The organism is Pseudomonas sp. Marseille-Q7302, assembly GCF_965111925.1.
Window position 1 is genome coordinate 3889971 of the sequence record NZ_CBCOPK010000001.1, and the last position, 115343, is coordinate 4005313.

The window sequence follows — 115343 nt, forward strand, 5'->3', positions numbered from 1 at the left end:
GTCGTAGGGCAGATAGCAGTGGTGGACATCGCTACCGAACAGGGCGCGAATGCGCTCCGAGCCGGTGGGCGTCATGCAGGTCACGGTGATCGGCAGCTGCGGATGGCGCTGGCGCAGCGCACGGATCACCGGCGCGGCGGCGATGCTCTCCCCCACCGACACCGCATGCACCCAGATGCCGCCGGGCGGTACCTCTGGCAAGCCCAGCGCCAGGCGCTCGCCGATGCGTTGCCGATAGGCGGGGGCCTTGCGTCCGCGCCAGAGCAGGCGCAGGAGGATGAAGGGCAAGGCCAGGGTAAAGATCAGGCTATAGAGGGTACGGTTCATGGCGGCAGAGCTTAATGAAGCAAGGCCGCCAGTGCGAGCCCGATCCTAATGCGAATGCCGTGGCGTCCCGCCTTCGCGGGCGATCACCTTGAGGTGCAGGGTGGCCGGTTCCAGGCAGCCGCCGGTGGAGAGCTGGCCCACCAGTTGCCGATAGAGCTCCTGCCAGGGGGTCTGGGCCGGCGGCAGGTTGGGCGTCCATTCGGCGCGGCGGCGCTCCAGCTCGGCATCATCGAGCAGCACATCGACGCTGCGGGCATTGAGGTCCACGCGCAGCCGGTCGTTGGTCTTGAGCAGGGCCAGGCCGCCACCCACCGCCGCCTCCGGCGACATGTTGAGGATCGAGGGGCTGGCCGAGGTGCCGCTCTGGCGCCCGTCACCCAGGCACGGCAAGGAGTCTATGCCCTTCTTGATCAGGGCCGCTGGCGGCGCCATGTTGACCACCTCGGCGCTGCCCGGATAGCCCACCGGACCGGCGCCGCGGATCACCAGGATGCAACGCTCGTCGATGTCCAGGGCCGGGTCGTCGATGCGCGCGTGATAGTCCTCGGGGCCCTCGAAGACGATGGCTCGTGCCTCGAAGCTGTTTTCCTTGCCCGGTTCGGCCAGGTAGGTCTGGCGAAAGGCCTCGCCCACCACCGACATCTTCATGATGGCGCTATCGAAGAAATTGCCACTGAGCACGATGAAGCCGGCGCGGTGCTTGAGCGGCGCCTCATAGGGCTGGATCACGGCGGGATCCGAGCTGGCGGCCCCCTCGGCGATGGCACCGATGGTCTTGCCGGAAACGGTCAGGCATTCGCCGTGCAGGCGACCGGCCTTGAGCAGTTCATGGAGCACCGCCGGCACGCCGCCGGCGCGGTGGAAGCCCTCGCCCAGGTACTTGCCGGCCGGCATGCAGTTGGCCAGCAGCGGGATGTCCTCGCCCAGGCGCTGCCAGTCGTCCAGCGACAGTTCCACGCCCATGTGGCGGGCGATGGCGATCAGGTGCGGCGGGCAGTTGCTGGAAGCACCCAGGGCCGAAGCCACCACGATGGCGTTCTCGAAGGCCTCGCGAGTCATAATCTGCGAGGGGCGGACGTCGTCCAGCACCAGCTGGCAGATGCGCTTGCCGGTGGCATAGGCCATCTGGCCGCGCTCGCGATAGGGCGCGGGGATGCTGGCACAGCCGGGCAGCGACATGCCCAGGGTCTCGGCCAGGGCATTCATCGACAGGGCCGTGCCCATGGTGTTGCAGTGGCCCACCGAGGGCGAGGCGGCGGTGGTCAGGGCCATGAAGCCCTCGTAGTCGATCTCGCCGGTCGCCAGCAGGTTGCGCGCGTGCCAGAGCACCGTGCCGGAGCCGATCAGCTCGCCCTTGAAATGGCCGTCCAGCATGGGGCCGCCGGACAGCACGATGGCCGGCAGGTCGGTGGTGGCCGCAGCCATCAGGCAGGCCGGGGTGGTCTTGTCGCAACCGGTGGTGAGCACCACGCCGTCCAAGGGAAAGCCGTGCAGGATCTCCACCAAGCCGAGGTAGGCCAGGTTGCGATCCAGGGCCGCGGTGGGGCGCCGACTCTGCTCGGCGATGGGGTGCACCGGGAACTCCATGGGGATGCCGCCCGCGTCGCGGATACCGGCCTTGACCCGCTGGGCCAGTTCCAGGTGATGACGATTGCAGGGCGTGAGGTCGCTGCCGGTTTGGGCGATGCCGATGATCGGCCGGCCGGACTGGAGTTCGTCACGGGTCAGGCCGTAGTTCATGTAGCGCTCGACATAGAGCGCGGTCATGTCGGCGTGGGCAGGATCATCGAACCATTGCTGGCTGCGCAGCGGGCGTTTGGCGGAAGTCATGATGGTCTCTAGTTGTTATTAGGAAAGAGCGGTTAGCGGCCCAGCAGGCCACGGGCGGCCAGGTTGTGCATCAGGGCGCCGAGGCCGAAGCGCCAGGCCGGGGCCTGGTCGCTGGTGGTCACCCTATTGTGCAGGGTTCCCAGCAGCGGGCTGGCGATGCTCACCACGTCACCCACCTTGTGGGTGAAGCCGCCGCCCGGGGCGTCACGGTCCTGGGTCGGGGCGAACAGGGTGCCGAGAAACAGCACGAAACCGTCGGGATACTGGTGGTTGGCATTGAGGGTCTGGGCGGCGAGATCGGTGGGATCACGACTGATCTGCGCCATGGAGCTGCTGCCATTGAGGTGAAAGCCGTCTTCGCCCTGGACTTCCAGGGTCACCACGCACTGGCGGACCTGATCGAGATCGAAGGTCTCGTCGAACAGGCGGATGAAGGGCCCCAGGGCGCAGGAGGCGTTGTTGTCCTTGGCCTTGCTCAGCAGCAGGGCGCTGCGGCCCTCGATGTCGCGCAGATTGACGTCGTTGCCCAGGGTGGCGCCATGCAGGCGACCGCGGCTGTCCGCCACCAGCACCACCTCGGGCTCGGGATTGTTCCACTGGGACACGGGGTGAATGCCGATGAGGCTGCCACTACCGACCGCGGCCAGCACCGGCGCCTTGGTGAAGATCTCGGCGTCCGGCCCGATGCCCACCTCCAGGTACTGCGACCACATGCCCTTCTCGATCAGCAGTGCCTTGAGCGCCTGGGCGCGTGGACTGCCCGGCTCCAGGCCCTGCAGATCCGCGCCGATCACCGCCTGCACCTGCTCGCGGATGGCCACGGCGCGTCCGGCATCGCCACCGGCCTGCTCCTCGATCACCCGCTCCAGCATGCTGGCGGCAAAGGTCACTCCGGCGGCCTTGATCACCTGCAGGTCGGCCGGCGGCAGCAGGTGCAGACGTGCGAGATCGGCCTGCTCGCCACTGTTGGCCAGCAGGTCATCGAGGCTGCCGAGGTAGCGCCCGGGGGTGTCGCGCAGAGCCTGCAGCGGCGCCTCTTCCTCGAACAAGGCACTGAGGGTGGCGAACCGTTGGGAAATATCGAAGACACCATCCTCGCGCAGCACCACGGGCGAGGGACCGGCCAGCGGACCGGGCACCCAGGCACGGCCCACCAGGGTGCCGGCCAGACCATCGGCGGGAAGGGTATTGGCAGGCGAAAGACGAAGGGGCATGGGCAGGACTCCAGGGTTGATGGGTCCACGCTAGGCAGCCAGACTGATAAACTCAAATGGGCTTATCTCATCATTCGATAACCAGTGCTTATCACCCAGGAGGCATCCTTGTCCGAGCCGTCGTTCAGCCAGATCTGCCACTGGCTCAAGTTTCGCCACCTGCTGCTGATCGACACCCTGGGCCGCACCCGCAACATGCACCTGGCCGCGCAGCAGATGAACCTCAGCCAGCCGGCCATCAGCAAGATGCTCAAGGAGATCGAGCACCTGCTCGGCTTCGCCCTGTTCGAGCGCCAGCCGCGCAGCATGCCGCCCACCGCCCTGGGCGAGCACGTGCTGCGTTACGCCCGGGTGGCACTCAACGATGCCCGCGACTTCGCCGAGCAGATCGACAGCCTGAGACGCGGCGGTCACGGCCAGCTCAAGGTCGGTGGCATCTTCGCTGCCACGGCGGTGGCCCTGCCGCAGGCCATCGTCGCGATCAAGCAGCGCTGGCCGCTGCTGGCCATCGAGGTGGTGGAGCAGACCAGCGATCACCTGATGGAGATGCTCGACGACAAGCTGCTGCACCTGGCGGTAGCACGCTTCACCGACGAAGCCCAGGCCCAGCGTTTCGACTTCCAGCCCCTGGCGCCGGAGCCCTTCCGTTTCGTGGTCAACGCCGATCATCCGCTGGTGGGCAGCGGCCCCGTGGGCCTCGACCAGGTGCTGGCCTGGCCCTGGATCCTCTATCCCAAGGGCACGCCGATTCGCGGACGCATGGAGCGGGCCTTCGCCGCCGCCGGCCTGCCGGTGCCAAGCAACACCATCGATACCATCTCCATGCAGACCTTTCTCCAGGTGCTGCGCGCCGGCCCCATGATCGGCATGCTGCCCGAGGCCATGGTCGAGCCCTATCTCGCCAGCGGGGCGCTCAGTGCCCTGGAGCTGCCCCTGCACCTGCCGGCGCAGGACTACGGCATCCTCACTCGCAAGGGCGAACCCCTCGGCGAGGCGGCCAGGGAATTCGCCGCCATCCTGCTAAGCCATGCCGGTCGCGAGGAGTCCGCAGCCTAGACAGCTCGATAACGCGCCGTTATCGAATGATCCGCAAATGCCATTGGGAAAGAATCGCTTGCGCTCCTAGAGTGGCCTGGCGTTTCAGACGGCCAGTTTCACTTCACCGGCCGCCTTCGACCTCTTCATAACAACAACGGGCCCCAAGGCCCCAAGGCCCCGAAGGTCATTCCCATGTTCGAAACCACCGCTCCCCAGGGCGCCGCTGGCGACGCCTTCGAAAAACGTACCTACCGCAAGGTGGTGCTGCGTATCCTGCCGATCCTGCTGCTGTGCTACATCGCCGCCTACCTGGACCGGGTCAACGTCGGCTTCGCCAAGCTGGACATGCTCGACGACCTGGGCTTCAGCAACACCGTCTACGCGCTCGGCGCCAGCATGTTCTTCTGGGGCTATTTCCTCTTCGAGGTCCCCAGCAACCTGCTGCTGCACCGCTACGGCGCGCGCTTCTGGATCGCCCGCATCATGCTGACCTGGGCCATCGTGTCCATGGCGGTGGCCTTCACCCAGCCGCTGGCGCACGCGCTGGGCATGCAGTCGAGCACGCTGTTCTATACCCTGCGCTTCCTGCTCGGCATCTGCGAGGCAGGCTTCTTTCCCGGCGTGGTGCTCTATCTCAACTACTGGTTCCCGACCCAGCGCCAGAGTCGGGTGATGTCCGGTTTCCTGGTTGCCCTGCCCTTCAGCCTGAGCTTTGGCGGCGTGCTTTCCGGCTGGCTGATGAGCAGCCTGCACGACTGGTACGGCCTGGCCGGCTGGCAGTGGATGCTGCTGGTGGAAGGGGTGCCCTCGATCATCATGGCGGTGGTGGTGTTCTGCTGCCTGAGCGACAACATCGACAAGGCGCCCTGGCTGGACGCCCGGGAAAAGGCCCTGCTCAAGCGCAACCTGGACCAGCACAACGCTGGCAAGGCGTCGCGGCTGAGCGAGGTGTTCTTCAACCCGCGGGTCTGGCTGCTGGTGTTCATCCTGCTGACCTTCAACACCGGCTTCTATGGCCTGGCGTTCTGGATGCCCTCGATCATCAAGAACGCCGGGGTCAGCGGCAGCCTGCAGATCGGCCTGCTCACCGCCATCCCCTACAGCGTCGCCCTGGTGGTCATGCTGCTCAACGCCCGCCACTCGGCGCGTACTGGCGAGCAGCGCATGCATGCGGCGGTGCCGGCCTTCGTCGGCGCCCTGGGGCTGGTGCTGAGTGCCTGGTTCATCCACAACATCGTGCTGTCGATCTTCTTCCTCACCGTGGCCGCCTCGGGGCTGCTGGCGCTGATGCCGATCTTCTGGTCGCTGCCCGGCACCCTGCTTTCCGGCGTCGCCGCGGCGGCGGGCATCGGCATGATCAACGCCATCGGCAACCTCTCCGGCTTCACCGGCTCCATGATCACCGCGACCATGGAAACCCTCACCGGCGACATCAACGGCACCTATGTGCTCGGCGCCTGTTTGTTCGTCAGCGGCCTGCTGATCCTGGCGATCCCGGCGTCGATGCTGCACCGGGCGCCGACCGCCGTGCCGCTCGACCTCAAGACCGCCTAGCCTGCCTCGGGCACGGCCGAGCGCCCGGCTCCCGCAGCGCTCGGCCGTCCTATCCCCAGCGCCATCACCGCCGCGACGATGCCGGTCAGCCCAGCCAATACCAGGGCCTCCTGGTAGGAACCGAAGTGCTCGCGCAAGGCCCCGGCGAGAAAGGCCGCGCACGCGGCGCCGAGCATGTGGCCGCAGAACACCCAGCCGAATACCACCGGCGCGCTCTTTTCGCCAAAGCTCTGGTTGGTCAGCTTGACCGTGGGCGGCACGGTAGCGATCCAGTCCAGGCCGTAGAAGATGCCGAACAGCAGCAACTGCTCGGGAGCAAAGCCGGAGAACGGCAGATAGATCAGCGAAAGCCCGCGCAGGCTGTAGTAGACGAACAGCAGGCGACGCGGATCGTAGCGGTCGGTCAGCCAGCCGGAGGCGGTGGTGCCCACCAGGTCGAAGATGCCCATCAGCGCGAGGATCCCGGCGGCCTGTACCTGAGACAGGCCGTGGTCGTGGCCCATGGCGATGAAGTGGGTGCCGATCAGGCCATTGGTGGTGAAGCCGCAGACGAAGAAGGTCAGGAACAGCAGCCAGAAGTCGCGCCGGCGGCTGGCCATGGCCAGGGTGCCGAGGGTCACGCGAAACAGGTTGCCCGGCGCGGTGGCGACCGGCGCCTGATAGTCCGCCGGGGCACCATGGGGCCGCAGGCCGACGTCCGCCGGCCGCTCGGGCAGCAGCCAGGCCACCAGCGGGATGAGCGCCGCGCTGGCCACGGCCACGGTCAGTACCACGGTCTGCCAGCCGTCATGGCTGGCGAGCTGGGCCAATAGCGGCAGGAATACCAGGTTGCCGGTGGCGGTGCTGGCGGCCAGCAGGCCCATCATCAGGCCCCGGCGGGCGACGAACCAGCGATTGACGATGGCGGCACCCAGCACCATGGCCACACAGCCCGTGCCCAGGCCGCTGAGCACGCCCCAGGTGGCGACCAGGTGCCAGGGTTCGCGCATCAGGGTGCTCAGGGCGGTGGCCAGGCTGATCAGGGTCAGGCCGCCGAGCAGGGTCCGGCGGATGCCCAGGGTCTGCATCAGGGCGGCGGCGAAGGGCCCGACCAGGCCATAGAGAAAGATGCCGATGGCGGCGGAAAGCGAGACCGTCTCGCGACTCCAGCCAAAGGTCTCCTGCAACGGCAAGAGCAGTACGCCCGGGGTGGACCTCACCCCGGCCGAGACCAGCAGGGCGAGAAAGATCAGTGCCAGGACGACGAAGACATAGCGCTGGCCGAGGGCGTGAAGTGGGGTCATGGCGATCGTCACGGGCGGGGAAGGGATGAGTCGAGTATTGCAGTCCTGGCGAGCTGGCGCTGGTCAAGCTGCCCCACGGATCTGGCCAGAATGGGACTTTCGTTGGCATGGGTCGTGGGCGAGTGCTGGGAGTCCGTCTTGTTGGGCTTCGCTGCGCTCAGCACCAACCTACGGGCGATCCGGGTAGGTTGGGTTGAGCGAAAGCGAAGCCCAACACATCGATTTCAACCAATCGCCCGCAACTCCTCCGCCAGCCGCTGGGCCAGCCAGCGCGCCGCCGGCCCCGGCGCGGCATTGCGGCGCCAGGCCAGCTCCACCACCAGCGCCGGCGGCACCCAGTCGCAATCCAGCTCGGCCAGCAACCCCTGGTAGGAGGGATAGCGCGCCACGTGCCGCGGCAGCCAGCCCCAGCCCAGGCCGCGCATCAGCAGTTCGGCGAGCAGATAGAAGCTGTCGGCGCGCCAGACCTGGGGCGCGATCTGCTCGCCACCGGGATAGGGATTCTCCAGCGGCGCGATGAGCAGCTGACGGTGGCGGGCCAGTTCGCGCCGCCCTACCCCGCGCTGGCTGGCCAGGGGATGCTGGGCGCCGCAGGCGGTGACCTGGGCGACATCACCCAGGGCCTGGCGCTCCAGGGCCTGGGGCATGTGCTCATGGCGAAACAACAGGCCGAGGTCGGCCTGGTTGGTCAGCAGCTTGCGCGCCACATCGCCCTGGGCGCCGCTGGTGAGCTGGACTTCCAGGTGCGGGAAGGCCGCGGCCAGGGCGTCCAGCGCATCGAGCACCGGCTGGTAGGGCATGGCTTCGTCCAGCGCCAGGCGCAACAAAGGCTCCTGACCGGCGCAGAGGGCCTGGGCACGGCTGTCCAGCCGCTGGCATTGACGCAGGACCTCCCTCGCCTCCTCCAGCAAGGCCAGACCAGCCGCGGTGATGACCGGCGTACGACCATTGCTGCGCTCGAACAGCGCGACGCCCAGATCGGTCTCCAGCAGGGCGATGGCGGTACTCACCGCCGACTGCGCCCGTCCCAGACGGCGCGCCATGGCGGAGAAGCTCGCGCCCTCGGCGACGCCGACGAAGATCTCCAATTGCTCCAGATTCCATTGCACGACCCATCTCCTCGACGGATAGGTATCAACTTTTACCTATCGCAGATTAAGCGAAGAATGGGCGCATTCGACAGGAGGAATCATCATGAGCGGATACATCTACCTGGCCATCGCCATCGCCGCCGAAGTCGTCGCCACCACCTCCATGAAGGCCATCAGCGGCTTCAGCAAGCCACTGCCACTGTTTCTGGTCATCACTGGCTACGGCCTGGCCTTCTGGATGCTGACCCTGGTGGTGCGTAGCATCCCCGTGGGCGTCGCCTACGCCATCTGGGCCGGGCTGGGCATCGTGCTGGTCAGCATCGCTGCGGCGTTTCTCTACGACCAGAAGCTGGACCTGCCGGCCATGCTGGGCATGGGGCTGATCGTCGCCGGGGTGGTGGTGATCCAGCTGTTTTCGGGCAGCACCGGGCATTGATGAGGGGCAGGACATTACACGTAGCGTGTAAAATTCCACGTAATGTGTAATGTCCTCGCTTTCTACTAGGTCTCGTTCATGTCCCAACCCTGGTCCACCGATATCCTCATCGTCGGCGGCGGCGTCGCCGGCCTCTGGCTCAACGCCCGTCTGCGGCGCGCCGGCTACGCCACCGTGCTGGTGGAGACCGGCGCCCTGGGCGGCGGCCAGAGCGGCAAGTCCCAGGGCATCATCCACGGCGGCACCAAATATGCCCTGACCGGCATGCTCACCGGTGCCTCCGAGGCCATCGCCGACATGCCGCGGCGCTGGCGCGAAAGCCTGGCCGGCAGCGGCGAGCTGGATCTTTCCGGCGTACGCCTGCTCTCCGAAGCCCACTACCTCTGGTCGCCGGGCAGCCTGGCCGGCAACCTCACCAGCTTCTTCGCCAGCAAGGCGGTGCGCGGGCGGGTGGATGCCGTCAAGGGCGACGAACTGCCCCCGGCCCTGCGCGACCGCGCCTTCAAGGGCAAGGTCTATCGCCTGGCCGAGCTGGTGCTGGATGTGCCCAGCCTGGTCGCGCGCCTGGCCGAACTGGCCGGCGACAGCCTGCTGGCCGGGCATGACCTCCAGCCCCTGCGCGAAGAGGGCGAACTGACCGGTCTGGTAGTGGACGGCCAGGCCATCCGCGCCCGCCGTATCGTGCTCACCGCCGGCGCCGGCATGGCCGATCTGCTCCAGGCGCTTCACCTCGAACAGCCGGCCATGCAGCGCCGACCGCTGCACATGGTGGTGGTCAAGGGGCCCATGCTCAAACCCCTCTATGCCCACTGCCTGGGCGGCGGTCCCAAGCCGCGCCTGACCATCACCAGCCACCCCACCGCCGACGGCCAGTGGCTGTGGTACCTGGGCGGCGACCTGGCCGAGGCCGAGGGCGTGGCCCGTGAGCCAGACGCGCAGATCGCCATGGCGCGGGAAGAACTGCAGCGCCTGCTGCCCTGGATCGATTTCGCGGGCGCCCAGTGGGCGACCCTCAGGGTGGACCGTGCCGAGCCGGCGCAATCCGGGCTGGTGCGGCCGGACAACGCCTTCCTCGCCGAGGAAGGCCGCCTGCTGGTGGGCTGGCCGACCAAGCTGGCGCTGTCGCCGGACCTGGCCGACCGGGTCCTGGCCCATCTCGACCGTGACGGTATCCGGCCGGGACAGCATCCCACCCTGCCCGCCCACCCGCAGCCACCAGTGGCCGCGCCCTTCTGGGAGGAATTGCTGCCATGAGCCTGCGCGACCTGCACGGCCTGCACCGCGCCCTGGGTAGCACCGGTCTCCAGATTTCCCCCCTAGGCCTGGGTACGGTCAAGTTCGGCCGCGACCAGGGTGTGAAGTACCCCAATGGCTTCACCATCCCCGACGACCGCACCGCCGCCGACTTGCTGAGCCTGGCCCGCGAGCTGGGCATCAACCTGCTGGACACCGCTCCCGCCTATGGCCGCAGCGAAGAACGCCTGGGCCCGCTGCTGCGCGGCCAGCGCCAGCACTGGGTGATCGCCAGCAAGGTGGGTGAGGAGTTCGAAGGCGGGCTGTCCAGCTTCGACTTCAGTCCGGCGCACACCCGTCGTTCGGTAGAACGCAGCCTGAAGCGCCTGGAAACCGATTGGCTGGACCTGGTACTGGTGCACTCCGACGGCAACGATCTGAGCATTCTCCAAGACAGTGGCTGCTACGAGACCCTGGCCGAGCTCAAGCGCGAAGGCCTGATCCGCGCCTTCGGCTTTTCCGGCAAGACCGTCGCCGGCGGCCTCAAGGCGTTGGAGACCGGCGATTGCGCCATGGTCACCTTCAATCTCAACGAAGACGCCGAGATCCCGGTGATCCAGGCCGCCGCCGCCCAGGGCAAGGGCATCCTGATCAAGAAGGCCTTGGCCAGCGGCCATGCGGTGCTGGGCGCCGGCCAGGATCCGGTGCGGGCGAGCTTCGCCCGGGTCTTTGGCGAGCCGGGGGTGACCAGTGCGATAGTCGGCACTATCGATCCCCTGCACCTGTCACATAATGTCCGTACCCTGGCCGACGTGATCACCGCTCGGCCCTGATCCAGAGCCTTTCGCTGAACCCTTGCTTCCGTTCGCTGGACGCGCCATCCGGTCGCCCCGGATGGCGCGTCCGCGGCACACAACAACAGGAGTCGGCCATGCCCCAGCTCATCGCCCGCCACAACCCCAAGGCGTTCAAGACCCTATCGCTCGCGGTGGAGGCCAATCACGACGGCCTCAGCTACCAGGCCCTCGGCCAGCCGCTGAATTTCAGCGAGATGCTGGAGCGGCGCCAACCGATCGAAATCGCCGACGCCCAGCAGTTCAGTGCCAAGCTCGCCAATCTGGGCGTCTCGGTCCGCCTCACCCTCAACTGGCAGGGCCAGGATCACTGGCTGCTGGTGCGCCAGCGCCGGCCCGATCGCGGCGACGTGGTGCTCAAGCTGATCTCCGGCTATATCCCGACCCACGAACTGGCCCTGCCGCTGCTCACCGCCGTGCAGGAGGTGGCCGAGGAATGCCTGATCGAGACGCCGCGCGGCTGGCTGGCCGGACGCTTCGCCGACACCTGGCTGCCGACGCCCTATGCCCCCGCCCTGCCCTATCGCGAGGACGTGGCCTTCCGCCTGACCCCGCGCTCGGGGGCGGCACGGCCGGTGCGCTGCGGCAGCCTGGCGCTACTGGAGCGTCCGCGCGCCTATGTGCACACCCCCACCGCCTCGCTCCAGCTGGTCTACGACCTGTTGCTGGAGTTGCCCAAGGAGTGCAAGGCGCCAAGCCTGTTCCACGTCGACGAGAAGATCGAGAACGGCCAGTTGCTCGCACGTCTCGCCCGCCAGCGCCCGGATCTCTATCTGGTCGCCCTGGACGACGGCAAGCCCACCGGTGAGCTCTATACCCTGTCCGCCGGCCAGCGCCTGCCCGTGTCGACCCGCGGCCTCTGGCTGTCGGAAAGCTTCGCCCGTCAGGACGGCTGGCTGGTCCATGACAGCCGGGTGCGCTGGCGCGACTGGCTGGAGCGCATGGCGCCGCAGAGCGCCCTGCAGCGGGCCTAGGACACGAGAGGAATCAGTCGCCCCCCGCGCGGCGTTCACCGGTGACGCCGCCGGCCGCGGCCTGGACACGGCCGGCTAGCCGCGAAAAGGGCAGCGTCTGGATCCACACGGTGCCATGGCCGCTCAGGGTCGTCAGCACCAGACCCTCACCGCCGAACAGCATGCTGCGCAGCCCCCCGGCCAGCTTGATGTTGTAGTCGATGCCACTGGTGAAACCCACCAGGCAGCCGGTATCCAGGCGCAGCGTTTCGCCCCTTAGCTCCTTGCGGATCACCGTGCCCCCGGCATGCACGAAGGCCATGCCATCGCCTTCCAGCCGCTGCAGGATGAAGCCCTCGCCACCGAAGAAACCGGCGCCCAGGCGGCGGGTGAAGGCCACGCCGATGCGGGTACCCCTGGCGGCGCAGAGAAAGGAATCGCGCTGGCAGAACAGGGTGCCGCCCAGAGCCGCCAGATCCAGCGGGATCACCTGGCCCGGATAGGGCGCGGCAAAGGCGACGTGGCGCTTCTCCCGGCCCTCATTGGTGAAATGGGTCATGAACAGCGACTCCCCGCCAAGCATCCGCTTGCCGGCGCCCCAGAGCTTGCCGAGCAGCCCGGCGGAGCCATCGCCCATACGCGCGGTGAAGTCGATGTCGGCCTCCATGTAGGTCATGGCACCGGCCTCGGCGATCACCGTCTCGCCGGGATCGAGACCGATCTCCACGGCCTGCAGGGATTCGCCGAGGATGCGATGGTCGAGGATATGGCTGGCCATTATGGGCTTTCTCGGTAGGTGCGGAAGCGTCCAGCCTAGCAGCCGCCAGCCGCCTTGGCGCGCCTCTTCAGGTCACTGAACGGCGCTTCGCTGTCGGCTCGCACTCGTCGGCCCGGCAGCCAGACGGTGGAACGCCAGCCCGCTTCCAGGGTTCACCTCTAGGTACCCGCCGGCTTCCTGTCCGGCTCAGTTCCAGAGGTGAACATGACCAAGCAATCCGCCCATTCCCCCGCTCAACCCCTGCACGGCACCCAGGAGCACGGCAGCGCCGGGGGCTGGGGTGCGCTCAATGCCGTGACCCAGCACCTGAGCCGCCAGAAGGTGTTGATGCGCGGCAACAAGGCATTGCTGACCATGAACAAGCCGGGTGGCTTCGACTGCCCGAGCTGCGCCTGGCCTGATCCGAAGACCCCGCATACCTTCGAATATTGCGAGAACGGCGCCAAGGCAGTGGCCTGGGAGGCCACCCGCAAACGCACCACCCCGGAATTCTTCGCGGCCCATACCCTGACCGAACTGCGTACCTGGACCGACCATGACCTGGAAGACCAGGGCCGTCTCACCCACCCCATGCGCTACGACGCCGCCAGCGACACCTACCGCCCGGTGAGCTGGGCGGACGCCTTCGCGGAGATCGGTGCCGAGTTGCGTGCCCTGGATGATCCCTGGAAGCTGGAGCTTTACACGTCAGGCCGTTCCTCCAACGAAGCCGCCTTTCTCTACCAGCTGTTCGGCCGGCTCTACGGCATGAACAACTTTCCCGACTGTTCCAACATGTGCCACGAGACCACCACCACCGCCATGCCGGAGAGCATCGGCGTCGGCAAGGGCACCCTGGACCTGGAGGATTTCGCCCAGGCCGACGCCATCTTCATCATCGGCCAGAATCCCGGCACCAACAGCCCGCGAATGATGAGCGAGCTGCACGATGCCGTGCACCGCGGCGTGCCCATCCTCACCTTCAATCCGCTGCGGGAAAAGGCCCTGGTGCGCTTCGCCTCGCCACAGGCCGTGCGCGACATGGCCTTGCCGGGTGGGGGCGTGGCCATCAGCTCCCAGTACCACCAGGTGCGTATCGGCGGGGATATGGCGGCCATGCAGGGGCTGTGCAAGGTCGTCATCGAGGCTGACGACGAGGCGCGCCGCAGTGGTGCCCCCCGCATCCTCGACGTGGCGTTCATCGAACAGCATTGCGTCGGCCTGGAAGCCTTCGCCGAACACTGCCGAGGGCTGAGCTGGGAGCGCCTGGAGCGCTATTCCGGCCTGACCCAGGCGGCCATGACGGAAGCGGCCGAGGTCTACATGAAGGCCGACCGGGTGATCGCCTGCTGGGGCATGGGCGTGACCCAACACCGCCGCGGTGGCGATGTCCTGCAGCAGATCATCAATCTGTTGCTGCTGCGTGGCAACGTCGGCAAGCCTGGCGCGGGGCCCTGCCCGATCCGAGGTCATTCCAACGTCCAGGGCGACCGCACCGTGGGCATCTATCAGAAACCCAAGGAGCCCTTCCTGGCCCGCCTCGACCAGGCCTTCGCCTTCCGCGCGCCGCGCGAGGGCGGTCATGACGTGGTGGAATGCTGCGAGGCCCTGCTGCGCGACGAGCCCCAGGCCTTCATCGGCCTGGGCGGCAACTTCTTCCGCGCCATTCCCGACATCGAGCGGGTAGCACCCCATGTCGCCAACCTGCGCCTGACGGTACAGATCGCCACCAAGCTCAACTGGAGCCATACCCTGCACGGCCGCAGCACCTTCCTGTTGCCCTGCCTGGGCCGCACAGAACGCGATGTGCAGGCCAGCGGCGTGCAGACCATTACCGTGGAGGACTCCATGTCCATGGTGCATGGCTCCACCGGCAGCCTGGAGCCGGCCTCGCCGGAGTTGCTGTCGGAGATCGCCATCGTCGCCGGCATCGCCAAGGCGACCCTGGGCGAACGCCATCCCCATATCGATTGGGACGCCCTGGTCGGCGACTACGCGCTCATCCGCGACAAGATCGAAGCGGTGCTGCCCGAACAGTTCGCCGACTACAACGCCCGCATCGAACAGCCCGGAGGTTTCCGCCTGCCCAATGGTGCCCGTGAGCGACAGTGGGATACACCCAACGGCAAGGCCAACTTCCTCTTTCCTGGCGACGTGCTGGACGAGGACGACAGCCCGCCGGATGCCGAGCACCTGCAGCTGATGACGATCCGCAGTCACGACCAGTTCAACACCACCATCTACTCCAATCGCGACCGCTACCGCGACATCGACGAACGCATGGTGGCCATGCTCAGCCCCGAGGACATGCGCCGCCATGAGGTGCAGGAGGGTGATTTCATCGACTTCATCGGCGCCGCCCTGGACGGCATCTCGCGCCGCGCCGGCCCCTTCAAGGTCATCGCCTACGACGTACCGGCCGGTTGCTGCGCGGCCTACTACCCCGAAACCAACAGCCTGGCGCCCCTGGCCAACCACGACACCCGCAGCCATACCCCGGCGTCGAAGTCTCTACCGGTGCGGATCGAGCGGCTCAGTCAGGAACAGGCGATGCAGCGAAGGGGCTTGATCGCGGCGGGATAGTTTCTTTAGGTGTTAGTGCGAAGGACATCGCGGCCATGGGCCGCTCCTACGTAGGCCGATGCTCCTGTAGGAGCGGTCGCTACGGCGTCCCGGCATGGCCGTAATTAGATAGAAACCATACGTTGGAAACCTCTATCCGGCTCCCTTACCCCAACCCTCTCCCAAAGGGAGAGGGGACGCTTCGGTGCAGACGGGAGTTCCGTAGGTTGGGTTGAGCGCAGCGAAGCCCAATAGCCAGACGCGGCCCCCACCCTTTGAGCTTCGCCGATGGAGCCGTCTCAACCCAACCTACGTGGGCCGGTCAGACGTCTCGGAGCTCTCCCGCGAAGCGCTCCAGCCGTCTACGCAGGCGTTGGTTCTCGCGGCGCAGCTCTTCCACCTCATCCAGCAGATGCAGGGCCAGGGCGGTTGCGGACCAGTCCAGGTCCAGCTCGTGGCGCAGGCGTACAGCGCGACGGGCGCGGTGCAGGGCACCGGTGTCGAAATGCCACTCGGCTGGGCGCTTGCCGCGCTGGGGCGCCAGGATGCCGTGCTCGACGATCTCCACCACCACGGGCTCACTCACCTCGCAGAGCACGCAGAATTCCTGCAGGACGATCAGACTGCTCATCAGACTTTCCTCCAGTCTTGGCGGGGATCGAAGGCCGCCCGCTCGGCCAGTTGACGCCACAGCGCCTGGGTTTCTTCATCGCCCTTCGGCGGCATCACGACCTTGAGCAGGGCATGAAGATCGCCCTGCCCTGCCTTGCCAGCCAGGCCCTTGCCGCGTACCCGCAGGCGGGCGCCGCTCTGGCTGCCGGGCGGAATGCTCAACATGATCTGGCCATCCAGGGTAGGCACCTGCACCTTGGCGCCCAAGGCGGCTTCCCAGGGGGCAAGAGGCACGCTGACCACCAGGTCCTGACCGTCGACGTCGAACAGCGGATGAGGCACCAGCCGGATGACCAGGTACAGATCGCCTGCCTCCGCGCCACCGATGCCCGGCTCGCCCTGCCCTTTCAGGCGGATACGCTCGCCGTCGGTGCTGCCGGCGGGAATCTTGACGTTGAGGGTCTTGGTGGTCTCGCCGACGCGCCGGCCCAGCTCGTCGCGCTGCGGCAGTGAAAAGCTCAGCGGCTTGGTACTGCCGACCTGGCTCTCTTCGAGAAACAGCGGCAGCTCAAGTTCGATGTCGCGGCCACGGCGAGCGAAGCCACCCTGCTGCGAGCGTCCGGCAGCGCCGAACAGCGACTCGAAGAAATCGGAGTAGTCCTGGCCAAAGCCGGCGTGGGGATCGCTGTAGTCGGCGCCCGACCCCGGCTGCCAGTCTGGCGGCACCTGGAAGCGCTCGCCTTGCTGCTGATAGCGGCGGACCTGATCGTATTCGGCGCGCTTGTGTGGATCGCGCAGGACGTCATAGGCCTCAGCCACCTCCTTGAAGCGAGCCTCGGCATCGGCCTCCTTGCTCACGTCGGGGTGGTACTTGCGCGCCAGCTTGCGATAGGTGGTCTTGAGGGTCTTGTCGTCGACGTCGGGGGCGACGCCGAGCACCTCGTAGTAGTCCTTGAAGTCCATCGCGGTCTCCAGTGGGGGTTCCCCTAGAGACCGCGCGGCGCCTGCAACGGTTGCATGACGCCGGTCAGTCGCCGCGCTTGCGAAAGGCCAGGCTGCCGGCCAGCACCGTGAAGGTCGCCACCAGCGCCACCAGGATCCAGAAGCCGTGGGGCGAATCGGAGAGCGGGATGCCGCCGACGTTCATGCCGAAGAAGCCGGCGATGATGTTGATCGGCAGGGCCAGCACCGTGACCAGGGTCAGGGTGAACAGGGTGCGGTTGGTCTGCTCGGCGGAGGCGGCGCCGATCTCCTCCTGCAACAGCTTGAGACGTTCCACCAGGGCGGCGAGGTCGTCCAGCACCCGGTCGAATTCCTCGGTGGCCTCGCGCAGGGTCTGGATGTCGTCGCGGCGCAGCCAGGCGGGCGGCCGGTTGAGCAACCGCAGCAGCGAGCCCGGTTCCAGGGCCAGCAGCCGCTGCAGGCGTACCAGGGCGCGTCTCAGGCTGCCGAGTTCGGCGCGACTGGCAGACAGCCGTTGGGACAGCAGCCGATCCTCGATGGCGTCCACCTTGACCGTGGTGTCGCGGATGATGCCGGTCAGCACATCGGCCTGGTCGCGCAGCAGATGAACCAGCAGTTCCAGGGTCGAGCCGAAGCCCTCACCACGACGCACCGCATGGCGCAGCCGATCCACCGAACGTAGCGGCTGGGCCCGGGCGGTCACCAGCAGGCCCGGTCGCGCGCAGGCCCAGAGGGTGGCGACATCCACCGAGACCTGACCGTAGGCCAGGGTCACATCGTTCACCACCCCCAGCAGGGTGTCGTCGGCCGGCTCCAGGCGGGTCGAGTGGGAACCGGCGTGCAGGGATTCGAAGAACTCCTCCGGCAGCCCCAGGTGCTCGCGCATCCAGCGCTCGGCGGCGGCATGGGCCAGGTTGAAGTGCAGCCAGCGAAAGCCACCCTCTTCCGCGTCCCAGGGATCTTCCGGCGCCATGGTCAGCGCCTGCCCCGGCTGACCGGAGGTGAAATGGTAGGCGTAGAGCAGCCCCAGCCGTTCGGCGGCCGGATGCAGGGGGATCAACGTATTGGTCATGACTACCTGCGGAGGAACGCGACATCAGGGCTCTGTTAGCAGGTCCGGATGAACCTTTGATGACAGAGCCCCGAGTCAGCAGGTGCCAGCGGCGCCCCCGGAAAGGAGGCGCGGCGCTTATTGCGGACGCATGTGCGGGAAGAGGATGACGTCGCGGATCGACGGCGAGTTGGTCAGCAGCATCACCAGGCGGTCGATGCCAATGCCCTCGCCAGCGGTGGGCGGCATGCCGTATTCCAGGGCGTTGATGAAGTCGGCGTCATAGTGCATGGCCTCGTCGTCACCGGCGTCCTTTTCCTGGACCTGCAGCATGAAGCGCTCGGCCTGGTCTTCGGCGTCGTTGAGCTCGGAGTAGGCGTTGGCGATCTCGCGGCCGCCGATGAACAGCTCGAAGCGATCGGTGACGCTGGGATTGTCGTCGTTGCGGCGCGCCAGCGGCGAGACCTCGAAGGGGTACTCGGTGATGAAGTGCGGCTGCTCCAGCTTGCTCTCCACCAGCTCCTCGAAAATCATCACCTGCAGCTTGCCCAGGCCTTCGTGGCCGAGGACCTTGGCGCCGGCCTTCTTGGCGATGGCGCGCGCCTTCTCGACGTCCTGCAGGTCTTCCGCGGTGATGTCCGGGTTGTACTTGAGGATGGAGTCGTACACCGACAGGCGCACGAAGGGCTCGCCGAAGTGGAACACCTTGTCGCCATAGGGCACGTCGGTGGTGCCGAGCACGGCCATGGCCAGTTCGCGGAACAGTTCCTCGGTGAGGTCCATGTTGTCGCGGTAATCCGCATAGGCCTGGTAGAACTCGAGCATGGTGAACTCGGGATTGTGCCGGGTCGAGACGCCTTCGTTACGGAAGTTGCGGTTGATCTCGAAGACCTTCTCGAAGCCACCGACCACCAGCCGCTTGAGGTACAGCTCCGGCGCGATACGCAGGAACATAGCCATGTCCAGGGCGTTGTGGTGGGTCTCGAAGGGCTTGGCCGCCGCGCCGCCGGGAATGGTCTGCAGCATGGGCGTTTCCACTTCGAGGAAACCCCGCTCCATGAGGAAGCGGCGGATGTGGGCGATGACCTGGGAGCGCACGCGGAAGGTCTGGCGGACGTCCTCGTTGACGATCAGGTCGACATAGCGCTGGCGATAGCGCAGCTCGGTGTCGGTCAGGCCGTGGTGCTTGTCGGGCAGCGGGCGCAGCGACTTGGTCAGCAGGCGCACGTCGCTCATGTTGACGTAGAGATCGCCCTTGCCGGAGCGGGCCAGGGTACCTTCGGTGGCGATGATGTCGCCCAGGTCCCAGGTCTTGACCGCTTCCAGGGTCTCGGCCGGCAGGGTCTTGCGGTCGACATAGACCTGGATGCGCCCGCTGGTGTCCTGCAGCACCATGAAGGCACCGCGGTTGAGCATGATGCGGCCGGCTACCTTGACCTTGATGCCTGCGGCTTCCAGCTCTTCCTTGGTCTTGTCGGCATACTGCTTCTGCAGGTCACCGGCCAGGCTGTCGCGACGGAAGTCGTTGGGGAAGGGAATGGCCTGCTGGTCGCGCAGTGCGGAAAGCTTTTCCTTGCGCTGGGCGATCAGCTTGTTGTCTTCCTGTTCCTGGGCTTGGGGGTCTAGGGGTTGTTCGCTCATGTCTGCTGTTTACCTGGGGAGTGCTTGCCGTAGGAGCGGCCATGGCCGCTCCTACAGGAAATGATGGATTAAACGCCCTGCTTGAGGCTGGCTTCGAGGTATTCGTCCAGATCGCCGTCGAGCACCTTGTCGCAATCGCTGCGTTCCACGCCGGTGCGCAGATCCTTGATCCGCGAGGCGTCGAGCACATAGGAACGGATCTGGTGGCCCCAGCCGATATCGGACTTGGAGTCTTCCAGGGCCTGGGACGCGGCATTGCGCTTCTGCATTTCCAGCTCGTACAACTTGGCCCGCAGCATCTTCATGGCGGTGTCCCTGTTGGCATGCTGGGAGCGCTCGTTCTGGCACGCCACCACGGTATTGGTGGGCACGTGGGTGATCCGCACCGCGGAGTCGGTGGTGTTCACGTGCTGGCCACCCGCGCCCGAGGAGCGGTAGGTGTCGACGCGCAGATCGGACGGGTTGATCTCGATGTCGATGTTGTCGTCGATCTCGGGAGAGACGAACACCGCGGTAAAGGAGGTGTGGCGACGGTTGCCCGAGTCGAAGGGACTCTTGCGCACCAGGCGGTGCACGCCGATCTCGGTGCGCAGCCAACCGAAGGCGTACTCGCCCTTGATGTGCACGGTAGCGCCCTTGATGCCGGCGACTTCACCTTCGGACAGCTCGACGATCTCGGCGCTGAAGCCATGCTGGTCGGCCCAGCGCAGGTACATGCGCAGGAGCATGTTGGCCCAGTCCTGGGCCTCGGTGCCGCCGGAGCCTGCCTGGATGTCCAGGTAGCAGTTGTTGGGGTCCATCTCGCCGCTGAACATGCGGCGGAATTCCAGCTTCTCGAGGATGCCACGCAGGCGCTCCACCTCGGCCGCCACGTCATCGACCGCGCCCTGGTCTTCCTCTTCGGCCGCCATTTCCAGCAGGTCGCTGGCATCGGCCAGGCCGCCGGTCAGCTCGTCCAGGGTGCCGACCACCTGCGCCAGCTGGGCACGCTCGCGGCCGAGATTCTGGGCGTACTCGGGCTTGTTCCAGACGTTGGGGTCTTCGAGCTCACGCTCCACTTCGACCAGACGATCCTGCTTCAGATCGTAGTCAAAGATACCCCCGAATGGTCTGGGTGCGGCTGGTGAGGTCCTTGATGCTGGTGACGATCGGGTTGATTTCCATGGGGGAAACACTCGCGAGAAAAGCTGTGGAAAAGCTCGCGAGTATACCCCAATCGGCGGCGAAACTCAGCGGGCGGCGGGGTACGCCGCCCGCTGCGTCTCAATCGGCGTCGAGGTCGCGGTGGCGGGTTTCCGGCAGGCACAGCAGGCCCACCACCAGGCTGACGCCGGTGATCAGCACCGGGTACCAGAGGCCGTAGAAGATGTCGCCGGTATAGACCACCAGGGCAAAGGACACCGTCGGCAGGAAGCCGCCGAACCAGCCGTTGCCGATGTGGTACGGCAGCGACATCGAGGTGTAGCGGATGCGGGTGGGAAACAGCTCCACCATCAGCGCCGCCAGCGGTCCATAGCAGAGGGTGGCGATGAGGATGAGGGCGAAGATCACCGCCACCACCATGGGCTTGTTGACCTGCGCCGAGTCGGCCTTGGCCGGATAGCCGGCGGCCTGTACCGCGGCGCGCAGGGCCGGCTCGTCGTAGCCGACGATGACCTTGTCACCGACGTTGACCTGCACCGCGTCCCCTGGTGCCGCGGCCACGCTGCTGTAGGGCAGGCCACTCTTGGCCAGCAGTGTCTTGACCCGGTCGCAGGGACTGTCGAAGCGCGCCTTGCCCACCGGGTCGAACTGGAAGGTGCAGGTGGCCGGATCGGCGGTGACCACGATGGGTGCCTGCTGGCTGGCCTGGTAGATCTGCGGGTTGGCGTAGTGGGTCAGGGCCTTGAACAGCGGGAAGTAGAGCACCGTGGCCAGCAGCAGGCCGAGCATGAGGATCGGCTTGCGCCCGACCTTGTCCGACAGCCAGCCGGCGATGACGAAGAAAGGCGCGCCGAGGATGACGCTGACGATCAGCAGGTTGTTGGCCAGCACCGGGTCCAGCTTGAGGGTCTGGGTGAGAAAGAACATCACATAGAACTGCGACAGGTAGAAGGTCACCGCCTGGCCGCCATTGATGCTGAACAGGGCGATCAGCACCACCTTGAGGTTGCTCCAGTTGGTGAAGGAATCGCGGATCGGCGCCTTGCTCTGCTTGCCCTCGGCCTTCATGCGCAGAAAGGCTGGCGACTCGTGCATCGACAGGCGGATCCAGGTGGAGATCGCCAGCAGGAAGATCGACAGCAGGAACGGCAGGCGCCAGCCCCAGACCTCGAACTGGTCACCGGTCAGGTAGCGGCAGACCAGGATCACCACCAGCGACAGCAACAGGCCCAGGGTCGCGGTCGATTGCAGCCAGCTGGTGTGGGCGCCGCGCTTGCCGGGCGGCGCGTGCTCGGCGATGTAGGTGGCGGCCCCGCCATATTCGCCACCCAGGGCCAGGCCCTGCAGGAGGCGCAGCAACACTAGGATGATGGGCGCGGCCACGCCGATGCTGGCATAGGTGGGCAGCAGGCCGACACCGAAGGTGGCGATGCCCATGAGGATGATGGTGGCGAGGAAGGTGTACTTGCGCCCGACCATGTCGCCCAGGCGACCGAACACCAGGGCGCCGAAGGGCCGCACCACGAAACCGGCGGCAAAGGCCAGCAGGGCGAAGATGAAGGCGGTAGTGTCGTTGACGCCGGCGAAGAACTGCTTGCTGATCACCGCTGCCAGGGCGCCATAGAGAAAAAAGTCGTACCACTCGAAGACGGTCCCCAGGGACGAGGCGAAGATCACCTTGCGTTCTTCGCGGCGACTGCTGGCCGCGCTGGGTTGTACCCGGGGTTGGGCATAGTCGGACATCGCACGTTCTCCTGACCCGGGATCGCCGGGCTGATTGTTGTTATGGGCGACAGCTACTACGGTGGAAACGGCGGGAGGCCCCGCCGTCGGTGAAACCAGCTAATAGAAACTAGGCAGCCGAGACCCGCTCGGGTCGGGCCAGCGCCGCGGGCAGCTCGGTCACGCCCTGCTCGCGGGCCTCGGCCAGCATGAAGGTCGCCGCCTGCTCGGCGATCATCAGCGTTGGCGAACAGCTGTTGCCCGAGACCAGGGTCGGCATGATGGAGGCGTCGGCCACTCGAAGGCCCGGAATGCCATGCACCCGCAGGCGGGCGTCCACCACGGCATCGGTGCCCTGCCCCATGCGACAGGTGCCGGAAGGATGGAAGATGGTGGTGCCGATGGCCCCCGCGGCCTGCTGCAACTCCGCCTCCGTCTGATAGGCCGGGCCCGGCAGATACTCCTCGGGTCGATAGGCCGCCAGTGCCGGCGCGGCGGCGATGCGCCGGGTCAGGCGGATGGCGTCGGCGGCCACCTTGAGATCCTCCGGCGCGCTGAGGTAGCGCGGCTGGATCAGCGGCGCGGCCTGGGGGTCGGCGCTGCGGATGGCCACCTGGCCACGACTGGCCGGTCGCAGGTTGCACACCGAGGCGGTAAAGGCGGGAAAGCCGTGCAGCGGCTCGCCGAAGCGCTCCAGCGACAGCGGCTGCACGTGATACTGCAGATTGGCCGAAGTTTGCTCCGGATCGGAACGGGCGAAGGCGCCCAATTGGCTTGGCGCCATGGCCAGGGGACCACTGCGACTCCAGAGATACTCCAGGCCCATGCCCAGCTTGCCCCAGAGACTGCCGGCCAGGGCATTGAGGGTCGGCACGCCATGCACCCGATAGATCAGCCGCAGTTGCAGGTGATCCTGCAGATTGCCGCCGACCCCTTCCAGCCGATGCTGGACACCGATGCCCAGCCCTTCGAGCAGGCCGCGCGGACCGATGCCGGAACGCTGCAGCAGGGTCGGCGAGCCGATGGCGCCGGCGCAGAGCACGATCTCCCGGCGCGCCACCAGGCGCTGGGGCTCGGCCTGGCCCGGCAGGCGCGCCAGCACCGCCCGCGCCCTGCCCTCCTCCAGCAGTACCCGCTCCACCTGGACACCCGTCAGCACCTGCAGATTGGCGCGCTGGCGGATCGGCTTGAGAAAGGCCTTGGCCGCATTCCAGCGCACCCCATTGCGCTGATTGACCTGGAAATAGCCGCAGCCTTCGTTGTCGCCGGTGTTGAAGTCCTCTACCGGCTCGATGCCAGTCTGGTCGGCCGCACTGCGAAAGGCGTCGAGCAGCGTCCAGTGCAGGCGCTGGCGCTCCACGCGCCACTCGCCCCCCGCGCCATGAAAGGTCGAGGCGCCATCGCAGTGATCTTCCATGCGCTTGAACAGCGGCAGCACGTCCTGCCAGCCCCACCCCGGATTACCGGCGGCGGCCCAGCCGTCATAGTCACGGGCCTGGCCACGCATGTAGATCATGCCATTGATGGAGGAACAGCCGCCCAGCACCCGACCGCGCGGATAATTGAGCGCCCGGCCGCCCAGGCCCGCTTCCACCTCGGTCTTGAAGCACCAGTCGGTGCGCGGATTGCCGATGCAGAACAGGTAGCCGACCGGAATGTGGATCCAGGGATGGTTGTCGCGCCCGCCCGCTTCCAGCAGCAGTACGCGATGGGCCGGATCGGCGGACAGTCGATTGGCCAACAGGCAGCCGGCCGGACCGGCACCGACGATGATGAAGTCATATTCCGCAGCAGGACCGGGCATGACGTTCCCTCGCTTTTTTGTTGTTGTGGTCCCTATCCTAGTGTCGTCATCCGCGAACAACAGTCGCAGAAAACGGGCAACGGCTGTGCATTTCTGAACAGCGCCCAGCAAGCGGCCGGTCAGACAGGCACCGACGAGGAAACAGGATGTTCGATTGGAACGATCTGCGGGTTTTTCTGGAGGTCCAGCGCCATGGCCGCCTGCTCACCGCCGCTCGCAGCCTGGGCGTCAGTCATGCCACCGTCGCCCGTCACCTGGAGGCGCTGGAACGCGCCCTGGGCAGCCAGCTGCTGGTGCAGCAGGCCAGCGGCTATCAGCTCACCCCCGCCGGCCAGGCCCTGCTGGCGCATGCCCAGGCGATGGAAGAAGCCGCACTGCTGGCCCAGGAGGCCGTGACCCAGAGGCTCAATCCGCTGGGCCAGGTACGGGTCGGGGTGACCGAAGGCCTGGGCACCGGCTTTCTCGCCCAGCGCCTGGGGGCGCTGCTGCGCGATTATCCGGGTCTGGAAGTGGAGCTGGTCTCGGTGCCGCGCTTCGTCAGCGTCACCAACCGCGAAGCGGACATCGCCATCACCCTGGAAAGACCCACCGCCGAAGGCCTGATCGGCCGGCGACTGACGCCCTATCGCCTGAGGTTCTATGCCAGTCGCGCCTACCTGGATCGAGCACCGGCGCTGGATGCCGAAGCCGACCTCGGCGAACAGGCCTTCATCGGTTACGTCGACGACCTGCTGTACACCCGTGAACTGCAATTCATCCAGGGACTCTGCCCCGAACCGCGCATCGTCTTTCGCAGCACCAGCGTCATCGCCCAGCGCGAGGCTGCTTGCGCCGGCATCGGCATCGCGGTGCTGCCCTGCTACCTGGTGGGTCAGAACACCCCCTTGGAAGGCGTGCTCCCGGAGCGGTCCTTCACCCGCGAGTACTGGATCTCGACCCACCGGGAGTTGCACCGCTCAGCGCGCCTGCGCGTGGTCTGGGATTTCCTGTTGCACCTCTGCGCGGCGGAGCGGAGCGTCCTGCTGGGCGATGAACGCCCGCTCCCCTAGCCGTCAGACCGCCGCGGCCTCACGCTCCAGTTCGGCCCGCAGGCCCGGCTCCAGGCGCAGCTGACGCGCCAGTTCGTCCAGGTAGGCCTTTTCCATGTACTGCTGATCGTCGATCAGCATCAGGCTGGCCAGGTACATCTCGGCGGCCATCTCCGGTGTTTCGGCTGCCGCGGCGACCTTGGCCGGATCCAGCGGTTGTTCCAGTTCCCGCTGCAACCAGCTGCGCAACTCGGGATCGTCATCCACCTTGGCCATCTCGGCCTCGATGGCCTGGCGCTCCTGGTCATCGACATGACCATCGGCCTTGGCTGCCGCGATCAGGGCGATGAGTACCGCTCGGCCATGGGCCTCGGCTTCGTGCTCGGGCACCCGATCCACGGTGCGAGGCTCGGCGGTCTGCGTACCCTGCGCCTGATTGGCTTGCCAGGACTGATAGGCCTTGTAGGCAGCCATGCCAAGTGCCGCCAGCCCGCCGTAGCCAACGGCCTTGCCGCCCAGGCCACGGCCGCGCTTGCTGCCCAGCAGGGCCGTCAGGGCGCCGGCGGCCAACCCGCTGCTACCCAGGCCCGAGAGCAGGCCGCCCAAGGGGTCCTTGCCCGCCGACGGCGTACCGGCACCCGGCCGCGTGGTCGACTGGCCGGTCTTCTTGGCCAGGGCCTGCTGGCCGGCCCTGAGCAACTGATCGAGCAAACCGCGGGTATTCATGGACAACCTCCACAAGAGACAGGGTTCAGGCTGTTGTGACCGCCCCCCTCGCCCTCCGGCTCCCGGCACCTGCTTACCGGATGTTGCAATCCCGAGGCCCGCATCGACCTGGTCGATACAAAATATTTCTGACTGACAGTTGCACTGGGCGCTACTCTTGCGTCTTCCCCTTGCAGTTGCCGGAGACACCCCATGCGTTCGCGTCTGGCTGTGCTGTTCGCGCTTTCGCTCGCCCTCGCCGCCGGCCAGGTTCAGGCCGCCGCCGAGGACGCCCGCCTCATCGCCAATCGCTATCTCGATGCCTGGAACGATCACGACGCCGAGGCCGCCAGCGCGCTGCTCGATCCCAAGGTGCAGTATTTCGACAGTGGTGCCGCCACCACCGAGACCAGCCGTACCCAGGCCCGTGACCGGATCGTCAAGGTCACGCTCAAGGCCGTGCCCGATCTGCAGGTGAAGATGGTGCACAAGCCGGTGATCGGTCCGCGCAGCATCGCCTTCGAATGGGAACTGACCGGCAACCGCGTTACCGCCACCGGCAAGCAGCCGGTGAAGATTCGCGGCGCCAGCATCATGAAGATCCGCGACGGCCGCATCTGGTACCTGGGCGACTACTACGATAGCGACGCGCTGGAAGCCCTGCTGCGACCGGTCAAGCCCTGAGGCAGGCAGCCATCCCAATGGGTGGCCGCCTTTCGGTCTACTCCGCGCCGAACGGCTTGCGCAGTGGCGTATCCCGGTGCGCGGCACGCACGTACTGGGGTGGCCAGGAAACCTTTTCGCGCAGGGACTCGGCAGCGTTGAGCGGCCAGTAGGGATCGCGCAGCAGTTCGCGGGCCAGCAGCACCAGATCGGCCTGCCCGGTACGCAGCACGTGCTCGGCCTGGGCCGCATCGGTGATCATGCCTACCGCGCCACTGGGGATGTCGGCTTCCTTGCGCACCCGCTCGGCGAACTGGGTCTGGTAGCCGGGCCCGGTAGGAATGTCCGCCTGGGCTGCGGTGCCACCGGAGGAGACGTCGATCAGGTCGACGCCTAGCGTCTTCAGCCGGCGTGCCAGCTCCACCGTCTCGTCGACATCCCAGCCGTCTTCTACCCAGTCAGTGGCGGAAACCCGCACGAACAACGGCAACTCTTCCGGCCAGACCGCGCGTACATCGGCGGTGACTTCCAGCAACAGGCGAATGCGATTCTCGAAATTGCCGCCGTAATCGTCCTCGCGGCGATTGGAGAGCGGCGAGAGGAACTGGTGCAGCAGATAGCCGTGGGCGGCATGGACCTCGGCAACCTTGAAGCCGGCCGCCAGGGCGCGCTCGGCGGTCTCCACGAAGGCCCGGCGGACGCTGGCGATATCATCGCGATCCATGGCCGTGGGCCGGGTGTGCTGGGGATCGAAGGCGATGGCCGAAGGCGCCACCGGCACCCAGCCGCCCTCGGCGATGGGCACGCTGCCGTGCTTGCCGAGCCAGGGCTGCCAGGTACTGGCCTTGCGCCCGGCGTGGGCCAGCTGGATGCCGGCGACGCTGCCCTGGCCTTCGATGAACTGGGTGATGCGCCGCAGGGGCTCGATCTGCTCATCTTTCCACAGGCCCAGGTCCTGGGGCGTGATGCGCCCGTCGGCGGTGACCGCGGTGGCCTCGAAGATCACCAGACCGGCGCCACCGGTGGCGCGGCTGCCGAGGTGGACCAGGTGCCAGTCGTTGGCGAAGCCGTCTTCGCTGGAGTACTGGCACATCGGGGAGACCACCACGCGATTGGGCAGGGTCAGCTGACGCAGGGTCAGGGGCTGGAACAGGAGACTCATGGCGCACCTCGTCTAGTCGGGATTCACGGCATTGGAGTACGCCCGACCAGAATAGATCGCCGATCCGACAGGGCTCGTCTGAAAAGTCGCCGAGCTAAGGTCAGGCAAGGCGCAACGACCAACGGGAGTAACAGCCAACGGCTGGCCCGGAGGGTGAGCGCCAGCGAATCAAATCAGCTAGGAAGCGGATCGGACTCGCGCTCGAGTTTACGAGTGGTAAATGAGCATTCCGATCGGACTGGCGAACCAGCTGATTTTTAACGCAGCATCACCGAGCGCAGGCACCTTTCAAACGAGACCTAACGCGGCGCCAGGTGCACCACCAGCAGTTGCACGCTCTCGTTGCCGCGAAACTCGTTCACGTCCAGCCGATAGGCCAGCTCGGCCCAGCGGATGTTGGGATCGGGCCAGGTGTCGCGATCGATGTTGAAGGCGATGCCGTCCAGCTCCGGGCCACCCTCTTCGCTGCGCAGGGTCAGCTTGAGATGCCGCTCCTTGAGCAGTCGCTGGGAGAGGATCTCGAAGGTGCCATGGAACAGCGGTTCAGGAAACTGCTGGCCCCAGGGACCGGCCTGGCGCAGGGCCTGGGCCAGGTTGAGCTGGAACTCGGCAGGCGCGAGGCAGCCGTCGGTCTGCAGGCGCCCGCTGAGGTCGTCGGCCTGCAAGTGGCGCCGCACCTCGGCGTCGAAGGCGGCGGCAAAGGTCTCGTAGTGCGCCTGGGGCAGGCTGAGGCCGGCGGCCATGGCGTGACCACCGAACTTGGTGATCAGTCCCGGATGGCGGGTCGCCACGGCGTCCAGGGCATCGCGGATGTGCAGCCCGGCCACCGAACGCGCCGAACCCTTGAGCATGCCGGTGCCGCTGCCGTCATCGGCAAAGGCCAGCGCGGGGCGGTGATACTTTTCCTTGAGGCGCGAGGCGAGGATGCCGATCACGCCCTGGTGCCATTCCGGATCGAACAGGCAGAGGCCGAAGGGCAGATTGTCTTCCGGCAATTCCTTGAGCTGCTTGAGCGCTTCGCGCTGCATGCCCTGCTCGATGCTCTTGCGGTCCTTGTTGAAGTCGTCCAGTTGCTGGGCGTATTCCTGCGCCAGCTCCGGGTCTTCGCAGAGCAGCAACTCGATGCCGATGGACATGTCGTCCAGGCGCCCGGCCGCATTGAGGCGCGGCCCGAGGATGAAGCCCAGGTCGCTGGAGGCTACCTTGCCCGGCTGGCGCCCGGCCACTTCCAGCAGTGCCTTGAGCCCCGGCCGTGCCCGGCCGGCGCGGATACGCATCAGCCCCTGGTGCACCAGGATGCGGTTGTTGGCGTCCAGCGGCACCACGTCGGCGACGCTACCAAGGGCCACCAGATCCAGCAGCTCGGCCAGGTTGGGCTCGGCGATGCCCTGGCGAGCGAACCAGCCGCTCTCGCGCAGGCGACTGCGCAGCGCCAGCATCACATAGAAGATCACCCCGACCCCGGCGATGCACTTGCTGGGAAAGGCGCAGGCCGGCTGGTTGGGATTGACGATGGCGTCAGCGGCAGGCAATTCGGCGCCCGGCAGGTGGTGGTCGGTGATGACCACCTGCAGCCCGGCCGCCTTAGCCACGGCCACCCCATCCAGGCTGGAGATGCCGTTATCGACGGTGAGTAGCACCTCGGGTTCGCGCTGCAGGGCTACGGCGACGATCTCGGGCGTCAGGCCATAGCCGTATTCGAAACGATTGGGTACCAGGTAGTCGACCCAGGCGGCGCCCAGCCGGCGCAGGGCCAGCACGCCCACGGCGCTGGCGGTGGCACCATCGGCGTCGAAATCGCCGACGATGAGGATGCGGCGGCGCTCTTCCAGGGCGCGGGCCAGCAGCTCCACCGCCGCCTCGATGCCCTTGAGCTGGTGATAGGGCACCAGCCGCGCCAGGCCCTTGTCCAGTTCTTCCGGCTGGGTCACGCCGCGCGCGGCATAGAGCCGGGTGAGCAGCGGCGGCAGGTCGCCCAGGTCGGGCAACACCGCCGGCAGCGGGCGAGGCTCCAGGCGCATCAACGCTCGCCCAGCAGCCATTCCAGCTGCAGTTCGTGCTGGCCACGGTCGTCGGTGACGAACAGGGTGCCTTCGCTGATCATCACCTGCCAGGCGATGCTACGCGGCAGATCACGGGCCAGCTCGGCCAGGGGCTCGGCGGGCACGGCGGCGATGTGCAGATTCTTCAGCGTCTTGACCGCATCCACCACCTTGGTCTGCCAGACACGCAGGTTGCCGTAGGCCAGCAGGCTGGTACGTTCGGTGCGACGGCTGCACCAGGTCAGGCGCTCGGCATCGGGCTGCCCGACCTCGATCCAGTGCAGTACCCGGCCATCGAGACTCTTCTCCCACAGCGCCGGCTCGTCGACATCGGACAGGCCGCGCCCAAAGGCCAGCTGCTCGTTGTACCAGAGCGCAAAGGCCAACAACCGTACCACCAGCCGCTCCTCGGTCTCGGAGGGATGCCGCGCCACGGTCAGGCGCAGATTCTCGTAGACCCCAAGATCCAGATCGGTGAGGTTGAGTTCGACTTTGTAGGGCGTGGCTTGCAGAGCCATGGGCGGGTCACCGGCAGGGAAAGCCGGGCATTGTACCGGAAAAGGCCGCGGGACTTGGGACCGTGGATCCGTAGGTTGGGCTGAGCGCAGCGAAGCCCAACAAAGACGATTCGCGTCCGACTTTGTTGGGCTTCGACAATGGAGCCGTCTCTGCCCAACCTACGGTCATAGGTTGGGCAAACTACCCTACAGCGGCTGACCACGCCTGCCGTGGCGGGCGACGAAGGCCTGGACGGCGGCGAGGTCGTTGGGCAGCACGGTGCAGCGCTCTTCGCGTTGCAGCAGGTCGGCCAGGTGGGTCGGCAGGCTCAGCGCTGCGCCGATGCCGGCCTTTTCCACCGCTTCGGGGAATTTCACCGGGTGGGCGGTACCCAGCACCACCATGGGGGTGGCCAGGCTGCGGCGGCATTCGCGAGCGGCGCGCACGCCAATGGCGGTGTGCGGATCCAGCACTTCGCCGGTAGCCGCATAGACCTCGGCGATGGTGGCGCAGGTCTCTTCGTCGCTCACGGCCAGGGAGTCGAACAGCTTGCGTGCCTCGGTCCAGCGATCATCCGCCACCGACAGGGTGCCGCTGCTACGGAAATTCGCCATCAGCTCGGCCAGGGCCAGGCCGTCGCGACCGTGCAGGTCGAACAGCAGGCGCTCGAAGTTGGACGACACCATGATGTCCATGGACGGCGACAGCGAGGCCTCCAGCTGCTGCTTGTCATAGCGGTTGCCCGACATGAAGCGGTGCAGGATGTCGTTGCGGTTGGTCGCCACCACCAGCTGGCTCACCGGCAGGCCCATGTTGCGCGCCAGGTAGCCGGCGAAGATGTCGCCGAAGTTGCCGGTGGGCACGGAGAAGGCGATGGAACGCGCCGGGCCGCCCAGCTGCAGGGCCGCATGGAAATAGTAGACGATCTGGGCCATGATCCGCGCCCAGTTGATCGAGTTGACCGCCACCAGCGGTGCGCCCTTGAGGAAGCCCTGGTCGGCGAAGCTGGCCTTGACCATCTCCTGGCAGTCGTCGAAGTTGCCTTCGATGGCGATGTTGTGGATGTTGTCGCCCAGCAGCGTGGTCATCTGCCGACGCTGCACTTCCGACACCCGCTGGTGCGGATGCAGGATGAAGATGTCCACGTTCTCGCAGCGCTTGCAGCCTTCGATGGCCGCCGAGCCGGTGTCACCGGAGGTAGCGCCCATGATCACCACGCGCTCGCCGCGCTTGGCCAGTACATGGTCGAGCAACCGGCCGAGCAGCTGCAGGGCGAAGTCCTTGAAGGCCAGGGTCGGGCCATGGAACAGCTCCAGCACCCACTCGTTGGCGTCCAGCTGGCGCAGCGGCGCGATCGAACTGTGGGCGAAACCGGCGTAGGTCTCTTCCAGGATGGCCTTGAATTCGGCATCGGCGATGGAGCCGGCGACGAAGGGCTTCATCACCCGGAAGGCCAGCTCGTGATAGGGCAGACCGGCCCAGGAGGCGATCTCCTCCAGGGAAAACCGCGGCAGGTTCTCCGGTACGTAGAGACCACCATCACTGGCGAGACCCGCCAGCAGCACTTCTTCGAAATTCAGCGCGGGCGCCTGGCCGCGGGTACTGATGTAACGCATGACTCGACCTCGGGAAAGACGGCGGCGCCGGGCGCCGCCAGGCTGCTCAGTTCAGGTGCTCGACACGGATGCGGACCACGTCGCCGACGACGTCATCCAGGGCTTCCAGGGCGGCGATGGCCTCGACCATGTGACGCTCGATCACGCGATGGGTGATGAGGATCATGGGCACCAGGCCGTCATGCTCCTCGGCTTCCTTCTGCATGATCGACTCTATGTTGATGCCGCGTGCCGACAGGATGCTCGCCACCTGGGCCAGCACGCCCGGGTGATCCTTGGCCTGGATGCGCAGATAGTAGGCGCTCTCGCAGGACTCGATCGGCAACACCGGATGGTCGGACAGCGCATCGGGCTGGAAGGCCAGGTGCGGCACTCGGTTTTCCGGGTCGGACGTCATGGCGCGGACCACGTCCACCAGGTCGGCCACCACCGCCGAGGCGGTAGGCTCCTGGCCGGCTCCGGCGCCGTAGAACAGCGTCGAGCCGACGGCGTCGCCATTGACCATCACCGCGTTCATCACGCCGTTGACGTTGGCGATCAGCCGATCGGCCGGGATCAGTGTCGGGTGTACCCGCAGCTCGATGCCCTGGTCGGTGCTGCGCGCCACGCCCAGGTGCTTGATGCGATAGCCCAGCGCCTCGGCGTAGCCGACATCGGCGGTGGTGAGGCGGGTGATGCCCTCGGTGTAGGCCTTGTCGAATTGCAGCGGGATGCCAAAGGCGATGGACGCCAGGATGGTCAGCTTGTGGGCGGCATCGATGCCTTCCACATCGAAGGTCGGATCGGCTTCGGCATAACCCAGCGCCTGGGCCTCGGCCAGGACGTCGGGGAAGGTGCGACCCTTCTCGCGCATCTCGGAGAGGATGAAGTTGCCGGTGCCGTTGATGATGCCGGCCACCCAGTTGATGCGGTTGGCCGCCAGGCCTTCGCGCAGCGCCTTGATCACCGGGATGCCACCGGCCACCGAGGCCTCGAAGGCGACGATCACGCCCTGCTCGCGCGCCTTGGCGAAGATCTCGTTGCCGTGGACCGCGATCAGCGCCTTGTTGGCGGTGACCACGTGCTTGCCATTGGCGATGGCGCGCAGCACCAGCTCGCGCGCCAGGGTGTAGCCGCCGATCAGTTCCACCACCACGTCGATCTCGGGATTGTCGACCACGGCCAGGACATCGGCGGTGATTGGCGTGCTGCCGGTATCGCAGTGAGGATTCGGCCGGCGCTGGGCGATCTGCGCCACCTCGATACCCCGTCCGGCACGCCGGGCGATTTCCTCGGCGTTGCGCTTGAGTACGTTGAAGGTCCCGCTGCCCACGGTACCCAGACCACAGATGCCTACTTTGACCGGCTTCACACCCTTATCCCCATGTCGTGTGGCGCCGCTCCGCAGCGCCGTTGAAATCTCTGTCGCCGCGCAAGGCCCTGTACGAAAGTGCCCGCGCTTGATGCGTCGTGCAGAACCTAGCGGGCGCTGATTGCCGCTTCCGCCAATTGGTCCGCCGGCTGATAACCCGGAATCATCTGGCCATCGGCGAGAATGATCGCCGGGGTGCCCTGGATGCCCATGTTCTGCCCCAGCGCGAATTGCTGAGCGACCGGATTCTGGCAGCTTTCGGACTTGACCTCATGCCCGGTGAACATCTGGTTCAGCGCGGTAGGCTTGTCCTTGGCGCACCATACCGCTTCCAGCTGCTTGGACCCCGGCGAGCCCATGCCCTGCCGCGGGAAGGCCAGGTAACGCACCTCGATGCCGCGCTTGTTCAGCTCGGGCACCTCGGCGTGCAGCTTCTGGCAATAGGGGCAGGTGGTGTCGGTGAAGACGGTGATGTGCGCCTTGGTCTCGCCCTTGGCGGGATAGACGATCATCTGGTTGCGATCGAGGCCGTTGATCTGCCGCGCCACGGCGACGTTCTCGGCCTTCTCGGTCAGGTTGGAGGCCTTGCCGTCCTTGACCTGGTAGAGATAGCCCTGCATGACGAACTGGCCGTCGCCGCTGGCATAGAGCACCCGACCGCCCTTGAGCTGTACCTGGTAGAGGCCTTCCAGCGGGCTCTTGGCGATGGACTCGATGGCGAGATTGGGTTGCAGCGCGGTCAGGCTCTGGCGAATGGCCTGCTCAGGTTCGGCCTGAGCCAGTTGCACGCCGAGCCCCAGGCAAGCGGCGAGCAACAGTTGGGAAATACGCATGGTTGACTCCTGTTGAGACGCCGGCAAGCCTACCACAGACCTGCCGGCTACGGCGGTCCCGCCCCAGGGCGGGGCTTCAGAAGTATCTACGCAATTTTGGCGGCGCTTTTGATCCCTGAGCGGCGTTGCCGCTCCTCGCCATAGCCCTGCTATGACTCGTCCCGGCGCCTGGTTCAGAAACCAAAATCACTCGCCAATTCTTGCGCGAACTTCTGAAACACCGCCCTAGCCGCGCGGATGGTGCTGGGCGTGCAGTTGCTGCAGCCGCACCCGGGCGACATGGGTATAGATCTGGGTGGTGGACAGACTGGTATGGCCGAGCAGCATCTGCACCGTGCGCAGGTCGGCGCCGTGGTTGAGCAGGTGGGTAGCGAAGGCGTGCCTGAGGGTATGCGGCGACAGCGAGGTGCGGATGCCGGCCACCTGGGCATGCAGCTTGATGCGGTGCCAGAAGGTCTGCCGGGTCATGGGCGTACCTCTCTGGCTGGGGAAAAGGATGTCACCGGGCTGGCCGCCTAGCAGTAGCGGTCGCGCGGTCTTGAGATAGTCCTCCAACCAGGCGATGGCCTCTTCGCCCAGGGGAATCAGCCGTTCCTTGCTGCCCTTGCCGAACACCCGCAGCGAGCCCTCGCGCAGGTTGATCTCGTCCAGGGTCAGGCTGATCAGCTCGGTCACCCGCAGCCCGGTGGCATAGAGCACCTCGAGCATGGTGCGATCGCGCAGGCCCAGGGTGTCCTCGGTATCCGGCGCGGCCAGCAGGGCTTCCACGTCCGCCTCGGACAGGCTCTTGGGCAGCGGCGCGCCCAGCTGCGGCATGCTCACCAGCAACGTCGGATCCTCGGCGACCCGCCCCTCGCGCACGGCATACTTGTAGAAGCTGCGCAGGCCGGAGAGGAAACGCGCGGTGGAACGCGCCTGGTAGCCTTCGCTCAGCCGCCAGCCGAGGTGATCGAGCACGGCGTCGCGCCCCAGACTCTCCAGGGTCAGCCCCCTGCCCTCCAGCCAGCGGGCGAAGGCCAGCAGATCGGTGCGGTAGGCGCTGCGGGTATGGGGCGACAGCCCCTTCTCCAGCCACAGGGCGTCGAGGAACTCCTCGATCAGCCGCTCGGCGCTCACGCGGCGAATCCGGGCAGCACCGGCGTCGGCTTGCCCTCGTCGTCGACCGCGACAAAGCTGAAAGCACCGTTGATGGCGCGCTCGCGCCCTTCCGCCAACATGCCCTCGACGAAGACCTCGACCTGCACCTTGATGCTGGTACTGCCGACCTTCACCACCCGCCCGATCAGTTCGACGATGGAGCCGGCGGGAATCGGATGATTGAAGTCGATGCGATCGGTGGAGACCGTCACCAGCGGCTTGCGGCAGAAGCGCGTCGCGGTGATGAAGGACACCTCATCCATCCAGGCCAGGGCAGTGCCGCCGAACAGGGTGTGGTGATGATTGGTGGTGGGCGGGAAAACCGCCTTGGCCACCCGGGTTTCCGACAGCGCGGTGCGCCGCTGGATTTCCGCTTCGCGGGTCGTCATGTCTTACCTCGAACCTCAGAAACGAAAAAAGCAGCCGAAGCTGCTTTTTTCTGGTCACGCCGCGATCAGGAAAGCTTTTCCTTGATGCGGGCAGCCTTGCCGGACAGTTCGCGCAGGTAGTACAGCTTGGCCTTGCGCACGTCACCGCGACGCTTGACGCTCAGGCTGTCGACCAGCGGGCTGTAGGTCTGGAAGGTACGCTCGACACCAACGCCGTTGGAGATCTTGCGCACGGTGAAGGCGCTGTTCAGGCCGCGGTTACGCTTGCCGATCACCACGCCTTCGAAGGCCTGCAGACGCTGACGGTCGCCTTCCTTCACCTTCACCTGGACGATCACGGTGTCGCCGGGGGCGAACGCCGGGATTTCCTTGTTCATCTGCTCAGCTTCGATCTGGGCAATGATTTTGTTGGTCATGTCACTCTGCTCCTAAGACAGGCCGCGGCCCGCCATCGATACCTAACTATCGTTCCGCTGACGAAGGTATTCCGCCAACAGGTTCTGCTCTTCTCCAGAAAGCGAGCGGCCATCCAGAAGATCGGCGCGTCGCTCCGCAGTGCGTCCCAGGGACTGCTGCAGGCGCCAGCGCCGGATATGCTCGTGGTTACCACTGAGCAACACGTCGGGTACGCGACGGCCCTCGTACACCTCGGGTCGGGTGTAGTGCGGGCAATCGAGCAGGCCGTCGGTAAACGAGTCCTGCTCGGCGGAATCCACATGCCCCAAGGCTCCGGGCAGCAGTCGCGTAACCCCATCGATCAGCACCATGGCCGGCAATTCACCGCCGGACAGCACATAGTCGCCAATCGACCATTCTTCATCCACGTGCGTCTCGATGAAACGCTCGTCGATACCTTCGTAACGCCCGGCGATGAGGATCAGATGCTCCTCCTGCGCCAGTTCCCGTACCGCCGCCTGGTCGAGCTTGCGACCCTGGGGGGACAGGTAGATCACCTTCGCCGCCGAATCACCCTTGGCATCGGCCAGGGCGCGCTCCAGCGGCTGGATCTTCATGACCATCCCGGGACCGCCGCCAAAGGGCCGGTCGTCCACGGTCTGGTGGCGATCCTCGGTATAGCTGCGCGGGTTGTAGCAGGTCAGTTCCAGGAGCCCCTGCTTCATCGCGCGACCGCTCACGCCATAGGCGCTCACGGCCTCGAACATCTCGGGAAAGAGGCTGATGACATCGATACGCATGGATTAGAAATCCGCGTCCCAGTCGACCTGCATCTCGCCCTTGGCCAGATCCACCGCCAGCACGTACTGGTCAGGCAGATAGGGCAGTAGACGCTCACGATCGTCGAGGCTGCCAGCACTGGGCTTGACCACCATGACGTCGTTGGCCCCGGTCTCCAGCAGATGATCCACCACACCCAGCCACTGGCCTTCGCGATTGATCACCTTGAGACCTTCCAACTGATGCCAGTAATAGTCGCCGGCGCCCAGCTGGGGCAATTCACTACGCGGCACGCAGATCTCGAAACCGGCCATGAGACGGGCCTCTTCGCGATCATCCAGGCCCTGCAGACGTACCGTCAGAACCTTGCCGTGCAGCCGACCGCCGAGCACCTTGACCTGCCGGATCTCGCCTTCGCGCCGCAGCGTCCAGGTCCGATAGTCCAGCAGATTGTCGAGCGGATCGGTAAAGGAGTAGATCTTGAGCTCACCGCGTACGCCGAAGACCGAAACTATCTTGCCCAGGACCACCAGGTCGGGGGCGGGGGTCGGCGTACTCATGGTCTTCAGGCGGTAGCCTGAGCGCTCTTGAGCAGCTGAGCAACGCGCTCGGACGGCTGGGCGCCCTGCGACAGCCAGTAGCTGGCACGCTCTTGATCCACCGACAGACGGATTTCGGCGCCGCTGGCGATCGGGTTGAAGAAACCGATGCGCTCAACGAAGCGACCATCACGCGCATTGCGGCTGTTGGTCACGGTCAGGTGGTAGAAGGGGCGCTTCTTGGAGCCGCCACGGGCTAGACGGATGGTTACCATTGAACTTCGTTCCTGTAGTCGGTGCTTGAAACAGTGGGCACGCTGGGCCACATGGCCCGAAAGGCCGCATATTCTAAGGGCTGCCACCCTTTTTGCCAATGGCTTTTGACGGCACTTCCGGCATCGGGGCGGACTGAAGGCTCGGACAACGGCGCCGAGCCACTCGCGAAGGCGCATCAATACTGGTGCCACTGCCCTTCGCAGAGTTCTTTCCAGGGCCGACCGTCTGGCGACGGGCGGCACCGGGGATCACATCTTGGGCATGCCACCGCCGGGCAACATGCTGCCCATGCCGCGCATCATCTTGGCCATGCCGCCCTTGGCGGTGACCTTTTTCATCATCTTCTGCATCTGCTTGTGCTGCTTGATGAGACGACCGACGTCCTGCACCTGGGTACCCGAACCCAACGCGATGCGTTTCTTGCGCGAGCCGCTGATCATCTCCGGATCACGGCGCTCGGCCGGGGTCATGGAGTCGATGATGGCTTCCATCTGCTTGAAGTGCTTTTCCGCCGCGCCCTGGGCATTGCCCATCTGCTGGATGTTCATGCCACCCATCATGGTCGGCAGCTTGTCCATCAGCGAACCCAGGCCGCCCATGTTTTTCATCTGGCGCAGCTGGTCGCGGAAATCCTCGAGATCGAAGCCCTTGCCCTTCTTGAGCTTCTTGGCCAGCTTGTCGGCCTTTTCCCGATCCAGGGTCTGCTCGGCCTGCTCGATCAGCGAGAGGACGTCACCCATGCCAAGGATGCGCGAGGCGACACGGTCAGGGTGGAAAGGATCGAGGGCTTCGCTCTTCTCGCCCATGCCGATGAACTTGATCGGCTTGCCGGTGATGTGGCGAACCGACAGGGCGGCACCACCACGGGCGTCACCGTCGACCTTGGTCAGGATCACGCCGGTGAGCGGCAGGGCATCGTTGAAGGCCTTGGCGGTGTTGGCGGCGTCCTGGCCGGTCATGGCATCGACCACGAACAGGGTCTCGGCCGGCTTGGTGGCGGCGTGGACCTGCTGGATCTCCGCCATCATCTCGCTATCGATGTGCAGACGACCGGCGGTATCGACGATGACCACGTCGATGAACTTCAGCTTGGCTTCGCGGATGGCGGCCTGGGCGATATCCACCGGCTTCTGACTGATGTCGGAGGGGAAGAAGGTGACCCCCACCTCCCCGGCCAGGGTTTCCAGCTGCTTGATCGCGGCCGGACGATAGACGTCGGCGGAAACGACCATGACGGTCTTCTTCTTGCGCTCCTTGAGGAAGCGCGCCAGCTTGCCCGCGGTGGTGGTCTTGCCCGCACCCTGCAGACCAGCCATGAGGATGACTGCCGGTGGCGCCACGTTGAGCGCCAGGTCTTCGTTGGCCGCGCCCATGATGGCTTCCAGCTCGGCGCGAACGATCTTCACGAAGGCCTGGCCCGGGGTCAGGCTCTTGGATACCTCGGTACCGACCGCCCGCTCCTTGACCCGGTTGACGAACTCCTTGACCACCGGCAAGGCGACGTCCGCCTCGAGCAGCGCCATGCGCACCTCGCGCAGGGTGTCCTTGATGTTGTCTTCGGTGAGCTTGGCCTTGCCGGTAATGTGGCGCAGGCTTTGGGACAGGCGGTCTGTGAGATTCTCGAACATGCGGACATCCAGGGCAGAAACGGCGGCTGACCGACAAGTATAACGAAAGAGCGCCGCGCCAGGGATAGCCGCTGGGGCCTGTACCGCGTGAATCCGTCAGCAGTGCCCGCGTCGACGAGAAGCCGCGGAAAGGAAGACAGGCACCGGCGCCAAGGCCGGTACCCGAGGGATGGGGTCAGAAAATCAGCGAGAAGATGCCGATAACCACCACCAGGCCGATCAGAAAAATGATGCCCATGGTACCGCCGAGAAATTTAAGCATGGTCGCGACCTCTTCAAGATATGTACCTCATGGGACCATCCATTGGCGGCCAGGGTTCGGCCGGGTTGCCCGACAGGCGCCAGGGCGCGCCTCAGACTTTCTGTGCCGCCCTGTCTGTGCCACACTCGCCTGCTTTCCGCCCTGCTGAAACCGGACCATGCACGCCCTGCTGCCCACCCTTTTGGCCGCCGCCCTCTATCTGCTCGCGACCCTCTACCAGGGCAGTTGCCTGCTGCGCAAACAGCCATCGAGCAAGCCCCTGGTCCTGGGCGCCGGCATCCTGGCCCTGCTGCCTCACGCCCTGGCTGTCTACCTGCAGCTGATCCTCGAACCGACCCTGAGCCTGGATTTCTTCGACGCCTCCAGCCTCATTTCGGCGACTGCCATCGCGCTCATGCTGATCGGCTGCCTGCGCATGCCGCTGCAACCGCTGCTGGTGTTGATCTATCCCCTGGGTGCGGTGACCGCGCTGCTGGCCGAGTTCGTGCCGCCCGGCACGGTCACGCCGCTGGACGTATCGCCCAAGATCGTCGTGCACGTACTGCTGTCGATCATCGCCTATGGTCTCTTCACCCTGGCGGTGCTGCAGTCCTGCCTGGTGCTGTTGCAGAACCATCAACTCAAGAACAAGCACCCCTCGGGACTGATCCGCAGTTTTCCGCCGCTACAGACCATGGAAAGCCTGCTGTTCGGCTTTCTCTGGGCTGGCTGGGTGGTGCTGTCACTGGCGCTGATCTCCGGCTGGTTCTTTGTCGAGGATATGTTCGCCCAGCACCTGATCCACAAGACGGTGCTCTCCTGCATCGCCTGGGTGGTGTTCGGCATCCTGCTGTGGGGCCGCCATCGCCTGGGCTGGCGCGGCCATACGGCGATCCGCTGGACGCTGCTGGGCTTCATCCTGCTGATGCTGGCCTACTTCGGTAGCAAGCTGGTGCGGGAATTCATCCTGCATCGTTGACAGTCGTCATTCCGCTACCTGCATAATCAGGCGACCGAACCACGTTCGGCGCGACCCGGCCAACAGCCAGGTCGCGCCCGGCACGTCATAACAGGTCGTCACGCCCGTCCCCACCCTCGGACAGCCGCTGCCCCATCGGGCCGCTCCGGCAGACGCCTCCTACAAGAACGACTGCCCGGTACCTCTGCATGTCCACGACCGCTGCCGCCTTCGACGCGCCCACCTCCGTGCCGCGCAACTCTCCCACCCGCGTGGCCACCGCCAGTTTCATCGGCACCGCCATCGAGTTCTACGATTTCTATGTCTATGCCACGGCTGCGGCCCTGGTGATCGGCCCGGTGTTCTTTCCCCAGGGCGCGGGCATGGCCCAGACCCTCAGCGCCTTCATCACCTTTGGCATCGCCTTCCTGGCGCGCCCCCTGGGTTCGCTGCTGTTCGGCCACTTCGGCGACCGCATCGGCCGCAAGTCCACCCTGGTGGCCTCGCTGCTGCTGATGGGTATCTCCACCACCCTGATCGGCCTCCTGCCCGGCTACGCCAGCATCGGCGTCTGGGCGCCCATCCTGCTGTGTCTGCTGAGATTCGGCCAGGGCCTGGGACTGGGTGGCGAATGGGGCGGGGCGGCGCTGCTGGCCACCGAGAACGCCCCGCCCGGCAAGCGCGCCTGGTTCGGCATGTTCCCCCAGCTCGGCCCCTCCATCGGCTTCCTCATGGCCAACGGCCTGTTCCTGGCCCTGGCGCTGCTGCTGGACGACGAGCAGTTCCGCGCCTGGGGCTGGCGCATTCCCTTCCTGCTCAGCGCGCTGCTGGTGGTGGTCGGCCTCTATGTGCGGCTGTCGCTGCACGAGACACCGGTGTTCGCCGAGGCCATGGCCCGCCGCGAGAAACTGCGCCTACCCATGGTCGAGACCTTCGGCAAGCACGGCAAGGCGGTGCTGCTGGGCGCCCTGAGCATGGTGGTGTGCTACGCCCTCTTCTACATCTCCACGGTGTTCTCGCTGAGCTACGGAGTGAAGAATCTCGGCTACAGCCGGCAGGAATTCCTCGGCCTGCTGTGCATCGCGGTGCTGTTCATGGCCCTGGCCACGCCGCTGTCGGCCTGGCTGGCCGATCGCTTCGGGCGCAAGCCGGTGCTGGCGGTGAGCGCCATCGCCGCGCTGCTGTCCGGCTTTGCCATGGAGCCGCTGCTGACCCACGGCTCCAGCCAGGCGGTGGGCCTGTTCCTGGCGCTGGAGCTGTTCCTGATGGGCATGACCTTCGGCCCCATGGGCGCCCTGCTGCCGGAAATCTTCCCGACCCGGGTACGCTATACCGGCGCCTCGGCCGCCTATAACCTGGGCGGCATCCTTGGCGCGTCGCTAGCGCCCTATGCCGCGCAGCAACTGGTGGAAGCGGGCGGCCTGAGCTGGGTGGGCGGCTACGTCTCGGCGGCGGCGGCCATCAGCCTGCTGGCGGTGCTCTGCATGCGCGAGACGCGCGACCAGTCGCTGTAGATTGTCTAGCCAATAAAAAAGGGCCCCGCGGGGCCCTTTTTCGTGGCGCGCAGTCGGCGTTACAGCTCGACCTTTACCGCCTGGGAAGCACGCACGGCCTTGGCCCGCGCAGCCTCGATGCTTTCGTCCCGAGCCAGTGCCACCCCCATGCGCCGCTGCCCCTTGACCTCGGGCTTGCCAAACAGGCGCAGCGCGGTATCGGGTTCGGCCAGAGCCGCGCCCAGATTGGCGAAGGCGGTCTGGCGCGACTCGCCATCCACCAGGATCACCGCCGAGGCCGAAGGGCCGAACTGGCGGATGGTGGGGATCGGCAGGCCGAGAATGGCGCGGGCATGCAGGGCGAATTCGGACAGGTCCTGGGAGATCAGGGTCACCAGGCCGGTGTCGTGAGGGCGCGGCGAGACCTCGCTGAACCAGACCTGGTCGCCCTTGACGAACAGCTCCACGCCGAACAGGCCGCGACCACCCAGGGCCTCGGTGACGGCGCGGGCGACCCGCTCGGATTCGGCCAGGGCCTTGTCGCTCATGGCCTGGGGCTGCCAGGACTCGTGGTAGTCGCCCTTGACCTGGCGATGACCCACCGGCGCGCAGAAGGCGGTACCGCCGACATGACGCACGGTCAGCAGGGTGATCTCGTAGTCGAAGTCGACGAAGCCCTCGACGATCACCCGGCCCTTGCCCGCCCGTCCGCCTTCCTGGGCGTATTGCCAGGCGGCCTGCAGCTCATCGGCGCTGCGCAGCAGGCTCTGGCCCTTGCCGGAAGAGCTCATGATCGGCTTGACCACGCAGGGATAGCCCAGCGCCTCGGCGGCGGCGGCGTAGTCTTCGTAGGTATCGGCGAAATGATAGGGCGAGGTGGGCAGGCCGAGTTCCTCGGCGGCCAGGCGACGGATGCCTTCGCGATTCATGGTCAGCTGGGCCGCGCGGGCGGTGGGCACCACGGTATAGCCCTCGCCTTCCAGCTCCACCAGGGTGGCGGTGGCGATGGCCTCGATCTCCGGCACGATGAAGTGCGGCTGCTCACGCTCGATCACCGCACGCAGGGCGGCGCCGTCGAGCATGTCGATGACGTGGCTGCGGTGGGCGACCTGCATGGCCGGGGCATCGGCATAGCGGTCCACGGCGATGACTTCGACGCCCAGGCGCTGCAGTTCGATGACGACTTCCTTGCCCAGTTCGCCGGAGCCGCAGAGCAGCACGCGGGTGGCGCTGGGGGACAGGGGGGTACCGATACGGGGCATGACAGATCTCTCCGGCTGATATCAGGTCAGGAAGGCCGCACCGCCCGCCCGCGCACGCTCGTCGCAGCGCAGCAGCACCTCGCGGCGCTCGCTGTCGCTCATGGACATCCAGCGGGTGATCTCGGCGGCGCTGCGTTGGCAGCCGATGCAGATGTCCTGTTCGTCCAGGGCACAGACATGGACGCAGGGCGAACGCACGGGTGAATCGGCGGTGTTCATGCGGCTTCCCTCGAATGGCCGCGCATTGTGCCCGTTAATACCCGACTTGGCATGTGCCTTTACCTTGTCGATGCCGCTCAATCCCGCTTGGGCGGTGCCTTGAGCTTGATCCCGGCGTCGTACAGCAGGTTGACCAGTTCGACGATGATCACCGCCGTCAGCCCCCAGATGCGGTGCTCGCCATACTGATAGCTGGGCACCTGCCAGCGCAGGCCAGCGTGGTCGACCCTGAGGGTGTAGTCCGGCGGCACCTCGCAAAAGAACTGCAGGGGCACGGTGAAGATCGCGGCGATCTCTGCTTCGCTGGGAATGTATTCGAGCTGATCGGGAATCAGGGCGACGATGGGCGTCACCGCCAGCCCATAGCGTGACACCAGCGGGCTCAGCGGGGCGATCACCTCTACCAGACCGGGCGGCAGGCCGACCTCTTCCTGGGCCTCGCGCAGCGCGGTGGCGACCAGGTCGGCGTCCTCGGGATCGCGGCGACCACCGGGCAGGGCCACCTCTCCGCCATGGGTGGACAGGTTGCTGGCCCTCAGGGTGAGCAGCAACTCGGGATGCTCGCCGCGGATGATGGGCACCAGCACCGCCGCTTCCCGATAGTTCTCGGTGCCGCTCAGGGTGCGCGGCTGATAGTGACACAGGCGCTGGAGCAACTCATCCACGCCGGAATTCTCCCTTGGTCATCGTATCCTCCGGATCATGGCACGCCCGCCGGGCAATCCCAAGCCCAGCCATCGCTTGCGGCTCCCGGGATCACCCCGGCACACTGCAGCAAAACGAGGATAAGCCATGAAGCATTGCAACCACTGCGGCGGACTGCTGGAAGAGCGCATTCCTGCGGGCGACAACCGGATGCGCCTGGTCTGCAGCCAGTGCGGCGCGGTGCATTACCAGAATCCGCGGGTGGTGGCCGGCTGCCTGGCGACCTGGGAAGGCCGGGTGCTGCTCTGCCAGCGCGCCATCGAGCCGCGACGCGGCTACTGGACGCTGCCGGCGGGTTTCATGGAGAACGGCGAGACCACGTTTGAGGCCGCGGCCCGCGAAACCTTCGAGGAAGCCGGCGCCCAGGTGCGAGGCCTGGAGCTCTATACGCTCTTCGATCTGCCGCACATCGATCAGATCTACATGCTGTTCCGCGCCGAACTGGTCGACGGACGCTTCGGCGTCGGCGAGGAGAGCCTGGACGTACGCCTTCTGGACGAAGCCGACATCCCCTGGTCGTCTCTGGCTTTTCCGACCATCAAGCGAACACTAGAATGCTTTTTCGCTGACCGCCGTCAGGGCGACTTTCCGCTGCGCCATGAGGGCATGGCACCCATGGTGGTCGAGCGCAAGCCTGCCTGAGCCTTTCCGAGGATCTTCCCGACATGCGTCCGTTGCACCTGTTGTTGGCGCTCTGCTATGTGCTGTGCGGTTCGTTGCTTCCCCAGTTGGCTCAAGCCAGCACCAGCGTCACGGTGATCCGCCAGCCGGCCGCGCCGTTGATCGACAAGGTGCTGGTGATCAAGTCGCGCAATCAGTTGCAGCTGCTCAGCGGCAATACCGTGATGAAGTCCTATCGCGTCTCGCTGGGCAAGAATCCCCGCGGCCCCAAGCTGCGCGAGGGCGACCAGCGCACGCCGGAAGGCTTCTACTGGATCGACTGGCGCAAGACCAGCGACAAGTTCAACCTGGCCATGCACATCTCCTATCCCAACCGGGAGGATCTGGCCCGCGCACGCCAGGCTGGCGTGCCCCCCGGCAGCATGATCATGCTGCATGGCACGCCCATCGACGAGGAATACCCCGAGTGGTATTTCAACTCGCTGAACTGGACCAATGGCTGCGTCGCGCTGACCAACCACGATATGCGCGAGGTCTGGGGCCTGGTCAAGGATGGCACCATGATCGAGATCCGCCCCTGAGAGCCTATCCAAAGGCTGCTACGCGTCGGCCAAACCGCGTTGAAGAGGCCCTGGGTCGCCAGCCCGACCTGGGCGGCCCCGTCGCAACGCTCATCTACCCTTCGTAAACTCGCGCGCGAGCCCGGTCGAGCGCGAGTCCGATCCGCTTCCTCAGGTGTCTTCGCGGGGCCGCCCAGGCCTTGTTTGGCTCTAGCTCGCGAGCCTTTGAACAGACTCCGCGCCGATAGGCTTCCCCTGCCCTACCCCGCCACCTGCTCCGCGGGCGAGACGATGCTGGTCTTGCCCCGCGAACGGCCGCTGCTCAGGTAGTCCGCGATGGATTCCTGGGTGACTTCGCCGAGGAAGTCGTTGTCGGCGCTGAGTACCGGCAGCCAGGAAGTGTTGAACTGGTACATGCGTGACAGCAGGATGCGCAGGTGCTCGTCGAAGGCCGCGGTCGCCTTGAACGGGGTGACGAAGGGCGCGACCGGACCGCTCTGACCGCGCAGGTCACGGCGCCGCACATAGCCCAGCCCCTTGTTGGCCGCATCGGTCACCACTAGGTAGCGGCGGTCGTGCTCTTCCATCAACTCCACGGCGTCGCCGATCAGGGTCTCGGCCTGGATGGCGGGTGCATTGTCGGCGGCGTCTTCGGCGCGGATCAGCAGCAGACGCTTGAGGGTGCTGTCCTGACCGACGAAGTTGCTGACGAAGTCATCCTTGGGGTGCGCCAGCAGGGTGTCCGGATGATCGAACTGCACCAGGCGCCCGCCGCGGAAAACGGCGATCTTGTCGCCCAGGCGGATGGCCTCGTCGATATCGTGGCTGACCATGATCACCGTCTTGTTCAGCGCCCGCTGCATCTGGAAGAACTCGTTCTGGATGGCGTCGCGGTTGATCGGATCCACCGCGCCGAAGGGTTCGTCCATCAACAACAGCGGCGCCTCGGCTGCCAGGGCGCGAATCACGCCGATGCGCTGCTGCTGGCCGCCGGACAGCTCGCGTGGATAGCGCGAGAGGTACTGCTTGGGTTCGAGCTGCACCATGCTCATCAGCTCGGTGGCGCGCTCGCGGCACTTCTTCTTGTCCCAGCCCAGCAGCTTGGGCACCACGGTGATGTTTTCCTCGATGGTCATGTTGGGAAACAGGCCGATCTGCTGGATCACGTAGCCGATATGCCGCCGCAGGGTCACCTCGTCGATGCCGGTGGTGTCCTCGCCATTGATCAGCACCCGCCCCGAGGTGGGCTCGATGAGGCGGTTGATCATCTTCAGGGTGGTGGTCTTGCCGCAGCCGGAGGGGCCCAGGAAGACACAGATCTGGCCTTCTTCGACGGTGAGGCTTACGGCATCCACCGCGGTCACGTCCTTGCCATGCTGCTTGAAGGTCTTGGTCAGGCGGTCGAGTTCGATCATCTGGGATTCCTTAATGAGCGCTGCGCAGGCCGCGCGGAGTGAGGCGACGTTGCAGCCACTGCAGGACGAGGTCGGCGACGATGGCCAGCAGACTGACCAGCACGGCACCGACGATGAGCGTGGCCATGTCACTGCGGCTGATGGAGGTAAGGATGAGCACCCCCAGGCCACCGGCGCCGATGGTGGCGGCGATGGTCATGACGCCGATGTTCATGACCACGGCGGTGCGCACTCCGGCGAGGATCACCGGCAGGGCAATGGGCAGTTCGACCATGCGCAGGCGCTGCCAGAAGGTCATGCCGATGCCGGCACCCGCCTCGCGAATGCCCGGCTCGACGCTAGTCAGCGCCAGGTAGGTATTCCTCAGAATCGGCAGCAGCGAGTAGAGAAAGACCGCGGTGATGGCCGGCAGCGGACCGAGCCCCTGGCCGAACTTGGAATAGAACGGCAGCAAGAGGCCGAACAGAGCGATGGACGGCACCGTCATGACCACCGTGGCCAGCGCCTGCAGGGGACCGGCCAGCCAGGGATAGCGGGTCATGAGGATGCCCAGGGGTACCCCCACCAGGATCGCCAGGGTCACGGCGATGCCTACCAGGGTGATGTGCTGGCGGGTCAGCTCGAGTACCTGCAGCCAGTCGATATGATTGAAGGAGGTGACGAAATCCATGGGTCATTGCCCTCCGCTTAGAGGGTGCTGGGCGAGGAAATCGCGGGCCACCTGGGCCGGCGTCTGTCGCTCGATGTCCACCTTGGCATTGAGCTGGCGCATGGTGGCCTGGTCCAGGCTTTCGGCCAGGGGCTTGAGCAACGCGGCGAGATCGGGATGCTTCGCCAGGTACCGGGCGTTGACCACCGGCGCTGCGGTGTAGTCGGGGAAATAGCCCTTGTCATCCTCCAGCACCTTGAGCTTGAAGGCATCCAGGCGGCCATCGGTGGTGTAGACGAGGCCCGTGAATACCTGGCCATTGCGCAGGGCGGTGTAGACCAGCCCTGGATCCATCTGACGGATGTCGTCGCGGGTGTACTTCAGCCCATAGGCCTTCACCAGCCCGGCGAGGCCGTCGGAGCGATTGGCGAATTCAATGTCCAGGGCCGTCAGGTGCTGCTTGCCGGCTTCGGCTTCGAGCAGCCGGGCCAGGTCACTGATACTGTTCAGCTCGGGATGCTGCTGGGCGACCTTTTCCGGCAACGCCAGCGCATAGGTGTTGTTGAAGCGGGTGGGGGCGAGCCAGGCCAGGCCGACCTTGGCGTCCAGCTGCTTGACTCGCTGGTAGGAGGCGTCCTTGTCCAGGCGCTCGGTGACGTGGTTGTAGGCGACCAGCGAGGTACCGGTGTATTCCCAGGTGAGGTCGAGCTGGGCGTTCTTCACACCGTTCCAGGCGATGGTGCTGCCCAGACCACCGACGATCTCCGGCTGATAGCCGTGCTGGGCCAAATACTGGCCGGTGAGTTCGCCAAGGATGGCCTGCTCGGTAAAGACCTTGGCACCGATGCGGATCGGGTCGGCCTGGGCAGTACTGGCCAGGATGAGACCGAACCAGGCCGCGCCGAGGGCGATAAGCAACTTTTTCATCTCGTCTCCTTAGCGGGCCAGGCCGCGTTCCAGCCAAAGGCGGCTGGCGAGCAGCACCAGACCGTCGAGCAGCAGCGCCAGCAGCGCGGTGGCAGCGGCACCCAGCAGCAGCTGGGGCTGGTTCTCCAGGGCAATGGCGGGAAAGATCAGGCTGCCCAGGCTGTTGGCGCCGATCAGGAATACCAGTGGCGTGGTACCGACGTTGATCGCCAGGGCAACCCGCACCCCGCCGATGATGATGGGTACCGCATTGGGCAGCTCCACCTTGGTCAGCACCTGGGTAGGCGTCATGCCGATGCCGGTGGCGGCCTCCTTGAGCGAGCCCGGTACGTTCTTCAGGCCCTCGTAGGTGTTACGCACGATGGGCAGCAGCGAGGCGAGAAACAGTGCCAGGATCGCGGGACCGTCACCGATGCCGACGATGCCCAGGGCGATGGCCAGCACCGCCAGCGGCGGCACGGTATTGCCGATGTTGAACACCTGCATGAAGCGTTCGGCACTACGGGCGAAGCGGGGCCGACTGAGCATTACCCCGGCCGGTATGCCCACCAGCAGGGCGAGAACCATGGAGACGGCCACCAGGTAGAGGTGAGCCTGGAGATAGAACAGCAGATCCACGCGATAGGTACCGAGGGTATCCCTACCGATCCAGTGCACCAGCAGTGCCAGGATCACCACTCCCACGGCCGTGCCGAGCAGGAGGGTCTTGAACTTCGCCATGTCAGGCTCCTTCAACGAGCGGACAGGCCGCATGCCTTCCGATTGCGGACCTCGCGACAGGAGCGAGGCGCAGGACGGCTGTCCGGGTTCAAGGTCGAGACACAGCAGGGCATGGCGGGTATGCCGGCTGGACCAACGGGGCACTGCGGATCTCGGATCTGCCTAGCCCTTGGGTGTCGCTCCCTGGGGAACGACATGGCGCCTTGCCTCGACCGAAGAGATTGACGCCCATCGCAGTCGATAGTTCGTCAGCTCCTTTTCAGGCTAACCCAATAGACTCACTCAATGTCAACCCGTTGGCGATAACCGCTTCGCTTGAGCTCCAAAAACGCCTGAATGAAGGGCTTCGCGTGATCCCGGCAACAGGAGCCCGATCTAGAGCGGCCGGCCAGTTTGTGACAATAAATTTAATGCTCTGACTGTTAGCCAGCTGGCAAGACACGCAAGACATCCATCACAACTTCCCGGGCAACCCGCTTCGGTTTCGTGGAAGAGCACACAGGCAAGGTGACGTATGGTCATCCCTGAAACATCTTTCTGTGAGCCAGTGCGGCGCCGAGCGTTTGACAGCCCTTTATCATTCTGACGAGTGGCTGACGCTTTGAGGGAACATTCAGCCCAACCAAGGTCCATAGGTGGCCCAGTGATAGCACCAAGTGTCGTTTCTGGTACCGCTATAAAAACAGACTATTCATCGAGCTAACTTCAAAGGGAACGTTATGAATGACATGACGGCTTGTGCATCGTTGGACTCCGCTACTCTGTCTTCTGCCCCCGTCCTGCTGCTGCAACCCAAAGTGGAAAATTGGGTGGTGGTGTATGCGCACGGTGGCCTGATCGCCGACTTCGATGACGAGGCTTCAGCCCGCCGCGAAGCCGAGCAGTGGGCTGGAATCTGCCTGCGTCGCTAAAGACCGCTATCGGATGACCTGCCTGCGCCGTCAACGGACGGAAAAGCAGTCACAGGCAGCTCATCACTCGCCACAGCGCTCTCCCCTCTTAGTAGTAGCTTGCCCGCTAGGCGACCCACCGCCGGGGTCCATGCTGCCCAGGCTTTACCCAGCTCGCATTTCCAACGCTTTCGTCCGGCCGTAACGTTGTCTGGCGCACCTTCTGAGCGTTGCGCTGCAACTTCCCTGCGACTCTTCAGGCCTCATGGCGGATCGGGCATTCGCTGCCCGTCATTCCTACCGTCTGCCGTCACTGTCCGGGACCTTGCCGATGACGTTACGCCTGAAACTCGCCTGCACCGCCTTATTCGTCCTTCTCTCCTGCCTGGTGACCGCGCCGGCCGCCCAGGCCGAGCCTGGCGATTTCCCCACCGACCTGGTCGGACTGAATTTTTCCGGAGCCGGCTTCGCTCCCCACGTGTTGCCGGGCAAACCCGGGACCAACTACTTCTTCCCCGACGCCGGTCATTACCGGCGCTGGTCGGCCAAGAGCATCCGGGTGATCCGCTTCCCGGTCATCTGGGAACGTCTCCAGCCTCGCCTGGGGCAACCGCTGGATCCTGTCTATGCCAAGCTGATCGACCAGACCCTGGATCACGCCAAGCGCTATCGCATGAGCGTGATCCTGGATCTGCACAATTACATGAGATACCGCGGCCAGGTCATCGGCAGCGCGGCCGTGCCCTACCCGGCCTATGCCGATGTCCTGCGACGAATCGCCCAGCGCTGGCACGCCCATCCCGCCCTCGCTGCCTACGACATCATGAACGAGCCCCACGATGCCGTTGAGCAGTGGCCGATCGCCGCGCAGCACGGCATCGATGCAGTACGGGACGTGGATCGCGCGCGGCCGATCCTGATCGAGGGCAATGGTTGGTCCAGCAGCTATCTCTGGCCGCGCTACAACGCCAAGCTGCTCGGGCTCAAGGATCCTGCGGACAACCTGATCTATTCGGCGCACGTCTATTTCGACAATGACGGCGGTGGCAAATACCTCAGGAAGGACATGACCGACTTCGATCCGGACGTCGGCATCCGCCGGGTCGAGCCGTTCATCACCTGGCTCAAACAGCATGGCAAGCGCGGCCATATCGGCGAATTCGGCGTCCCGGACAACGACCCGCGCTGGCTGGCGGCAATGGACCGGCTGCTGGCCCGTTTGCGCAAGGAATGCATTCCGGCCATGTACTGGGCAGCCGGCCCCAACTGGGGCGATTACCCCCTGGCGATCGAGCCGGTCAAAGGCAAACCCCGCCCGCAATGGGCGGTACTGCAGAAGTACGTGAAACCTGCCGACTGCGCCGACGTAGGTCCTCGCTAAGGCGGGGCGCCCTTGGCCAAGCCAGACGGCGCCTGCTGCCACTCATCAGCGACTTGCCTAGAAATAGGTGACTCAAGTCACAAAAGTCATGGCCATGGACGGCCTGCACAGAACTTGCTGGCTCTCTGCGATCAAATTGTTACAGCAAGTAATAGTTCGACTATTAAGACGCTTGCACGATCAAGAGCTAGGATGCCATGTCACCGTTAACTTCTCCGCTCCCTCCTCTTTCCCATTCCCCTTAGCGGCAGCGCTGTCTCCGTTCGCCTCTTCCGGCTCTACCGTCAGGGAATTCCCATGGAAAGATTCGTCGCTTTGGATAGCTTTCGCGGTCTATTGGCCGTCGCCGTTGTCCTCTTCCACACCTATGTTGCTCAGGCTGCCTCGGAAAATCCGCTGATAGCCAACGCCTACCTGTTCGTCGAATTCTTCTTCGTGCTCAGTGGCTTCGTGCTGATGCACACCTACGAGACCCGCCTGCGCACCCTGGACGACTATCGCGACTTCACCATCAGTCGCTCAGCGCGCATCCTGCCGCTGCATCTGGCCATGCTCGGCCTCTATGTCCTGCTGGAAACCGGGCGACTGCTGGCGGAAAAGCTGGGCATCAGCTTCAACGATCCGGCCTTCAGCGGGGCCACCGGGCCCGAGCAATTCCTGCCCAACCTGCTGCTGCTGCAATCCTGGCTGGGGGAAGCCATCACCGGCTCCTTCAACTACCCCTCCTGGAGCATCAGCATCGAGTACTACCTCTATCTGCTGTTCGGCCTGCTGGTCCTCAAAGGCCAGGGGCACCAGCGCCAGTGGTTTCTGGTGATCGCGCTGCTGGCCTTCGTGCAGCTGCTGTTTCCCGTCCTGCCACTGAAGACCGAGATCTTTCGCGGCCTGTCGTGCTTTTTCGCCGGCACCTGCACCTATCGCCTCTATGCCTGGATGAAGACGCACAACCAGGGGCAATTCGGCGGCACCCTGCTGGAGGTAGCCTGCCTGATCGCCGCCGCGGCGGTGATGACCTCCGACCTGCCGGTGGCCAAGAAGGGGGTGCTGGCCAGCCTGGTGTTCTGCCTGACCATCCTTACCTTCGCCTTCGAGCGTGGCCTGGTCTCCAGTGTGCTGCATCAGCGTTTCTTCGTGCGCCTGGGCGTGCTGTCCTACTCCATCTACCTCTGCCACGCCGCCGTGATCTTCGTGTTCAAGAGTGCCTTCATCGTGCTGGGCAAGCTGCTGCACCAGGATCTCACGGTGGTGGCGCCCTCCCATGACGTGCCGGTGCCCTTCATGATCCGCTACATCGCCACTGGCAGCCCCGTGCTGGACAATCTGGTGGTGCTGCTGGAGCTGGGCGTGGTCTTCGCCCTGGCCTGCTTCACCCACAGATACATCGAGATCCCGGGAATCGCACTGGGCAAGCGTCTGGTACGCAAGAGACGCAACACCTCGTTCTGCGACGGCAAGATCCAGCCGCAGCCCTGACGGGTACCGCAGGCAGCCCCCGCCGAAACCGAGCCGGCGGGGGCTGCCTTCTGCTATACTCCGCCCCCACTTTTTCGTTCCCGCCCAGGTTCATCCATGACCACCCAGGCCGCCGAAGTCGCCAAGCGCCGTACCTTCGCCATCATCTCCCACCCCGACGCGGGCAAGACCACCATCACCGAGAAGTTGCTGCTGATGGGCCAGGCCATCGCCGTCGCGGGCACGGTGAAGTCGCGTAAATCCGACCGCCATGCGACCTCCGACTGGATGGAGATGGAAAAGCAGCGCGGCATCTCCATCACCACCTCGGTGATGCAGTTCCCCTACCGCGAGCACATGATCAACCTGCTCGACACCCCCGGACACGAAGACTTCTCCGAAGATACCTACCGCACCCTGACTGCGGTGGACTCGGCGCTGATGGTGCTCGATGGCGGTAAAGGCGTGGAACCCCGGACCATCGCCCTGATGGACGTCTGCCGCCTGCGCGATACTCCTATCGTCAGCTTCATCAACAAGCTCGACCGTGATATCCGCGATCCCATCGAGCTGCTCGACGAGATCGAGGCGGTGCTCAAGATCAAGGCCGCGCCCATCACCTGGCCGATCGGCAGCTACCGCGACTTCAAGGGCGTCTATCACCTCTCGGACGATCGCATCTACGTCTACACCCCCGGCCATGGCCACGAGCGCATCGCCACCAAGACCATCGACAAGCTGGATTCCGACGAAGCCCGCGCCCACCTGGGCGATCTCTACGACCGCTTCGTCGAGGAACTGGAGCTGGTGCAGGGCGCCTGCCACGAATTCGACGGCGAGGCCTTTCAGCGCGGCGAGATGACCCCGGTGTTCTTTGGTACCGCCCTGGGCAACTTCGGCGTCGACCAGGTGCTCGACGCCGTGGTCGACTGGGCACCACGCCCGCTGTCGCGCGCCGCCCACGAGCGCGTGGTAGAACCGGTGGAAGAGAAATTCTCCGGCTTCGTGTTCAAGATCCAGGCGAACATGGATCCCAAGCACCGTGACCGTATCGCTTTCATGCGCATCTGCTCGGGCAAGTACGAGAAGGGCATGAAGCTGCGCCATGTGCGCATCAAGAAGGACCTGAAGATCGCCGACGCCCTGACCTTCTTCTCCAGCGAGCGCGAGCACCTGGAAGAAGCCTTCGCCGGCGACATCATCGGTCTGCACAACCACGGCACCATCCAGATCGGCGACACCTTCACCGAAGGCGAGCTGCTGGGCTTCACCGGCATCCCGCACTTCGCCCCGGAACTGTTCCGCCGGGTGCGCCTCAAGGACCCGCTGAAATCCAAGCAGCTGCGCCAGGGTCTGCAGGAACTGGCCGAGGAAGGCGCCACCCAGGTGTTCTTCCCCGAGCGCAACAACGACATCGTGCTGGGCGCGGTGGGTGTGCTGCAGTTCGACGTGGTCGCCAGCCGCCTGAAGGAAGAGTACAAGGTGGAGTGCGCCTATGAGGCCATCAACGTCTGGTCGGCACGCTGGATCGAGTGCGACGACAAGAAGAAGCTCGAAGACTTCAAGACCAAGGCCTACGAGAACCTGGCCGTGGACGGCGGCGGGCACCTCACCTATCTGGCGCCGACCCGCGTCAACCTGGCGCTGATGGAAGAGCGCTGGCCGGAGATCAGATTCCGCGCCACCCGCGAGCACCACTAAGGGCTACCTCCCTGGCCGGCGATCCTCCTGCCGGCCAGCGGCCCATACCCTTCCTCGCCGGGCGCTCTGCCCCACCGCCGTCAGCTGCGGTCTTCCAGCTCCACTACATTGAGTTCCAACTCCGCCCGCTCGGTCCACTGGCCATCCAGCTCGGTGCGGACCGCCACGCCCAACTCCTTGAAGTCGGCCACCTGCTTGACCAGATTGCCCGGGCCGCCCACCAGCTGACCGCAGGCCTTGCGATAGGCTTCGCCGGCCTTGTCCAGACTCTTGCCGATGCCGTCCATGCTGCCGAGAAAGGTGCGCAGCTTGTCGTAGACCTTGGCCGCGCGCTCGGCCAGTTCGGCGGTGTGGCGGTTCTGGTCCTCGAAGCGCCAAAGCTGGCGGACGATGTTGAGGCTGGTCAGCAGGGTGGTCGGCGTGGCCACCAGCACGTTCTGCTCGATGGCGCGCTGGAACAGGCTCTCATCGGCCTTGAGCGCCTCGACGAAGGCCGATTCGATGGGGATGAAGAGAAAGACCATCTCCGGCGAATTCAACCCCGGCAGACTGAAGTACTCACGATCGGCCAGCTCACGGATGCGGTCGCCCACCGCGCGCACGTGCTCGCCCAGGGCCAGGCGGCGCTCACCCTCGTCCTCGCTGTTGACGTAGCGGGTATAGGCGTTGAGCGACACCTTGGCGTCCACCACCAGATGCTTCTTCTGCGGCAGATGGACCAGGACGTCCGGGCGGCGACGGCCGGTCTCGGTGGTGAAGCTGCGTTCGCGGACGAAGTCGCGACCCTCGCGCAGGCCCGAGCGCTCCAACACGTTTTCCAGGATGAGTTCACCCCAGTTGCCCTGGGCCTTCTTCTGACCGCGCAGGGCGGTGGCCAGGTCATGGGCCTCCTGGGTGATCTGGCGGTTGAGCTCCTTGAGGTCGAGCAGTTGCTGACCGAGCGCGGCCTGCTGCTGCACATCCTTGTGGTGGATGTCCTCGACCTTGGCACGAAAGCCCTCGATCTGCTCACGGAACGGTCGCAACAGGGCGTCCAGCGACTGCTGACTGTGCTGGGCGAAGGCCTGGCCCTTGGCGTCGAAGATGCGCCCGGCCAATTGCTCGAATTCCAGCTTGAGCTGCTCGCGACTTTCGCGCAGCAGCTGGTGCTGTGCATGGAAATGCTCTTCTTTCTGCTCCAGCGTGGTCTTCAGGGTGGCGTGTTCTTCGGCCAGGCGTGCATGGCGCTCCTGCACCTCGGCGTACAGTTCCTGCTCGCGGTGCTGTCGCTCGCGTAATTCGGCGAGCTGCTCCTGGCTCCCCTGCAGCTGGGCGCGGGTGGCCTCGGCCAGGGCGTGTTGTTCGGCGGTCTGCAGCTGGGCCTGGCGGGTCTGCTGGCGCAACTCGGCCTCCAGTTGCCGATTGGCCTCCAGCTGGCGCTGCAGGGTAGCGTTGCGTTCGCGCTCGGCGCCCAGCTCCACCACCTGGCGCCCATTGGCCAGTTCGGCGCGCTGCAGGTCGTCGCGCAGCATGTCGTAGCGCTCGGCGGCGCTGTCGATCTGCTGCTGCAGATAGCGCTGGCGCCCGGTCAGCCAGACGGCCGAACCCGCCCAACCGGCGAGCAGCAAAAGGGGAAGCACAAGGGAAACGAAAGGCAGGGAAGTCATGGCGCTCTCATTGCAGACGGCTCCCCTCACCTTAGGCAGGCACAGGAGGAGCGTCCAGCGTTTATCTGTACATTTACACAGTATTTCGCAAATCCAGGTCCAGGCCACTGACGCGGCGGACCCGGCGTGCCACCGCCTCGGCGAAGATGCCGCCGCGGGCCTCGATCAGGGTGAAATCATCGCGTGCCCGGGTGATGCCGGTATAGACCAGCTCCTTGGTCAGCACCGGGCTGAGCTGCTCAGGCAGCAGCAGCGCGGTATGGGCGAATTCCGAGCCCTGGGACTTGTGCACGGTCATGGCGAACACCGTCTCCACTGCCGATAGCCGGCTGGGCAAGACAAATCTCAGGCCGCCGCTACCATCGCCCCGGGGGAAGGCGACCCTCAGCACCTTGCGCCCGGGATGGGTGGCATCGGGCAGACAGAGGGTGATGCCGATGTCGCCGTTCATCAACCCCAGGCTGTAGTCGTTGCGTGTCACCAGCACCGGGCGGCCTTCGTACCAGCCGTGCTCACTCGAGAGCAGGCCGGCCTCCAGCAGGGCACTGGCGATGCGCAGGTTGAGACCTTCGACACCCCAGGGGCCCTTGCGCACGGCGCAGAGCAATTGGAAATCATCGAAGGCGGCCAATACCTGGCCGGCCCAGTGCGTCCAGGCCGGATCCTCCAGCACGCTGTCGAGGTGGGGCCGCGTCTCGTGCAGAACCTCGAGATAATGACGATAGCCACGAGCGCGCCCACGACCTTCCAGCACCAGACGCTCCAGGGCGCGATCCTCCGGTCCCTTGAGCAGCACCGGGTGCAGGTCGGCGTAGCCACCGTCGACCAGTACCTGCTGGGCCCCCAGGCCGTCCTGGGCATTGACCCGCCGTGCCAGTTGGCCGATGCCGCTGCCCGCGCCGAAGCGTCGCGAGCGCCTGAGCATCACCACCTGCTGGGCCAAGGCGTCACCCTGGTCGTCACCGACCGTCAGCGCCGTATGGGCGAGCGACTGACCGCTCACCCCTTCCAGCCAGGCACGGGTGGCGGGGCTGTAGCGCCCCGCCTCGGCGTCGCGACAGAGATCACCCAGCACCGCCCCCGCCTCCACCGAAGCCAACTGGTCCTTGTCGCCGAGCAGCACCAGGCGCGCCCGGGGCGGTAAGGCCGCCAGCAGGCTAGCCATCATTTCCAGATCGATCATCGAGGCCTCGTCCACCACCAGCACGTCCAGCGGCAGCGGGTGCCCGCGGTGATGGCGGAAGTGCCGGGTATTGGGTCGACTGCCCAGCAGCCGGTGCACCGTGGTCACCCCCGTGGGGATGTGCCGGCGCAGCTCGTCGTCCACCGGCAGACGACTGACCTGGCCGCCGATGGATTCGGTAAGGCGCGCGGCGGCCTTGCCAGTGGGCGCGGCCAGGCGGATACGCAGGGGGCGACCGGCCGCCACCGCCGGCGCCTGGAGCAGCGCCAGCAACCGCACCACGGTGGTGGTCTTGCCGGTACCGGGGCCTCCGGTCACGATGCTGAAAGCGCCACGTACCGCCAGGGCGCAGGCCAGCTTCTGCCAGTCGGGCTCACCACCCGCATCGGGATCCGGCGGAAACAGCTGGTCGAGGCGCTCGGTGAGATCCGCGGGCAGCGGCTCCGGGGTCGCCAGGCGCTGGCGCAGGCTGGCCGCCACCTCGCGCTCGTAATTCCAGTAGCGGCGCAGATAGAGGCGATCGCCCCCCAGTACCAGTGGCCGCTCCGGCGCGCTGCCGTCGCCATCGACCAGCACACTGGCCAGCAGCGCCTGGCGCCAGGCCTCCAGGCTCTGGCCTTGGAGCAGTTGCGAGGGCAGCAGCGAGCTGCGTGTCTCGTCACCCTCGGGCGGCAGCGACAGAGCGGCATCGGGATTGCGCAGGGTGGCAGCCAGATCCAGGCAGACATGCCCATGGCCGAGCTGATGGCTGGCCAGCGCCGCGGCCAGGAGCACCGCCGCCTCGCCGTCCGCTTCGAGCTCACCAAGAAAGGTGGTGAAGGCACGATCCACCTGGCGCAGCCAACCGCGCTGCACCCAGAGTTCCAGCAGGCGGAAGAGGTCGTCGCGCTGACGTAGCGGCGCCAGCTCGCCTTCCGGCACCAGGGAGGCCAAACGCAACAGGCGTTGGGTAGCCGTGCTGAAATCAGACATTGGGGTTCTCCGCACCGCTGAACAGCAGATCCAGGGTTTCGATCAGAGCCGCGGAGGGACGCTCGACGAAGACGCCGTGCCCGGCCGGATCGCACCCGCGCAGGAAGAGGTAGACGGCACCGCCGAAGTGACGCTCGTAGCTGTAGTCGGGCAGCCGCGCCTTGAGCAGCCGATGCACCGCCAGGCTGTAGAGCACGTACTGCAAGTCGTAGCGCTTGGCCAGGACGGCGGCCTCCATGGCCGCGCGGGTATAGGCACCGGCCTCGGCGCCCAGCCAGTTGGACTTGTAGTCCACCACGAAATAGCGCCCCTCGTGTTCGAAAACCAGGTCGATGAAGCCCTTGAACAGGCCGTTGAGCTGGCCCGGCTCGAGCACCGGACGGGCCTGGCCGCCCTGGGTACCGCGGCGAACCAGGTCATCCAGGCGCTCCAAGTCGACGCCGTGGGTGGCGAACCAGAATTCCATCTCCACCTGGTAGCGGGCTAACTCGCCCAGGCGCTGGGTGCCGCCCGGCAAGGGGAGCGGCAAAGCCAGCAGCTGACGTAGCCAGCTCTGCAGGATGGGAATCCAGTGATTCCAGCCGCGCCGCTGGCAGCGCCGGGCGATCAGGTCGTCCAGCCGCTCGGGCGCCGCCTGGATGGCGGCGAAGCCTTCTTCGCCGACCCACTCCAGCAGGCTGTGCAAGAAGGTGCCCGGGCCGGGACCACGAGGAAAGCGATGCAGATCCTCGCCGCCGGCCGGCTGACGGGCTTCGTCCGGGGCGAGCCGGTCATCGTCGAACAGCTTTTGGGCCGCGGGGGTATCCAGGTCCAGCTCCAGGTTGAGTTGGCCTTCCTCCCGCGCCTCGCCCAGGCGCGTGCCGATGCGCAGGGCACTGTAGGAGGCGATCCACCAGTCCTCGCGGGCCGCGCGACGGGCCGTCAGCGCCTTGAGGGGCACGGGCGCCTCGCGCGCCTCCGGCAGCCGCGTGGGACTGGCCTCGGGCAGCGGCAGGATAAGGGTGTCGGGTTGCGCGCCGATCAGCGTCGTCAGGGCGGCGCCCAAGGACGCCGAACTCGCCAGGGGCTCGCCACCGGTAGCCAGATAACCCAGAGCGCTGCGGGCGAAGCCGGAGTCCTTGCTGCGGCCGCGCTTGAGATCGGCCACCCCGACCCAGCAGGCATGTCGGGCACGGGTCAGGGCGACATAGAGCAGCCGCAGGTCCTCGGCCAGACGCTCGTCGTCGGCGCGAGCCAGTTCCTCGGCGGAGGGTTTGAAGGTGCGGCGCACCTGCCCCAGGTCGTCGTGATAGCGCAGTGGCAGGCTGGCGCCCTCCTCGGCGCGATAGGCGCAGGCGAAGGGCAGGAACACCAGCGGATACTCCAGGCCCTTGGACTTGTGCACCGTCACCACCTTGACCAGCTCGGCGTCGCTCTCCAGGCGCAGGATCTGTTCGTCGGCGGCGCCCTGGGCGGCCAGCTGCTCGGCCAGGTGGCGGATCAGCGCCTGTTCGCCGTCCAGCTCGCCGGCGGCGCGCTGCAGCAGTTCGGCAAGGTGCAGCAGATTGGTCAGCACCCGCTCGCCATCGGCGCGGGCCATCAGCCGCTGCGGCAGCCGGAAGTCCTGCAGCAGCCGCCGCAGCATGGGCAGCACCCCCTGGCCACGCCAGAGCTGGCGATAGCCACGGAATTGCAGCACCCGCGACTCCCAGGCCTGCTCGTCGTGGTTGAGAGCATCGAGCTCGGCCAACGGCAGGTCGAGGGTCAGGCTACCCAGGGCCGCACGCAGGCGGCGATCCACATCGGGCTCGGCGCAGGCCTTGAGCCAGTCCAGCAGGCAGCGGGCTTCCTGGGCGGTGAACACCGAATCCTTGTCCGACAGATAGACGCTGCGCACCCCACGGCGCACCAGCGCCTGGCGTACCGCCTGGGCCTCGCTGCCGGCGCGCACCAGGATGGCGATGTCGGCGGGCCGCAGTGGCGTGAGCGCCCCGTCATCAGAACGAAAGCCGGCCTTGCCCTCGGCCGCCAGGCTCAGCAGTCGGACGATCTCGCTGGCGGTGCTCTCGGCCAGGGTGGCGCGATAGGCGGTACCGGCCAGGGGTTCGTCGCCCGCCAGCTGCCAGAAGGTCAGGGCCGCAGCAGGTACGCCGTCGATCTCCAGCGCCTCGCGCCGTCCCTGGGCACGGACCGGCTCGAAGGGCACCGGATTGTCCTCGCCCTGGCGGAACAGAAAGGCTGCCCGGGGCGCCGTGGCCTCGCCATGCTGGAACACCTGGTTGACCGCCGAGACCATGGCGGCGGTGGAGCGGAAGTTGGTGTCCAGCGAATGCAGGTGGCCGGCGTTGGCGCGGCGGGCTTGCAGATAGGTATGGATATCGGCGCCGCGGAAGGCGTAGATGGCCTGCTTGGGATCGCCGATAAGGAACAGCCCGGCGTCCTCTCCCCTCCCGTAGACGCTGCTGAAGATGCGGTACTGCACCGGATCGGTGTCCTGGAACTCGTCGATCAGCGCCACCGGGAACTGCTCGCGGATCAGCGCCGCCAGCCGAGTCCCGGCGCCATCGGCCTGCAGTGCCCTGTCGAGACGGGTGAGGATGTCGTCGAAGCCCAGCTCGGCGCGACGCAGTTTCTCGCGTTCGAACTTCTGCTGCACCCAGGCCGCCGCGTGCTCCAGCAGCGGCACCTCGGGGCTGGGCAGCTCGGCCAGTTGCCCAGGCAGGCGCGCCATGGCCGCCAGGGCCGGATGATCCGGCGGACTGGCCTTGGTCCAGGCCTCGGCGAAGCCCTCCTCGGTCAGCCGGATGAAGCCGGTGCCGATATCGAGGTCCTCGCTGGAGGGGTTGTCCGCCCAGGCGACCAGCTTGTCGCACCAGGGACCGAAGAATCGCTTCTGCAGCTTGCGCCCATCGACCACCTTGGCGTCGCAACCGGCCTGGCAGAGATCGCGCAGTTCTTCTGCCCACCGGGCCCAAGGCGCCTTGAGCCTGGCCAACCGCACCTGGCGTTCGGCCAGGGCGGTGGTCAGCAGCGTGGCAGGCTCGCCCTGGGGGGCGCCCAAGGCCTCGCTCAACAGGGGCCGCAGGCGCGCAGCCAGGGCGCGGGGTTCACCCCAATGCTCGATCACCCAGTCCAGCGCTTCCCCTTCGAGGGGATAGCAGAAGCGCCGCCAGTAGTCGCGCACCACCTGGGCCAGCAATTCGCTCTGGTCTTGCTCCAGGTTCTGCACGAAGAGACTGCCGCTGTCGAAGGCGTGCTCGCGCAGCATGCGCTGGCACCAGCTGTGGATGGTGGAGACGGCCGCCTCGTCCATCCACTGGGCGGCGATGTCCAGGCGTCGAGCGCAGTCCGCCCAGGCCTCGGCGGGAAAGTCCTCGCGCAACTCGGCGAGCAAGGGATCGGGCGCCGCGATCTCGTCGCGAAAGAAGCGCGCCGCCTCGGCCAGGCGATGGCGAATACGATCGCGTAACTCCTGAGTGGCGGCCTCGGTAAAGGTCACCACCAGGATCTGTGGCGGCAACAGGTCACGGCCAAAGGCCGTCTCGGAGGTGCCGTGGCCGAGCACCAGGCGGACATAGAGCGCAGAAATGGTGAAGGTCTTGCCGGTGCCGGCACTGGCTTCGATGAGCTGATTGCCCTGCAGCGGAAAGCGCAAGGCGAGCGGACGCTGATTCATGCCTGCCCCTCCCCGCTCACGACCTGCCAGCCGGCCGTATGAATGGGCGCATAGAGGGTCTGGCACCACCCATCGAATTCCTCGTCGGCGAGCAGCGCGGCGAAGTCCGCATATTGTCGGCGCAACGCCGAATGGGTCGCCGCCTCGCCCTGATAGGCCTGCTCGGCCGCGGCCATGGCCTTGTCCGGGTCATTGGCCAGCCAGGCGAAGGCGGTACGGGGCGCGACAGGCAGTGGACGACGCTGGCCCAGCGCCCAGGCATCGAGCAACTCGTTCAGCTGACGTCGAGCCAGATCGACGTCCAGCGGCGCCAACAGCAGGGTCAGATCGGTCGCCACCACCGCCGTGGTCAATTGCAGGCCACCCGCCGCGGCGACCAGGTGTTGAACCCAGGGTCGCAGCAGCCGATGCCATTTGCGGGTACGGGTGCTGCCCAGGCCATTGGCCTGAGCGGTCAGCGCCAGTAGTCCCGCGGGCCCTCGGCGCAGGCGTTCGAGGTTGGCCACCAATTGCAGCTCGCGATGTTCGATATCCAGGGTCACGGCCTCTTCCAGGGATTCGGGCCAACGCATTATCAAGGCCTCAACCTGGGCGACCACGGCGGGCAGCGGCTCGCGCAACGCCTGTCCGGCTCGTTCGCCAAAGCCGGCCAGTGGCAGGCGACCACTGCCGCGCAAGCGCTCCGCGGCGGCCATGAGCGCCTGGTCGGCCTCAGCCGGCGCAGCCAGTGCCGCCTCCAGCAGCCCTTCTCCCAACTGGTAGCGGGTCAGGGCGTCCAGGCCAAAGGGTTCCTCGTCTTCCGCCGGCGCATCGGGCGCCTCGAAATGCACCTTGAGTCGATTGGCGAAGAACAGGTCCACCGGCCCCCGCAGAAAGCGCGCCAGGTCGTCGAGGCCCAGGGGCTCTTCAGGTACCAACGGTGGCAGCAGGGCGTCCTCATTGCGCGTGGTGCGGTCATGCACGCCCAGCCATTCGGTGGCAAAGCTGAAATACCCACGCTCGCCGCGAAAATAGCGGGCGCTGAAGGGTTGCAGGGGATGCTCCTGGGTCAGGGCCGCCAGCAGACGCTCGGGCTCCTCTTCATGCCCTGCCAGCCGCCAACCGGCCTGGAGATGGTCACGCAACTGGGCGACCAGCACCGACGGCGGGCGCTCGCTGTTGTCACGGATGCTGCGCCCCACCCAGCTGACATAGAACTGATCGCGTGCCGAGAGCAGCGCCTCCAGCAGCAGATAGCGATCATCCTCGCGCCGCGAGCGATCACCGGGGCGATAGTCCTGGGCCATGAGATCGAAATCCAGCGGCGGATGTATGCGCGGATAGGCTCCATCGTGCATGCCCAGCAGACAGACCACCCGGAAGGGAATGGCGCGCATGGGCATCAGGGTGCAGAAATTGACCGCCCCGGCGAGAAAGCGCTGGGCCAGGCCCCCGCTGTCCAGTCCGGCCAGCCAGGCCTCGCGGACCACGGTGAGCGGCAGCTCTTCGTCCAAGACGACGTCCTCGCACAGCTCCAGCCAGCGCTCGCGTAGATTTTCCAGCTGCTCCAGCAGGTATTCGTCATGCTCGTCCTGAGCACTGAAGAACAGCGCCAGCAGCGCCTGCAGGCGAGCGCCCCACTCCGCCGGCCGGGCCGGCTGGGCCAGCGCCGCCTGGACCGCATCCAGCGCATCGAGTAGATCCACCAGCGGCCCGACCAGCGCGGCGTCCAGGCCACCCACCTCGTCGAAGGGTTCGATATCGCCCAGGGCCGCGCCGCTGCCTACGGCATAGCCCAGCAGCATGCGCCTCAGGCCAAAGCGCCAGGTGTTCTGCGTCAGGCCTTCAGGCAGGTCGAGGCGACTGCGTTGCTCGGCATCCAGCCCCCAGCGCACGCCGGCGCCCTCCAGCCAGAGATGCAGGGTCGGCAGATCGCCCTCACGCAGGCCGAAGCGAGCACGCACCGCCGGCACGTCCAGCAGGTCGAGGATCTCGCTCAGGGCGAAGCGGCTGTCGGGCAATTGCAGCAGATGCTCCAGAGCGATCAGCAACGGCTGGAAGCCACGCTGGTGCTGGTCGGCCAGGCTGAAGGGGATGAAGCGCGGATCCTGGCGGTCGAGCTGACCGAACACCGCACGGATGTGCGGCGCATAGGCATCGATGTCCGGCACCATGACGATGACGTCGCGCGGCCTCAGGCTGCCATCGCTATTGAAGCGCGCCAGGAGCTGATCGTGGAGGATCTCCACCTCACGCTGCGGACTATGGGCCACATGGAAACGCATGGACCTGTCCCGCGCCGGATCCACTGCCGGCCAGCGTTCGCGGGTCTCGGTCAGCGGACGCAGCTCGAGAATATCATCCTGCAACTGGCCGAGCAGATGCTGGGGTTCGGTCTCGGCGAAGAGATCGATACGGCCGCCGTTGAGGTCCTCGAACAGCCGACGATAGCCGTCAGGCTCGTCGAATTCGTCCAGCAGGTGGATATAGTCGCGGCCCTGCTTGCCCCAGCTCGCCAGCAGCGGCTGGCCGTGCTGATGCAGCGCCTCGGCATCCAGGGTCTGGGGCATGCCCGGCTTGCGCTGCTGGCGCCGATAGTTCTGCCGCAGCAGATCCTGGTCAGCGACGATGTCGGACCAGTGATGGCGACAGGGATTGTGCACGCAGAGCAGCACCTGGCTGAAGCGCGCCAGCGCGGCCAAGGCTTCGAGGGTCTGCGCCGGAATCGCCGACAGGCCAAAGATCACCACCCGCCGCGGCAGACCAGCCGGCGCTTCGGTGGCCGCCTGCATCACCTCCAGAAAGCGCCGGTGCACCCCGGCCCGGCTGCGGGCCAGGCCGCCGTCGCCCACGTCGGCCAACAGCGCCCGCCACAGTTGCGCCTGCCAGCGACAGCTCTCGGGCAGGGGGCGCCGACTGTCACGCAGGCTGGCCAGCAGATCGCGGCCCGCTGCCCAGTCGTTGAGCCAGTCGGCGCGGTAGACCTGGTAGCCGTCATAGAGATCGGCCAGACGCTCGGCCAGTTGGTAGCGCTTGCGCAGATCGCCGTCATCGTCGAGAAAACGCCGCAGTGCGGCGAAGTCGGGCTGCATGAGCAGGGTCGGCAAGAGCCGCATCAGGCGCCAGGTCAGGGGCGCGCGATCCAGCGGCGAGGATGGCGGTACCTGGTCACGGCCCAGTACCTGGCGATAGGTGCGCCAGAGAAAGGCCGCCGGCAGTTGCACTTCCAGCGCCGCGGCCACCCCGCAGCCGCCCTCGTCGTCCCCGCGCGGATCCTCGGCCAGCGCCAGCTTGAGCCATTGGGCGATGCCATTGCTCTGCACCAGCACCTGTTCGTTTTCCAATGGCGCCAGGGGATACCGCCGCATCCAGCCGACCGCCAGGCCGCGCAGCTCTTCGAGCCGATTGCCGTGTACCACCATGAATCCGGGAGTGAGCGCCTCGGACATCCTACGCCTCGCTGTTCGCTGTCTGCGGCCAGGGTAAGGATCACCCGCGCCGGATACCAGTCCGCAATGTGCCTACCGACGCATGACGCAGCGCACAGCCGCTCCTGTCTCCCCGCCTGAAACGAGGTTCCAGCCGGTAGACTCGGCCTCTATCGGCCGCCGGCCATCGACAGGATGTTTTCATGCGTTTCCTCGTTGCCCTTCCCCTGCTCCTGGGCGCTGCCCTCGCACATGCCGATAACGGCGAACCCGTCGACTGCTCCAGCCTGCAGGCCCAGTTACCCCTGCCCCTGCTCCAGCAGACCTCCGGCTTGCCGCTGGCCTATGCCCGCCAGATCGCCGGCGGCTGCGCCTTCACCGACCGCGACACCGGCCAACCGGCCAACTACCTGCTGGGCCTGTCGGCGGGCTACGAAAATGGTGGCAGGGCGCTGCCCAAATTGCGCCGGCAGGTGCAATCGCTCAGCGAGCAACTGGAGTGCAAGGCCACCGACGGCCTCGGCGAAGGCGCGAGTGCCTGCAGCAAACCGCTGCTGGGCACCCAGGTGTTCTTCATCAAGCGCGACCGCATCCATACGGTAACGGCGTCGAGTCCGCTGGAATACGAGAAACCCGAACTGGCGGCCAAACTGCGCCAGGCAGCCCAGGCGACTGCCCAGGCGTGGGCGCAACGGCTATGAGGGAAGGCGCGTCCTAAGCTTGTCTGAGAGGTCGCCGAGCGAAGGCCAGGCAAAGCAAAAATCTGTGAGGAAGCGGAGTTTACGAGTGGTAAATGAGCATTCCGAGCTGATTTTTAACGCCGCATGGCCGAGCGCAGGCACTTTTCAGACAAAGCTTAGTGGCCGCGCCGATTAAGGTCTTCCGAGTAGAGATCGTCTTCCAGCTCATTGCCCGGGATGGCGTGTTCTTCCGCCGCCCAGGCACCCAGGTCGATCAGTTTGCAGCGGTCGGAACAGAAGGGCCTATTGGCGCTCTTCTCGCTCCATTCCACGGGTGCGCCACAGGTGGGGCAGTCCACGGTGAGAGTGCTCATGCTTGGCCTCCGTCAAGGGTCAGATAAAAGGAATGCAGGCGCTCCACTTCGGTGTGGAGCGTGGCGAGATCGCCGTCGTTGCAGATGACGTCATCCGCCTTGGCCAGGCGCTCGGCCCGCGGCAGCTGCGCCGCCAGGATGGCCCGCACCTGAGCCTCGTCCACCCCGTCACGGCGCATGGCTCGCTCAAGCTGCAGCGCTTCCGGCGCGTCTATCACCAGCCCCCGCCGAACCAGCGCCCGCTGCCCGGACTCGAACAGCAGCGGCGACACCAGAATGGCGTAGGGCGACTTGGCCCCGGCCAAGGCCGCCAGGATCTCCTGGCGAATAAGGGGATGCAGCAGGGATTCGAGCCAACGCCGCTCGGCCGGATCGGCAAAGATCGCGGCCCGTAGCGCCGCCCGGTCCAGGCTGCCATCCGGCTGCAAGACAGCCGATGAAAAATGCCCGGCGATCTCGGCCAGCGCCGGTCGTCCCGGCTCGACCACCCAACGGGCGGCCTGATCGGCGTCGACACAGGTGATGCCCAACTGGGCGAAATGCTCGGCAGCGGCGCTCTTGCCACTGCCGATGCCCCCGGTCAGGCCGAGGGTCCAGGCAGAAGTCATCGGAATCCGGCGAAGTTCAGGTACAAGCCGGTTATTTGATCACCCCAGAGCAAGGCAATCCACCCCGCTACGGCGAGATAGGGACCAAAGGGCAAGGGCGTGCTGGTTTCCGCCCGCCGCAGACGCAAGGTGATGACGCCCAGGACGGCACCCACCAGCGACGACAGCAGGATGGTCAAGGGCAGGATCTGCCAACCGCCCCAGGCGCCGAGCAGCGCCAGCAACTTGAAGTCGCCATAGCCCATGCCCTCCTTGCCGGTCACCAGGCGGAACAGCTGGAACACCAGCCACAGACTCAGATAGCCCGCCACTGCACCCCAGACGGCATCGCCGAGGCTGGTGAACAGCCCGAATTGATTGGCGATCAACCCCAGCCACAACAACGGCAGGACGATCACGTCCGGCAACAGCTGGTGATCGGCATCGATCAGACTGGCCGCCAGCAGGCCCCAGGTCAGCAGCAGAAAGGCCCCGCCCTGCCAGGTCACGCCCAGATGCCAGATGACCCAGGCGGACAACAGTCCACAGGCGAGCTCAACCAACGGATAACGCGGGCTGATGGAGGCCTGACAACCCTTGCAGCGACCGCGCAGAAGCAGATAACTCACCACCGGCACGTTTTCCCAGGGCCGCACGGCACGCTGGCAATGGGGGCAGCGGGAACCAGGCCGCGCCAGGTTGAAAGGCGCCCCTTCCGGCTCGGCCGGCAGCTCCAGCACCTCACGCGCCTCCGTCTGCCAATCCCGCCTCAGCATCACCGGCAGCCGATAGACCACCACATTGAGAAAGCTGCCTACCAGCAGCCCCAGGATCAGCGCGCACAGCGCCGCGGCCAGCGGCGCGCCGGCTAGGAATTCCAGCAGCGCCATCAGACCACCGAGCCGAGCTGGAAGATGGGCAGGTACATGGCGATGATCAGACCACCCACCAGGACCCCCAGAACCGCCATGATCATCGGTTCCATCAGGGTGGTGAGGTTATCGACCATGTTGTCGACCTCGTCCTCATAGAAGGTCGCTACCTTGGACAGCATCTCGTCCAGGGAACCGGACTCCTCGCCGATGGCCGTCATCTGGATGGCCATGGACGAGAACACCCCGGTGGTACGCATGGAGAAGTTGAGCTGCATGCCAGTGGAGACATCGCCCTTGATCTTCTCCACGGCATTGCGGAACACCACGTTGCCGGTTGCTCCCGCCACCGAATCGAGAGCATCCACCAGGGGCACACCGGCCGCGAAGGTGGTGGCCAGCGTGCGAGCATAACGGGCAATGGCCGACTTATAGAGAATGGAGCCGATCAGAGGAATCTTCAGCAAGCCCCGGTCCGTGGCATCGCGAAACTTCTCCGATTTCTTGTAGAAGTGGCGAAGGACGAACGCGAGTACAAACAGCCCGCCAAGTACTAGCAACCACCATTCCTGCAGGACCTCGGAAATAGCAATGACCATAAGCGTAAAGGCCGGCAATTGAGCGCCAAAGCCCTCGAACACCGACTGGAACTGAGGCACTACCTTGATCAACAGAATGGCCGACACGATCACCGCGACCACGATGACTGCCGCCGGATAGGTCATAGCCTTCTTGATCTTCTTTTTCAGCGCCTCGGTCTTTTCCTTGTAGGTAGCTACCCTATCCAGCAGGGTCTCCAAGGCACCAGATTGCTCGCCGGCATCCACCAAGTTGCAATAGAGATCGTCGAAATACTGCGGCTGCTTACGCAAGGAGTTGGCCAGGCTATTACCGGCGGCGACGTCCTGCTTGATGTCGTCGACCATCTTGCGCATGTTGGGATTGTCGAAGCCCTCGCCGATAATGTCGAAGGCCTGCAGCAGGGGCACACCTGCGGTCATCATCGTCGCCAGCTGCCGAGTGAACAGCGCGATATCCATGGGCTTGATCTTCTTGCCCTTGCCGAACAGCGACACCGACTTCTTGCGCACTCGGGTAGGATTGATGCCCTGCTTACGCAACTGCGCCTTGATCAAGGCGGGATTCAAGCCCGTCATTTCGCCCTTCACCTTGGTCCCTTTGCGATCGGTCCCCTCCCAGGTGAAGCTGCCCATCTTGATAGCTTTATCGGCCATGGCCTCGACTCGTCAAAGGCTTGGCCCGCCTTGGCGGACCCGTCAAAAGAATGCTCTAAAGAGAGCCGGTTGCGGCTTTAAAGGCAAGCATCGCGCCAAATGCCAGCGTATTAGGCGCTCTATGATGCCGAAGCCTTATGCGCGGCCATCAACCGATGCGCCGATCAAGTCCCCTCTCCCTCCGGGAGAGGGCTAGGGTGAGGGAAAGCCCCTAGTCCTTGGTCACCCGATTAATCTCTTCCAGACTGGTAATCCCCTGCATCGCCTTCACCAGCCCCGACCGCCGTAGATCATTGAAGCCCTCTTTGCGCATCCGCGCCGCGATCTCGATGGAGTTGCCCTCCTCCATGATCATCTGCTGCAGCGCTGGCGTGACCTTCACTACCTCGTAGATCCCCACTCGCCCGCGATACCCCGCATTGCAGTCTTCGCAGCCGATAGGCTGATAAAGGGTAAAACTACCGATCTCTTCCTCGCGAAAGCCTTCGGCCAACAATGCCTCACGGGGCACCTCATGGACTCTCTTGCACTTGTTGCACAGTTTGCGCGCCAGGCGCTGGGCGATGATGAGGTTGACCGAGGTCGCCAGGTTGAAGGCGGGCACCCCCATATTCCGTAGACGCGTCAGGGTTTCCGCCGCGCTGTTGGTGTGCAGGGTCGACATCACCATGTGGCCGGTCTGGGCTGCCTTGATGGCAATCTCCGCCGTTTCCAGGTCTCGAATCTCACCGACCATGATCACGTCGGGATCCTGACGCAGGAAGGCGCGCAGCGCCTGGGAGAAGTCGAGTCCCTGCCGCGGATTGACGTTGACCTGGTTGATGCCTTCCAGGTTGATTTCCACCGGATCCTCTGCGGTGGAAATATTGATGTCTTCGGTATTGAGGATATTGAGGCCGGTATAAAGAGACACCGTCTTACCCGAACCAGTCGGCCCGGTCACCAGAATCATCCCCTGTGGCTGCTTGAGCGCCTGCAGGTAGAGTTCCTTCTGCACATCCTCATAGCCCAGTGCATCGATCCCCATCTGGGCGCTGGAGGAATCCAAAATCCGCATCACGATCTTCTCGCCCCAGAGGGTGGGCAGGGTGTTGACCCGGAAATCGATGGACTTGGTCTTGGAGACCTTGAGCTTGACCCGACCATCCTGGGGCTTACGGCGCTCCGAAATATCCATATTGGACATCACCTTGAGCCGCGCCGAGATTCGCGATACCAACTGCACCGGCGGCCGCGCCGCCTCGTGCAGGACACCATCAGTACGGAAGCGTACTCGGTACATTTTTTCATAGGGCTCGAAATGCAGGTCGGACGAGCCCTTCTTGATAGCATCAAGCAGCATCTTGTTGACGAACTTCACCACGGGTGCGTCGTCAGCGTCAGTACCAGCTACCGCCTCCTGCGGTCGCTCTCCTCCTTCGGTTTCCAGATCAAGGTCAAGATCGGACAACTCCAAGCCGCCGGTTCCCGTATCCAGATACCGCTCGATGGCTTGGTGCAGCTTGTCGTCCTCGACCAGCACCACCTCGACCGCCAATTTGCTGCCAAAGGACACATCGTTGATGGCTTGCTGATTGGTCGGGTCAGAGAGTGCAATGAAGAGCTTATTACCTCTTTTGCTCAACGGCAGGAAGTGATGCTGCTGCATCAGCTTCTCGTTGACGATGTCCTTGGGCAACTGCTCCTTGTCGATGGCCGACAGATCGAGAAAGGGAACGCCGAATTCCTGAGCCGCTAGCTCAGCCAAAGGTCGGCTCTGCACCAGCCGCTGTTGAACGAGATAGGTCACCAACGGCACCTTGGCCTGCTTGGCCTTGACCACCGCCTGCTGGGCCGCGGCTTCCGCCAGCAACTGGGCATCCACCAGCTGCCGTGCCAGCCCTGACAACATCACCGTCTCGTTCATCGTCATTCCCACCCATGGCTACAGCAGGCGTTATAGCACCCCCAAAGGTGCCCGCAAAATGGCGCCAGACAGCTGACATTTTTTGTCATCCCCTGCCCTTTTGTTGACGCCTATCGCACAGAAAGCGTGCTGCAGTAGCCACTTTTCTTTGGCACGGTCTGTGCTATACCTCAAACAGGCACGTTGGCCTGATCCAACTTCGGAGAGTTAGAATGAAAGCTCAAAAAGGCTTTACCTTGATCGAACTGATGATCGTGGTAGCGATTATTGGTATTTTGGCGGCAGTTGCTATTCCGGCTTACCAAGATTACACAATTAGGGCACGCGTGTCGGAAGGCTTGTCTCTTGCTTCGCCGTTAAGAACTGCTATCACCGAGACCTTCCAAAGCCGCGGGCCGACTGATATGAGCTGTACCAACGCAGCGACATGCAATGTGATTGGCGCAACACCGCAAGACGCAACAGCCTTGGCAGGAAACCGCAACGTTGCATCGGTCACCAGCGCAGCCACTGGCATCATCACAATTACTTACAAAGCAGCAGTGGTGCCAACTGGGGCTAACACCCTTCTGATTTCCCCTGTAGCAGCTGACGGCTCTACCGCAGTTGACTTGAGTACAGCAGCTGCAGGAACAGCTGTTAACTGGACTTGTAACGCCAACGGAACATTGGCTGCTAAATATCGCCCTGCAAACTGCCGATAACTGTCTAACTTAGATTCAGTACTTCCTCCCTACAACCCAACTAGAATATTATTTGGGTTGTAGGGAGGAGGCCAGTCATGGCATCCCCTTCCCCCCAAACGCCCCCCCCACTGTCCCCGTACTAAAACTCGCATCCTCCTCTGCCAGCGCTACATACAGCGATGCCAACTCCGCTGGCTGCCCTGCCCGCCCCAACGGCGTGTCCTGCCCAAATTCCTTCATTTGCCCCTCCAATTGCCCACCCGCCACCTGTAGCGGCGTCCACACCGGGCCTGGTGCTACAGCATTTACGCGAATGCCCTTCTTGGCCAATTGCTTAGCCATGCCCTTGGTGAGATTGAGGATTGCGGCCTTGGTCGAGGCATAGTCGATCAGCTCTTCACCGGGATCGTAGGAATTCACCGAGACGGTATTGATGATGCTGGCGCCCGGCGGTAGGTGCGGGATGGCAGCCTTGCTGAAGCGGAAGACGTGATAGACGTTGGTCTTGAAGGTCCGGTCGAATTGCTCGTCGGTGATCTCGAGGATGTCCGCCTTGCTCTGCTGATAGGCCGCGTTGTTCACCAGGAGATCCAGCCCGCCGAGTTGCTGGATGGCCTTGTTGACGACTTCTTCGCAGGCCTCCTGGGTACGGATATCGGCCGGTAGGGTGATGGCCTTGCGACCGGCGTCTTGGATCAGCTTGACCACTTCCTGGGCGTCGGATTCTTCGGAAGGGTGATAGTTGATGGCCACATCCGCTCCCTCGCGGGCGAAGGCGATGGCCACGGCGCGACCGATACCGCTGTCGCCGCCGGTGATGAGCGCCTTGCGCCCGGCCAGGCGACCGGAGCCGTGATAGCTGGTCTCACCATGGTCGGGACGCGGCTCCATCTTGCTGGTCAGCGCCGGCCACTCCTGGCGCTGTTCCTTGAAGGGCTCACGGGTGTACTTGGTGCGCGGGTCCTGCAGCGGCCTAGCGGGGCGAGGCGCGCTGGTGCCTTCCTGGGCAACGGCAGCGCCCGAAGCGGCAGCGGCAAGCCCTACGGCGGAGCCGACAAGGACATTACGACGGGTGAGGGAGTAATCGGTCATTGGGGCTCTCCGCATGGGCAGCTATCAATTGGAAGGATCAGGGGGCCGAAGCTGCGGCAAGGATTAGGTATGAGGACTCCGGCAAAGGTTTCCCGAATGGACTTCGCTCCTGACCGCTGACCTCTCCTCTCAACAATTGCGTAAGGCCGAGAGGCATTGGCGAATTGCGAAATCCGGAGCTGGCAGCAGTGCGACACATCGCCACAGGCCTTCATGCACACTCAATGACCAGGCTTGCATAGCAGATAACCAAAGACTTATCATTGAAAGCTTCGTGCCGGTGTAGCTCAGTTGGTAGAGCGGCGCATTCGTAATGCGAAGGTCGTAGGTTCGACTCCTATCTCCGGCACCATCCTTCTGCTTCTTCCTCGCCCTGTCTTTTCAAAGCCTTCAAGGCCTTAGCCGCCTTGGGTCGCGCTTTTTTGCGCCCTTCCCCAACCTGAACCTTGCCTGCTGGCCAACGGCACAAGCCCGATCAAACTGGCGACTCCCTGCTGCTCAGCTACTCTTACCCAGCGCATGACAGTGCCTTACACCGCCTGATTTCGGCTTTCTTGACGGCCGGCAAGACCTGAACGGCGGCTGACCAAAGGGTCGAATATCCAGCCCCTCTGTGGCACCATACCGCGCTGCGAAATCCCGCAATTTCTGCAATCCATCAGCCTGCCGCACGGATGCCTGTCCGTTGCGGAGCATGAGGCTGGCGACAGGCACGTTGAGAGAATAACCACGATGAGCCGCTCTACTGAGGTCGTGAGATGAAACTAACGAAGTATCTAAAACCAACCGGTTGGCTTCTGGCCGGTGCCGCCGCGCTGCTGCTCAGCGGGTGCGACGCCGTGCTGCTGGATCCGAAAGGCTCCATCGGCGTGCAAGAACGCAACCTCATCTACACAGCGTTCGGCCTCATGCTGATCGTGGTGATCCCGGTCATCGTGATGACCTTCCTGTTTGCCTGGAAGTACCGCGCGACCAACAAGGACGCCAAGTACACCCCGAACTGGGCTCACTCCTACAAGATCGAAGCCGTGGTCTGGCTGGTCCCCCTGGCGATCGTGGTGTTCCTGAGCATCCTGTCCTGGAAGACCTCCCACGAACTGGATCCCTTCAAGCCCCTCGACCATCCCGAGCAGCCGCTGGTGATCGAAGCGGTCTCGATGGACTGGAAATGGCTGTTCATCTACCCGGAGCAGGGCATCGCTTCGGTGAATGAAATCGCCATCCCGGTCAATCGCCCGGTGCAGTTCAAGATCACCTCCGAGTCGGTCATGAACACCCTGTCCATCCCGGCCCTGGGCGGCATGATCTACGCCATGTCCGGCATGCAGAGCCAGCTGCACCTGATCGCCGATCATCCCGGCGAGTTCGAAGGCCGCTCTGCCAACTACAGTGGTGCTGGCTTCTCCGACATGATCTTTGCCGTGCACGCGGTACCCACCGCCGGTGATTTCGACGCCTGGGTAAACAAGGTCAAGCAGTCGGGTGGCAAGACCCTGGATCAGGCGAGCTACACCGAGCTGGCCAAGCCCAGCGAGAAGCAGCCGGTCGTCTACTATTCGACGGTCGAGCCGGATCTGTTCAGAACGGTCATCAAGAAGTTCATGAAGTCCGACTTCAGCAAGCAGACCGATCACGTGATGGACATGAGCCAGCACGGCGGTCAACACGGTACCGAGGAATAAGTCATGTTCGGTAAATTAACTCTCGCGGATATTCCGTATCACGAGCCGATCATTCTCGTAACCTTCCTCGCGGTCGCCCTGGGCGGCCTGGGACTGGTGGGAGCGATCAGTTACTTCGGCAAGTGGGGCTACCTCTGGAAAGAGTGGCTGACCACCGTCGACCACAAGAAGATCGGCGTGATGTACTTCATCGTCGCCCTGATCATGCTGCTGCGCGGCTTCTCCGACGCCATCCTCATGCGTAGCCAGCAGGCCATCGCCTCTGGCGGGGCCGAGGGCTACCTGCCACCTCATCACTACGACCAGATCTTCACTGCCCACGGCGTGATCATGATCTTCTTCGTGGCGATGCCCTTCGTGGCCGGCTTGATGAACGTGGTGACACCGCTGCAGATCGGTGCTCGCGACGTGGCCTTCCCCTTCCTGAACTCACTGAGCTTCTGGCTGTTCGTAGCCGGCGCCGTGCTGATCATGATGTCGCTGTTCGTGGGCGAATTCGCTGCGACCGGCTGGGTGGCCTATCCGCCGCTGTCAGGCATCAAGTACAGTCCAGGCGTAGGGATGGACTACTACATCTGGGCGCTCCAGCTGTCCGGTATCGGCACGACCCTGACCGGCGTCAACTTCTTCGTGACCGTGCTGAAGATGCGTACCAAGGGCATGACCCTGATGCGCATGCCGATCTTCACCTGGACCTCCTGGTGTACTGCCATCCTGATCATGGCAGCCTTCCCGATCCTGACCGTTACCCTGGCACTGCTGACCCTGGACCGTTACCTGGGCTTCCACTTCTTCACCGCGGAAGCCGGCGGCAACCAGATGATGTACACCAACCTGATCTGGGCCTGGGGCCATCCCGAGGTATACATCCTGATCCTGCCGGCCTTCGGCGTGTTCTCGGAAGTGACCTCCACCTTCAGCAAGAAGCGTCTGTTCGGCTATGTGTCGATGGTCTGGGCAACGGTAGCCATTACCGTGCTGTCCTTCATCGTCTGGCTGCACCACTTCTTCACCATGGGCTCGGGCGGTAACGTCAACGCCTTCTTCGGCATCGCGACCATGATCATTGCGATCCCGACGGGTGTGAAGATCTTCACCTGGCTGTTCACCATGTACCAGGGCCGCATCCAGTTCACCTCGCCGATGCTCTGGACCCTGGGCTTCATCGTGACCTTCAGCATCGGCGGCATGACCGGCGTTCTGCTGGCGGTACCGGGTGCCGACTTCGTGCTGCACAACAGCCTGTTCCTGATCGCCCACTTCCACAACGTGATCATCGGCGGCGCCGTGTTCGGCTACTTCGCCGGCATGATCTACTGGTTCCCGAAGGTCTTCGGCTTCAAGCTGAACGAGAAGCTGAACAAGCAGGCCTTCTGGTGCTGGCTGATCGGCTTCTATGTCGCCTTCATGCCGCTGTACATGCTGGGCTTCATGGGCATGACCCGTCGCCTGAACCACTATGACAACCCCGACTGGCACCCCTTCCTGGTGACCGCCGCCATCGGCGCCGGCATCATCGCCCTGGGGATCCTGAGCCAGCTGTGGATGTTCTACGTCAGTATCCGCGATCGCAATCTGCCGGAGAACATGGACGTGACGGGCGATCCGTGGGATGGCCGTACCCTGGAATGGTCCACCTCTTCCCCGCCGCCCTTCTATAACTTCGCTGAAGTGCCGGAAGTGCACGACATCGATGCCTACTGGGGCATGAAGGAAAAAGGCATCACCGAGAAGAAGGATGCGGACTACAAGCAGATCCACATGCCGCGCAATACCGGCGCCGGCATCGTGATCAGCCTCTTCGCCCTGATCCTTGGCTTCGCCCTGATCTGGCACATCTGGTGGCTGGCCATCGCCAGCTTCGTGGGCTGCATCGTCACTGCGGTCGTCCGCAGCTACGACGAAGATGTCGACTACTACGTACCAGCGGAAGAAGTGGCACGCATCGAAAACGCGCGCATTCAGTCCCTGGCGAAATTGAAGCAGGCCTAACCAATGGCGAATCAAGTTATGCATAACGAAGTCGCCCATGCCGAGGAGCATGGGCACCACGACGCCGGATCGATGAAGACGTTCGGCTTCTGGTCCTACCTGATGACCGACTGCATTCTGTTCGGGACGCTGTTCGCGACCTATGCAGTACTGAGCGGGGCCCATGCTGATGGCCCCTCCCAGAAGGACATCTTCGAACTGTCGTTCGTCCTGGTCGAAACCTTCCTGCTGCTGTTCTCCAGTATCACCTATGGCTTCGCCATGATTGCCCAGCACCATGGCAGCAAGGGTGGCGTCCTGGGCTGGCTGGCGGTCACCTGGCTGTTCGGTGCCGGCTTCATCGGCATGGAAGTCTATGAGTTCCACCATCTGATCGAAGAAGGCTACGGTCCGGATCGCAGTGCCTTCCTGTCGTCGTTCTTCGCGCTGGTCGGCACCCACGGCCTGCACGTGAGCTCGGGTCTGATCTGGATGATCGTGTTGATGCTGCAGGTCGCTTCCAAGGGCCTGACCACCACCAATGCCACCCGCCTGTCGTGCCTGAGCCTGTTCTGGCACTTCCTGGACATCATCTGGATCTTCGTCTTCACCATCGTCTATCTGATGGGGGTGCTGTAATGGCGCACGACCATAACGCCCACGGGCATACCGCCGAAAGCCATGGCACTTTCAAGAGCTACATGGTCGGCTTCATCCTGTCGGTCATCCTGACGGTCATTCCCTTCGGCCTGGTGATGTTCCCCACCTTCTCCAAGGGCGCGACCCTGGCGATCGTGGTGATCATGGCGGTGGTACAGCTGCTGGTGCACCTGTACTTCTTCCTGCACCTGAACACGTCCGAAGAGCAGCGTTGGAACGTGATCTCCTTTGGTTTCACCGTGGTCATCGTCGGTATCGTGGTCGTGGGATCCCTGTGGATCATGTACCACATGCACCACAACATGATGATCCACTGAACCGGGCCGACGTAATGATCAAGAAGTACCTTCTCGTGACCAAGCCGGGCATCATCTTCGGCAACCTGATCTCGGTTGCCGGCGGGTTCTTCCTGGCTTCCAAAGGAAGCATCGACCCGCTGTTGCTGCTGGCGACGGCTATCGGGGTGTCGTTGGTCATTGCTTCTGGCTGTGTGTTCAACAACGTGATCGATATGGACATCGATCAGAAGATGGAAAGGACCCGCAATCGTGCCCTGGTCCAGGGCACGATCTCCTCGAAGGTGGCGCTGGCCTATGCCACCCTCCTCGGCCTGGCCGGGGTGGGGCTGCTCTACATGGCGACCAACCTGGTCGCCACCGCCTTCGCGGTGATGGGGTTCGTGGTATACGTGGGGCTCTACAGCCTCTGGCTCAAGCGCGCCTCGGTCCACGGTACCCTGGTCGGCAGCCTGTCCGGTGCCGCTCCGCCGGTGATCGGTTACTGCGCTGCCAGCGGCCAGTTCGACAGTGGCGCTGCGGTGCTGCTGCTGATCTTCTGCCTTTGGCAGATGCCGCACTCCTACGCCATCGCCATCTTCCGTCTCAAGGACTACACCGCGGCCTCGATTCCAGTGCTGCCGGTGGCCAAGGGCATCTCGGTGACCAAGCGTCACATCGTCTGGTACACCGTAGCCTTCCTGGCCGCCACCCTGCTGTTGACCGTGCTTGGCTATGCCGGCTACGTCTACCTGGCAGTGGCCGCCGTGATCGGCGCCTGGTGGCTACGTCTGGCCTTCATGGGCTATCAGGCCGAGAACGACGTGCAGTGGGCGCGCAAGCTGTTTGGGTTCTCCATCATCGCCATCACCGCGCTGTCCGTGATGATGTCGGTGGATTTTCAGATCCCGGGTGACGTGCTGGTAACCTACGCGCGTTGAGACGCCCCGCTCCATGAAAAAGCCCGGCCTAGTGCCGGGCTTTTTCATGAGTTCTCGATTTCTAAGGATCGGGATAGTCCTGATTGGTGATGGCACGCCAGGTCTGGCGGCGGCTAGGACTTAAATTACCGCCTTTTCCGTCTCTGGGCGGCGTATCGCTGCCATAGATCGCGGAATCGGCCAAGGTGCCCTCCATGCTGAAGGTGCCATCGCCATAGACGAAGGGCACGATCCCTCCCAGCAAACCATCCATCTGGAAGCGCCCATAGACCGTATCCAGTCCAAGGTTGAACAGTCCCCTGTTACTACCGCCGGTATAGGGATCCAGGGCATAGAGGTAGGTGGTCACACCAGCGGTACAGGCGTCGGTGCTGGGTATCAAAGAGCTCATCAACAAAGCGCCGCTGAACAGCTGGGGCTTATTGATCACCAACTCGCCGTTCAGCGGCAGATTGAGGTACCAGCCCTGTTTGCCGTTAGCAGCCGTAACAGGGTCATAATTCACCGCCGTGGTAGAAACGGTGTTCGCGGTGCTGCTGGCAATGGAGCCGGCGGAGCTGGTATAGCTGATGCGTTGATCGGTACCCAGGGTCTGCTGCTGAAGATTGGCCGTGGTCAGTAGCGGCGTACTGCCCGCTAGCGAACCATCGGTCTGCCGGTCCCAGATACCGTAGAGGGTCATGGCTTTGCTGGTATTGGCGATGGCATCGTTGACTTCGAGGTACTTGCCGGTCCCGAACAGCACCAGGTGCCCTGTGCCACTGGGGTGGGTAACCACCAACGGACTGGCGGTGATCGGCTGGACCAGGTTGGTGGTGCCTGGTGTCAGGCTGCTGGCCCGAGCGGTGTACAGCGGTCGACCACCAAAGGCCACACGAAAATTGTCCCTGGTCGCTGCCGCGGTCAAGGAAGTGCCTATCAGATCGAAGCGCCAGAGATTTCCGCGCAGATCACCGGCATAGGCGTAGTCGGCGATCAAGTCGCCATCGACGTCAGCCACGAAGGGTGAACCCAGCCCGTTGGGCGTGGCGAGATTGTCGCTAGCAGGCAACGCCTTCACCAGGCTACCGTCAGCGAGGTTCATCACGTACAACACGGCATTGTCCTGAGCGCTGTTGTAGCCGTTGCTCACCACCACGCCCCAACCGCCCGTGTGCAAACGCGTAATGACCGGCTGGCCATAGGTGAAGCCCAGGTCCTTATAATCGGGATCGGCTGCGGACTTTTCCCACAGCAGTACCGGGACATTGGGATTGGTGATGTCCAGGGCGAAGATGCTCTGCCCTCCCCCCCTCAACGTCCCGATCAAAACCGTACGCCAGGCACCGCCAAGGTAGGCCTCACCTATCACCGGCGTGTTATCGACATAGGATTGATGTCCGCCACCGGTATAACTGCGCTCGGTAAGCCGGGTGAGATTACCAATGACCGCGCTGGGAACGAAGGCATAGACCTCCTGCCCTTGATCGTTGAAGGCATGCAGCATGCCGTCGTTGGCGCCGACGTAGATACGGCGCTCACGAGCAAGGTTGGCGGTGCGAAAGGTGGCATAGGAATTGTCACCGACCATGGCATTCATCAAGGCGATAGGACTGCTGGGCATGTCTACCACCGCCGGCGAGGAATTCACGATATCCCCGAGAACATGGTTACGCGGCCGGAACGAGGGTGTCGCATTCGGCGCTTCCAGAGTGCGATCTCCACGCAGATAGTCCACACGGCGACTGCCATAGGTATCGGTAGCACCGCCTGATGTTCGATTGAGGCTGATCTGTTGATCAACGTTCAGATTGGTCCAGGCAAAATCAGTCAGCGTGCCCCCCTTGGCCATATAGATCTTTCGAGCGGCAAAGGCGGTATTGCCCGCGACAAACCGGCTATCGAGCTGCTGAGCCGCACTCCAGATGCGGGTCTTGGTCGTGGCGGTGCGTTGATACTTGATGACATCCCCGCTCCAGTCGGTACTGGAAAAGGAGGGCTCATAGGTATAGAGCGAGGTGGTATCTCCCACCTGGGTCGGGGATAGGGTCTGACTCGCGCCGACACTGGTGGATTGATTGATCCGGGTGATCACCTTGCCGAGGGAGCTGATGAGATCGCTAGCGTTTTCGGCACTGAAAAACTCACCCCGGGAATTGATCGCCGCGTGCCAAAGATCGTAGACGTTGTTCTGATTGACCGAATTGTCCGCGCCGGCCACTGGCCAGGGCGTCGTACCCGCCGCCACCCCGGAATAGCCTCCGGAAAAGGTATCCCCGCCCCAGACCGGATTGACCAGGGCGCTGCTCAGTCCGATACCGACATAGAAGCCGGTCAGGTGCTGCCAGGTGGCGGGGTCATTGCGCGGATTCCAGTAGGGCGAAAGGGTCTGATTGCCCTGCCTCTCGTCACCGGTGGTAGTGTTGTAGGGAGGCACCTTGTTATCGAGATTGGGCTGAGCATCGGTACGCCAATAGAGAAAGGCAAGATCCGCCAGGGTATTGGCCGTGGTGTCCTGAAACGGCGCCTGTGGGGAATACTGCTGGCCATCCGGCAAGGTAGCAGCGCTACCATCCACGTTGCTCGAAGCGAAAGCCGCATTCCAGATGCCGTCGGTCACCACCAAGCTGTAGCTGGCCCGACAGCCATAGACCGGCGCTTCGTTGCTGCCAGGCTGGAAGGCATAGGGACTTTCACTGCCTGTGGTCTTGAGTAACTCGCCGATACGGGCGACCGCCTGCAGCAAGGGCGTACTCTGGTTGTAGTAGACGTCGCCCAGCCAAGTGAAAAAGGCGGCCCGGTGCGCCCCGGTGAAGGGCCGTAGGCGATTGTCATAGGCCGTCGAACTCGCATTGCTGATGCCACGGCAACTGGCACTGTTCGTGACCAGTATGCAGCTTTCGTTGGTGCCCAATGCCTGCCAGCCAAGCCGGATATTCTCCGAGGCGTCCGCCAGCGCCAGATTGGTCGATGTCTGCGCAGCCAGCGCTCGGCTACGATAGAAGGAATACCAGTTGGCGAAGTTCTGCCGCTCGTCCGTGTTATTGGGACCCGAAGAGGCGCCGACCAGCACCCGCCGGTAGCAGCCTTCGGTCTGCAGGGTGGCGGGAAGACAGGTACTAAGCGTCGTGTCGTAAAGATAGTAATAGGCCTGTACACCGGTGATGGCGGCCGAGACGTTGGTGTTGGCCGTAACGGTGTAGTTGACCGAGGAAATCACTCCGAATAGCCCATAGTCCACATTGCGCGTGCAGGTGACATTGCTATAGGTAACAGTCGACGTATTGGCAATGCTCGCCGCGCATCCGCCCGTCAGCGACTGCCCAAACAGTAACCAACCAAGCAAGGACGAATCGCTGATGGAAACCTGAGCGCCATTGATGGTTTCGGTGAAACCGGCGCCCAGGAGTATGTCCAGCAGGGTCAGCCGCCCATAACTCCGACTGGTTCCCTGGTAGGTACCCGCGCTTTGGAAATCCTGCGACGGATTCTCCGCCAGCATACTTGGACTATTGTTCTGCAATCCCGGGTTCCCGTAGGTATTGCCGCGCGCCACATTGGGATCAGTGGTCACCAGGTTGGGGTTGTAGCTCCAGCTCACCCGGTAGTCGCTGGCCAGATTGACGCTGCCCAGACTAGGTCGATAGCCATTGACGTAGGCACTGGTAAAGCTGGTGGTCAGCCGTGTGCGAGTCAGGCCCCCGGCAGTGCTGTAGCTGACCGCATAGGGTACTGGATAGGTGATCGCCGGATTGTAGTAGAGACTGTTGAAGGCCGCCGACTTGGCACGGCGGGTTGGCCTGATGACCTCGGTATTGGATGCATCCGGCACCACCGCCATCTGCATGCTGGTGGAGTTGTCCAGGGTGACGAACAGATTGGGACCGATGCTGTTGGTCAGGAACAGTGGCTGCTGGCTGAGATTCAGCGCCGCGGCTTGAGCGGCTGGCGCAGCGAAGGTTAGGAGCAGGGTCAGCGCCCCAAGGCCCGATACGGCTCGACTCATGGCGCCTCCAGGGCGACGACGCTCTGCAGGATCACCGGGAAGCGCCGACCTCGATCCTGGGCAACGGCGGTGATGCGGAACAAGTTGGTGGCCGGCGCAGACACATCGACCGAGCTACTCCCCATGGCCGTCACCACCCAGCGCGGCGTCTGGCTGAAAGAAGCGCTGCCATCGGAGCCGCGGTAGGCGACCGTACGGGTTGTGGGCGCACTTCCAGTCGCCTGCAAGGCGGTGGCCGCCCAGGTCTGGGTCAGGATACTGGTGCTGAGATCACTGGCCTTGGTCAGGATGCAAAGATCACCGGTCTGTGCCTTGGCGAACGCGCTCCGCACGGCTGGCACGCTTTCCGTGCAGCTGGCAAAACCGGCGCTGAAGGCGGTGAAGGAAGGCTGTTGACTGAGGGCGACCAAGCGGCGCTCCCCCTCCCGTAGCGCCGCCTCCGCCGCATTGAAGGCCTGGGTGTTTTCCAGCGCTGCGCCACCACTGCGGGCCTGCAGCAAGGTCTGACGCATGCTCGAGGCGGCCAATAGCGAAAGCAGCAGCAACATCACCAGGGCGATCAACAAGGTCGCACCCCGCTGTCCAGGATGGCGGTAGGCTTTCATAGCGCGAGATTCCTCAGCATGACGGTACTCTGCAGCATCTGCATTGGCCGACTCGTGTCATCAATCTGCCGCCCCGTCAGCGTCTTCCAATTAGCGGCGGCGTTACTGGCGACATCGCTTGTGAGTGTCTCGGGGGTGCTGAGCAGCGCCGCATAGCGCACCGCCGCACTGCTGGCCTTTTGCACATCGGATTTCAACGGGATAGACCAGCGAAAATCTTGCAGCCCCTGCACCAGCACCGCGCTGCCCTTGCGTGTCAGAGCCCCGGACTGCTCGCTCCAAACGGTGCAGCTCAAGGTACCGGCACCAGGTGTCGCGCCGGCGGTATAACGCAGCTTGAGCAGGACATTGCCGCCGAGATTGAGATTGACCCGGGGAATGACGTTGCCCAGGCAATCCAGGTCCTTGTTGTCCAGCGCACCTTGATAGCGGATGCAGACGCCGGTAGGCGCGTCGACATTGTCCGTAGTGGCAGCGAAGGTGACGCCTGCGTCAAAGGCGGGACAGCTGACACCATCGTTGTCCGCCACGGCATTGATGGCGGGAAACGCCGACGACAGGGTGCTCTGGTTGCGGATGTTGGCGCGGAACCCGGTTCTCGCCAGTTGCCGATCAAGTACCTGCACGGTCAACTGGGCATTGTTGCGATTGCCGGTCTGGCCTTGCTGGAAGAGAAAACTGCGCTTGTTGTTGATATAGATCTGCGAGACGCCCAGCACCAGGAAGGTACCCACGGTCAGGGCGATCATCATCTCGATGAGTGAAAAACCCTTCTGTCCACGCGACATGATGAGCATGACCTACAGCTCCGAGCGCAAGGCGTAGTAGCAGACGCCCTTGGGACAATTCAGAGAATCATTGCTGACGTCCTGCCAGGCCACCACTACCATCACTGGTGCCACCGCGGTGGTCTCGCAGGCCTTGAGTGGCGTTGTATTGCCAGAGGTATCGCTGGCGGGCAACGGCGGTACGCCGGATGCCGGACAGACCGCGAAACTGCTGGCGATCAAGGCGTCCGTTACGGGTAGCAGCGCCTTTACCTGACTCAACCAGCAACCCAGGTCCTGACCCGCTACGGTCTCGCCTCCCGCAGAGCGATCCCGGGTTAGGCAGGTCTTGCCCGCATCGAGCGCCCTGGTGCGAAAGTTGGTTGCGGGCTGCTTGATATAGGCGCCGTCGATCTTGACCTTGTCGCTGGCCACCACCTGGTCGCGATTGCTACGCATGAGTTCGAGCAGGTCATTGGCCAGCACCATGGCATTGGAGCGTTGAACCGAATCCTGAGACAGCGCCACGCTGCGTGTCTGCAGGGCGACCATGCCGAGCACGCCGATACAGATGATCACCAGGCTGACCAGCACCTCAATCATGCTGAATCCACACTGCTGGCGTCTCATCTAGCTGCACCCCACGGTACTGGGACGATTAGGCACGTAGTCGATCATGCTCAGCACTCCACCCTGGCTGAGCGTGAATTGCTTACCCTGGGTGAGTGCATTGGTAGCGCAGACGCGAATGGTGGCCTCGCCATTGAGTTTCAGGCTGCCATTGGGCTGGAAGGTCAGACTGGTCAGCGCCGCCCCGCCCATGGCTCCGGTCCCATTGACACCGTTGCCCAATCCGCCACTGTACTGGCGCAAGACCTCCGCAGTCGGTAGCACGACCGTCTTGGCCGTAGTGATCTTCAGTGCGCCCATCCAACCATTGGCATCTTCTGGATCGGTGGTGACGATGACATTCACACCCCGACTCATGGCCTCACTGCGCGCGTAATAAAGGGCACGCTGCAATTCCCCAGCCGCCGCTTGGACGCGGTTGCTCTGCACCAGATTGGCAAAGCCAGGTGCCGCCAGCGCCGTGACGATGCCCAGCAGCGCTACGACCACCAGTACTTCGATGAGAGTGAAACCCAAGAGGCGTTTTGACTGCATCCCCGGCGCCTAGAAACCCGTTGTCTCACCTGAGCGTAGCCAGCCTACAAAGCGTCGTTACTACCGAATATCGGCTCGATAGGCGTGAGATGTTGCTTGAATCAAGGGGTTCGACAGAGATGACCGGGTTAGAGCGCTGCGCGAAAGGAAAGGGATCTTCAGCAAGAGAACAGGAAAGCTTTACTCGCTTGTCCCGGCACGAAAGCCATTGCTGAGTGATGACGAATCGGCGGCGAATGGCCTGCCCCGCCGCTTCATTAGACCGTGGCGCAGGTGAACAACATACAGAAAATGCTGCCCCAGAAACGCAGAAACCCTCCTTGCGGAGGGTTTCTGGTAGATATGGTGGGTCGTGTAGGATTCGAACCTACGACCAATTGGTTAAAAGCCAACTGCTCTACCAACTGAGCTAACGACCCAAATATGGTCGGGGTAGGGGGATTCGAACTCCCGACATCCTGCTCCCAAAGCAGGCGCGCTACCGGGCTGCGCTATACCCCGAAACTGGAAGTGGCTCCGCGACCTGGACTCGAACCAGGGACCCAATGATTAACAGTCATTTGCTCTACCGACTGAGCTATCGCGGAACTTCGGTCTTCCAACCCCGCTTACCGTAAAGCCCTTCAGGCTTTGCCGTAAGTGAGGTGCGCCATTTTACGGAAGTAGAAACAGACGTCAACACCTAGCCTGCTGTTTTTTCACAAATTTATGTAGAAAGCCGGACGACCCTGAAGTCGTCCGGCGTTTTCCTAGGCAAAGACGATCTCGTCATCCTCCACACTGCCCTGAATCCGGCTGCCCGGCGCGAAAGCGCCAGACAGGATGCGCTGGGCCAGCGGGTTCTCGATCCAGCGCTGGATAGCCCGCTTCAGCGGACGCGCGCCGTAGACCGGGTCGTAGCCCACCGCGACCAGCTTGTCCAAGGCCTCGGGTGTCAGTTCCAGCTGCAGATCGCGCTCGGCCAGTCGCTGCCGCAGGTGCTGCAACTGGATCTCGGCGATGCCGGCGATCTGTTCGCGCCCCAGGGGCTCGAACACCACTACCTCGTCGATCCGGTTGATGAACTCGGGGCGGAAATGGCTCGCTACCGCATCCATCACCGCCGCGCGCTGGGCGTCGGGATCGCCGACCAGTTCCTGAATCTGCGCCGAGCCCAGGTTCGAGGTCATGACGATCACCGCGTTGCGGAAATCCACCGTCCGGCCCTGGCTGTCGGTCAGACGGCCGTCGTCCAACACCTGCAGGAGGATATTGAAGACGTCCGGATGGGCCTTCTCCACTTCGTCCAGCAGGACCACCGAATAGGGTTTGCGCCGTACGGCCTCGGTCAGGTAACCGCCCTCCTCATAACCGACATAGCCGGGCGGCGCACCGATCAGCCGAGCCACGGAGTGCTTCTCCATGAACTCGGACATGTCGATGCGCACCATGGCGTCTTCGGTATCGAAGAGAAACTCCGCCAGCGACTTGCATAGCTCGGTCTTGCCCACCCCGGTCGGACCGAGGAAGAGGAAGGAGCCGCTGGGGCGATTCGGATCGGACAGCCCCGCCCGCGACCGGCGCACGGCATTGGCCACCGCGGTGACCGCCTCGTCCTGGCCGATCACCCTATTGTGCAGGGCGTCTTCCATGCGCAAGAGCTTGTCGCGCTCACCTTCGAGCATCTTGCTGACCGGGATGCCGGTCCACTTGGAGACCACTTCGGCGATCTCGTCTTCGGTGACCTTGTTGCGCAGGAGCTGGTTGGCCGGTTTCTCGTGCTGGTCGACCATCTGCAGGCTGCGCTCCAGATCGGGGATGGTGCCGTACTGCAGCTCGGCCATGCGGTTGAGGTCACCCTTGCGACGGGCCGCCTCCAGCTCGATGCGTGCCTGTTCGATGCGCTGCTGCAGCTGGGCAGAGTCCTGCACCTCGGCTTTCTCGGCCTTCCAGATCTCTTCCAGGTCGGCGTATTCCTGCTCGAGGCGAGCAATGTCTTCGTCGAGCTTTTCCAGACGCTTGCGCGCGGCCTCGTCCTCTTCCTTCTTCAATGCCTGGCGTTCTACCTTGAGCTGGATCAGCCGGCGGTCCAGACGATCCAGGGCCTCGGGCTTGGAATCGATCTCCATGCGGATGCGGCTGGCGGCTTCGTCGATCAGGTCGATGGCCTTGTCCGGCAGCTGGCGATCGGTGATGTAGCGATGGGACAGCTTGGCCGCGGCGATGATGGCGCCGTCGGTGATGGCTACCTTGTGGTGTACCTCGTAGCGCTCCTTGAGGCCACGCAGGATGGCAATGGTGTCTTCTTCGCTCGGCTCGTCCACCAGCACCTTCTGGAAGCGCCGCTCAAGGGCCGCGTCCTTCTCGATGAACTGGCGGTACTCGTCGAGGGTGGTGGCACCGACGCAATGCAGCTCGCCACGGGCCAGGGCCGGCTTGAGCATGTTGCCGGCATCCATGGCGCCCTCGGCCTTGCCGGCGCCGACCATGGTGTGCAGTTCGTCGATGAACAGGATGATGCGGCCTTCCTGCTTGCCCAGTTCGTTGAGCACGCCTTTCAGACGCTCCTCGAACTCGCCGCGGAACTTGGCACCGGCGATCAGGGCACCCATGTCCAGTGCCAGCAAACGCTTGTCCTTGAGGCCGTCCGGCACCTCGCCGTTGATGATGCGCTGGGCCAGGCCTTCGGCGATGGCGGTCTTGCCGACGCCAGGCTCGCCGATCAGCACCGGGTTGTTCTTGGTCCGGCGCTGCAGGACCTGGATGGTGCGGCGGATCTCGTCGTCACGGCCGATCACCGGATCGAGCTTGCCGTCCTCGGCGCGCTTGGTGAGGTCGACGGTGAACTTGTCCAGGGCCTTGCGGCTGTCCTCGGCATTGGGGTCGTTGACCGCTTCGCCACCGCGCAGGTTGTTGATAGCGTTCTCCAGCGCCTTGCGCGAAACGCCCTGCCCCAGCAGCAACTTGCCGAGACGGGTGTTCTCGTCCATGGCGGCGAGCAGTACCAGTTCGCTGGAGATGAACTGGTCACCCTTCTGCTGGGCCAGGCGATCGGCCTGGTTGAGCAGACGCGCCAGGTCCTGGGAAAGATTCACGTCGCCCGTGGGCGTCTGGATCTTGGGCAGTTTGTCCAGCTCTTCGGCCAGGGTCTTGCGCAAGCTGGCGAGATCGAAGCCGACCTGGCGCAGCAGCGGGGAAATGGAACCACCCTGCTGTTCGAGCAGAGCGGAGAACAGGTGTAGCGGCTCGATGGCCGGATGGTCATGGCCGACGGCCAAGGACTGGGCATCCGCCAGGGCGAGCTGCAGTTTGCTGGTAAAACGGTCTATACGCATGGGCAAGGTCCTATCTGAAACGCGGGACAGCGCGGCAGACGGCGCTTTCGATTACCCGCGGGAATGACCTTTAGATAGGGGCGATGCGTAACGATTCAAGCCAATGAGGCTTGACATCCCGAAAAAAGACCTAGGGATTGATCCAGATCAGGCTGGCGAAGCGACCCGTGCGAGGGGCACGCCGATAGGAGAAGAAGCGCTGGTGATCAGCGAAGGTATCGAAGCCGCCGCCATATACCGCGGTGATGCCCTGGGCAGCGAGCCGCAGGCGAGCCAGGGCGTAGAGATCACCCAGGTACTTGCCTCCGCCTCGCGCCATGAAGCAGCGTTCCGCCTCGGCGTGCTGGGCGATGAAAGCCTCGCGTACCTCGGCGCCCACTTCGAAGCTGGCCGGACCAATGGCCGGGCCCAACCAGACCAGCACCTCGGCGGGCGCTACCTCCAGGCTGGCGGCGGCAGTTTCCAGTACGCCACCGGCCAGACCGCGCCAGCCGGCATGAGCCGCCGCGACGCGCGAGCCATCGCGGCGACAGAACAACGCCGGCAGGCAATCCGCGGTCATCATGGTCACGGCGACGCCGGGCGTCTCAGTCCACGCGGCATCGGCGCACTGCACCCGAGCCGGATCGGCCTCGACCACGTCGGTGCCATGCACCTGTTCGAGCCAGGCCGGCTGGCAGCCAAGCGCCTCGCCCAGGCGCCGACGATTTTCCGCGACTGCCGCCGGATCGTCGCTGACGTGGTTACCGAGGTTGAAGCTAGCGAAAGGCGGCTGGCTGACACCACCGGCACGGGTGGTGACACAGGCCTGGACGCCGACCGGCGCCGGCCAGTCCGGCCGCAGCCAGTCAGCGCCTGTCACTCGAAGGACTCCCGGTCCTGGCGTAACAGATCGAGCAGCCAGACCAGATCTTCCGGCAGCGGCGATTCCCAGCGCAGACGCTCGCCGGTCACCGGATGATCCAGTTCGAGAAAGCGGGCATGCAGGGCTTGGCGCGGAAACTCGCGCAGGGTCTTGATCAGGGTCGGGTTGGTCGCTGGCGGAATCTTGAAGCGACCGCCATAGACCGGATCGCCTACCAGGGGGAAACCGACGTGGGTCATGTGCACGCGGATCTGGTGGGTCCGGCCGGTCTCCAGCTTGACCCGGGTATGGGTATAGGCGCGGAAGCGCTCCAGCACCCGGTAGTGACTGACGGCGGGCTTGCCACCGGCGATCACCGCCATCTGCTGACGCCGCTGCGAATGCCGACCAATGGGGGCATTGACCGTGCTCCCGGCGACGATCACCCCGGCGACGATGGCTTCGTAGATGCGGCTCACCGACCGCGCCTGCAGCTGGGCGACCAGGTGGGTATGGGCCTCCAGGGTCTTGGCCACCACCATGAGACCGGTGGTGTCCTTGTCCAGGCGATGGACGATACCGGCGCGCGGCACGCTTTCCAGTCCCGGCACATGGTGCAGCAAGGCATTGAGCAGGGTGCCATCGGCGTGGCCAGCGGCCGGATGCACCACCAGCCCGGCCGGCTTGTCGAGCACCAGCAGGTGATCGTCTTCGTAGACGATGTCCAGCTCGATGTCCTGGGCAACCCACTCGCCCTGGGCTTCGCGCTCGGCACGCAGTGCCAGCTGGGCCCCGCCGTGCACGGTGTCACGTGGGCGCAGCACGGCGCCATCGACGGTCAGGCTGCCATCCTTGATCCAGGCGGCGAGACGCGAGCGGGAGTGTTCGGCGAACAACTGGGCAGCGACCTGATCGAGGCGCTGGCCACCAAGTTCGTAGGGGACTTCGGCATTGAGAACGATGGATTCGGACATGGATCTGCGCGGGCAATGGCGGGGCTTTTGGAATCGGCCCGACCCTGTGGTTAAATACGGCGACTTTTTTGCCCCGGCATTCCGGGTCGATCATCATAACAGGACGGTTCCGGCCCCGTCACAGGCTAGGTGAGTGCCTTCCGCCCTCATCCCTGCACCGCCGACCGTTTCGGGGAATCCAAGCCGCCATGCAATTGAAGCACCTGCTGCTGGTCACCAGCCTAGTCCTCACCGCCGCCTGCTCCTCGAAAGCGCCCGAGGTTCCGGAAAACATGCCGGAAGGCGAGCTCTATACTCAGGCTCAGCGCGATATCTCCAACAGCAGCTACACGGACGCCATCAGCAAGCTGAAGGCCCTGGAGTCGCGCTATCCCTTCGGTCGCTATGCCGAACAGGCCCAGCTGGAGCTGATCTACGCCAACTACAAGAATGGCGAGCCCGAGGCAGCGCGCACGGCGGCGGATCGCTTCATCCGTCTGCATCCGCAGCACCCTAATGTCGACTATGCCTACTACATGAAGGGCGTGTCTTCCTTTGAACAGGACCGCGGCCTGCTGGCGCGCTTCCTGCCGCTAGACATGACCAAGCGTGATCCAGGCGCGGCGCGTGACTCCTTCAATGACTTCGCCCAGTTCGCCAGCCGCTTCCCCAACAGCCGCTACGCGCCGGACGCCAAGGCGCGCATGGTCTACCTGCGCAACCTGCTGGCGGCCTACGACGTGCACGTCGGCCACTACTACCTGACCCGCAAAGCCTATGTGGCCGCCGCCAATCGCGGCCGCTACGTGGTCGAGAACTTCCAGGGCACGCCGTCCGTGGGTGACGGCTTGGCGATCATGACCGAAGCCTACAAGCACCTGGGTCTCAACGACCTGGCGGCCACCAGCCTGGAAACCCTCAAGCTCAACTACCCGGACAACGTCAGCCTCAAGGATGGCGAATTCCAGCTGCGCGAGCCGGACGACAAGGATCAGCAGCGCTCCTGGCTGACCCGCGCGACCCTGGGCCTGATCGATCGCCCGAGCGATCCGCTGCCGCCCGGTGAGACCCGTGCCAGCCAGGACATCCAGCGCAAGTACCAGGAAGAGCGTGACAACCTGGCGCCCGAGCTGCGCATCGTCGACCCGGCCGAAGCCGAGAAGGCCGGTGGCGCGACGCCGGCTCCGGCCAAGCGTTCCTGGTTCAGCCGCCTGACCTTTGGTCTGTTCGACTGATCCAGCACCAGACGTGAAAAAGGGGAAGCCAGTGGCTTCCCCTTTTTATTGCGTCAGCTTCTGATCGTGAAGACTGACGCCGGATCAGAAATCCGGCGCCACGTATCCTAGTCGCCTATCCGCCAGCCCGAGGTGATGGGATAGCGCCGGTCACGACCGAAGCCGCGTTCGGTCACGCGCGCCCCGACTGCCGCCTGCCGTCGCTTGTACTCGTTGAGATCCACCAGGCGAAGCACCTTGCGCACCATTTCCTCATCGAAACCGGCGCCGACGATATCCACCGCCGACAGATCCTGCTCGACATACAGCCGCAGGATCTCGTCGAGCACCGGATAGGGCGGCAGCGAATCCTCGTCCTTCTGATCCGGCGACAGCTCTGCCGACGGTGGCCGGTCGATCACCCGCTGGGGAATCACCTCGCCATGGCGATTACGGTACTCGCAGAGGCGGAATACCAGGGTCTTGGGCACGTCCTTGAGCACATCGAAGCCACCGGCCATGTCGCCATAGAGAGTGGCATAGCCCACCGCCATCTCGCTCTTGTTGCCGGTAGTGAGCACCAGATAGCCCTTCTTGTTGGAAATGGCCATCAGCAGGTTGCCCCGACAGCGCGCCTGTAGATTCTCCTCGGTGGTGTCCCGGCCGAGCCCGGCGAATTCGCCGGCGAGGGTCTGCTGGAAGGCCTCGACCATGGGTGCGATGGGCAGGACGCTGTAGCGCACCCCCAGCGCCCGGGCCTCGGCCTCGGCGTCTTCCAGGCTGATCTGGGCGGTATAGTGGTAGGGCATCATCACCGCCTCTACCTGCTCCGCGCCCAGGGCATCCGCAGCGATCGCCAGCACAAGGGCCGAGTCGATGCCGCCGGACAGGCCCAGCACCACCCCCTTGAAACCGTTCTTGCGCACGTAGTCGCGCACGCCGAGCACCAGGGCGTCATAGACGCTGGCCTCCAGCGAGGCCTGCGGCGCGAGCTCGGCGGGCTGCGGCTTCAGGCTCCTGTCGAAGACCACCGGATAGAGTCCCTCGACGAAGGCGAGTGCCCGCTGGCTGACCTGGCCCTGGGCATCCACCACGAAGGAGTGGCCATCGAACACCAGTTCGTCCTGGCCGCCCACCTGATTGACGTAGACCACCGGCATGCCGCCTTCGCGGGCACGTTCGCCTACCACGGTTTCACGCTCCAGCTGCTTGCCGCCGTGGAAGGGCGAGGCGTTGAGGTTGAGCATCAGCCGCGCCCCGGCCGCTCGCGCCTTGGCCATGGGCTCGGCGAACCAGATGTCTTCGCAGATGGTGACGCCGATGGACACGCCCTGGTAGTCGAACACCGCGGCGCTGTCGCCCGGCTCGAAATAGCGCTTTTCATCGAACACCCGATAATTGGGCAGTTGCTGCTTGCGATAGAAGGCCAGCTCGGCGCCGTCACGATAGACCGCACAGGCGTTGAAGCGGCGCCCCTCCTCCAGCCAGGGAAAGCCCACCAGCACATGGATGCCGGCGATCTCCTGACGAATTCGCTGCAGACCCTGCTCGATCCGGCGCTGCATGCTCGACCGCAGCAGCAGGTCTTCCGGCGGATAGCCACACAGCGACAATTCCGAGAAAACGATGAGATCGCCCTGCCACCGATCACGGGCCTCATGGGCTGCGGCGATGATCCTTTCCACGTTGCCGTGGATGTCGCCGACCTTGAGGTTCAATTGCGCCATCACGACCTTCAGCAGCTGACTCATGCACTCTTCCTTGCCCGATTTATCCCCACATTTTCCCGCATGCAGCGAAGCGGGACAATCGATGCCATAGGGGGCTCACCCGCTGCGGCGGCCCTGCTAAACTTCCCGTTCCTTCACGCTGCGAGATCGCCATGGGTCTGCTTCGCCTGCTGTTGTGGCTCGTCCTCCTGGGCGCGCTGTTCTGGATGATCAGGCGCTGGTGGCGCGGCAAGACGCAGACGCCGGCCGGCAAGTCGCGTCAGCTGCCGCCCCAGGCCATGGTGCGCTGCGCCCATTGCGGGGTCCATGTGCCCCAGGAAAGAGCCCTGGCCGATGGCGAAGGCCAGCGCTGGTATTGCAGCGCCGAACATCGCCGGTTGCAGCATGAGCAACGCAGCTGATCCAGGCATCCTGAGAGCCGACGCGGTCCTGCGGCTCTACCACCTCTACCGCATCGTCATCGGCCTGGCACTGGTGGTGCTGATCTCCAACGACCTGGATCAACACTGGCTGCGCACCGTTGATGGCCACCTGTTCCGCCAGGCCAGCTGGGCCTATCTCGCCACCAATGCCGTGCTCGCGGTCGGCCATCGACTGCTGCGCGGTCGCGCCTTCACCCTGGCGTTGATCGATATTCTCGCCCTCGGCGGGCTGTTCTTCCTCGCTGGCGGCATCGCCAGCGGCATGGGCAGCCTGCTGGTAGTGACCGTCGGGGTGTCCAATGTCCTGATCCGCGGTCGACGCGGCCTGCTGATCGCTGCCCTGGCCGCCATCGCCCTGCTGCTGGCAACCGGCTATCTCGACCTTCGCCGCGGCGACAGCGGTAGCGGTTACGTCCAGGCGGCTGGCCTGGGCACCCTCTGCTTCGCCACGGCGCTGCTGGTACAGGGACTGGTCCGGCGCTTGCTGGACAGCCAGGCCCTGGCCGAAACCCGGGCCACCGCCGTAGCCGAGCTGGAGGCCCTCAACGCCCTCATCCTCGAGCGCATGCGCACCGGCATCCTGGTCTTCGATGCCGAATACCAGGTGCTGCTGGCCAATCCAGCAGCCCGTCGCCTGCTGGGCGTGGACGACGAAGACACCATCACGCCGCTGACCCTGGGGCTGGCCCAGCGGCTGGAAGAATGGGAACGCAATCCCAGCATCCGTCCCGCACCCTGGCGCGCCTATGCCAACGGCCCGCTGCTGCAACCCAGCTTCGCGCACCTGCAGCAGGGCGAGGGCGAGCGGGTTCTGACTTTTCTCGAAGACGTCTCGCGCATCGCCCAGCAGGCCCAGCAACTCAAGCTCGCCTCCCTTGGCCGCCTCACCGCCGGCATCGCCCATGAGATCCGCAATCCGCTGGGCGCCATCAGTCATGCGGCGCAATTGCTGCAGGAGTCCGAAGAGCTGACCACGCCGGATCGGCGACTGGCGCAGATCATCCAGGACCAGTCGCGGCGGATGAATCGCGTGGTGGAAAACGTCCTGCAGTTGTCCCGCCGCCGGCAGTCGGCGCCGCAGCTGATCGACCTGCGCTACTGGGCACACCGCTTCGCCGGTGAGCTGCGCCCTACCCTGCCCGCCGGCCAGACGCTGCACGTCAAGACCGAACCCGGCACCCTGCAGACGCACATGGACCCCCACCAGCTGGGCCAGATCCTGACCAACCTGGTGCAGAACGGCCTGCGCTACAGCTGCCAGAAGCACGGCATCGGCCAAGTCTGGCTGAGCACCTACCGCGACCCGGAAAGCGATCTCCCCATCCTCGAAGTGGTCGACGATGGGCCGGGGGTTGCCGCCGAACAGCTCGATCACCTGTTCGAGCCCTTCTTCACCACCGAGAACAAGGGGACCGGACTTGGCCTGTACATCTCCCGCGAGCTTTGCGAGAGCAACCAGGCCAGACTTGGCTATCATCCCTTGGCGAATGGCAGCTGTTTTCGCATCACCTTCGCCCATCCCCGCACAATGAGCTGAGCATGGCCCGACAGAAAGTCCTGATCGTCGACGATGAACCCGATATCCGCGAACTCCTGGAAATCACCCTGGGGCGGATGAAGCTCGACACCGCCAGCGCCAAGAACATCACCGACGCGCGAGCCATCCTCGAACGAGAAAGCTTCGACCTCTGCCTGACCGACATGCGCCTGCCGGATGGCTCGGGCCTTGAGCTGATCAATTTCATCCAGCAGCGGATGCCGCAATTGCCGGTGGCCATGATCACCGCCTTCGGCAGCCTGGAAACCGCCGTTCAGGCCCTCAAGGCCGGCGCCTTCGACTACCTCACCAAGCCGGTGGACCTGCCGCGTCTGCGCGAGCTGGTGGGCACGGCGCTGCGCCTGTCCGGCCCTACCCCGCCAGCACCCGGTGCCAGTGAAACCCAGCTGCTGGGCGAATCCCCGCCCATGCGCGCCTTGCGTGGGCAGATCGCCAAGCTCGCCCGCAGTCAGGCGCCGGTCTACATCAGTGGCGAATCGGGCAGCGGCAAGGAGCGCGTGGCACGCCTGATCCACGAGCAGGGTCCGCGCGCGGGTCGGCCCTTCGTGCCGGTCAACTGTGGCGCCATTCCTTCCGAGTTGGTGGAAAGCGAATTCTTCGGACATCGCAGGGGCAGTTTCACCGGCGCCATCGAGGACAAGCAGGGCCTGTTCCAGGCCGCCCAAGGCGGCACCCTGTTTCTCGACGAGGTGGCCGATCTACCGCTGCCGATGCAGGTCAAGCTGTTGCGCGCCATCCAGGAAAAGGCCGTGCGCCCAGTTGGCAGCCAGCAGGAAATCAGCCTGGACGTGCGCATTCTCAGTGCTACCCACAGGGACCTCGCCGCCGAAGTCTCCGCCGGCACCTTTCGCCAGGATCTCTACTACCGCCTCAACGTCATCGAGCTGCAGGTGCCGGCCCTGCGCGAACGTCGCGAGGATATCGGTGCCCTGGCCACCCACATGCTCGAACGCCTGGCACGGGATGCGGGGCTCGCCCCGGCCACCCTCGGCGACGATGCCCTGGCCAGACTCAAGAGCTATAGATTCCCCGGCAACGTGCGCGAACTGGAAAACATGCTGGAACGGGCCTACACCCTGTGTGAAGGCGATGTCATCCGCCCGGCCGATCTGCGCCTGGCCGACGCCCCAGCCGCCAGTGCCACGGGCGAGGCCAGCCTGGCCAACATCGCCAATCTCGAAGACCACCTGGAATCCATCGAGCGCCAGCTGATCATGCAGGCACTCGAAGAGACCCGCTGGAATCGCACCGCCGCTGCGGAGCGCCTGGGTCTCTCCTTCCGCTCGATGCGCTACCGCCTGAAAAAGCTTGGTATCGACTGATCAGCTCGCCGCCAGCCGCGTGCCTGGCGCATAGGGTGCCGGATCGATGATTGGCGTGCGTTCGGTGAGCAGATCGGTCAGCAACTGACAGGAGGCCGGCGCCAGCACCAGGCCGTTGCGATAGTGCCCGCAGTTGAGCCACAACCCGGGCAGCTCCGGCACCGGCCCAATGAAGGGCACGCCATCCGGCGACCCTGGCCGCAGTCCTGCCCAGTGCCCCACCGGCGCCTGGCCGGCCAGCGCCGGCAGCAACTCGGCGGCCGAAGCCTGCAGGCTGGTCAAGGCCTCGGCGGTTGGCGTCTTGTCGAATTCGGCGTGTTCCAGGGTGCTGCCGATCAGGATATGACCATCGCGCCGCGGTATAGCGTAGCGCCCCTTGGCCAATACCATGCTGGTCAGAAAGCCCACCGACTGGCGATACAGCAGCATCTGTCCCTTCACCGGCCGTACCGGCACCGCCAGCCCCAGACTCTGCAACAACTCGCCGCTCCAGGCCCCCGCACACACCACCACGGATTCGGCATGGATGTCCTCGCGCCCGGTCTGCACGCCAACCACTCGCTCGCCCTGGCGCAGGAAGCCGGTCACCGGCGCCTCGCTCAATAGCGTCACGTTCGGCATGCGCAGCAGGGCTTCGTGCAGGGAGCGCACCAGCCGGGGATTGCGCACATTGGCCACTCCCGCCATGAAGACCGCTCGCTCATAACCCGACCCCAGCACCGGCACCCGCCGCCGCACCTCCGCGACCGAAACTGCCGCCAGCGGCCGCACATTGCGCCGCGCCCAGTCCAGCGCCTCGGCCTCGTCGTCCAGGTTGAGCCAGTACAGCCCGGTGACCTCGACCTCGGGATCCACGCCCGTCTCCTGTCGCAACCGCTCGCCCAGCACCGGATAGAAATCTTGCGACCAGTGCGACAGCGCCGTTACCGCGGGCTGATAGCGCCAGGGATACAGCGGCGAAACGATCCCGCCGCCCGCCCAGGACGCCTCCCGTCCTGGCTCGCCCCGCTCGACCACTACCACCCGCCGACCGCTCAAGGACAGGTGATAGGCCGACATCAGCCCTATCGCGCCGGCTCCAATCACAGCTACATCAAAGATCACGTCATACCCTCATCATCTAGCCTTGACACTCTCTACCAATACGAGCAAAAAGTCCTTCCAGGACGGCGTCTACCTTTTTCTCAAGGATGAGAATGAAGAGAACCTCTGAACTCGGACTGAGCCTGTTCGAGATGCTTTTAATGCTAAGCATACTTGCCATTCTGGCCGCTGTAGCCGCGCCCATCGCCTCGGACTGGTTGGAGCGAATCCGTAATCAAGCAACGGCCAATACCCTCCTCAGGCATTTGCAGGCGGCCCGTACCTTGAGCATTGAGCGTGGCCATACCGTGGTGCTATGTCCGATTGATGAATCAGGATGTGGAGATAGCTGGGCACGCGGTTGGCAGGTGCGGGATACCGATACCGATGAGGTTCTGCTGCGGCAATCGGATATGCCCCCTGGCTTGAAGATCAGATGGAACCGGACGAGTGCCATTACCTACCGCCACAACGGCACCAGTGCTGGACTCAACGGCACTCTTTCCCTGTGTAATACGCATGGCAAGGAAATCTCTCGAATTGCCGTCAATAACCATGGCCGTGCGCGCCTGGCCAGACCAAAGGGTCGTCCCCTGTGCCTTGAGCAAGCGGCAGATTGATCATTCCGAAGCCGCGTAACCGGCCATCCAAGATCTCCTCCCGACCGTCCCTTCCCAGGCGACAGCTGCAGAGCTCGGCAAGAAACTAACCCCTGGCTGAGTATAGGAAGTCATCATGCATCGCGCCCATGCGCAGAAGGGATTCACATTACTCGAGATGTTGACGGTGGTGGCCCTGCTGGGCATTTTCGCAGCTATCGCAGTACCGAGCTTTACAAGCCTCATCAACCAGACCCGGACCAGCAGCGTAGCGGATAATATATTTGGCTTGATCATGCATGCGCGATCAGAGGCGGTACTCAGGCGTGCAACCGTTTCCCTTTGTCTGTCTGATACGCAGTTGATATCGGTTCTCGGCTCCTGTGACGCTCCCAGCGCACAGCTGCGTACGATGTCTATCAGTCCGGCCCAGGTGAATGTCCGGGCAAGCCAGGCGAATCTAAGCTACTACGCCGACGGAACCACCAACGGCGACGTCGCATCCCGCGTCAGTTACTTCATCTGCCACGACCTAGAGGTGGCTTACGGCTACAAGATCGACATTCAACGTAATGGTGTGACCAGGCGTTACGCCAAGGGCAAGGCAGACGAAACGGGCAACGCGCTGGCCGCGTGCAAACCATGAGTAGGTCACTCATCAAGTCAGATGGTTTCAGCCTGATCGAAGTACTGGTGACTCTGGTACTCATCACGATCGGCGTGCTCGGCATGGTCGCACTCCAAAGCAAGTCCATCGCCTTTACTCAGGACACCACGCAGCGCAATACGGCAGCGATGCTGGCTCAGGACGCGCTCGAACTGATGCGCGCCCAAGGAAAGGTCTCTGAAAAGAAGAAAGGAGATGCTTTTACTGCCGTAGATAGCTGTACCAGCACGCCCAGTGAGGCGGACAAGCAATTGGGCTGTTGGTCCCAAGAAGCCGCTCGACTGCTTCCAGGCGTGGATGCGGACCTACTAACGAACGAATTTCAGGTGTGCAAAGCGAAAGCTGCCAAAACGTGCGATGCCGATGGCACCACAGTTGAGATCCAGTTGGCCTGGAGAGTCAGAAACGGAGAGTGTATGGATAGCCAAGATGCCGATGCGGACAAAGGCATCTGCCGTTATCGCTTGCGGTCGGAGCTCTAGGCCATGACCCACCATCAAAGGGGCCTTTCTCTTATTGAGCTTATGATTGCCTTGGTCATCAGTAGCTTTCTCATATTAGGCGTAACCCAACTCTATATCTCCAATAAGCGAAACTACCTATTCCAGCAGGGCCAGGCCATCAACCAAGAGAATGGGCGCTATTCGCTCTTGATGCTGGAGCAGCAGCTATCCAAAGCCGGATTCAGAAGACGTCCCTTTGTCGACGTCACCGTAGAATTTCCTGCGAAAGATTATAAATTTTGCAAGTTTTCAAGCGGAGAAGCGATCAACACCCCTGACAGCCAGACCCTGTGTATCAGATACAAACCCAGGGATACAGCCGAACTAGACTGTCTTGGCTATGGCGCATCCGATAGCGCAAACCTGAAAATACCCTATACCAGTACTACTGCGGAATTCGTCGAGCGCTACACCTTAACAAAGAATGCGGATGAGGACCTTCCCGGGCTAACCTGCCAGACCCCAAAAGGTATCGGCACTCTGATCGATGGCGTAGCCGATGTGCGATTCGACTTCGGGGCAAGCACCACTGCAAGGAAGGTTTCCAGCTACAGTGACAAACCAGCCTCTGGGCAACAGATCGGTGCAGTTCGTTATCGACTCCTACTCGCCAGCAGCAAGAATCTGGATACAGGCGTCAACCCTATCATCGCCAGCTGGAATGACCGCTACAAAACAGACTTCAAAGATGGCGATAGCCGTATCTACCAAATTGCCGGCAGCACCATCAGCCTGAGAAATCTGATGCCATGAAACGTCGCTCCCAAAAAGGCGCCTCGCTGCTGATCGCGCTGATCATGCTGATCCTCATCACGCTGCTGGCAGTGTCGAGCATCCAGGAAAGTACGCTGCAAACCCGGATTACCGGCAATCTGCTTGAAGAGAAGAATCTGCTTGCCGCCGCTGAAGCCGGTCTCCGCGATGCTGAACGCCGACTCAGTAAAAACGGCGCGCCCGATGGCTGTCCGAATCCTCTAACGCAGAAGCCTTGTATTCAGGGCTTCGTTCCTAGCACTGCCGATGGTTACAAAACCGACTTTGTCAGTAAGTCGCTGGCCTATGGAGATACCAGCAATCCGACAAAATTGGACAGAAACGTTCATTGGTACCTGCGTGATATTCCTCAGGGCGCCAATAGCAGCTGCAGCGATCCGGAGAAAAATGCCAGGGGTGAGGGCTGCGTGTCCTATTACGAGGTCAACGCTCAGGCTTACAAATCAGACGCCAGTTCAGCCGATGCCAAGCCTTGTTCGGTTGACGTGGTTTGCTTGCGAGCGGTGATCTCCAGGCAATTCTAGACAGCAGGGAATTGATAATGAAAACCTTCTTGGCGAGATCGCTGATAACCGTTGGCGCCCTAGTATCGCCTTTGCTGTCGAGTGCCGCGGATGATGTCAACGTGGCGCAAAGTCCTTTGTTCGTGACCGACTCCGTTCCGCCACTAAATCTCTTGGTAATGGGGCGTGATCACAAACTTTTCTATGAAGCCTACAATGATGCCTCCGACCTGAACGGCGATGGCATTCTAGACATCGGCTACAAGGGTTACAAAACCAAGGCCGACAAGGGCATAGATTACTACGGCTATTTCAACTCCAAGCTCTGCTATACCTATACCAGCAATCGCTTTGTTCCCACCGGTGTAGGCTCAGGTACCACAGGCAAGGAATGTACCGGTCAATGGAGTGGCGATTTCCTAAACTATATCGCCACTTCCCGTATGGATGCGCTGCGCAAGGTACTCTTTGGCGGCTATCGCAGTACCGATGACGCTACCACTACCGTTCTGCAAGGCGCGCACATTCCTCAGGACGCTCATACCTGGGGCAAGGAATATACCAGCGTTGCAGTTGATGGTTACGACATCAGTAAGTTCACACCGTTCAAGGCGCCGACTGTAGGTTATCGGCACTTGATAGCCGTGGCATCTCTGAGTGAAACCGGCGTTCCGCAAATGCGGGTGTTGACTAACGTCAACTTGCGGATTTGGAACTGGGTATCCATTGAACGCCCCGTGGGAGGCGATGAATGTGTCAATGCCAGCGGCGCTCGGATCATCTGTACGAATGCAGGCCCCAAGAACGGCTGGACGCTGATACCGCCTGAGACGTTTACAAACCTAAAGATTTCGACCTGGGCAAAGTCCAACAATACTCACCCCACCAATGCCGCCGGCATGACGACCCTGTTCAATACCGATGGGCAAAGCAGCAGACTGTGTGGATCAAAAGCCATCAGCAATGGCATCTACGCACCCGGTTCGAATAATAACCCTTTCAACGGCGCTGTAACCTCTGGAAAGCAAACATGCGGCAATGACTACTATATAACCGAAATTACCGGAACGATAAAAGTCGACACGACTGGCACCTATAAAATTTCTGTCGACGGCGATGATGCCGTTGAAGTAAAGCTGGGAGGCACCACAGTAGGTTGGTACGGCGGCCATGGTCCTCTTGACAGTGGCAGCGATGCTCACTCGGGAAGCATCAGCCTTCAAGCGGGCGTCAACTACGATATCGTTTTCCGCCACGAGGAAGTGGATGGCGGTGACTCCTGGGGATTGTATTGGCAAACACCGGCAGGCATACCCGAGAACGCCAAAAGGGTTGACTACAACGTCCAGGTAGAGGTGTGCCCTAATGACGTGGGCAATACCAGTAATTCCGCCCTACGCGAGAGCAACTGCCGCCTTTATCTTAAAGGAAACTACAAACCGACCGGCATCCTTCATGACTATGGCGAAACCGACAAGATGTATTTCGGCTTGCTGACCGGATCGTACAAAAACCACTTTTATGGCGGCGTGCTGAGATCCAACATCCAGAGCTTTGCCCGGGAGCTCACCCTAAGCACCGGGCAGTTTTGTCTCAATGGCAATTGTGGTGCTGGCAATGACGTCAGTGGCATAGTCGACACGATCAACAAATTCCGGACTGTTGGTTTCACCTACTACAATTCCAACGGCACGAACAACTTCCAGTACGACCAGGACAGCTGTGGTTACAACCGCAACCCTGCCAGCAACCTGGCAACCGACCCCTGCTATATGTGGGGCACACCTACCGCGGAAATGATGTATGAGGCGCTGCGCTACTTTGCTGGCGCCTCAGGGCCGACGCCAAGCTTCGCTTATTCCAAAACGACCACCACTCCTGATTCCAAGCTTGGACTTTCACAACCGGATTGGCTACCGCCCTATTCCAAAGGCAATGGCGGTTCTGGCTATCCGCGCTGCTCTGTCCCGGCCATGACGGTTCTGAGTGATATCAATCCCAATTACGATTGGAAACTGCCGGGCAGTCGCTGGGACAACACGACGGACGGCAGTGGTAATCCCAAATCCATCAGCGATCTCAACGTAAGCACCGAAACGGATGCAATCGGCGCCGCAGAGGGCCTGAACGATACCAAGGTCTTTATCGGCGAAACCGAATCAGCTGCCGACAGTGCACCCACGCAAAAAACGCTGACGACACTCTCTCGCGTTCGCGGCCTCGCGCCTGAAGAGCCAGGCAAGCAAGGCACCTACTACTCGGCTGGGATAGCCCGCTTTGGCGCCATGCACAACATAGGTGGCAGCAAGCCCTTGCTGACCTATGCGGTTGCCCTTGCTTCGCCTTTTCCCAAGATCGAATTTCCAGTTGGGGACAACAAGATCACTCTCGTTCCCTTCGCCAAATCCGTACAGAATCCGGGGCAGAATCAGTATCAGGCCACCAACCAGATCGCTGATTTCTACGTGCAGAAGCTAGCCAACACTACGACGGCAAATACCGACAGCACCGTCAACGGTGGCCGTCCCTATGCAGAGTTTCGGATCAACTGGGAGGACAGTGAAGAGGGCGCAGACTTCGACATGGACGCTATCGTCCTCTATACCCTCGCGGTCGCTCCCGATCCGAATGATGGTGGAAGGCTCAAGCTCAATATAACCCTAACCTCCGAATACGCTGCGGGCGGCGCCCAGCAGCACATGGGTTACACGATTTCCGGCACCGATAAGGACGGACTCTATCTCGAGGTCTGTGACCTAAGAGACGGCACCGTCAATAACGGTCAGAGAAGTGTATGTGATAGTCAGACCGCCTACCGTCTCAATACCCCGCCCAATCGGCCTGCTGGCTGGTGTATCGCCAACCTGGATAACCCCGAGTGCAAGGGCCTGCCGCCCACGGCAGTACGCCAATTCAGCGCGACCGGCGTAGGCGCCGGGGTACTCAAGGACCCGCTGTGGTACGCCGCCAAATACGGTACTACTGGCAACTGGGATACAGATGGTGATCAGGTGCCCGATAATTATCTCTTGGTGACCAATGCCCTTACGCTAAAGGACCAGTTGGCCAAGGCCTTCAACAGCATCGTTCAGAAGAACTCCTCCGTTACCCGCGTTACCGTTCAGGGCGGCCAGACCGACGATACCGGGCTGGGAAATCGGGTCGTCTATCGGACGTCCTTCAACGCCGATGGCTGGACGGGAGATCTGATCAGGGACACCTACAAGAGCGATGGCAAGACGATCAACTCAACCATCAGAGCCAACTTCTCCGATGGCCGTATCGTCAAGATGGCCGGTGCCGACGGCAAGAGCCTGCAAGATTTCTCTTATGAAAATCTCAAAGACAGAAGCTTCGACGGTACAAATCTTCGGGACTCGCTCGACAGTACGCCTTCTGGCAATAGGGATGGACAAGGCGCCGATCGGGTCAGGTTCCTGCTGGGCCAATGTACTTCTTCAGGATGCCCGAATTTCCGCACTCGAACCTCGCTGCTGGGTGACATCGTCAATTCCTCACCGGTCTTGGTAGGACCCGCTCAGTATCTAGCGTACCGGATCGGCAAGGTCGATGGGACGGCAGCCAGCTATACCGAATTTCAAAAGACTCAGGCCTCGCGACGTGCCCAGATCTATGTCGGTGCCAACGATGGCATGCTGCATGCCTTCGATGCGGCCACTTTAAAGGAGACCTTTGCTTTCGTACCCACGCCGGTCATACCCAATCTCAACCGATTGATGGCAAAGGACTACGGCACAGCCAATCTTGCCCACCATTACTATGTAGATGGGCCCATCACGGTCAGAGACGTCTACTTCAAGAGTGACAGTACGTGGCGCACGGTCCTGGTTGGGACGCTTGGCGGTGGTGGACGGGGCTTGTTTGCCCTGGATATCACGGATCCAGATCCTGCCAAAATCAAACTGCTCTGGGAGTTTACGTCCGATAGCGCAGCAACACTTGATGCAGCCACCAAGTTAAGCAACCTAGGTTATAGCTTCGGTAAGCCATCTATCGAGCGCCTACACGACGGTAATTGGGCGGCCATTTTCGGTAACGGCTACTACAGTGCCAACGCCAATAGCGGCAAGGCCATCCTCTACGCCTTGAAGATCGAAGACGGCACCTTGATAAAAGCGCTGGAAGCAAAGAGCCCCACCGGAGGCAGCAATGGCCTTTCTACGATTCAAGCCGCGGATTACAACGCGGATATCGTGACTGACGCAGCCTACGCAGGGGACTTGCTGGGTAACCTGTGGCGATTCGATCTGTTCAAGCCGACGTCAGCGGATACCCCCTTTGCCCGAGACAACGATGGTGCAGACAGTGCCAGAAGTTTCCAGGTAGCTTTTGGTGGAGCCCCGCTCTACCGTGCCACTACCAATGACCAGACCACGGGGTCTGGCGCCGGTAAGCCGCAAGCGATCACGGTGGCGCCCGTGCTGATTCAGCATCCCACCCTAACGGGCTATCTGGTCGCCTTCGGGACGGGTCGCTACCTGGGCGTCAATGACAAGGTCTCGCCCTTCGATGTTCAGACCGTTTATGGCGTCTGGGACCGCTGGACACTAGGTCAAACCACCACTAACAACATGGTGAAGACTCGAAACCGCTCATCTCTGCAACAGCAAACCCTCACCGCCGCCACCTACTCGAACAACGGCGTGACGAGAAACGTTCGGCTCCTTTCCGCCAACCCAATCAACTGGTACAGCGCGAGCGGTGAAACAGATGCCGATGTCGACAAATCCGGCTGGTATGTCGACCTCAAACTGGTTGGCAGCACGACGAATACCGGTGAAAGGATAGTGTTTCCGCTGCGTACCCTGGGTGACGCTCTGGTATTCACGAGCATTACACCCAACGCTGATCCCTGTTCCGCGGGCTTGGATAGCATCCTCTATGCAACAGATGCCAAAGCGGGGGGGCGAACCTTGCACAACGTTTTCGACCTCAACAATGACGGTCGAATAGATGGGGCAGACAGCCTGAGTTCCGGCTCCATTTCAGGTACGGATGGCACCATCGGAGATAACTCTCTCACCGGAACCCGAACGGGCAACACCAACCTCACCACGCTGATCTGTGATTCCAGCGGCAACTGCATTTCGGCCACGACAGGTCCTACAGCCAATGGACGTCAGTCCTGGCGGATGCTGCTTCCCGCTCAATAACAAAAAGGCCGCTACTCTTGGGAGCAGCGGCCTTTTTGTTTACCTGCTGTGCCGAGGCGTTATACCGCCTTTACCCTGAGCTCGCGCGGCAGGGTGAAGGTGATGTTCTCCGGCTCGCCTTCCAGCTCCACTTCGCCAGTGGCACCCCAGCTCTGCAGTCGATCGATGACGCCGCGCACCAGGACTTCGGGAGCCGAGGCGCCAGCGGTAACGCCGATACGCTGCACGCCTTCGAACCAGCCCTCCTGCATATCCTCGGCGCCATCGATGAGATAGGCCGGGGTGCCCAGGCGTTCGGCGAGTTCGCGCAGGCGGTTGGAGTTGGAGCTGCTGGGGCTGCCCACTACCAACACCACGTCGCTCTCCAGCGCCAGGGTCTTTACCGCGTCCTGGCGGTTGGTGGTGGCGTAGCAGATGTCGTTCTTGCGCGGGCCGTTGATGTGCGGAAACTTGGCACGCAGGGCGTCGATCACAATGCGGGTATCGTCCATCGACAGGGTGGTCTGGGAGACGTAGAACAGGGCTTCGGGATTGCGCACCTCTAGCTCTTCCACATCGTCCTCGTCTTCCACCAGGTAGATGGCACCGCCAGCGCGGTCGTCGTACTGGCCCATGGTGCCCTCCACTTCCGGATGCCCGGCGTGGCCGATGAGGATGCATTCCTGGCCGTCGCGGCTATAGCGCGCGACTTCCATATGCACCTTGGTTACCAGCGGGCAGGTGGCATCGAACACCTTGAGGCCACGCTCGGCGGCCTCACGGCGCACGGCCTGAGAGACACCGTGGGCGCTGAAGATGAGAATGACGTCGTCCGGCACATCGGCCACGTCTTCGACGAAAATGGCGCCGCGGGCGCGCAGGTTGTCGACCACGAACTTGTTGTGCACCACTTCATGACGCACATAGATGGGCGGACCGAAAACATCCAGCGCTCGGTCGACGATGTCGATGGCGCGGTCCACGCCGGCGCAGAAGCCGCGGGGATTGGCGAGCTTGATCTGCATAGGCTCCTCTGCCCGCTTCACGGGCGGCGGTAGATCAGTGGGAGACGGCAGGTTCGATGGCCAGGATTTCCACGTCGAAGGTCAGCACACGGCCGGCCAGCGGGTGGTTGAAGTCGATGACCACCTGCTCGTCGTCGTAGCTCTTGACCACGCCAGGCATCTCGCCACCGGCGGCATCGCTGAAAATGATCAGCAGACCGGGCGACAGCTCCATGTCACTGAAGTCGTCGCGTGCCATGGTCTGCAGGTTGCCGTCGTTGGGCTGTCCGAAGCCGCGCTCCGGCGGGACGGTCAGACTGGTTTTGGCACCGGCTTCAAGGCCGAACAGCGCTTGCTCGAAACCTGGCAACAGGTTGCCGTCCCCAACGGTGAAGGTGGCCGGCGCCTTATCGAAGGTGCTGTCCACCACGTCGCCATTCTGCAGCTTGATGGCGAAATGCAGGGTGACCCGGGTGTCCGGGCCGATGGTGATCTCAGCCATGGGCTTCCTCGGGCGTTTTCTTGCGGAACATATCCAGGGCCAACATGATGGCGCCAACGGTAATGGCGCTATCGGCCAGGTTGAAGGCCGGGAAGCGCCACTCCTGACGCCAGTGCACCAGGATGAAGTCGACGACGTGGCCTAGGACCATGCGGTCATAGAGATTGCCCAGGGCACCGCCGAGGATCAGGGCCAAGGCGATCGCGGTCCAGGTATCGTTGCGCAGGCGCTTGAGCCAGACCACCAGCACCACGCTCACTACCAGCGCGATGCCGGCAAAGAACCAGCGCTGCCAGCCTGAATGGTCGGCCAGGAAGCTGAAGGCGGCCCCGGTGTTGTAGGCCAGGGTCCAGCTGAACAGATCGGTGATGACCGGTACCTGTTGGTAGAGCGACAGGTTGTTCTGGAAATAGGCCTTGCTTAGCTGATCCAGCAGGATCACTACCACGCTCAAGACTAACCAGGGCAAAGCGCCGAAGCGCTGCGTGTCACGCATGCTCGCGCACCTCGCCCGCTCCATAGACGTTGGTCACACAACGCTCGCAGATCTCTGGATGCGCGGCGTCCTGGCCGACGCTGTGGCTATGATGCCAGCAGCGGGCGCACTTGGGTGCCTCGGACTTGCGGACGACCAGCTTGAGGCCGCTCAGCTCGCTGGCGACGGCGCCTTCCGGAGCCTTTTCCAGCGGCTGGACAGCCGCCTGGGAAGAGATCAGCACGAACCTGAGCTCGTTGCCCAGGGCCTCCAGTACGGTCTGCAGGGCGCTGTCGGCATAGAGGGTGATCTCCGCCTGCAGGCTACCGCCCAGGGTCTTGGCCGCGCGCTGGTTCTCCAGCTCCTTGTTGACCGCGGCCTTGACCGCCATGACCTGATCCCAATAGGCGCGATCAAGGGACGCACCTTCGGGCAGGGCGAAGAGGCCGTCATACCAGGTGGTCAGCATCACCGACTCTTCCCGCTGGCCTGGCAGGTACTGCCAGATCTCGTCGGCGGTAAAGGACAGGATGGGCGCGATCCAGCGCACCAGGGCCTCGGCGATGAGGTACAGCGCGGTCTGGCAGGAGCGCCGCGGCAGGCTGTCGGCCCCAGTGGTGTACTGGCGGTCCTTGATGATGTCCAGGTAGAAACCGCCCAGTTCCTGTACGCAGAAGTTGTGCACCTTCTGGTAGACGTTGAGGAAGCGGTACTCGGCGTAGGCCTGTTCGATTTCCTGCTGCAGCAGCAGGGCGCGATCCACCGCCCAGCGGTCCAGGTCGATCATGTCCTCGGGGGCGACCTGGTTGACCGCCGGATCGAAGCCGGACAGGTTGGAGAGCAGGAAGCGCGCGGTATTACGGATGCGGCGATAGGAGTCGGCGCTGCGCTGCAGGATCTGGTCGGAGACCGCCATCTCGCCGGTGTAGTCGGTCGAAGCGACCCAGAGGCGCAGGATGTCGGCGCCCAGGCTGTCGATGACCTTTTGCGGAGCGACCACGTTGCCCAGCGACTTGGACTGCTTGCGACCCTGCTCGTCCACGGTGAAGCCGTGGGTCAGCAATTCCTTGTAGGGGGCATGGCCGTCGATGGCGCAACCGGTCAGCAGCGAGGAGTGGAACCAGCCACGGTGCTGGTCCGAGCCTTCCAGGTAGAGATCGGCCGCCGGACCCTGCTGGTGCGCCAGTTCGGCATGGGAGCCGCGCAGCACGTGCCAGTGGGTGGTACCCGAGTCGAACCAGACGTCGAGGGTGTCGCGGCTCTTGTCGTACTGGCTGGCTTCTTCGCCAAGCAGTTCGACCGGATCGAGCTTGAACCAGGCTTCGATGCCTTCACGCTCGACGCGCTGGGCGACCTCCTCCATCAGCTCGACGGTGCGCGGGTGCAGCTCGCCGCTTTCCTTGTGGGTGAAGAAAGGAATCGGCACACCCCAGTTGCGCTGACGCGAGATGCACCAGTCGGGACGACCGGCGATCATGCCGTGCAGGCGCGCCTGGCCCCAGGCGGGGACGAACTGGGTCTGCTCGATGGCTGCCAGAGAACGCTCGCGCAGGGTAGCGCCTTCGTTGGGCTGCTTGTCCATGCCGACGAACCACTGGGCGGTAGCGCGATAGATCAGCGGGGTCTTGTGGCGCCAGCAGTGCATGTAGCTGTGATTGATCGCCTCGTGCTTGAGCAGGGCACCTGCCTCCTCCAGCGCGGCGACTATGGCCGGATTGGCCTTCCAGATGAACTGGCCACCAAACAGCGGCAGCGACTCGACATAGACACCGTTGCTCTGCACCGGATTGAGGATGTCGTCGTTGCTCAAGCCGTACTGCTTGCAGATGCGGAAGTCGTCCTCGCCATAGGCGGGCGAGCAATGCACGACACCCGTGCCCGCGCCCAGCTCGACATACTCGGCCAGGTAAATGGGTGACAGCCGCTCATACAGCGGATGGCGGAAGTTGATCAGCTCCAGGGCGGTACCCGGCGCGGTGGCGATCACTTCTCCCTGCAAGCCATAGCGTGCCAGGCAGCTTTCCACCAATTCCTCGGCCAGCAGCAGCTGGCGATCGCCCACGTCCACCAGTGCATAGGTGAATTCCGGGTGCACGTTGAGCGCCTGGTTGGCCGGGATGGTCCAGGGGGTGGTGGTCCAGATGACGATGGCGGTGGGCTTGGCCAGCGCGTCGAGGCCGAAGGCGGCCGCCAGCTTGTCGGCATCGGCGACCGGGAAGGCCACGTCGATGGCGTCGGAACGCTTGTCCTGGTACTCCACCTCGGCCTCGGCCAGGGCCGAGCCGCAGTCGAAGCAGAAGTTGACCGGCTTGAGGCCCTTGAAGACGAAGCCCTTCTTGACCAGCTCGCTCAGGGCGCGGATCTCGCCAGCCTCGTTGGCGAAGTTCATGGTCAGGTAGGGATTGCTCCAGTCACCCAGCACGCCCAGGCGGACGAAGCCGGCCTTCTGCTCTTCGATCTGCTCGCTGGCATAGGCGCGGCAACGCTCGCGGGTCAGGTCCGCCGGCTGATTCTTGCCAAAGGTGGTCTCCACCTTGTGCTCGATGGGCAGGCCATGGCAGTCCCAGCCCGGTACATAGGGGGCGTCATAGCCGGCCAGGGTTTTGGAGCGGGTGATGATGTCCTTGAGGATCTTGTTCAGCGCATGACCGATGTGAATGCTGCCATTAGCATAGGGCGGACCGTCATGCAGGATGAAGGTCGGCCGGCCCTTGCCGATGGCGCGCAGCTTCCCGTACAGGTCGATGTCCTGCCAGCGCTTGAGCGCTTCCGGCTCGCGCTGCGGCAGGCCGGCTTTCATCGGGAATGCCGTTTCCGGCAGGTTGAGCGTCGCTTTGTAATCGGTCATGTCAGTCCAGGCTCGTTGACGGTTGCCCCTGCCAGTAGGCGCGGGCCGTGGCGACGTCCGCTTCGATCGCCGCCTTGAGGGCCTCCAGAGAGGCGAATTTCTGTTCGTCGCGGACCTTCTGCACGAAGGTCACGCTGAGGTGGCGACCATAGAGGTCGCCGGAAAAGTCCAGCAGATGGATTTCCAGGTGCGGACGGCCATCGCCCTGCACCGTCGGCCGCTGGCCAATGTTGGCCACGCCCGGCACCACCTGCCCATCGATCAGGCTGCTGACCAGATAGACGCCGCGCAGCGGCGGTCGGCGCCGCTTGAGCTGGACGTTGGCGGTCGGCCAACCCAGCTGACGCGCCAGCTTCTGGCCGTGCAATACCCGCCCCGAGAGGCTGTAGGGGCGCCCCAGCATACGCGCGGCCAGGTCCAGATCACCGTCGTCCAGCGCCTGACGAATCAGGGTGCTGCTCACCCGCAGGCCATCGAGCTCGACGGTAGTGGCGGCTTCCAGGGTGAACCCATGGTCGCGGGCGGCCAGATTCAGAAAGGTGAAGTCGCCTGCGCGATCACAGCCGAAGCGGAAATCGTCACCGATCTCCAGATGCTTCACCCCTAGCCCCTCCACCAGCACCTGCTGGACGAAGGCCTCCGCGGACAATTCGCGCAGCCGCCGATTGAAGTTCAGGCAGAGCACGTTGTCGACGCCATGGCGCGCAAAGCATTCCAGCTTCTCGCGCAGGCGGGTCAGGCGCACCGGCGCGATGTCGGGCAGGAAGAATTCACGCGGCTGAGGCTCGAAGATCACCACGCAACTGGGCACTCCAAGCTCCGCCGCCCGCTCACGCAGCCGCGCGAGGATGGCCTGGTGCCCCAGGTGAACCCCGTCGAAGTTGCCGATGGTGGCAACGCAGCCCTTGGGAAAGGCGTCGAGATGATGGAGACCGCGAAACAGCTGCATGGGTAGGTATTGCTCAGAAATTAATCGATTATATCCGGATGCCCGCCTTGAGGACAGGCGCACACCCGGTCTCGTGCAATCCTCTGACCGTTACAGCAAGGCCCGTCGATTGAAGTCGCGTACACGGAAACCAAGCAGGAAGAGACTGGCGAAATAAGCCAGCACGCCTGCCGCGACCAGACCGCCCAGCCGCAGCAGCCGCTGCCACATCAATCCCTCGCTCCAGCTCGGCAAAATCTGCATCAGGCCGAACAGCACCGCGCTCATGATCGCCACGGCAATCAGCAACCGTAGCAGGAAGCCCGTCCAACCCGGCTGGGGCGTAAACAGGTTATGGCGGCGCAACTGCCAGAATAAAAGGCCCGCGTTGAGACAGGCCGCAAGACCAATGGCCAGCGCCAGACCGACATGCTGCAGCGGTCCGATCAGGATCAGGTTGAGCACCTGGGTCACAGCCAGGGTGAAGAGCGCGATCTTCACCGGCGTCTTGATGTTCTGCTGGGCATAGAAGCCCGGCGCCAGCACCTTGACCAGGATGATACCAAGCAGGCCCACGGCATAGGCGACCAGTGCCCGCTGGGTCATCAGGGCGTCATGGGCATCGAAGCGACCGTACTGGAACAGGGAAACGGTCAGCGGCTCGGACAGCAGCGCCAGGGCCGCGGAACAGGGCATCACCAGCAGGAAACACAGCCGCAACCCCCAGTCGAGCAGCCGCGAATACTCCTGGCGGTCGGCCTTGGCATAGGTACGCGACAGGGCTGGCAGCAGGATGGTCCCCAGGGCCACGCCAAGCACCCCCGAGGGGAGCTCCATGAGACGGTCGGCGTAGTACATCCAGGACACGGAACCGGCGACCAGGAAGGAAGCGAAGATGGTGTTGATGATCAGCGAGATCTGGCTGACCGAGACCCCGAGGATCGCCGGCCCCATCTGCCTGAGCACACGCCAGACACCGGTATCACGCAGATTCAGGCGCGGCAGCACCAGCATGCCGATGCGCTTGAGGTGCGGCAGCTGATAGAGGAACTGCGCCAGACCGCCCGCCAGCGTCGCCCAGGCCAGGGCCATGATCGGCGGGTTGAAATAGGGTGTCAGGAACAGCGCGAAGATGATCATGCTGATGTTGAGCAGGGTCGGCACGAAGGCCGGCACGCTGAATCTGTTCCAGGTGTTGAGCACGGCGCCGGCCAGCGAAGCCAGGGAGATCAGCAGGATGTAGGGAAAGGTCACCCGCAGCAGGTTGGAGGTGAGAGCGAATTTTTCCGGGGTGTCGGCGAAACCGGGCGCGGTGATCCAGATCACCAGGGGTGCCGCCAGCATGCCGAGCACCGTGACCACGGCCAGCACCAGGGTCAGCAGGCCGCTGACGTAGGCCAGAAAGGTCCGCGTGGCCTCCTCGCCCTGCTGGGCCTTGTATTCGGCCAGGATGGGCACGAAGGCCTGGGAGAAAGCGCCTTCGGCGAAGATGCGGCGCAGGAGGTTGGGCAGCTTGAAGGCGACGAAGAAGGCATCGGTGGCCATGCCGGCGCCAAAGGTTCGGGCGACGATGGTGTCACGCACGAAACCCAGCACGCGGGACAGCATGGTCATGGAGCTGACGGCGGCCAGGGACTTGAGCAGATTCATGGCTTGGGAAGGACTCGGTGAACGCAGCGGGACGTGACGAAGAAGGCCCCTGGGCGCAGTCGCGCAATGGGCACAAGCGATCGAGTGTAACGACGCACTTCATCGGCGACCAGCCGGATATCCATCCAGACAGCCTTGACAGGCGGCGCCAGGGGCGTCAAGATTCGCGACCTTAATTTAGCTCTGTACTCGCTACAGAGTTCGCTCTGTACCCAATACAGTCTTTTTCGAAGGAGCTCCACGGTGGCTAACTCCCCCTCCGCCAAAAAACGCGCCAAACAGGCTGAGAAGCGTCGCAGCCACAATGCGAGCCTGCGCTCCATGGTGCGCACCTACATCAAGAACGTCGTCAAGGCGATCGACGCCAAGGACCTGGAAAAAGCCAAGTCCGCTTATGTTGCTGCCGTTCCGGTCATCGACCGCATGGCCGACAAGGGCATCATCGACAAGAACAAGGCCGCTCGTCACAAGAGCCGCCTGAACGCCCACATCAAGGCCCTGGCTACCCCAGCCGCTGCCTGATAGGCGTTCGAATAAAAAACCGGCCTAGGCCGGTTTTTTATTGCCTGCGATTCGTCAATCCTGACACCTCCGGGGAGGCGCCAGGATCTTCAAGCCTCAGACCAGGACCAGATTATCCCTGTGGATCAGCTCGGGCTCATAGACATAGCCCAGCTCGACGACGATGGCATCCGAAGGCCGACCCAGGATGCGCCGTGCTTCGGTCGCACTGTAGTTGACCAGACCGCGCGCCACTTCGCGCCCGTCCGGGCCGACGCAGGCGACCATCTCGCCACGACGGAAACTGCCTTCCAGCTCCTGCACGCCTACGGGCAGCAGACTGCGATGCCCGCCCACCAGCGCCTGAACCGCACCCGCATCCAGGCGCAGGGTGCCACGTACCTGCAGGTGGCCAGCCAGCCACTGCTTGCGCGCCGCTACCAAGCCTCGCTCGGGCGACAGCAGCGTTCCCAGCTGCTCGCCCTGCTGCAGGCGACTGAGCACCTGCTGGATACGCCCACCGACGATAACGGTATAGGCACCGGAACGCGCCGCCAGACGGGCAGCGCGCAGCTTGGTCTGCATGCCGCCACGACCCAGGGCACCCCCGGTACCACCGGCAACCAGATCCAGGGCAGGATCGTCGGCCCGCGCCTCGCTGATGAGACTGGCGTCAGGGTTGTTGCGCGGATCGGCGTCGAACATGCCATCGCGATCGGTGAGGATGACCAGTAGATCGGCCTCGACCAGATTGGCCACCAGTGCGGCCAGGGTATCGTTGTCGCCGAAGCGGATCTCGTCGGTGACGACGGTATCGTTCTCGTTGATCACCGGCACCACGCCCAGGCTCACCAGGGTGCGCAGGGTGCTGCGGGCATTGAGATAGCGCTTGCGATCGGACAGGTCGTCATGGGTCAGCAGGATCTGCGCGGTCTGCACCTGGTGCTCGGCAAAGCTGGATTCCCAAGCCTGCACCAACCCCATCTGCCCCACCGCCGCCGCCGCCTGCAACTCATTGATGGCAGTTGGGCGCTGCGCCCAGCCGAGTCGACTCATGCCGGCCGCCACCGCACCAGAGGACACCAGCACCAGCTCGATACCCGCCTGGTGCAGGGCCACCATCTGCTCGACCCAACCGGCCATGGCCCCACCATCCAGACAACGACCGTCGTCGGTCAGCAGGGCACTGCCAATCTTCACTACCCAGCGCTGGGCGCCAGACACCTGATCACGCATGGGCAAGCTCCTTTCTTACCGTACGTAGAAGATTTCCGGACCGTCACCGTCGTCTTCGTCATCGAAGTCGTCATCGGCATCGTCCACCGCCTTGACGCCGGAGCGTCGCAGGGCACGCTGATCATCCAGCGCCTGCAACCGCGAGCGCGCCTCGTCCTCGATCCGCTGATCGAGCTCCTGCAGCGCCTCGGCGTAGGCCGGATCCTCGGCGATGCGCAGGGAGCGCTCGTCAAGGTACTGCATGATCGCCTGGCAAAGCTTCTCGGTCCCTTCACGCTCCAGCGCGGAGATGACGAATACCGGCCCCTTCCAGTCCAGGTGCTCGACGACCGCCTGCAGGCGCTCCTCGCGCTCGTCGTCGAGCAGCTGATCGGCCTTGTTCAACACCAGCCAGCGATCGCGCTCGCCCAGCGCCGGACTGAACTTGGTCAGCTCGTTGATGATGGTCTCGGCGGCTTCAGCCGGATCGCTTTCATCCAGCGGCGCCATGTCGACGAGATGCAGCAGCAGCCGGGTCCGCGCCAGGTGCTTGAGGAAGCGGATCCCCAGACCGGCGCCCTCGGAGGCACCCTCGATCAACCCCGGAATGTCGGCGACCACGAAACTCTTGAAGCGACCCACGCTGACCACACCCAGATTCGGCACCAGGGTGGTGAAGGGATAGTCCGCCACCTTGGGCTTGGCGGCCGACACCGCACGAATGAAGGTGCTCTTGCCGGCATTGGGCAGGCCGAGCAGACCGATGTCCGCCAGCACCTTGAGCTCCAGCTTGAGATCGCGCTCTTCGCCAGGCTTGCCCGGCGTGGTCTGCCGCGGCGCACGGTTGGTACTGGACTTGAACCGGGTATTACCCAGACCGTGCCAGCCACCCTGGACCACGCGGATGCGCTGGCCGGGCTGAGTCAGGTCG

General features: G+C 64.0%; 98 protein-coding genes and 4 tRNA genes (2 of these 102 cut by a window edge). 36 read left to right on the top strand and 66 right to left on the bottom strand.

What is annotated here, in order from left to right; genetic code table 11:
- The 3 genes in view from waaA to ACWPW1_RS18155 are tightly spaced (at most 45 nt apart) and all read right to left on the bottom strand, a layout consistent with a single transcriptional unit that may run on beyond the window.
- On the bottom strand, positions 1-327 hold the 5' end (the start) of the coding sequence (waaA, locus tag ACWPW1_RS18145) for a lipid IV(A) 3-deoxy-D-manno-octulosonic acid transferase (RefSeq protein WP_454253601.1). It extends 939 nt beyond the left edge of the window; only the first 327 of its 1266 coding nucleotides appear in the window; its start codon is at positions 325-327; the stop codon falls past the left edge of the window.
- A 45-nt stretch (positions 328-372) separates the two neighbouring features.
- Positions 373-2157, bottom strand: a complete 1785-nt coding sequence (locus ACWPW1_RS18150; protein WP_454253602.1) for an IlvD/Edd family dehydratase — start codon at positions 2155-2157, stop codon at positions 373-375.
- 32 nt (positions 2158-2189) lie between these two features.
- Positions 2190-3371, bottom strand: coding sequence for a fumarylacetoacetate hydrolase family protein (locus ACWPW1_RS18155; RefSeq protein ID WP_454253603.1), 1182 nt, complete (start codon positions 3369-3371; stop codon positions 2190-2192).
- Positions 3372-3479: 108 nt separating this feature from the next.
- On the opposite strand from ACWPW1_RS18155, the gene ACWPW1_RS18160 reads away from it, so the two are divergent.
- Both ACWPW1_RS18160 and ACWPW1_RS18165 read left to right on the top strand, forming a co-directional pair.
- Positions 3480-4427 (top strand): LysR family transcriptional regulator, encoded by a 948-nt coding sequence (locus ACWPW1_RS18160; RefSeq protein ID WP_059316024.1) that lies wholly within the window; start codon positions 3480-3482, stop codon positions 4425-4427.
- Between the two features lie 174 nt (positions 4428-4601).
- Complete coding sequence (locus ACWPW1_RS18165; RefSeq protein WP_454253604.1) at positions 4602-5963, top strand: MFS transporter; 1362 nt, start codon at positions 4602-4604, stop codon at positions 5961-5963.
- On the opposite strand, the gene ACWPW1_RS18170 is transcribed toward ACWPW1_RS18165, so the two are convergent.
- Together ACWPW1_RS18170 and ACWPW1_RS18175 are read right to left on the bottom strand one after the other, a co-directional pair.
- Positions 5960-7246, bottom strand: a complete 1287-nt coding sequence (locus ACWPW1_RS18170; RefSeq protein ID WP_454253605.1) for an MFS transporter — start codon at positions 7244-7246, stop codon at positions 5960-5962. The two genes, ACWPW1_RS18165 and ACWPW1_RS18170, sit on opposite strands and share 4 nt — an antisense overlap.
- Before the next feature lie 224 nt (positions 7247-7470).
- Positions 7471-8355, bottom strand: a complete 885-nt coding sequence (locus tag ACWPW1_RS18175; RefSeq protein WP_454253606.1) for a LysR family transcriptional regulator — start codon at positions 8353-8355, stop codon at positions 7471-7473.
- An 85-nt stretch (positions 8356-8440) separates the two neighbouring features.
- Here ACWPW1_RS18175 and ACWPW1_RS18180 point away from each other — a divergent pair, with 85 nt between their 5' ends.
- The 4 genes from ACWPW1_RS18180 to ACWPW1_RS18195 all read left to right on the top strand — a co-directional run bounded on the left by ACWPW1_RS18180 (position 8441) and on the right by ACWPW1_RS18195 (position 11834).
- Positions 8441-8773: a DMT family transporter gene (locus tag ACWPW1_RS18180; RefSeq protein ID WP_173149018.1), complete on the top strand. Its 333-nt coding sequence runs from the start codon at positions 8441-8443 to the stop codon at positions 8771-8773.
- 78 nt (positions 8774-8851) lie between these two features.
- Positions 8852-10027, top strand: a complete 1176-nt coding sequence (locus ACWPW1_RS18185) for an FAD-dependent oxidoreductase (protein ID WP_454253607.1) — start codon at positions 8852-8854, stop codon at positions 10025-10027.
- Positions 10024-10839 carry an aldo/keto reductase gene (locus ACWPW1_RS18190; RefSeq protein WP_454253608.1) on the top strand — a complete coding sequence of 272 codons (816 nt, stop codon included), beginning with the start codon at positions 10024-10026 and terminating at the stop codon, positions 10837-10839. The genes ACWPW1_RS18185 and ACWPW1_RS18190 overlap by 4 nt, the downstream gene beginning before the upstream one ends.
- A 98-nt stretch (positions 10840-10937) precedes the next feature.
- A complete protein-coding gene (locus ACWPW1_RS18195) occupies positions 10938-11834 on the top strand; it encodes a hypothetical protein (protein WP_059316030.1) in 897 nt (298 codons plus the stop codon).
- Positions 11835-11847: 13 nt separating this feature from the next.
- Here ACWPW1_RS18195 and ACWPW1_RS18200 read toward each other — a convergent pair whose 3' ends face one another.
- Complete coding sequence (locus ACWPW1_RS18200) at positions 11848-12591, bottom strand: TIGR00266 family protein (protein ID WP_059316031.1); 744 nt, start codon at positions 12589-12591, stop codon at positions 11848-11850.
- Between the two features lie 204 nt (positions 12592-12795).
- Between ACWPW1_RS18200 and ACWPW1_RS18205 the strand changes: the two genes are divergently transcribed.
- Entirely contained in the window at positions 12796-15153 is a 2358-nt protein-coding gene (locus tag ACWPW1_RS18205; protein ID WP_454253609.1) for an FdhF/YdeP family oxidoreductase, read from the top strand.
- Between the two features lie 301 nt (positions 15154-15454).
- Here ACWPW1_RS18205 and ACWPW1_RS18210 read toward each other — a convergent pair whose 3' ends face one another.
- From ACWPW1_RS18210 to ACWPW1_RS18240, 7 genes are all read right to left on the bottom strand, one after another.
- On the bottom strand, positions 15455-15763 hold the full coding sequence (locus ACWPW1_RS18210; RefSeq protein ID WP_017640778.1) for a chaperone modulator CbpM: 309 nt from the start codon (positions 15761-15763) through the stop codon (positions 15455-15457).
- Positions 15763-16707 (bottom strand): curved DNA-binding protein, encoded by a 945-nt coding sequence (gene cbpA, locus ACWPW1_RS18215; protein WP_454253610.1) that lies wholly within the window; start codon positions 16705-16707, stop codon positions 15763-15765. The genes ACWPW1_RS18210 and cbpA overlap by 1 nt, the downstream gene beginning before the upstream one ends.
- Positions 16708-16771: 64 nt before the next feature.
- The gene (locus tag ACWPW1_RS18220) at positions 16772-17779 is read right to left on the bottom strand and encodes a transporter (RefSeq protein ID WP_454253611.1); all 1008 of its coding nucleotides are present in this window, start codon (positions 17777-17779) and stop codon (positions 16772-16774) included.
- Positions 17780-17896: 117 nt separating this feature from the next.
- Positions 17897-19399, bottom strand: a complete 1503-nt coding sequence (gene lysS / locus ACWPW1_RS18225) for a lysine--tRNA ligase (RefSeq protein WP_454253612.1) — start codon at positions 19397-19399, stop codon at positions 17897-17899.
- A 68-nt stretch (positions 19400-19467) separates the two neighbouring features.
- Positions 19468-20563 (bottom strand): peptide chain release factor 2 gene (gene prfB / locus ACWPW1_RS18230; RefSeq protein ID WP_313648259.1). Its coding sequence is split into 2 segments (ribosomal slippage): positions 19468-20490 and positions 20492-20563, totalling 1095 coding nucleotides; the frame shifts between segments, so codons are not numbered across the junction.
- 99 nt (positions 20564-20662) lie between these two features.
- The gene (locus tag ACWPW1_RS18235; RefSeq protein ID WP_323149479.1) at positions 20663-22285 is read right to left on the bottom strand and encodes an MFS transporter; all 1623 of its coding nucleotides are present in this window, start codon (positions 22283-22285) and stop codon (positions 20663-20665) included.
- A 109-nt stretch (positions 22286-22394) separates the two neighbouring features.
- Positions 22395-24068 carry a GMC family oxidoreductase gene (locus ACWPW1_RS18240; protein WP_454253613.1) on the bottom strand — a complete coding sequence of 558 codons (1674 nt, stop codon included), beginning with the start codon at positions 24066-24068 and terminating at the stop codon, positions 22395-22397.
- A gap of 146 nt (positions 24069-24214) precedes the next feature.
- Here ACWPW1_RS18240 and ACWPW1_RS18245 point away from each other — a divergent pair, with 146 nt between their 5' ends.
- Positions 24215-25117 carry a LysR family transcriptional regulator gene (locus ACWPW1_RS18245; protein ID WP_313648262.1) on the top strand — a complete coding sequence of 301 codons (903 nt, stop codon included), beginning with the start codon at positions 24215-24217 and terminating at the stop codon, positions 25115-25117.
- A 3-nt stretch (positions 25118-25120) separates the two neighbouring features.
- Here the strand turns inward: ACWPW1_RS18245 and ACWPW1_RS18250 are convergent, their stop codons facing one another.
- Positions 25121-25822 carry a tellurite resistance TerB family protein gene (locus tag ACWPW1_RS18250; protein WP_454253614.1) on the bottom strand — a complete coding sequence of 234 codons (702 nt, stop codon included), beginning with the start codon at positions 25820-25822 and terminating at the stop codon, positions 25121-25123.
- A gap of 192 nt (positions 25823-26014) precedes the next feature.
- On the opposite strand from ACWPW1_RS18250, the gene ACWPW1_RS18255 reads away from it, so the two are divergent.
- Positions 26015-26485 carry a nuclear transport factor 2 family protein gene (locus tag ACWPW1_RS18255; RefSeq protein ID WP_454253615.1) on the top strand — a complete coding sequence of 157 codons (471 nt, stop codon included), beginning with the start codon at positions 26015-26017 and terminating at the stop codon, positions 26483-26485.
- Between the two features lie 37 nt (positions 26486-26522).
- On the opposite strand, the gene ACWPW1_RS18260 is transcribed toward ACWPW1_RS18255, so the two are convergent.
- From ACWPW1_RS18260 to ACWPW1_RS18325, 14 genes are all read right to left on the bottom strand, one after another.
- Complete coding sequence (locus ACWPW1_RS18260) at positions 26523-27626, bottom strand: NADH:flavin oxidoreductase/NADH oxidase (RefSeq protein ID WP_059316042.1); 1104 nt, start codon at positions 27624-27626, stop codon at positions 26523-26525.
- A gap of 299 nt (positions 27627-27925) precedes the next feature.
- Complete coding sequence (recJ, locus tag ACWPW1_RS18265; protein ID WP_454253616.1) at positions 27926-29647, bottom strand: single-stranded-DNA-specific exonuclease RecJ; 1722 nt, start codon at positions 29645-29647, stop codon at positions 27926-27928.
- Positions 29647-30186: a YaeQ family protein gene (locus ACWPW1_RS18270; RefSeq protein ID WP_454253617.1), complete on the bottom strand. Its 540-nt coding sequence runs from the start codon at positions 30184-30186 to the stop codon at positions 29647-29649. The genes recJ and ACWPW1_RS18270 overlap by 1 nt, the downstream gene beginning before the upstream one ends.
- Positions 30187-30372: 186 nt before the next feature.
- Positions 30373-31782, bottom strand: a complete 1410-nt coding sequence (gene thrC, locus ACWPW1_RS18275; protein WP_454253618.1) for a threonine synthase — start codon at positions 31780-31782, stop codon at positions 30373-30375.
- A 46-nt stretch (positions 31783-31828) separates the two neighbouring features.
- Positions 31829-33133 (bottom strand): homoserine dehydrogenase, encoded by a 1305-nt coding sequence (locus ACWPW1_RS18280; RefSeq protein WP_059316046.1) that lies wholly within the window; start codon positions 33131-33133, stop codon positions 31829-31831.
- Between the two features lie 107 nt (positions 33134-33240).
- Complete coding sequence (locus ACWPW1_RS18285) at positions 33241-33966, bottom strand: thioredoxin fold domain-containing protein (RefSeq protein ID WP_271652913.1); 726 nt, start codon at positions 33964-33966, stop codon at positions 33241-33243.
- 225 nt (positions 33967-34191) lie between these two features.
- Positions 34192-35082, bottom strand: a complete 891-nt coding sequence (gene xerD / locus ACWPW1_RS18290) for a site-specific tyrosine recombinase XerD (RefSeq protein ID WP_434774933.1) — start codon at positions 35080-35082, stop codon at positions 34192-34194.
- Entirely contained in the window at positions 35079-35492 is a 414-nt protein-coding gene (locus ACWPW1_RS18295; protein ID WP_454253619.1) for an acyl-CoA thioesterase, read from the bottom strand. The genes xerD and ACWPW1_RS18295 overlap by 4 nt, the downstream gene beginning before the upstream one ends.
- A gap of 65 nt (positions 35493-35557) precedes the next feature.
- Positions 35558-35908 carry a 50S ribosomal protein L19 gene (gene rplS / locus ACWPW1_RS18300; RefSeq protein WP_007160957.1) on the bottom strand — a complete coding sequence of 117 codons (351 nt, stop codon included), beginning with the start codon at positions 35906-35908 and terminating at the stop codon, positions 35558-35560.
- A 42-nt stretch (positions 35909-35950) separates the two neighbouring features.
- The gene (gene trmD, locus ACWPW1_RS18305) at positions 35951-36688 is read right to left on the bottom strand and encodes a tRNA (guanosine(37)-N1)-methyltransferase TrmD (RefSeq protein ID WP_059316049.1); all 738 of its coding nucleotides are present in this window, start codon (positions 36686-36688) and stop codon (positions 35951-35953) included.
- A 3-nt stretch (positions 36689-36691) separates the two neighbouring features.
- On the bottom strand, positions 36692-37228 hold the full coding sequence (gene rimM, locus ACWPW1_RS18310; protein WP_059316050.1) for a ribosome maturation factor RimM: 537 nt from the start codon (positions 37226-37228) through the stop codon (positions 36692-36694).
- 5 nt (positions 37229-37233) lie between these two features.
- On the bottom strand, positions 37234-37482 hold the full coding sequence (rpsP, locus tag ACWPW1_RS18315; RefSeq protein WP_059316051.1) for a 30S ribosomal protein S16: 249 nt from the start codon (positions 37480-37482) through the stop codon (positions 37234-37236).
- A 249-nt stretch (positions 37483-37731) separates the two neighbouring features.
- Positions 37732-39111 carry a signal recognition particle protein gene (gene ffh, locus ACWPW1_RS18320; RefSeq protein WP_059316052.1) on the bottom strand — a complete coding sequence of 460 codons (1380 nt, stop codon included), beginning with the start codon at positions 39109-39111 and terminating at the stop codon, positions 37732-37734.
- A gap of 175 nt (positions 39112-39286) precedes the next feature.
- Entirely contained in the window at positions 39287-39373 is an 87-nt protein-coding gene (locus tag ACWPW1_RS18325; protein WP_108582491.1) for a small membrane protein YohP, read from the bottom strand.
- A gap of 157 nt (positions 39374-39530) precedes the next feature.
- Between ACWPW1_RS18325 and ACWPW1_RS18330 the strand changes: the two genes are divergently transcribed.
- Positions 39531-40331 carry a cytochrome C assembly family protein gene (locus ACWPW1_RS18330; RefSeq protein ID WP_059316053.1) on the top strand — a complete coding sequence of 267 codons (801 nt, stop codon included), beginning with the start codon at positions 39531-39533 and terminating at the stop codon, positions 40329-40331.
- Positions 40332-40519: 188 nt separating this feature from the next.
- Positions 40520-41824 (top strand): MFS transporter, encoded by a 1305-nt coding sequence (locus tag ACWPW1_RS18335; RefSeq protein ID WP_059316054.1) that lies wholly within the window; start codon positions 40520-40522, stop codon positions 41822-41824.
- Positions 41825-41883: 59 nt separating this feature from the next.
- Here ACWPW1_RS18335 and purT read toward each other — a convergent pair whose 3' ends face one another.
- The 3 genes from purT to ACWPW1_RS18350 form a co-directional block, all read right to left on the bottom strand.
- Positions 41884-43065: a formate-dependent phosphoribosylglycinamide formyltransferase gene (purT, locus tag ACWPW1_RS18340; protein WP_059316055.1), complete on the bottom strand. Its 1182-nt coding sequence runs from the start codon at positions 43063-43065 to the stop codon at positions 41884-41886.
- Positions 43066-43086: 21 nt separating this feature from the next.
- Positions 43087-43284, bottom strand: a complete 198-nt coding sequence (locus tag ACWPW1_RS18345; RefSeq protein ID WP_454253620.1) for a DUF1289 domain-containing protein — start codon at positions 43282-43284, stop codon at positions 43087-43089.
- Between the two features lie 77 nt (positions 43285-43361).
- Positions 43362-43949 carry a CoA pyrophosphatase gene (locus tag ACWPW1_RS18350; protein ID WP_454253621.1) on the bottom strand — a complete coding sequence of 196 codons (588 nt, stop codon included), beginning with the start codon at positions 43947-43949 and terminating at the stop codon, positions 43362-43364.
- A gap of 127 nt (positions 43950-44076) precedes the next feature.
- Between ACWPW1_RS18350 and ACWPW1_RS18355 the strand changes: the two genes are divergently transcribed.
- Positions 44077-44631 (top strand): NUDIX hydrolase, encoded by a 555-nt coding sequence (locus ACWPW1_RS18355; RefSeq protein WP_454253622.1) that lies wholly within the window; start codon positions 44077-44079, stop codon positions 44629-44631.
- 86 nt (positions 44632-44717) lie between these two features.
- The gene (locus tag ACWPW1_RS18360) at positions 44718-45191 is read left to right on the top strand and encodes a L,D-transpeptidase family protein (RefSeq protein WP_423815097.1); all 474 of its coding nucleotides are present in this window, start codon (positions 44718-44720) and stop codon (positions 45189-45191) included.
- A gap of 239 nt (positions 45192-45430) precedes the next feature.
- Here the strand turns inward: ACWPW1_RS18360 and ACWPW1_RS18365 are convergent, their stop codons facing one another.
- The 4 genes from ACWPW1_RS18365 to ACWPW1_RS18380 are packed head-to-tail and all read right to left on the bottom strand — an operon-like array spanning position 45431 to position 48881.
- Positions 45431-46585: an ABC transporter ATP-binding protein gene (locus ACWPW1_RS18365; protein WP_059316060.1), complete on the bottom strand. Its 1155-nt coding sequence runs from the start codon at positions 46583-46585 to the stop codon at positions 45431-45433.
- Between the two features lie 10 nt (positions 46586-46595).
- Positions 46596-47255, bottom strand: coding sequence for an ABC transporter permease (locus ACWPW1_RS18370; protein WP_059316061.1), 660 nt, complete (start codon positions 47253-47255; stop codon positions 46596-46598).
- Positions 47256-47258: 3 nt separating this feature from the next.
- Positions 47259-48161 (bottom strand): glycine betaine ABC transporter substrate-binding protein, encoded by a 903-nt coding sequence (locus ACWPW1_RS18375; RefSeq protein ID WP_313648268.1) that lies wholly within the window; start codon positions 48159-48161, stop codon positions 47259-47261.
- A 9-nt stretch (positions 48162-48170) separates the two neighbouring features.
- Entirely contained in the window at positions 48171-48881 is a 711-nt protein-coding gene (locus ACWPW1_RS18380; protein ID WP_454253623.1) for an ABC transporter permease, read from the bottom strand.
- 719 nt (positions 48882-49600) lie between these two features.
- Between ACWPW1_RS18380 and ACWPW1_RS18385 the strand changes: the two genes are divergently transcribed.
- The 4 genes from ACWPW1_RS18385 (at position 49601) to ACWPW1_RS18400 (ending at position 54305) form a co-directional block, all read left to right on the top strand.
- Entirely contained in the window at positions 49601-49792 is a 192-nt protein-coding gene (locus ACWPW1_RS18385; RefSeq protein ID WP_156428972.1) for a hypothetical protein, read from the top strand.
- A gap of 310 nt (positions 49793-50102) precedes the next feature.
- Positions 50103-51152, top strand: coding sequence for a glycoside hydrolase family 5 protein (locus ACWPW1_RS18390; RefSeq protein ID WP_454253624.1), 1050 nt, complete (start codon positions 50103-50105; stop codon positions 51150-51152).
- A 297-nt stretch (positions 51153-51449) separates the two neighbouring features.
- Positions 51450-52625: an acyltransferase family protein gene (locus tag ACWPW1_RS18395; RefSeq protein ID WP_454253625.1), complete on the top strand. Its 1176-nt coding sequence runs from the start codon at positions 51450-51452 to the stop codon at positions 52623-52625.
- Between the two features lie 96 nt (positions 52626-52721).
- Positions 52722-54305 carry a peptide chain release factor 3 gene (locus tag ACWPW1_RS18400; protein ID WP_059316066.1) on the top strand — a complete coding sequence of 528 codons (1584 nt, stop codon included), beginning with the start codon at positions 52722-52724 and terminating at the stop codon, positions 54303-54305.
- An 80-nt stretch (positions 54306-54385) separates the two neighbouring features.
- On the opposite strand, the gene rmuC is transcribed toward ACWPW1_RS18400, so the two are convergent.
- The 4 genes from rmuC to recC form a co-directional block, all read right to left on the bottom strand.
- The gene (gene rmuC, locus ACWPW1_RS18405; RefSeq protein WP_454253626.1) at positions 54386-55951 is read right to left on the bottom strand and encodes a DNA recombination protein RmuC; all 1566 of its coding nucleotides are present in this window, start codon (positions 55949-55951) and stop codon (positions 54386-54388) included.
- A 73-nt stretch (positions 55952-56024) separates the two neighbouring features.
- Complete coding sequence (gene recD, locus ACWPW1_RS18410) at positions 56025-58106, bottom strand: exodeoxyribonuclease V subunit alpha (RefSeq protein ID WP_454253627.1); 2082 nt, start codon at positions 58104-58106, stop codon at positions 56025-56027.
- Positions 58099-61761 carry an exodeoxyribonuclease V subunit beta gene (gene recB / locus ACWPW1_RS18415; protein WP_454253628.1) on the bottom strand — a complete coding sequence of 1221 codons (3663 nt, stop codon included), beginning with the start codon at positions 61759-61761 and terminating at the stop codon, positions 58099-58101. The genes recD and recB overlap by 8 nt, the downstream gene beginning before the upstream one ends.
- A complete protein-coding gene (gene recC / locus ACWPW1_RS18420; protein ID WP_454253629.1) occupies positions 61758-65189 on the bottom strand; it encodes an exodeoxyribonuclease V subunit gamma in 3432 nt (1143 codons plus the stop codon). Before recC ends, recB begins: the two co-directional genes overlap by 4 nt.
- Positions 65190-65371: 182 nt before the next feature.
- Between recC and ACWPW1_RS18425 the strand changes: the two genes are divergently transcribed.
- Positions 65372-65869 (top strand): hypothetical protein, encoded by a 498-nt coding sequence (locus ACWPW1_RS18425; RefSeq protein ID WP_454253630.1) that lies wholly within the window; start codon positions 65372-65374, stop codon positions 65867-65869.
- A 155-nt stretch (positions 65870-66024) separates the two neighbouring features.
- Here the strand turns inward: ACWPW1_RS18425 and yacG are convergent, their stop codons facing one another.
- From yacG to pilB, 5 genes are all read right to left on the bottom strand, one after another.
- Positions 66025-66222, bottom strand: a complete 198-nt coding sequence (gene yacG, locus ACWPW1_RS18430) for a DNA gyrase inhibitor YacG (RefSeq protein ID WP_007160931.1) — start codon at positions 66220-66222, stop codon at positions 66025-66027.
- On the bottom strand, positions 66219-66830 hold the full coding sequence (gene coaE, locus ACWPW1_RS18435; protein ID WP_454253631.1) for a dephospho-CoA kinase: 612 nt from the start codon (positions 66828-66830) through the stop codon (positions 66219-66221). Before coaE ends, yacG begins: the two co-directional genes overlap by 4 nt.
- Complete coding sequence (locus tag ACWPW1_RS18440) at positions 66827-67699, bottom strand: prepilin peptidase (RefSeq protein WP_454253632.1); 873 nt, start codon at positions 67697-67699, stop codon at positions 66827-66829. Before ACWPW1_RS18440 ends, coaE begins: the two co-directional genes overlap by 4 nt.
- Positions 67699-68916, bottom strand: coding sequence for a type II secretion system F family protein (locus ACWPW1_RS18445; RefSeq protein ID WP_454253633.1), 1218 nt, complete (start codon positions 68914-68916; stop codon positions 67699-67701). Before ACWPW1_RS18445 ends, ACWPW1_RS18440 begins: the two co-directional genes overlap by 1 nt.
- 211 nt (positions 68917-69127) lie before the next feature.
- Positions 69128-70822, bottom strand: coding sequence for a type IV-A pilus assembly ATPase PilB (gene pilB, locus ACWPW1_RS18450; RefSeq protein ID WP_454253634.1), 1695 nt, complete (start codon positions 70820-70822; stop codon positions 69128-69130).
- Between the two features lie 212 nt (positions 70823-71034).
- On the opposite strand from pilB, the gene ACWPW1_RS18455 reads away from it, so the two are divergent.
- A complete protein-coding gene (locus ACWPW1_RS18455; RefSeq protein WP_454253635.1) occupies positions 71035-71526 on the top strand; it encodes a pilin in 492 nt (163 codons plus the stop codon).
- 75 nt (positions 71527-71601) lie between these two features.
- Here the strand turns inward: ACWPW1_RS18455 and ACWPW1_RS18460 are convergent, their stop codons facing one another.
- Complete coding sequence (locus ACWPW1_RS18460; protein WP_454253636.1) at positions 71602-72600, bottom strand: SDR family oxidoreductase; 999 nt, start codon at positions 72598-72600, stop codon at positions 71602-71604.
- Positions 72601-72876: 276 nt separating this feature from the next.
- On the opposite strand from ACWPW1_RS18460, the gene ACWPW1_RS18465 reads away from it, so the two are divergent.
- The 6 genes from ACWPW1_RS18465 (at position 72877) to cyoE (ending at position 78129) form a co-directional block, all read left to right on the top strand.
- Positions 72877-72952: transfer RNA gene (locus ACWPW1_RS18465), tRNA-Thr, on the top strand.
- Positions 72953-73358: 406 nt separating this feature from the next.
- The gene (gene cyoA, locus ACWPW1_RS18470; protein WP_059316077.1) at positions 73359-74282 is read left to right on the top strand and encodes a ubiquinol oxidase subunit II; all 924 of its coding nucleotides are present in this window, start codon (positions 73359-73361) and stop codon (positions 74280-74282) included.
- 3 nt (positions 74283-74285) lie between these two features.
- Positions 74286-76274 carry a cytochrome o ubiquinol oxidase subunit I gene (cyoB, locus tag ACWPW1_RS18475; RefSeq protein WP_271652936.1) on the top strand — a complete coding sequence of 663 codons (1989 nt, stop codon included), beginning with the start codon at positions 74286-74288 and terminating at the stop codon, positions 76272-76274.
- A 3-nt stretch (positions 76275-76277) separates the two neighbouring features.
- Complete coding sequence (locus ACWPW1_RS18480; RefSeq protein ID WP_059316079.1) at positions 76278-76892, top strand: cytochrome o ubiquinol oxidase subunit III; 615 nt, start codon at positions 76278-76280, stop codon at positions 76890-76892.
- On the top strand, positions 76892-77230 hold the full coding sequence (gene cyoD / locus ACWPW1_RS18485; RefSeq protein ID WP_059316080.1) for a cytochrome o ubiquinol oxidase subunit IV: 339 nt from the start codon (positions 76892-76894) through the stop codon (positions 77228-77230). Before ACWPW1_RS18480 ends, cyoD begins: the two co-directional genes overlap by 1 nt.
- A 14-nt stretch (positions 77231-77244) precedes the next feature.
- The gene (gene cyoE / locus ACWPW1_RS18490) at positions 77245-78129 is read left to right on the top strand and encodes a heme o synthase (protein WP_059316081.1); all 885 of its coding nucleotides are present in this window, start codon (positions 77245-77247) and stop codon (positions 78127-78129) included.
- 61 nt (positions 78130-78190) lie between these two features.
- On the opposite strand, the gene ACWPW1_RS18495 is transcribed toward cyoE, so the two are convergent.
- From ACWPW1_RS18495 to rluD, 11 genes are all read right to left on the bottom strand, one after another.
- Complete coding sequence (locus ACWPW1_RS18495) at positions 78191-81955, bottom strand: pilus assembly protein (RefSeq protein WP_454253637.1); 3765 nt, start codon at positions 81953-81955, stop codon at positions 78191-78193.
- 155 nt (positions 81956-82110) lie between these two features.
- The gene (locus ACWPW1_RS18500) at positions 82111-82719 is read right to left on the bottom strand and encodes a pilus assembly PilX family protein (protein WP_454253638.1); all 609 of its coding nucleotides are present in this window, start codon (positions 82717-82719) and stop codon (positions 82111-82113) included.
- The gene (locus tag ACWPW1_RS18505; protein ID WP_454253639.1) at positions 82716-83516 is read right to left on the bottom strand and encodes a PilW family protein; all 801 of its coding nucleotides are present in this window, start codon (positions 83514-83516) and stop codon (positions 82716-82718) included. The genes ACWPW1_RS18500 and ACWPW1_RS18505 overlap by 4 nt, the downstream gene beginning before the upstream one ends.
- 3 nt (positions 83517-83519) lie before the next feature.
- Entirely contained in the window at positions 83520-84116 is a 597-nt protein-coding gene (gene pilV, locus ACWPW1_RS18510) for a type IV pilus modification protein PilV (protein WP_454253640.1), read from the bottom strand.
- Complete coding sequence (locus tag ACWPW1_RS18515; protein ID WP_454253641.1) at positions 84117-84650, bottom strand: GspH/FimT family pseudopilin; 534 nt, start codon at positions 84648-84650, stop codon at positions 84117-84119.
- Between the two features lie 343 nt (positions 84651-84993).
- Positions 84994-85069: transfer RNA gene (locus ACWPW1_RS18520), tRNA-Lys, on the bottom strand.
- A gap of 5 nt (positions 85070-85074) precedes the next feature.
- A tRNA-Pro gene (locus tag ACWPW1_RS18525) sits at positions 85075-85151 on the bottom strand.
- Between the two features lie 10 nt (positions 85152-85161).
- Positions 85162-85237, bottom strand: a tRNA-Asn gene (locus ACWPW1_RS18530).
- Positions 85238-85399: 162 nt separating this feature from the next.
- Positions 85400-87964: an ATP-dependent chaperone ClpB gene (gene clpB, locus ACWPW1_RS18535; RefSeq protein WP_059316086.1), complete on the bottom strand. Its 2565-nt coding sequence runs from the start codon at positions 87962-87964 to the stop codon at positions 85400-85402.
- 130 nt (positions 87965-88094) lie between these two features.
- Positions 88095-88826, bottom strand: coding sequence for a peptidoglycan editing factor PgeF (pgeF, locus tag ACWPW1_RS18540; RefSeq protein ID WP_059316087.1), 732 nt, complete (start codon positions 88824-88826; stop codon positions 88095-88097).
- Complete coding sequence (rluD, locus tag ACWPW1_RS18545) at positions 88823-89782, bottom strand: 23S rRNA pseudouridine(1911/1915/1917) synthase RluD (RefSeq protein ID WP_059316088.1); 960 nt, start codon at positions 89780-89782, stop codon at positions 88823-88825. The genes pgeF and rluD overlap by 4 nt, the downstream gene beginning before the upstream one ends.
- Before the next feature lie 188 nt (positions 89783-89970).
- On the opposite strand from rluD, the gene ACWPW1_RS18550 reads away from it, so the two are divergent.
- On the top strand, positions 89971-90996 hold the full coding sequence (locus ACWPW1_RS18550) for an outer membrane protein assembly factor BamD (RefSeq protein ID WP_271652945.1): 1026 nt from the start codon (positions 89971-89973) through the stop codon (positions 90994-90996).
- A 107-nt stretch (positions 90997-91103) separates the two neighbouring features.
- Here the strand turns inward: ACWPW1_RS18550 and ACWPW1_RS18555 are convergent, their stop codons facing one another.
- Entirely contained in the window at positions 91104-92726 is a 1623-nt protein-coding gene (locus tag ACWPW1_RS18555; RefSeq protein ID WP_454253642.1) for an NAD+ synthase, read from the bottom strand.
- Positions 92727-92857: 131 nt separating this feature from the next.
- Between ACWPW1_RS18555 and ACWPW1_RS18560 the strand changes: the two genes are divergently transcribed.
- The 3 genes from ACWPW1_RS18560 to ACWPW1_RS18570 are packed head-to-tail and all read left to right on the top strand — an operon-like array spanning position 92858 to position 96007.
- A complete protein-coding gene (locus ACWPW1_RS18560; RefSeq protein WP_271652947.1) occupies positions 92858-93106 on the top strand; it encodes a PP0621 family protein in 249 nt (82 codons plus the stop codon).
- Positions 93090-94664, top strand: a complete 1575-nt coding sequence (locus ACWPW1_RS18565; RefSeq protein ID WP_271652948.1) for a sensor histidine kinase — start codon at positions 93090-93092, stop codon at positions 94662-94664. The genes ACWPW1_RS18560 and ACWPW1_RS18565 overlap by 17 nt, the downstream gene beginning before the upstream one ends.
- 2 nt (positions 94665-94666) lie before the next feature.
- Positions 94667-96007 (top strand): sigma-54-dependent transcriptional regulator, encoded by a 1341-nt coding sequence (locus ACWPW1_RS18570; RefSeq protein ID WP_313649422.1) that lies wholly within the window; start codon positions 94667-94669, stop codon positions 96005-96007.
- Here ACWPW1_RS18570 and thiO read toward each other — a convergent pair whose 3' ends face one another.
- Positions 96008-97111, bottom strand: coding sequence for a glycine oxidase ThiO (thiO, locus tag ACWPW1_RS18575; protein WP_454253643.1), 1104 nt, complete (start codon positions 97109-97111; stop codon positions 96008-96010).
- A 92-nt stretch (positions 97112-97203) separates the two neighbouring features.
- Between thiO and ACWPW1_RS18580 the strand changes: the two genes are divergently transcribed.
- From ACWPW1_RS18580 to ACWPW1_RS18605, 6 genes are all read left to right on the top strand, one after another.
- Positions 97204-97710: a GspH/FimT family pseudopilin gene (locus ACWPW1_RS18580; protein WP_313648299.1), complete on the top strand. Its 507-nt coding sequence runs from the start codon at positions 97204-97206 to the stop codon at positions 97708-97710.
- Positions 97711-97825: 115 nt separating this feature from the next.
- Entirely contained in the window at positions 97826-98335 is a 510-nt protein-coding gene (locus ACWPW1_RS18585) for a GspH/FimT family pseudopilin (protein WP_313648300.1), read from the top strand.
- On the top strand, positions 98332-98838 hold the full coding sequence (gene pilV, locus ACWPW1_RS18590; RefSeq protein ID WP_313648301.1) for a type IV pilus modification protein PilV: 507 nt from the start codon (positions 98332-98334) through the stop codon (positions 98836-98838). The genes ACWPW1_RS18585 and pilV (ACWPW1_RS18590) overlap by 4 nt, the downstream gene beginning before the upstream one ends.
- Positions 98839-98841: 3 nt before the next feature.
- On the top strand, positions 98842-99612 hold the full coding sequence (locus ACWPW1_RS18595; protein WP_454253644.1) for a PilW family protein: 771 nt from the start codon (positions 98842-98844) through the stop codon (positions 99610-99612).
- On the top strand, positions 99609-100157 hold the full coding sequence (locus ACWPW1_RS18600) for a pilus assembly PilX family protein (protein WP_454253645.1): 549 nt from the start codon (positions 99609-99611) through the stop codon (positions 100155-100157). The genes ACWPW1_RS18595 and ACWPW1_RS18600 overlap by 4 nt, the downstream gene beginning before the upstream one ends.
- Before the next feature lie 17 nt (positions 100158-100174).
- Positions 100175-105310, top strand: coding sequence for a PilC/PilY family type IV pilus protein (locus tag ACWPW1_RS18605; protein ID WP_454253646.1), 5136 nt, complete (start codon positions 100175-100177; stop codon positions 105308-105310).
- A 59-nt stretch (positions 105311-105369) separates the two neighbouring features.
- Here ACWPW1_RS18605 and ispH read toward each other — a convergent pair whose 3' ends face one another.
- From ispH to murJ, 6 genes are all read right to left on the bottom strand, one after another.
- A complete protein-coding gene (gene ispH, locus ACWPW1_RS18610) occupies positions 105370-106314 on the bottom strand; it encodes a 4-hydroxy-3-methylbut-2-enyl diphosphate reductase (protein WP_454253647.1) in 945 nt (314 codons plus the stop codon).
- A gap of 34 nt (positions 106315-106348) precedes the next feature.
- Positions 106349-106795 carry an FKBP-type peptidyl-prolyl cis-trans isomerase gene (locus tag ACWPW1_RS18615; RefSeq protein WP_059316102.1) on the bottom strand — a complete coding sequence of 149 codons (447 nt, stop codon included), beginning with the start codon at positions 106793-106795 and terminating at the stop codon, positions 106349-106351.
- On the bottom strand, positions 106788-107291 hold the full coding sequence (lspA, locus tag ACWPW1_RS18620) for a signal peptidase II (RefSeq protein ID WP_271652960.1): 504 nt from the start codon (positions 107289-107291) through the stop codon (positions 106788-106790). The genes ACWPW1_RS18615 and lspA overlap by 8 nt, the downstream gene beginning before the upstream one ends.
- Positions 107284-110118, bottom strand: coding sequence for an isoleucine--tRNA ligase (gene ileS / locus ACWPW1_RS18625; protein ID WP_271652961.1), 2835 nt, complete (start codon positions 110116-110118; stop codon positions 107284-107286). The genes lspA and ileS overlap by 8 nt, the downstream gene beginning before the upstream one ends.
- 1 nt (position 110119) lies before the next feature.
- Complete coding sequence (gene ribF, locus ACWPW1_RS18630) at positions 110120-111067, bottom strand: bifunctional riboflavin kinase/FAD synthetase (RefSeq protein WP_059316105.1); 948 nt, start codon at positions 111065-111067, stop codon at positions 110120-110122.
- 90 nt (positions 111068-111157) lie between these two features.
- Positions 111158-112696: a murein biosynthesis integral membrane protein MurJ gene (murJ, locus tag ACWPW1_RS18635; RefSeq protein WP_059316106.1), complete on the bottom strand. Its 1539-nt coding sequence runs from the start codon at positions 112694-112696 to the stop codon at positions 111158-111160.
- Between the two features lie 243 nt (positions 112697-112939).
- Between murJ and rpsT the strand changes: the two genes are divergently transcribed.
- Positions 112940-113218 (top strand): 30S ribosomal protein S20, encoded by a 279-nt coding sequence (rpsT, locus tag ACWPW1_RS18640; protein ID WP_059316107.1) that lies wholly within the window; start codon positions 112940-112942, stop codon positions 113216-113218.
- A gap of 96 nt (positions 113219-113314) precedes the next feature.
- Here the strand turns inward: rpsT and proB are convergent, their stop codons facing one another.
- Positions 113315-114433 carry a glutamate 5-kinase gene (gene proB / locus ACWPW1_RS18645; RefSeq protein ID WP_271652963.1) on the bottom strand — a complete coding sequence of 373 codons (1119 nt, stop codon included), beginning with the start codon at positions 114431-114433 and terminating at the stop codon, positions 113315-113317.
- A 15-nt stretch (positions 114434-114448) separates the two neighbouring features.
- Positions 114449-115343, bottom strand: the 3' portion of a protein-coding gene (gene cgtA, locus ACWPW1_RS18650) for an Obg family GTPase CgtA (protein ID WP_454253648.1). 317 nt of this gene lie beyond the right edge of the window; only the last 895 of its 1212 coding nucleotides appear in the window; the start codon falls outside the window, past its right edge; its stop codon occupies positions 114449-114451.

Excerpts from the sequence above, each read along its gene's own strand:
- ACWPW1_RS18150 (WP_454253602.1), bottom strand. The coding sequence starts at position 2,157 with ATGACTTCCGCCAAACGCCCGCTGCGCAGCCAGCAATGGTTCGATGAT.
- ACWPW1_RS18155 (WP_454253603.1), bottom strand. The coding sequence starts at position 3,371 with ATGCCCCTTCGTCTTTCGCCTGCCAATACCCTTCCCGCCGATGGTCTG.
- ACWPW1_RS18165 (WP_454253604.1), top strand. The coding sequence starts at position 4,602 with ATGTTCGAAACCACCGCTCCCCAGGGCGCCGCTGGCGACGCCTTCGAA.
- ACWPW1_RS18170 (WP_454253605.1), bottom strand. The coding sequence starts at position 7,246 with ATGACCCCACTTCACGCCCTCGGCCAGCGCTATGTCTTCGTCGTCCTG.
- ACWPW1_RS18180 (WP_173149018.1), top strand. The coding sequence starts at position 8,441 with ATGAGCGGATACATCTACCTGGCCATCGCCATCGCCGCCGAAGTCGTC.
- ACWPW1_RS18185 (WP_454253607.1), top strand. The coding sequence starts at position 8,852 with ATGTCCCAACCCTGGTCCACCGATATCCTCATCGTCGGCGGCGGCGTC.
- ACWPW1_RS18190 (WP_454253608.1), top strand. The coding sequence starts at position 10,024 with ATGAGCCTGCGCGACCTGCACGGCCTGCACCGCGCCCTGGGTAGCACC.
- ACWPW1_RS18195 (WP_059316030.1), top strand. The coding sequence starts at position 10,938 with ATGCCCCAGCTCATCGCCCGCCACAACCCCAAGGCGTTCAAGACCCTA.
- ACWPW1_RS18200 (WP_059316031.1), bottom strand. The coding sequence starts at position 12,591 with ATGGCCAGCCATATCCTCGACCATCGCATCCTCGGCGAATCCCTGCAG.
- ACWPW1_RS18205 (WP_454253609.1), top strand. The coding sequence starts at position 12,796 with ATGACCAAGCAATCCGCCCATTCCCCCGCTCAACCCCTGCACGGCACC.
- ACWPW1_RS18210 (WP_017640778.1), bottom strand. The coding sequence starts at position 15,763 with ATGAGCAGTCTGATCGTCCTGCAGGAATTCTGCGTGCTCTGCGAGGTG.
- cbpA (WP_454253610.1), bottom strand. The coding sequence starts at position 16,707 with ATGGACTTCAAGGACTACTACGAGGTGCTCGGCGTCGCCCCCGACGTC.
- ACWPW1_RS18220 (WP_454253611.1), bottom strand. The coding sequence starts at position 17,779 with ATGACCAATACGTTGATCCCCCTGCATCCGGCCGCCGAACGGCTGGGG.
- lysS (WP_454253612.1), bottom strand. The coding sequence starts at position 19,399 with ATGAGCGAACAACCCCTAGACCCCCAAGCCCAGGAACAGGAAGACAAC.
- ACWPW1_RS18235 (WP_323149479.1), bottom strand. The coding sequence starts at position 22,285 with ATGTCCGACTATGCCCAACCCCGGGTACAACCCAGCGCGGCCAGCAGT.
- ACWPW1_RS18240 (WP_454253613.1), bottom strand. The coding sequence starts at position 24,068 with ATGCCCGGTCCTGCTGCGGAATATGACTTCATCATCGTCGGTGCCGGT.
- ACWPW1_RS18245 (WP_313648262.1), top strand. The coding sequence starts at position 24,215 with ATGTTCGATTGGAACGATCTGCGGGTTTTTCTGGAGGTCCAGCGCCAT.
- ACWPW1_RS18250 (WP_454253614.1), bottom strand. The coding sequence starts at position 25,822 with ATGAATACCCGCGGTTTGCTCGATCAGTTGCTCAGGGCCGGCCAGCAG.
- ACWPW1_RS18255 (WP_454253615.1), top strand. The coding sequence starts at position 26,015 with ATGCGTTCGCGTCTGGCTGTGCTGTTCGCGCTTTCGCTCGCCCTCGCC.
- ACWPW1_RS18260 (WP_059316042.1), bottom strand. The coding sequence starts at position 27,626 with ATGAGTCTCCTGTTCCAGCCCCTGACCCTGCGTCAGCTGACCCTGCCC.
- recJ (WP_454253616.1), bottom strand. The coding sequence starts at position 29,647 with ATGCGCCTGGAGCCTCGCCCGCTGCCGGCGGTGTTGCCCGACCTGGGC.
- ACWPW1_RS18270 (WP_454253617.1), bottom strand. The coding sequence starts at position 30,186 with ATGGCTCTGCAAGCCACGCCCTACAAAGTCGAACTCAACCTCACCGAT.
- thrC (WP_454253618.1), bottom strand. The coding sequence starts at position 31,782 with ATGCGTTACATCAGTACCCGCGGCCAGGCGCCCGCGCTGAATTTCGAA.
- ACWPW1_RS18285 (WP_271652913.1), bottom strand. The coding sequence starts at position 33,966 with ATGCGTATTTCCCAACTGTTGCTCGCCGCTTGCCTGGGGCTCGGCGTG.
- ACWPW1_RS18295 (WP_454253619.1), bottom strand. The coding sequence starts at position 35,492 with ATGACGACCCGCGAAGCGGAAATCCAGCGGCGCACCGCGCTGTCGGAA.
- rplS (WP_007160957.1), bottom strand. The coding sequence starts at position 35,908 with ATGACCAACAAAATCATTGCCCAGATCGAAGCTGAGCAGATGAACAAG.
- trmD (WP_059316049.1), bottom strand. The coding sequence starts at position 36,688 with ATGCGTATCGATGTCATCAGCCTCTTTCCCGAGATGTTCGAGGCCGTG.
- rimM (WP_059316050.1), bottom strand. The coding sequence starts at position 37,228 with ATGAGTACGCCGACCCCCGCCCCCGACCTGGTGGTCCTGGGCAAGATA.
- rpsP (WP_059316051.1), bottom strand. The coding sequence starts at position 37,482 with ATGGTAACCATCCGTCTAGCCCGTGGCGGCTCCAAGAAGCGCCCCTTC.
- ffh (WP_059316052.1), bottom strand. The coding sequence starts at position 39,111 with ATGTTCGAGAATCTCACAGACCGCCTGTCCCAAAGCCTGCGCCACATT.
- ACWPW1_RS18325 (WP_108582491.1), bottom strand. The coding sequence starts at position 39,373 with ATGCTTAAATTTCTCGGCGGTACCATGGGCATCATTTTTCTGATCGGC.
- ACWPW1_RS18330 (WP_059316053.1), top strand. The coding sequence starts at position 39,531 with ATGCACGCCCTGCTGCCCACCCTTTTGGCCGCCGCCCTCTATCTGCTC.
- ACWPW1_RS18335 (WP_059316054.1), top strand. The coding sequence starts at position 40,520 with ATGTCCACGACCGCTGCCGCCTTCGACGCGCCCACCTCCGTGCCGCGC.
- purT (WP_059316055.1), bottom strand. The coding sequence starts at position 43,065 with ATGCCCCGTATCGGTACCCCCCTGTCCCCCAGCGCCACCCGCGTGCTG.
- ACWPW1_RS18345 (WP_454253620.1), bottom strand. The coding sequence starts at position 43,284 with ATGAACACCGCCGATTCACCCGTGCGTTCGCCCTGCGTCCATGTCTGT.
- ACWPW1_RS18355 (WP_454253622.1), top strand. The coding sequence starts at position 44,077 with ATGAAGCATTGCAACCACTGCGGCGGACTGCTGGAAGAGCGCATTCCT.
- ACWPW1_RS18365 (WP_059316060.1), bottom strand. The coding sequence starts at position 46,585 with ATGATCGAACTCGACCGCCTGACCAAGACCTTCAAGCAGCATGGCAAG.
- ACWPW1_RS18370 (WP_059316061.1), bottom strand. The coding sequence starts at position 47,255 with ATGGATTTCGTCACCTCCTTCAATCATATCGACTGGCTGCAGGTACTC.
- ACWPW1_RS18375 (WP_313648268.1), bottom strand. The coding sequence starts at position 48,161 with ATGAAAAAGTTGCTTATCGCCCTCGGCGCGGCCTGGTTCGGTCTCATC.
- ACWPW1_RS18380 (WP_454253623.1), bottom strand. The coding sequence starts at position 48,881 with ATGGCGAAGTTCAAGACCCTCCTGCTCGGCACGGCCGTGGGAGTGGTG.
- ACWPW1_RS18385 (WP_156428972.1), top strand. The coding sequence starts at position 49,601 with ATGAATGACATGACGGCTTGTGCATCGTTGGACTCCGCTACTCTGTCT.
- ACWPW1_RS18390 (WP_454253624.1), top strand. The coding sequence starts at position 50,103 with ATGACGTTACGCCTGAAACTCGCCTGCACCGCCTTATTCGTCCTTCTC.
- ACWPW1_RS18395 (WP_454253625.1), top strand. The coding sequence starts at position 51,450 with ATGGAAAGATTCGTCGCTTTGGATAGCTTTCGCGGTCTATTGGCCGTC.
- ACWPW1_RS18400 (WP_059316066.1), top strand. The coding sequence starts at position 52,722 with ATGACCACCCAGGCCGCCGAAGTCGCCAAGCGCCGTACCTTCGCCATC.
- rmuC (WP_454253626.1), bottom strand. The coding sequence starts at position 55,951 with ATGACTTCCCTGCCTTTCGTTTCCCTTGTGCTTCCCCTTTTGCTGCTC.
- recD (WP_454253627.1), bottom strand. The coding sequence starts at position 58,106 with ATGTCTGATTTCAGCACGGCTACCCAACGCCTGTTGCGTTTGGCCTCC.
- recB (WP_454253628.1), bottom strand. The coding sequence starts at position 61,761 with ATGAATCAGCGTCCGCTCGCCTTGCGCTTTCCGCTGCAGGGCAATCAG.
- recC (WP_454253629.1), bottom strand. The coding sequence starts at position 65,189 with ATGTCCGAGGCGCTCACTCCCGGATTCATGGTGGTACACGGCAATCGG.
- ACWPW1_RS18425 (WP_454253630.1), top strand. The coding sequence starts at position 65,372 with ATGCGTTTCCTCGTTGCCCTTCCCCTGCTCCTGGGCGCTGCCCTCGCA.
- yacG (WP_007160931.1), bottom strand. The coding sequence starts at position 66,222 with ATGAGCACTCTCACCGTGGACTGCCCCACCTGTGGCGCACCCGTGGAA.
- coaE (WP_454253631.1), bottom strand. The coding sequence starts at position 66,830 with ATGACTTCTGCCTGGACCCTCGGCCTGACCGGGGGCATCGGCAGTGGC.
- ACWPW1_RS18440 (WP_454253632.1), bottom strand. The coding sequence starts at position 67,699 with ATGGCGCTGCTGGAATTCCTAGCCGGCGCGCCGCTGGCCGCGGCGCTG.
- ACWPW1_RS18445 (WP_454253633.1), bottom strand. The coding sequence starts at position 68,916 with ATGGCCGATAAAGCTATCAAGATGGGCAGCTTCACCTGGGAGGGGACC.
- pilB (WP_454253634.1), bottom strand. The coding sequence starts at position 70,822 with ATGAACGAGACGGTGATGTTGTCAGGGCTGGCACGGCAGCTGGTGGAT.
- ACWPW1_RS18455 (WP_454253635.1), top strand. The coding sequence starts at position 71,035 with ATGAAAGCTCAAAAAGGCTTTACCTTGATCGAACTGATGATCGTGGTA.
- ACWPW1_RS18460 (WP_454253636.1), bottom strand. The coding sequence starts at position 72,600 with ATGACCGATTACTCCCTCACCCGTCGTAATGTCCTTGTCGGCTCCGCC.
- cyoA (WP_059316077.1), top strand. The coding sequence starts at position 73,359 with ATGAAACTAACGAAGTATCTAAAACCAACCGGTTGGCTTCTGGCCGGT.
- cyoB (WP_271652936.1), top strand. The coding sequence starts at position 74,286 with ATGTTCGGTAAATTAACTCTCGCGGATATTCCGTATCACGAGCCGATC.
- ACWPW1_RS18480 (WP_059316079.1), top strand. The coding sequence starts at position 76,278 with ATGGCGAATCAAGTTATGCATAACGAAGTCGCCCATGCCGAGGAGCAT.
- cyoD (WP_059316080.1), top strand. The coding sequence starts at position 76,892 with ATGGCGCACGACCATAACGCCCACGGGCATACCGCCGAAAGCCATGGC.
- cyoE (WP_059316081.1), top strand. The coding sequence starts at position 77,245 with ATGATCAAGAAGTACCTTCTCGTGACCAAGCCGGGCATCATCTTCGGC.
- ACWPW1_RS18495 (WP_454253637.1), bottom strand. The coding sequence starts at position 81,955 with ATGCAGATGGCGGTGGTGCCGGATGCATCCAATACCGAGGTCATCAGG.
- ACWPW1_RS18500 (WP_454253638.1), bottom strand. The coding sequence starts at position 82,719 with ATGAAAGCCTACCGCCATCCTGGACAGCGGGGTGCGACCTTGTTGATC.
- ACWPW1_RS18505 (WP_454253639.1), bottom strand. The coding sequence starts at position 83,516 with ATGCTCATCATGTCGCGTGGACAGAAGGGTTTTTCACTCATCGAGATG.
- pilV (WP_454253640.1), bottom strand. The coding sequence starts at position 84,116 with ATGAGACGCCAGCAGTGTGGATTCAGCATGATTGAGGTGCTGGTCAGC.
- ACWPW1_RS18515 (WP_454253641.1), bottom strand. The coding sequence starts at position 84,650 with ATGCAGTCAAAACGCCTCTTGGGTTTCACTCTCATCGAAGTACTGGTG.
- clpB (WP_059316086.1), bottom strand. The coding sequence starts at position 87,964 with ATGCGTATAGACCGTTTTACCAGCAAACTGCAGCTCGCCCTGGCGGAT.
- rluD (WP_059316088.1), bottom strand. The coding sequence starts at position 89,782 with ATGTCCGAATCCATCGTTCTCAATGCCGAAGTCCCCTACGAACTTGGT.
- ACWPW1_RS18550 (WP_271652945.1), top strand. The coding sequence starts at position 89,971 with ATGCAATTGAAGCACCTGCTGCTGGTCACCAGCCTAGTCCTCACCGCC.
- ACWPW1_RS18555 (WP_454253642.1), bottom strand. The coding sequence starts at position 92,726 with ATGAGTCAGCTGCTGAAGGTCGTGATGGCGCAATTGAACCTCAAGGTC.
- ACWPW1_RS18560 (WP_271652947.1), top strand. The coding sequence starts at position 92,858 with ATGGGTCTGCTTCGCCTGCTGTTGTGGCTCGTCCTCCTGGGCGCGCTG.
- ACWPW1_RS18565 (WP_271652948.1), top strand. The coding sequence starts at position 93,090 with ATGAGCAACGCAGCTGATCCAGGCATCCTGAGAGCCGACGCGGTCCTG.
- ACWPW1_RS18570 (WP_313649422.1), top strand. The coding sequence starts at position 94,667 with ATGGCCCGACAGAAAGTCCTGATCGTCGACGATGAACCCGATATCCGC.
- ACWPW1_RS18580 (WP_313648299.1), top strand. The coding sequence starts at position 97,204 with ATGAAGAGAACCTCTGAACTCGGACTGAGCCTGTTCGAGATGCTTTTA.
- ACWPW1_RS18585 (WP_313648300.1), top strand. The coding sequence starts at position 97,826 with ATGCATCGCGCCCATGCGCAGAAGGGATTCACATTACTCGAGATGTTG.
- pilV (WP_313648301.1), top strand. The coding sequence starts at position 98,332 with ATGAGTAGGTCACTCATCAAGTCAGATGGTTTCAGCCTGATCGAAGTA.
- ACWPW1_RS18595 (WP_454253644.1), top strand. The coding sequence starts at position 98,842 with ATGACCCACCATCAAAGGGGCCTTTCTCTTATTGAGCTTATGATTGCC.
- ACWPW1_RS18600 (WP_454253645.1), top strand. The coding sequence starts at position 99,609 with ATGAAACGTCGCTCCCAAAAAGGCGCCTCGCTGCTGATCGCGCTGATC.
- ACWPW1_RS18605 (WP_454253646.1), top strand. The coding sequence starts at position 100,175 with ATGAAAACCTTCTTGGCGAGATCGCTGATAACCGTTGGCGCCCTAGTA.
- ispH (WP_454253647.1), bottom strand. The coding sequence starts at position 106,314 with ATGCAGATCAAGCTCGCCAATCCCCGCGGCTTCTGCGCCGGCGTGGAC.
- ACWPW1_RS18615 (WP_059316102.1), bottom strand. The coding sequence starts at position 106,795 with ATGGCTGAGATCACCATCGGCCCGGACACCCGGGTCACCCTGCATTTC.
- lspA (WP_271652960.1), bottom strand. The coding sequence starts at position 107,291 with ATGCGTGACACGCAGCGCTTCGGCGCTTTGCCCTGGTTAGTCTTGAGC.
- ileS (WP_271652961.1), bottom strand. The coding sequence starts at position 110,118 with ATGACCGATTACAAAGCGACGCTCAACCTGCCGGAAACGGCATTCCCG.
- ribF (WP_059316105.1), bottom strand. The coding sequence starts at position 111,067 with ATGCAGCTGTTTCGCGGTCTCCATCATCTCGACGCCTTTCCCAAGGGC.
- murJ (WP_059316106.1), bottom strand. The coding sequence starts at position 112,696 with ATGAATCTGCTCAAGTCCCTGGCCGCCGTCAGCTCCATGACCATGCTG.
- proB (WP_271652963.1), bottom strand. The coding sequence starts at position 114,433 with ATGCGTGATCAGGTGTCTGGCGCCCAGCGCTGGGTAGTGAAGATTGGC.